The organism is Citrobacter sp. CK198 (genome assembly GCF_030333295.1).
GTDB lineage: Bacteria > Pseudomonadota > Gammaproteobacteria > Enterobacterales > Enterobacteriaceae > Citrobacter_B > Citrobacter_B koseri.
The window spans coordinates 115,343-230,685 of record NZ_JAOWGE010000035.1; the positions used below are offsets into that span (position 1 = coordinate 115,343).

The 115,343-nt window shown below is 54.8% G+C and carries 100 protein-coding genes, 1 pseudogene, 1 riboswitch and 1 other annotated feature (1 of these 103 cut by a window edge); of the genes and pseudogenes, 37 read left to right on the forward strand and 64 right to left on the reverse strand.

All coding sequences use genetic code 11. From position 1 onward, the window contains the following. Window positions 1-158 precede the first annotated feature (158 nt). From lpxC to leuO, 20 genes are all read right to left on the reverse strand, one after another. On the reverse strand, window positions 159-1,076 hold the full coding sequence (lpxC, locus tag OGY62_RS18485; RefSeq protein ID WP_012134068.1) for a UDP-3-O-acyl-N-acetylglucosamine deacetylase: 918 nt from the start codon (window positions 1,074-1,076) through the stop codon (window positions 159-161). Between the two features lie 100 nt (window positions 1,077-1,176). After that, a complete protein-coding gene (gene ftsZ, locus OGY62_RS18490) occupies window positions 1,177-2,328 on the reverse strand; it encodes a cell division protein FtsZ (protein ID WP_004857884.1) in 1,152 nt (383 codons plus the stop codon). Window positions 2,329-2,389: 61 nt separating this feature from the next. Continuing rightward, entirely contained in the window at window positions 2,390-3,652 is a 1,263-nt protein-coding gene (ftsA, locus tag OGY62_RS18495) for a cell division protein FtsA (protein WP_003018755.1), read from the reverse strand. Further along, window positions 3,649-4,479 carry a cell division protein FtsQ gene (ftsQ, locus tag OGY62_RS18500; RefSeq protein WP_012134069.1) on the reverse strand — a complete coding sequence of 277 codons (831 nt, stop codon included), beginning with the start codon at window positions 4,477-4,479 and terminating at the stop codon, window positions 3,649-3,651. Before ftsQ ends, ftsA begins: the two co-directional genes overlap by 4 nt. A gap of 1 nt (window position 4,480) precedes the next feature. Continuing rightward, window positions 4,481-5,401 carry a D-alanine--D-alanine ligase gene (locus OGY62_RS18505; protein WP_012134070.1) on the reverse strand — a complete coding sequence of 307 codons (921 nt, stop codon included), beginning with the start codon at window positions 5,399-5,401 and terminating at the stop codon, window positions 4,481-4,483. Continuing rightward, a complete protein-coding gene (gene murC / locus OGY62_RS18510) occupies window positions 5,394-6,869 on the reverse strand; it encodes a UDP-N-acetylmuramate--L-alanine ligase (RefSeq protein ID WP_071257563.1) in 1,476 nt (491 codons plus the stop codon). The genes OGY62_RS18505 and murC overlap by 8 nt, the downstream gene beginning before the upstream one ends. Before the next feature lie 52 nt (window positions 6,870-6,921). Next, a complete protein-coding gene (gene murG / locus OGY62_RS18515; RefSeq protein ID WP_286460390.1) occupies window positions 6,922-7,989 on the reverse strand; it encodes an undecaprenyldiphospho-muramoylpentapeptide beta-N-acetylglucosaminyltransferase in 1,068 nt (355 codons plus the stop codon). After that, window positions 7,986-9,230, reverse strand: coding sequence for a cell division protein FtsW (gene ftsW, locus OGY62_RS18520; protein ID WP_024130710.1), 1,245 nt, complete (start codon window positions 9,228-9,230; stop codon window positions 7,986-7,988). Before ftsW ends, murG begins: the two co-directional genes overlap by 4 nt. Beyond that, a complete protein-coding gene (gene murD, locus OGY62_RS18525; RefSeq protein ID WP_012134074.1) occupies window positions 9,230-10,546 on the reverse strand; it encodes a UDP-N-acetylmuramoyl-L-alanine--D-glutamate ligase in 1,317 nt (438 codons plus the stop codon). The genes ftsW and murD overlap by 1 nt, the downstream gene beginning before the upstream one ends. 2 nt (window positions 10,547-10,548) lie before the next feature. After that, window positions 10,549-11,631, reverse strand: coding sequence for a phospho-N-acetylmuramoyl-pentapeptide-transferase (gene mraY / locus OGY62_RS18530; RefSeq protein WP_012134075.1), 1,083 nt, complete (start codon window positions 11,629-11,631; stop codon window positions 10,549-10,551). Then, window positions 11,625-12,983, reverse strand: coding sequence for a UDP-N-acetylmuramoyl-tripeptide--D-alanyl-D-alanine ligase (gene murF / locus OGY62_RS18535; protein ID WP_286460391.1), 1,359 nt, complete (start codon window positions 12,981-12,983; stop codon window positions 11,625-11,627). The genes mraY and murF overlap by 7 nt, the downstream gene beginning before the upstream one ends. After that, window positions 12,980-14,467 (reverse strand): UDP-N-acetylmuramoyl-L-alanyl-D-glutamate--2,6-diaminopimelate ligase, encoded by a 1,488-nt coding sequence (gene murE / locus OGY62_RS18540; protein WP_104867773.1) that lies wholly within the window; start codon window positions 14,465-14,467, stop codon window positions 12,980-12,982. Before murE ends, murF begins: the two co-directional genes overlap by 4 nt. After that, a complete protein-coding gene (gene ftsI / locus OGY62_RS18545) occupies window positions 14,454-16,220 on the reverse strand; it encodes a peptidoglycan glycosyltransferase FtsI (RefSeq protein WP_012134078.1) in 1,767 nt (588 codons plus the stop codon). Before ftsI ends, murE begins: the two co-directional genes overlap by 14 nt. Before the next feature lie 15 nt (window positions 16,221-16,235). Further along, window positions 16,236-16,601 carry a cell division protein FtsL gene (gene ftsL, locus OGY62_RS18550; protein WP_012134079.1) on the reverse strand — a complete coding sequence of 122 codons (366 nt, stop codon included), beginning with the start codon at window positions 16,599-16,601 and terminating at the stop codon, window positions 16,236-16,238. Then, window positions 16,598-17,539, reverse strand: a complete 942-nt coding sequence (gene rsmH, locus OGY62_RS18555; protein WP_024130711.1) for a 16S rRNA (cytosine(1402)-N(4))-methyltransferase RsmH — start codon at window positions 17,537-17,539, stop codon at window positions 16,598-16,600. Before rsmH ends, ftsL begins: the two co-directional genes overlap by 4 nt. A 2-nt stretch (window positions 17,540-17,541) precedes the next feature. Then, window positions 17,542-18,000, reverse strand: coding sequence for a division/cell wall cluster transcriptional repressor MraZ (gene mraZ / locus OGY62_RS18560; RefSeq protein ID WP_012134081.1), 459 nt, complete (start codon window positions 17,998-18,000; stop codon window positions 17,542-17,544). A gap of 643 nt (window positions 18,001-18,643) precedes the next feature. Beyond that, window positions 18,644-19,648 (reverse strand): catabolite repressor/activator, encoded by a 1,005-nt coding sequence (gene cra, locus OGY62_RS18565; RefSeq protein ID WP_024130712.1) that lies wholly within the window; start codon window positions 19,646-19,648, stop codon window positions 18,644-18,646. Between the two features lie 265 nt (window positions 19,649-19,913). Then, window positions 19,914-20,405 (reverse strand): acetolactate synthase small subunit, encoded by a 492-nt coding sequence (ilvN, locus tag OGY62_RS18570; RefSeq protein WP_003829566.1) that lies wholly within the window; start codon window positions 20,403-20,405, stop codon window positions 19,914-19,916. 2 nt (window positions 20,406-20,407) lie between these two features. After that, complete coding sequence (gene ilvI, locus OGY62_RS18575) at window positions 20,408-22,132, reverse strand: acetolactate synthase 3 large subunit (protein ID WP_286460392.1); 1,725 nt, start codon at window positions 22,130-22,132, stop codon at window positions 20,408-20,410. Window positions 22,133-22,450: 318 nt separating this feature from the next. Next, complete coding sequence (leuO, locus tag OGY62_RS18580; protein WP_012134089.1) at window positions 22,451-23,395, reverse strand: transcriptional regulator LeuO; 945 nt, start codon at window positions 23,393-23,395, stop codon at window positions 22,451-22,453. Between the two features lie 659 nt (window positions 23,396-24,054). Here leuO and leuL point away from each other — a divergent pair. From leuL to leuD, 5 genes are all read left to right on the forward strand, one after another. Continuing rightward, window positions 24,055-24,141: a leu operon leader peptide gene (leuL, locus tag OGY62_RS18585; protein WP_047458945.1), complete on the forward strand. Its 87-nt coding sequence runs from the start codon at window positions 24,055-24,057 to the stop codon at window positions 24,139-24,141. A 90-nt stretch (window positions 24,142-24,231) separates the two neighbouring features. Then, entirely contained in the window at window positions 24,232-25,803 is a 1,572-nt protein-coding gene (leuA, locus tag OGY62_RS18590) for a 2-isopropylmalate synthase (protein WP_012134091.1), read from the forward strand. Next, window positions 25,803-26,894, forward strand: coding sequence for a 3-isopropylmalate dehydrogenase (leuB, locus tag OGY62_RS18595; protein ID WP_012134092.1), 1,092 nt, complete (start codon window positions 25,803-25,805; stop codon window positions 26,892-26,894). Before leuA ends, leuB begins: the two co-directional genes overlap by 1 nt. A 2-nt stretch (window positions 26,895-26,896) precedes the next feature. Further along, window positions 26,897-28,297 (forward strand): 3-isopropylmalate dehydratase large subunit, encoded by a 1,401-nt coding sequence (gene leuC, locus OGY62_RS18600; protein WP_012134093.1) that lies wholly within the window; start codon window positions 26,897-26,899, stop codon window positions 28,295-28,297. A 10-nt stretch (window positions 28,298-28,307) separates the two neighbouring features. Next, window positions 28,308-28,913, forward strand: coding sequence for a 3-isopropylmalate dehydratase small subunit (gene leuD / locus OGY62_RS18605; RefSeq protein ID WP_049008518.1), 606 nt, complete (start codon window positions 28,308-28,310; stop codon window positions 28,911-28,913). An 89-nt stretch (window positions 28,914-29,002) separates the two neighbouring features. Here the strand turns inward: leuD and OGY62_RS18610 are convergent, their stop codons facing one another. Together OGY62_RS18610 and sgrT are read right to left on the reverse strand one after the other, a co-directional pair. Then, window positions 29,003-30,181, reverse strand: coding sequence for a sugar efflux transporter (locus OGY62_RS18610; protein WP_286460393.1), 1,179 nt, complete (start codon window positions 30,179-30,181; stop codon window positions 29,003-29,005). Between the two features lie 122 nt (window positions 30,182-30,303). Continuing rightward, the gene (gene sgrT, locus OGY62_RS18615) at window positions 30,304-30,426 is read right to left on the reverse strand and encodes a glucose uptake inhibitor SgrT (RefSeq protein WP_024130713.1); all 123 of its coding nucleotides are present in this window, start codon (window positions 30,424-30,426) and stop codon (window positions 30,304-30,306) included. Window positions 30,427-30,519: 93 nt separating this feature from the next. Here sgrT and sgrR point away from each other — a divergent pair, with 93 nt between their 5' ends. The 4 genes from sgrR to thiQ all read left to right on the forward strand — a co-directional run bounded on the left by sgrR (window position 30,520) and on the right by thiQ (window position 35,613). Next, on the forward strand, window positions 30,520-32,175 hold the full coding sequence (gene sgrR, locus OGY62_RS18620; RefSeq protein ID WP_199976501.1) for an HTH-type transcriptional regulator SgrR: 1,656 nt from the start codon (window positions 30,520-30,522) through the stop codon (window positions 32,173-32,175). Between the two features lie 33 nt (window positions 32,176-32,208). Then, window positions 32,209-32,330, forward strand: a riboswitch (TPP riboswitch). A 31-nt stretch (window positions 32,331-32,361) separates the two neighbouring features. Then, window positions 32,362-33,345 (forward strand): thiamine ABC transporter substrate binding subunit, encoded by a 984-nt coding sequence (thiB, locus tag OGY62_RS18625; RefSeq protein WP_286460394.1) that lies wholly within the window; start codon window positions 32,362-32,364, stop codon window positions 33,343-33,345. Continuing rightward, window positions 33,321-34,931, forward strand: coding sequence for a thiamine/thiamine pyrophosphate ABC transporter permease ThiP (thiP, locus tag OGY62_RS18630; RefSeq protein WP_110494682.1), 1,611 nt, complete (start codon window positions 33,321-33,323; stop codon window positions 34,929-34,931). The genes thiB and thiP overlap by 25 nt, the downstream gene beginning before the upstream one ends. After that, a complete protein-coding gene (thiQ, locus tag OGY62_RS18635) occupies window positions 34,915-35,613 on the forward strand; it encodes a thiamine ABC transporter ATP-binding protein ThiQ (RefSeq protein WP_286460395.1) in 699 nt (232 codons plus the stop codon). The genes thiP and thiQ overlap by 17 nt, the downstream gene beginning before the upstream one ends. Before the next feature lie 92 nt (window positions 35,614-35,705). Here thiQ and OGY62_RS18640 read toward each other — a convergent pair whose 3' ends face one another. Continuing rightward, window positions 35,706-36,473, reverse strand: coding sequence for a DedA family protein (locus tag OGY62_RS18640; RefSeq protein WP_200091382.1), 768 nt, complete (start codon window positions 36,471-36,473; stop codon window positions 35,706-35,708). A gap of 119 nt (window positions 36,474-36,592) precedes the next feature. Next, the gene (araC, locus tag OGY62_RS18645; RefSeq protein ID WP_012134104.1) at window positions 36,593-37,438 is read right to left on the reverse strand and encodes an arabinose operon transcriptional regulator AraC; all 846 of its coding nucleotides are present in this window, start codon (window positions 37,436-37,438) and stop codon (window positions 36,593-36,595) included. Between the two features lie 340 nt (window positions 37,439-37,778). Between araC and araB the strand changes: the two genes are divergently transcribed. From araB to rluA, 6 genes are all read left to right on the forward strand, one after another. Then, complete coding sequence (gene araB, locus OGY62_RS18650; protein ID WP_286460396.1) at window positions 37,779-39,488, forward strand: ribulokinase; 1,710 nt, start codon at window positions 37,779-37,781, stop codon at window positions 39,486-39,488. A 10-nt stretch (window positions 39,489-39,498) separates the two neighbouring features. Further along, on the forward strand, window positions 39,499-41,001 hold the full coding sequence (gene araA, locus OGY62_RS18655) for an L-arabinose isomerase (RefSeq protein WP_248622823.1): 1,503 nt from the start codon (window positions 39,499-39,501) through the stop codon (window positions 40,999-41,001). Between the two features lie 98 nt (window positions 41,002-41,099). Continuing rightward, window positions 41,100-41,795: an L-ribulose-5-phosphate 4-epimerase gene (gene araD, locus OGY62_RS18660; protein ID WP_114847964.1), complete on the forward strand. Its 696-nt coding sequence runs from the start codon at window positions 41,100-41,102 to the stop codon at window positions 41,793-41,795. A 97-nt stretch (window positions 41,796-41,892) separates the two neighbouring features. Beyond that, entirely contained in the window at window positions 41,893-44,244 is a 2,352-nt protein-coding gene (gene polB / locus OGY62_RS18665) for a DNA polymerase II (RefSeq protein WP_130028332.1), read from the forward strand. A gap of 131 nt (window positions 44,245-44,375) precedes the next feature. Then, entirely contained in the window at window positions 44,376-47,282 is a 2,907-nt protein-coding gene (gene rapA, locus OGY62_RS18670) for an RNA polymerase-associated protein RapA (RefSeq protein WP_012134109.1), read from the forward strand. 11 nt (window positions 47,283-47,293) lie between these two features. Further along, the gene (gene rluA / locus OGY62_RS18675) at window positions 47,294-47,953 is read left to right on the forward strand and encodes a bifunctional tRNA pseudouridine(32) synthase/23S rRNA pseudouridine(746) synthase RluA (protein ID WP_104867779.1); all 660 of its coding nucleotides are present in this window, start codon (window positions 47,294-47,296) and stop codon (window positions 47,951-47,953) included. A 99-nt stretch (window positions 47,954-48,052) separates the two neighbouring features. Here rluA and djlA read toward each other — a convergent pair whose 3' ends face one another. Then, window positions 48,053-48,868: a co-chaperone DjlA gene (gene djlA / locus OGY62_RS18680; protein WP_012134111.1), complete on the reverse strand. Its 816-nt coding sequence runs from the start codon at window positions 48,866-48,868 to the stop codon at window positions 48,053-48,055. Window positions 48,869-49,244: 376 nt separating this feature from the next. Between djlA and lptD the strand changes: the two genes are divergently transcribed. Genes lptD through apaH form a run of 6 tightly spaced genes read left to right on the forward strand, consistent with a single transcriptional unit; the run spans window position 49,245 to window position 55,988 of the window. Next, the gene (gene lptD, locus OGY62_RS18685; RefSeq protein ID WP_049011438.1) at window positions 49,245-51,602 is read left to right on the forward strand and encodes an LPS assembly protein LptD; all 2,358 of its coding nucleotides are present in this window, start codon (window positions 49,245-49,247) and stop codon (window positions 51,600-51,602) included. A gap of 53 nt (window positions 51,603-51,655) precedes the next feature. After that, the gene (surA, locus tag OGY62_RS18690) at window positions 51,656-52,942 is read left to right on the forward strand and encodes a peptidylprolyl isomerase SurA (protein ID WP_286460397.1); all 1,287 of its coding nucleotides are present in this window, start codon (window positions 51,656-51,658) and stop codon (window positions 52,940-52,942) included. Next, complete coding sequence (gene pdxA / locus OGY62_RS18695) at window positions 52,942-53,931, forward strand: 4-hydroxythreonine-4-phosphate dehydrogenase PdxA (RefSeq protein WP_012134114.1); 990 nt, start codon at window positions 52,942-52,944, stop codon at window positions 53,929-53,931. Before surA ends, pdxA begins: the two co-directional genes overlap by 1 nt. Beyond that, window positions 53,928-54,749 (forward strand): 16S rRNA (adenine(1518)-N(6)/adenine(1519)-N(6))-dimethyltransferase RsmA, encoded by an 822-nt coding sequence (rsmA, locus tag OGY62_RS18700; RefSeq protein WP_012134115.1) that lies wholly within the window; start codon window positions 53,928-53,930, stop codon window positions 54,747-54,749. Before pdxA ends, rsmA begins: the two co-directional genes overlap by 4 nt. Before the next feature lie 2 nt (window positions 54,750-54,751). Further along, the gene (gene apaG / locus OGY62_RS18705) at window positions 54,752-55,129 is read left to right on the forward strand and encodes a Co2+/Mg2+ efflux facilitator ApaG/CorD (protein WP_012134116.1); all 378 of its coding nucleotides are present in this window, start codon (window positions 54,752-54,754) and stop codon (window positions 55,127-55,129) included. 10 nt (window positions 55,130-55,139) lie between these two features. Further along, a complete protein-coding gene (apaH, locus tag OGY62_RS18710; protein ID WP_012134118.1) occupies window positions 55,140-55,988 on the forward strand; it encodes a bis(5'-nucleosyl)-tetraphosphatase (symmetrical) ApaH in 849 nt (282 codons plus the stop codon). Window positions 55,989-56,104: 116 nt separating this feature from the next. Here apaH and folA read toward each other — a convergent pair whose 3' ends face one another. The 9 genes from folA to OGY62_RS18755 form a co-directional block, all read right to left on the reverse strand. Beyond that, window positions 56,105-56,584, reverse strand: a complete 480-nt coding sequence (gene folA, locus OGY62_RS18715; RefSeq protein ID WP_012134119.1) for a type 3 dihydrofolate reductase — start codon at window positions 56,582-56,584, stop codon at window positions 56,105-56,107. A gap of 250 nt (window positions 56,585-56,834) precedes the next feature. Beyond that, window positions 56,835-58,697 carry a glutathione-regulated potassium-efflux system protein KefC gene (kefC, locus tag OGY62_RS18720; RefSeq protein WP_115182001.1) on the reverse strand — a complete coding sequence of 621 codons (1,863 nt, stop codon included), beginning with the start codon at window positions 58,695-58,697 and terminating at the stop codon, window positions 56,835-56,837. Continuing rightward, window positions 58,690-59,220 (reverse strand): glutathione-regulated potassium-efflux system oxidoreductase KefF, encoded by a 531-nt coding sequence (kefF, locus tag OGY62_RS18725; RefSeq protein WP_012134121.1) that lies wholly within the window; start codon window positions 59,218-59,220, stop codon window positions 58,690-58,692. Before kefF ends, kefC begins: the two co-directional genes overlap by 8 nt. A 104-nt stretch (window positions 59,221-59,324) precedes the next feature. Next, window positions 59,325-59,558 carry a YgdI/YgdR family lipoprotein gene (locus OGY62_RS18730; protein WP_012134122.1) on the reverse strand — a complete coding sequence of 78 codons (234 nt, stop codon included), beginning with the start codon at window positions 59,556-59,558 and terminating at the stop codon, window positions 59,325-59,327. Window positions 59,559-59,660: 102 nt separating this feature from the next. Continuing rightward, window positions 59,661-60,992: an MFS transporter gene (locus tag OGY62_RS18735; protein WP_024130715.1), complete on the reverse strand. Its 1,332-nt coding sequence runs from the start codon at window positions 60,990-60,992 to the stop codon at window positions 59,661-59,663. Between the two features lie 117 nt (window positions 60,993-61,109). Next, window positions 61,110-61,397, reverse strand: coding sequence for a ferredoxin-like protein FixX (gene fixX, locus OGY62_RS18740; RefSeq protein ID WP_012134124.1), 288 nt, complete (start codon window positions 61,395-61,397; stop codon window positions 61,110-61,112). After that, window positions 61,394-62,680 carry an FAD-dependent oxidoreductase gene (locus OGY62_RS18745; protein ID WP_115609632.1) on the reverse strand — a complete coding sequence of 429 codons (1,287 nt, stop codon included), beginning with the start codon at window positions 62,678-62,680 and terminating at the stop codon, window positions 61,394-61,396. Before OGY62_RS18745 ends, fixX begins: the two co-directional genes overlap by 4 nt. Before the next feature lie 61 nt (window positions 62,681-62,741). Beyond that, a complete protein-coding gene (locus OGY62_RS18750; RefSeq protein WP_110494691.1) occupies window positions 62,742-63,683 on the reverse strand; it encodes an electron transfer flavoprotein subunit alpha/FixB family protein in 942 nt (313 codons plus the stop codon). A 15-nt stretch (window positions 63,684-63,698) separates the two neighbouring features. After that, on the reverse strand, window positions 63,699-64,469 hold the full coding sequence (locus OGY62_RS18755) for an electron transfer flavoprotein FixA (protein ID WP_049008001.1): 771 nt from the start codon (window positions 64,467-64,469) through the stop codon (window positions 63,699-63,701). A 480-nt stretch (window positions 64,470-64,949) separates the two neighbouring features. Here OGY62_RS18755 and caiT point away from each other — a divergent pair, with 480 nt between their 5' ends. The 6 genes from caiT to caiE all read left to right on the forward strand — a co-directional run bounded on the left by caiT (window position 64,950) and on the right by caiE (window position 72,228). After that, window positions 64,950-66,467, forward strand: coding sequence for an L-carnitine/gamma-butyrobetaine antiporter (gene caiT / locus OGY62_RS18760; protein ID WP_012134129.1), 1,518 nt, complete (start codon window positions 64,950-64,952; stop codon window positions 66,465-66,467). Between the two features lie 33 nt (window positions 66,468-66,500). Continuing rightward, window positions 66,501-67,643 carry a crotonobetainyl-CoA dehydrogenase gene (gene caiA, locus OGY62_RS18765; RefSeq protein WP_012134130.1) on the forward strand — a complete coding sequence of 381 codons (1,143 nt, stop codon included), beginning with the start codon at window positions 66,501-66,503 and terminating at the stop codon, window positions 67,641-67,643. Between the two features lie 264 nt (window positions 67,644-67,907). Further along, complete coding sequence (gene caiB / locus OGY62_RS18770; protein ID WP_286460398.1) at window positions 67,908-69,125, forward strand: L-carnitine CoA-transferase; 1,218 nt, start codon at window positions 67,908-67,910, stop codon at window positions 69,123-69,125. 65 nt (window positions 69,126-69,190) lie between these two features. Beyond that, a complete protein-coding gene (caiC, locus tag OGY62_RS18775) occupies window positions 69,191-70,744 on the forward strand; it encodes a crotonobetaine/carnitine-CoA ligase (RefSeq protein WP_047459004.1) in 1,554 nt (517 codons plus the stop codon). A gap of 40 nt (window positions 70,745-70,784) precedes the next feature. Next, entirely contained in the window at window positions 70,785-71,570 is a 786-nt protein-coding gene (caiD, locus tag OGY62_RS18780; RefSeq protein WP_286460399.1) for a crotonobetainyl-CoA hydratase, read from the forward strand. 64 nt (window positions 71,571-71,634) lie between these two features. Next, entirely contained in the window at window positions 71,635-72,228 is a 594-nt protein-coding gene (gene caiE / locus OGY62_RS18785) for a carnitine operon protein CaiE (protein WP_047459010.1), read from the forward strand. Window positions 72,229-72,312: 84 nt separating this feature from the next. Here the strand turns inward: caiE and caiF are convergent, their stop codons facing one another. The 5 genes and pseudogenes from caiF to OGY62_RS18810 all read right to left on the reverse strand — a co-directional run bounded on the left by caiF (window position 72,313) and on the right by OGY62_RS18810 (window position 79,449). Next, window positions 72,313-72,705 carry a carnitine metabolism transcriptional regulator CaiF gene (caiF, locus tag OGY62_RS18790; RefSeq protein WP_012134135.1) on the reverse strand — a complete coding sequence of 131 codons (393 nt, stop codon included), beginning with the start codon at window positions 72,703-72,705 and terminating at the stop codon, window positions 72,313-72,315. Window positions 72,706-72,963: 258 nt separating this feature from the next. Continuing rightward, window positions 72,964-76,188, reverse strand: a complete 3,225-nt coding sequence (gene carB, locus OGY62_RS18795; protein ID WP_012134136.1) for a carbamoyl-phosphate synthase large subunit — start codon at window positions 76,186-76,188, stop codon at window positions 72,964-72,966. 18 nt (window positions 76,189-76,206) lie between these two features. Then, window positions 76,207-77,355 (reverse strand): glutamine-hydrolyzing carbamoyl-phosphate synthase small subunit, encoded by a 1,149-nt coding sequence (gene carA, locus OGY62_RS18800; RefSeq protein WP_024130719.1) that lies wholly within the window; start codon window positions 77,353-77,355, stop codon window positions 76,207-76,209. A 456-nt stretch (window positions 77,356-77,811) separates the two neighbouring features. Next, window positions 77,812-78,633, reverse strand: coding sequence for a 4-hydroxy-tetrahydrodipicolinate reductase (gene dapB / locus OGY62_RS18805; RefSeq protein WP_049010172.1), 822 nt, complete (start codon window positions 78,631-78,633; stop codon window positions 77,812-77,814). Window positions 78,634-78,819: 186 nt separating this feature from the next. Further along, window positions 78,820-79,449, reverse strand: a pseudogene (locus OGY62_RS18810) (alanyl-tRNA editing protein). Window positions 79,450-79,539: 90 nt separating this feature from the next. Between OGY62_RS18810 and OGY62_RS18815 the strand changes: the two are divergent. After that, window positions 79,540-80,439 (forward strand): LysR family transcriptional regulator, encoded by a 900-nt coding sequence (locus tag OGY62_RS18815; RefSeq protein ID WP_012134142.1) that lies wholly within the window; start codon window positions 79,540-79,542, stop codon window positions 80,437-80,439. Here OGY62_RS18815 and rihC read toward each other — a convergent pair. The 3 genes from rihC to OGY62_RS18830 all read right to left on the reverse strand — a co-directional run bounded on the left by rihC (window position 80,436) and on the right by OGY62_RS18830 (window position 83,754). Continuing rightward, a complete protein-coding gene (gene rihC, locus OGY62_RS18820) occupies window positions 80,436-81,350 on the reverse strand; it encodes a ribonucleoside hydrolase RihC (protein WP_012134143.1) in 915 nt (304 codons plus the stop codon). The two genes, OGY62_RS18815 and rihC, sit on opposite strands and share 4 nt — an antisense overlap. A gap of 148 nt (window positions 81,351-81,498) precedes the next feature. Further along, window positions 81,499-82,362 (reverse strand): fumarylacetoacetate hydrolase family protein, encoded by an 864-nt coding sequence (locus OGY62_RS18825; RefSeq protein ID WP_024130722.1) that lies wholly within the window; start codon window positions 82,360-82,362, stop codon window positions 81,499-81,501. A 24-nt stretch (window positions 82,363-82,386) separates the two neighbouring features. Beyond that, window positions 82,387-83,754: a 2-hydroxycarboxylate transporter family protein gene (locus tag OGY62_RS18830; protein ID WP_012134145.1), complete on the reverse strand. Its 1,368-nt coding sequence runs from the start codon at window positions 83,752-83,754 to the stop codon at window positions 82,387-82,389. A 333-nt stretch (window positions 83,755-84,087) separates the two neighbouring features. Between OGY62_RS18830 and OGY62_RS18835 the strand changes: the two genes are divergently transcribed. After that, window positions 84,088-85,725 (forward strand): ATP-binding protein, encoded by a 1,638-nt coding sequence (locus OGY62_RS18835; protein WP_049010162.1) that lies wholly within the window; start codon window positions 84,088-84,090, stop codon window positions 85,723-85,725. Next, entirely contained in the window at window positions 85,715-86,407 is a 693-nt protein-coding gene (locus OGY62_RS18840) for a response regulator (RefSeq protein ID WP_049010161.1), read from the forward strand. The genes OGY62_RS18835 and OGY62_RS18840 overlap by 11 nt, the downstream gene beginning before the upstream one ends. 47 nt (window positions 86,408-86,454) lie before the next feature. Here OGY62_RS18840 and ispH read toward each other — a convergent pair whose 3' ends face one another. The 6 genes from ispH to OGY62_RS18870 all read right to left on the reverse strand — a co-directional run bounded on the left by ispH (window position 86,455) and on the right by OGY62_RS18870 (window position 92,485). Next, window positions 86,455-87,405 carry a 4-hydroxy-3-methylbut-2-enyl diphosphate reductase gene (gene ispH, locus OGY62_RS18845; protein WP_012134149.1) on the reverse strand — a complete coding sequence of 317 codons (951 nt, stop codon included), beginning with the start codon at window positions 87,403-87,405 and terminating at the stop codon, window positions 86,455-86,457. Window position 87,406: 1 nt separating this feature from the next. Next, window positions 87,407-87,856 (reverse strand): FKBP-type peptidyl-prolyl cis-trans isomerase, encoded by a 450-nt coding sequence (gene fkpB, locus OGY62_RS18850; protein ID WP_012134150.1) that lies wholly within the window; start codon window positions 87,854-87,856, stop codon window positions 87,407-87,409. Between the two features lie 122 nt (window positions 87,857-87,978). Then, window positions 87,979-88,467, reverse strand: a complete 489-nt coding sequence (lspA, locus tag OGY62_RS18855) for a signal peptidase II (RefSeq protein WP_047459022.1) — start codon at window positions 88,465-88,467, stop codon at window positions 87,979-87,981. Further along, on the reverse strand, window positions 88,467-91,283 hold the full coding sequence (gene ileS / locus OGY62_RS18860; protein ID WP_286460400.1) for an isoleucine--tRNA ligase: 2,817 nt from the start codon (window positions 91,281-91,283) through the stop codon (window positions 88,467-88,469). Before ileS ends, lspA begins: the two co-directional genes overlap by 1 nt. A gap of 37 nt (window positions 91,284-91,320) precedes the next feature. Then, window positions 91,321-92,259 (reverse strand): bifunctional riboflavin kinase/FAD synthetase, encoded by a 939-nt coding sequence (gene ribF / locus OGY62_RS18865; RefSeq protein ID WP_115182015.1) that lies wholly within the window; start codon window positions 92,257-92,259, stop codon window positions 91,321-91,323. Window positions 92,260-92,284: 25 nt separating this feature from the next. Beyond that, window positions 92,285-92,485: a DUF2575 family protein gene (locus OGY62_RS18870; RefSeq protein ID WP_049008862.1), complete on the reverse strand. Its 201-nt coding sequence runs from the start codon at window positions 92,483-92,485 to the stop codon at window positions 92,285-92,287. Between the two features lie 102 nt (window positions 92,486-92,587). On the opposite strand from OGY62_RS18870, the gene rpsT reads away from it, so the two are divergent. Beyond that, window positions 92,588-92,851, forward strand: coding sequence for a 30S ribosomal protein S20 (rpsT, locus tag OGY62_RS18875; RefSeq protein WP_001518655.1), 264 nt, complete (start codon window positions 92,588-92,590; stop codon window positions 92,849-92,851). Between the two features lie 97 nt (window positions 92,852-92,948). Here rpsT and nhaR read toward each other — a convergent pair whose 3' ends face one another. The 4 genes from nhaR to dnaK all read right to left on the reverse strand — a co-directional run bounded on the left by nhaR (window position 92,949) and on the right by dnaK (window position 98,388). Beyond that, window positions 92,949-93,845, reverse strand: coding sequence for a transcriptional activator NhaR (gene nhaR, locus OGY62_RS18880; RefSeq protein ID WP_012134154.1), 897 nt, complete (start codon window positions 93,843-93,845; stop codon window positions 92,949-92,951). A 67-nt stretch (window positions 93,846-93,912) separates the two neighbouring features. Further along, window positions 93,913-95,079: a Na+/H+ antiporter NhaA gene (gene nhaA / locus OGY62_RS18885; protein ID WP_012134155.1), complete on the reverse strand. Its 1,167-nt coding sequence runs from the start codon at window positions 95,077-95,079 to the stop codon at window positions 93,913-93,915. 183 nt (window positions 95,080-95,262) lie between these two features. After that, window positions 95,263-96,384, reverse strand: a complete 1,122-nt coding sequence (gene dnaJ, locus OGY62_RS18890; RefSeq protein ID WP_286460401.1) for a molecular chaperone DnaJ — start codon at window positions 96,382-96,384, stop codon at window positions 95,263-95,265. 87 nt (window positions 96,385-96,471) lie between these two features. Continuing rightward, entirely contained in the window at window positions 96,472-98,388 is a 1,917-nt protein-coding gene (gene dnaK / locus OGY62_RS18895) for a molecular chaperone DnaK (protein WP_012134158.1), read from the reverse strand. Window positions 98,389-98,789: 401 nt separating this feature from the next. On the opposite strand from dnaK, the gene satP reads away from it, so the two are divergent. Continuing rightward, window positions 98,790-99,356: an acetate uptake transporter gene (gene satP, locus OGY62_RS18900; RefSeq protein ID WP_012134160.1), complete on the forward strand. Its 567-nt coding sequence runs from the start codon at window positions 98,790-98,792 to the stop codon at window positions 99,354-99,356. A 34-nt stretch (window positions 99,357-99,390) separates the two neighbouring features. Here the strand turns inward: satP and OGY62_RS18905 are convergent, their stop codons facing one another. The 3 genes from OGY62_RS18905 to tal form a co-directional block, all read right to left on the reverse strand. Beyond that, window positions 99,391-100,698, reverse strand: a complete 1,308-nt coding sequence (locus OGY62_RS18905; protein ID WP_012134161.1) for an MFS transporter — start codon at window positions 100,696-100,698, stop codon at window positions 99,391-99,393. Window positions 100,699-100,822: 124 nt separating this feature from the next. Next, window positions 100,823-101,410, reverse strand: coding sequence for a molybdopterin adenylyltransferase (gene mog / locus OGY62_RS18910; protein ID WP_012134162.1), 588 nt, complete (start codon window positions 101,408-101,410; stop codon window positions 100,823-100,825). Window positions 101,411-101,523: 113 nt separating this feature from the next. Next, complete coding sequence (gene tal, locus OGY62_RS18915; RefSeq protein ID WP_012134163.1) at window positions 101,524-102,477, reverse strand: transaldolase; 954 nt, start codon at window positions 102,475-102,477, stop codon at window positions 101,524-101,526. A 285-nt stretch (window positions 102,478-102,762) separates the two neighbouring features. Between tal and OGY62_RS18920 the strand changes: the two genes are divergently transcribed. Then, a complete protein-coding gene (locus tag OGY62_RS18920; RefSeq protein WP_275147751.1) occupies window positions 102,763-104,193 on the forward strand; it encodes an alanine/glycine:cation symporter family protein in 1,431 nt (476 codons plus the stop codon). A gap of 77 nt (window positions 104,194-104,270) precedes the next feature. Continuing rightward, a complete protein-coding gene (yaaA, locus tag OGY62_RS18925; RefSeq protein ID WP_047459033.1) occupies window positions 104,271-105,047 on the forward strand; it encodes a peroxide stress protein YaaA in 777 nt (258 codons plus the stop codon). A 98-nt stretch (window positions 105,048-105,145) separates the two neighbouring features. Here yaaA and OGY62_RS18930 read toward each other — a convergent pair whose 3' ends face one another. The 7 genes from OGY62_RS18930 to yjjY all read right to left on the reverse strand — a co-directional run bounded on the left by OGY62_RS18930 (window position 105,146) and on the right by yjjY (window position 111,933). Beyond that, a complete protein-coding gene (locus tag OGY62_RS18930) occupies window positions 105,146-105,436 on the reverse strand; it encodes a DUF2502 domain-containing protein (protein ID WP_012134167.1) in 291 nt (96 codons plus the stop codon). A gap of 228 nt (window positions 105,437-105,664) precedes the next feature. Beyond that, a complete protein-coding gene (thrC, locus tag OGY62_RS18935) occupies window positions 105,665-106,951 on the reverse strand; it encodes a threonine synthase (protein ID WP_049010528.1) in 1,287 nt (428 codons plus the stop codon). Between the two features lie 3 nt (window positions 106,952-106,954). After that, window positions 106,955-107,884 carry a homoserine kinase gene (gene thrB / locus OGY62_RS18940; RefSeq protein WP_049010531.1) on the reverse strand — a complete coding sequence of 310 codons (930 nt, stop codon included), beginning with the start codon at window positions 107,882-107,884 and terminating at the stop codon, window positions 106,955-106,957. A gap of 1 nt (window position 107,885) precedes the next feature. Further along, on the reverse strand, window positions 107,886-110,348 hold the full coding sequence (gene thrA / locus OGY62_RS18945; RefSeq protein ID WP_049010533.1) for a bifunctional aspartate kinase/homoserine dehydrogenase I: 2,463 nt from the start codon (window positions 110,346-110,348) through the stop codon (window positions 107,886-107,888). A gap of 25 nt (window positions 110,349-110,373) precedes the next feature. Beyond that, window positions 110,374-110,494: a sequence feature (Thr leader region), on the reverse strand. Next, complete coding sequence (gene thrL, locus OGY62_RS18950; protein ID WP_060815970.1) at window positions 110,430-110,495, reverse strand: thr operon leader peptide; 66 nt, start codon at window positions 110,493-110,495, stop codon at window positions 110,430-110,432. (Overlaps the previous feature by 65 nt.) 212 nt (window positions 110,496-110,707) lie before the next feature. After that, the gene (locus OGY62_RS18955; protein WP_115182018.1) at window positions 110,708-111,394 is read right to left on the reverse strand and encodes a tRNA/rRNA methyltransferase; all 687 of its coding nucleotides are present in this window, start codon (window positions 111,392-111,394) and stop codon (window positions 110,708-110,710) included. A gap of 398 nt (window positions 111,395-111,792) precedes the next feature. Continuing rightward, complete coding sequence (gene yjjY / locus OGY62_RS18960; RefSeq protein WP_001541509.1) at window positions 111,793-111,933, reverse strand: YjjY family protein; 141 nt, start codon at window positions 111,931-111,933, stop codon at window positions 111,793-111,795. Between the two features lie 95 nt (window positions 111,934-112,028). Here yjjY and arcA point away from each other — a divergent pair, with 95 nt between their 5' ends. Next, window positions 112,029-112,745, forward strand: a complete 717-nt coding sequence (gene arcA / locus OGY62_RS18965) for a two-component system response regulator ArcA (protein WP_001194359.1) — start codon at window positions 112,029-112,031, stop codon at window positions 112,743-112,745. Window positions 112,746-112,854: 109 nt separating this feature from the next. Here the strand turns inward: arcA and creA are convergent, their stop codons facing one another. Then, window positions 112,855-113,325 carry a protein CreA gene (gene creA / locus OGY62_RS18970; RefSeq protein WP_024130725.1) on the reverse strand — a complete coding sequence of 157 codons (471 nt, stop codon included), beginning with the start codon at window positions 113,323-113,325 and terminating at the stop codon, window positions 112,855-112,857. A gap of 211 nt (window positions 113,326-113,536) precedes the next feature. Between creA and robA the strand changes: the two genes are divergently transcribed. Next, window positions 113,537-114,406: an MDR efflux pump AcrAB transcriptional activator RobA gene (gene robA, locus OGY62_RS18975; protein WP_012134174.1), complete on the forward strand. Its 870-nt coding sequence runs from the start codon at window positions 113,537-113,539 to the stop codon at window positions 114,404-114,406. On the opposite strand, the gene gpmB is transcribed toward robA, so the two are convergent. Next, on the reverse strand, window positions 114,403-115,050 hold the full coding sequence (gpmB, locus tag OGY62_RS18980) for a 2,3-diphosphoglycerate-dependent phosphoglycerate mutase GpmB (protein WP_012134175.1): 648 nt from the start codon (window positions 115,048-115,050) through the stop codon (window positions 114,403-114,405). The genes robA and gpmB overlap by 4 nt on opposite strands. A gap of 51 nt (window positions 115,051-115,101) precedes the next feature. Here gpmB and yjjX point away from each other — a divergent pair, with 51 nt between their 5' ends. Beyond that, a protein-coding gene (gene yjjX, locus OGY62_RS18985; protein ID WP_012134176.1) for an inosine/xanthosine triphosphatase crosses the window boundary here: on the forward strand, window positions 115,102-115,343 show its 5' portion. 274 nt of this gene lie beyond the right edge of the window; the window shows 242 of its 516 coding nt (coding positions 1-242); its start codon is at window positions 115,102-115,104; its stop codon lies off the right edge, out of view.

Sequence of the window (115,343 nt, forward strand, 5' to 3'; positions counted from 1 at the left end):
TTAACCAGTCGAATTTATGCGACAGGTATACACTTCATCCTTCAAGCTGCCTCTTTGTTGGCTGCCTTCTCTCACCCCAGTCACGTACTGGTCGTACGTTCCTGGGAATTCGCTCAGTTGCCGTCTTGATGCAACTTGAATGATTTTGTGTATAGCTATTATGCCAGTACAGTCGAAGGCGCTTTGAAAGCCAACGGCAGTTCTGCGTCGTCCTGGAAGGTCACATATTCCCAGGCTTCCTGTTTCGCCAGGACAGCCTGCAACAGTTTGTTATTCAATGCGTGACCGGACTTATACGCGGTAAACGCACCAATAATGTTGTGACCACACATAAACAAGTCACCGATCGCGTCAAGCATTTTGTGACGAACGAATTCGTCTTCAAAACGCAGGCCGTCTTCGTTCAGTACGCGATAATCGTCAACAACGATGGCACAATCGAAGCTGCCGCCCAGGCACAGGCCACGGGACTGCAAATATTCGATATCACGCATGAAACCGAAGGTACGCGCACGGCTGATCTGGCGCATGAATGCATCCGCAGAGAAGTTCATCGCATAGCGCTGGCTGCTGGAATCAATCGCCGGATGGTTAAAGTCGATGGTGAAATCCAACGTAAAACCATTGTACGGCTTAAATTCAGCCCACTTGTCGCCATCTTCGACGCGAACCGTCTCTTTGATGCGTACAAATTTTTTAGCACAGTTCAGCTCATCAATACCCGCATCAAGCAGCAGGTAGACAAACGGAGCAGCACTGCCATCCATGATCGGGATTTCCGGCGCATCGACTTCGATAACGATATTATCGATACCCAGACCCGCCAGAGCAGCGTTAAGGTGCTCTACGGTTGAAATCCGTACATCATGCTCGTTGACCAGACACGTACAGAGCATGGTATCACGCACAGATTTGGCATCGGCCGGGAAATCTACCGGTGGATTCAAGTCGGTGCGACGATAGATGACCCCGGTGTTGGCCGGCGCAGGGCGTAAGGTCAGGGTGACTTTCTTGCCGGTATGTAAACCGACACCTGTCGCCTGAACGATACGTTTAAGTGTCCTTTGTTTGATCATCGTATAATCTCGCCAAATTACCTATCCAACCGAAGTGTACTATACATTCGGTGGGCCAGTTTAGCACAAAGAGCCGTGAATCCCAAATTCCAGCCAATTCTTAATCGGCTTGCTTACGCAGGAACGCAGGGATATCCAGATAATCCGGTTCTTTTGCCGTTTGCGGCGTATTGTCGTTCACCACTTTTGCGACCGGCTTCTGCTCTTGCGTCAGCGGCGCCATGCCGTGCTGCTGGTAACGATCCATCACCGGCTGCTGTACCTGTTTGTTGGTCACCAGGGTGATTTCAGGACGCTTGTCCATACCAATACCGGTTGCCACAACGGTGACGCGCAGTTCGTCGTTCATATCCGGGTCCAGAGAAGTACCGATAACCACGGTCGCGTTATCCGACGCAAAAGCACGGATGGTGTTACCAACGGTTTCGAACTCATCCAGACGCAGGTCGAAGCCCGCAGTGATGTTAACCAGCACGCCGCGCGCGCCAGACAGATCGATATCTTCCAGCAGCGGAGAAGAGATCGCCATTTCTGCCGCTTCTTCCGCACGGTCTTCACCGCTTGCCACGCCGGAGCCCATCATCGCGTAGCCCATTTCGGACATCACGGTGCGCACGTCTGCAAAGTCGACGTTCATCAGACCCGGGCGGGTAATCAGCTCAGCGATACCCTGAACCGCGCCTTTCAGCACGTCGTTCGCCGCGCCAAACGCATCCAGCAGGGAGATACCGCGTCCCAGCACTTTCAGCAGCTTGTCGTTCGGGATGGTGATCAGCGAGTCCACATGTTTGGACAGCTCAGTAATACCCTGCTCCGCGAATGCCATGCGCTTCTTGCCTTCGAAGTTGAAAGGCTTCGTCACCACGGCAACGGTCAGGATACCTAAATCTTTTGCCACTTCCGCAACCACTGGCGCTGCACCGGTACCGGTACCGCCGCCCATGCCTGCTGCGATAAACACCATGTCTGCGCCGTCAAGCGCTGCACGCAGTGCTTCACGATCTTCGTCCGCCGCATTGCGACCGACTTCCGGGTTTGCACCCGCGCCCAGACCTTTGGTGATGCCGCTACCAATCTGAATGGTCTGCCCAACCGCAGTCTTACGCAACGCCTGAGCGTCGGTATTCACCGCGAAGAATTCAACACCTTCGATGCGCTCGCGCACCATGTGTTCAACGGCATTACCGCCGCCGCCACCGACGCCGATGACTTTAATCACCGCGTCGTTGGTCAGTTCCATAGGTTCAAACATAGTTTCTCTCCGTTTTGTGCCTGTCGCCTGAGACCGTTAATAGTCGCCGGTCTCATAAAAATTAAAACTCTTTTCGCAGCCAGCTATTAAGTCGCTTGATCCACGAGCCAACTGATGCCGTAACACGTTTTTCCACTTCCGCTTCGCCACTTAAGTGGGACTCTTTCCCGTAGTGAAGCAGCCCCACCGCCGTTGAGTAGTACGGCTCCTGGGCATAATCCGTCAGTCCGGTAATATTCAGCGGCGCGCCAATACGCACTTGCGTATGGAACACGCGCTGAGCACAGGCAGCAAGACCTTCAATTTGCGCCGCGCCGCCGGTTAATACAATCCCCGCCGCCAGATGATGTTTCACACCCTGCTGGCGAAGCTGTTCCTGTAATTGCAAAATCTCTTCGTTGACCAGGTTGAGCAGCTCGGTGTAACGCGGCTCAATCACCTCCGCAAGCGTCTGACGTTGCAGACTACGCGGCGGACGACCGCCCACGCTCGGCACTTCAACGCTTTCGTCTTTGCCGACGATAGAGCCCAGCGCGCAGCCGTGACGCACTTTGATGGCTTCAGCATCGCTCGGCGGCGTACCGAAGGCATACGCGATATCGCTGGTCACGACATTCCCTGCGTAAGGGATTACCTTGGTATGGCGCAACGCCCCGCCAGTATAAACGGCGATATCCATTGTACCACCACCGATATCAACCACGCAGACGCCCAGTTCACGTTCATCTTCCGTTAAAACGGAGTAACTGGCCGCTAACCCGGCAAATATGAGTTGGTCAACTTTCAGGCCACAACGTTCCACCGCTTTAACGATGTTTTTCGCCATGTCGTTGTGGCATGTGATCAAGTGCACCTTTGCCTGCATACGCACGCCGGAAAGGCCAACCGGATTCTTAATGCCTTCCTGGTAATCGATCGCATATTCCTGCGGAATGACATGCAGTACACGATGCTCATCACGCACGCGCACCGACTTCGCGGTATGCACGACGTTTTCCACATCTTCCTGCGTCACTTCTTCTTCGGAGATCGGCACCATACCAATTTCATTCTGACAGCTAATGTGCTTGCCAGAAAGCGCCAGATACACCGAGGAGATCTGGCAATCCGCCATCAGCTCCGCCTGGTCAATGGCGCGCTGTACGCACTTCACCACTGACTCGAGGTCGTTCACCCCGCCTTTATCCATACCTCGCGACGGGCAACTGCCCACGCCAATGATATTGACCATACCGTCGGGCAGAACTTCCCCTACTAAAGCGGCAACCTTCGCGGTGCCAATCTCCAGTCCTACTACCAGTTTTCTGTCCGTCGCCTTGATCATTGTTGTTCTGCCTGTGCCTGATTCTGTTGCTGATTAGATTCCTCTGGAGGTAAGGGTGCCCACCCTACTGCCGCCCCCGAGTCATAACGCAAATCAACGTAGCTTATCCGTTTGCCATCGGTTTGCGCCTGCTGCTGTAAAACCGGATAAAGTTCTACAAAGCGAGCCAAACGTTTCATCGTATCGCCCCTGCCGAGGTTGAGCTTAATATCGTTATTCAGCGTCAACTGCCAGGAACGACGCGCGGTCATTGCCGCTTCCTTCAGGGTGAATCTGTCCTTAGCCAGCACCTGCCCCATATCGCGATACCCCTGCAACACTTCACTCGCGCTGCCTTCCGGGCCATACAACATGGGTAATACCTGTTTACTGGTTCGCTCTGCCGGTACGCTGAAGGTATTGCCTTCGGCATCAACCATATGCTGATCATTCCAACGCGCAATCGGCACATATTCAACCAGATGAATCTTCAATTCATCAGGCCATTGCTTTCTGACGCTGGCCTGTTTAATCCACGGTAAACGCTCTATCTGGCTCTGGATAATGTTCACATCCTGAGTCATAAACGTACCCGGCGCGCCCAACGCCAGAATCGACTGGCGGATGTCATCATTGCGCGTGTAATGCCGCTCGCCGGTCAACACCAGTTTCGACAACGGCAAACGCTGCGCGTCTTCCATCCAGCCCAACACAACCCAGCCGCTGACAAACACGGTGCAGAGCACCGTCAGCAGGAACAGTATTCCTGCAAGACGCGTTCCATTATTGCGCCGTGAAGAAGACACCTCTTCATCACTGTTTCGCGTGTTCAGCGCAGCCTGCGACATATCAGTCCGCCAACTCCAGGATTCGTACCACCAACTGCGAGAAGCTCATGCCCGCCTGACGCGCCGCCATCGGCACCAGACTGTGGCTGGTCATACCCGGCGAGGTATTCGCTTCCAGCAGATAAAACTGGCCATCGCTGTCCAGCATGACGTCGATGCGGCCCCATCCTTTGCAACCCAACGCGGTCCACGCTTTCAGGACCAATGTCTGCAAAATAGCCTCTTGTTCCTCTTCCAGACCTGCCGGGCAGAAATATTGTGTCTCATCAGAGAGATACTTCGCCTCATAATCATAGAAGGTTCCGGCGGGTTGGATACGAATTGACGGTAAAATTTCTTCACCGAGTATCGCAACCGTAAATTCCGGGCCACTGAGCCATTTCTCAATCAGTACTTCTTCATCATGCTGAAAAGCCAATGCTAATGCTGCCTGCAAAGCATTTTCTTCTACCACTTTCGACATGCCGACGCTGGAACCTTCACGGCTCGGCTTCACAATCAGCGGCAAACCCAGCGCAGAAATTCGCGTTAGCGCGTCGTCGCTAAGCCCTTTTTCAAACTCAGCGCGCGTCAATGCCACCCACGGCGCAACCGGTAATCCGGCGCCCTGCCACAGCAATTTGCTGCGCAGTTTATCCATTGAGATTGCTGAAGCCATCACCCCGCTGCCGGTATAGGGCAGGCCAATCAGATCCAGCATCCCTTGCAGCGTGCCATCTTCGCCGCCGCGACCATGCAACGCAATAAACACCTTCTGAAAACCCATTGATTTCAGCAGGGTGACATCAACCTCTTTCGGATCGATCGGATGCGCATCCACGCCGCCTTCGCGTAACCCGGCCAGCACCGCCGCGCCGGAATTCAGCGAAACATCACGTTCGGCGGAGGTTCCACCCAACAGGACCGCGATTTTATCAGCCATGTTGCTCCTCCTCCTGGGCTTGCGGCTTCAGTTTGATTTCAGCTAAGGTGCGCGCAATTTTGCCGATATTTCCCGCGCCTTGCACCAAAATCAAATCATTACCGGTTAATACCGGCGCCAGCATTTGCGCAACCTGCGCCGGATCGGAGACCAGAATCGGGTCAATTTTACCGCGACCGCGAATCGTACGGCACAGCGAACGGCTGTCCGCTCCCGGAATTGGCGCTTCGCCTGCGGCGTAAACATCCAGCATTAACAGCGCGTCAACCTGCGTCAGCACGTTGGCGAAATCGTCGTACAGATCGCGCGTACGCGTGAAGCGGTGCGGCTGGAAAACCATCACCAGATTTTTATCCGGCCAGCCTGCACGCGCGGCCTTAATGGTGGCGTCAACTTCCGTTGGATGATGGCCGTAATCATCGACCAGCATCGCCGTCCCTGCTTTACCGTTTACCGGCTCAAGCGGGAATTCGCCGAGGAAATCGAAGCGACGCCCGGTGCCCTGGAAGCTTTCCAGCGCGCGCAGAATCGCCTCGTCGTCAATCCCCTCTTCGGTCGCCACCGCCACGGCAGCAGCCGCGTTCAGCGCATTGTGGCGGCCCGGCGCATTCAGTGTCACCTGCATTGCAGGTTTATCCTGACGCAGCAGCGTAAAATGCCCCTGCGGCCCAACCTGCTGGTACTCTTCCACACGCACGTCAGCGTCGTCGCTAAAACCATAAGTTGTGGTCTGACGGCCCACGCGCGGCAGCAGCTCGCGGATCACCGGATCGTCAACACACATCACTGCACGACCATAAAACGGCAAATTGTGCAGGAAATTAATAAAGGTCTGCTTCAAATTTTCGAAGTCGCCCTGGTAAGTATCCATATGGTCGGCTTCAATATTGGTGACAATCGCCACCATCGGTTGCAGATGCAGGAACGACGCATCGCTCTCATCCGCTTCCGCAATCAGATAACGGCTGTGGCCTAAACGCGCATGCACGCCAGCCGCTTTCACCAGCCCACCGTTGACGAAGGTCGGGTCCAGCCCCGCTTCCGCGTAAATGCTGGAGACCATCGCGGTGGTCGTTGTTTTACCGTGCGTCCCGGCAATAGCGATGCCGTGACGAAAACGCATTAACTCCGCCAGCATCTCCGCGCGGCGGATCACCGGAATACGCGCTTCATGCGCCGCGACAATCTCCGGGTTATCCGCAGAGATCGCGCTGGAAACTACCACCACGCTCGCATCGCGCACGTTTTCCGGGCGATGATTGAAGAAAATGGTGGCGCCAAGGCTCGCCAGTTGCTGCGTAACCGGATTCGGCGCTAAATCAGAACCACTGATCTGATACCCTTCATTGGCCAGAACTTCGGCAATACCGCCCATACCGGCACCACCGATGCCGACAAAGTGGATGTGCCGAACGCGACGCATTTCGGGCACGATGGAACGCAGTTTTGCCAGTTGTTGTGTATTCATTCTTTACGCCATTCACTTCTCAATTCATGCGGTGCAAAAGGCACCGCCACAATTACGCCCGGGCAGCCCGGCTCACTTCATTTGCAACACGCTCGGTGGCATCTGGAATGGATGCAGCGCGGGCACGTTCTGCCATGGTTAATAACGTTTCTCGCGACCACCCGGCCAGGGTGCTGGCGACGGCATCCACAGTAAACTGCGGCTGCTCAAAAATTTTGGCGGCCCCCGCTTTCTCCAGCGGCAGGGCATTCCAGTACTGCTGCCGGTCTTTATGCTGAAACGGCACAAACAGCGCGGGCAAACCGGCGGCGGCGATTTCACTCACCGTTAACGCGCCAGAGCGGCAAACGACAACATCCGCCCACGCATAGGCTGCGGCCATGTCATCAATAAATTCCGTCACCTTATGCTGCGGTTGCCCCGCCCCGGCATAAGCCTGCTCTACGGTCTGCTGCGCGCCTTTACCGCTTTGATGCCAGATAGTGACCGTATCGCCCAGTTTTGCCGCAACTTGCGGCAGCGTCTGGTTCAATACCCGGGCCCCCTGAGAGCCGCCCACCACCAGCACGCGAATCGGCCCTTCACGTCCGGCCAGGCGTTCTTGCGGCAAGGGGAGCGCCAGTACGTCAGTACGTACCGGGTTTCCGACCACGTCCGCTTTCGGAAACGCGCCGGGAAAAGCCTGCATCACCGTCGTGGCGATTTTCGCCAGCCACTTATTGGTCAACCCTGCAATGCCGTTTTGCTCATGCAGCACAACCGGAATACCCAGCGACCACGCCGCCAGACCGCCGGGGCCAGAGACATAGCCGCCCATGCCGAGCACCACATCAGGCTTAAACCGCTTCATGATCACCCGCGCCTGGCGCCAGGCGTTAAAAATACGCAGCGGTGCCGCCAGCAGCGCTTTCACGCCTTTTCCGCGCAAACCGGAAATACGAATAAAATCAATCTCAATGCCATGCTTCGGCACTAAATCCGCTTCCATACGATCGGCGGTTCCGAGCCAGCGTACTTGCCAGCCCTGGTCCATTAAATGGTGCGCGACGGCCAGTCCCGGGAACACATGTCCGCCAGTACCGCCCGCCATCACCATTAACCGCTTCGGTTGACCACTCATCGTGAACCTCGTGTAAACGCCTGCGCTTTTTCCAGACGCGTTTCATAATCAATACGTAACAAAAACATGATGGCCGTCGACATGATCAGCAAACTGGAACCACCATAACTGATCAGCGGCAGCGTCAGCCCCTTCGTTGGCAGCATGCCTGCCGCCGCGCCGACGTTGACCAGCGCCTGGAAGCTGAACCAGATTCCAATCGAGCAGGCCAGGAATCCTGAAAAACGGTGATCAATCTCCAGCGCCTTACGGCCAATCGACATCGCGCGAAAAGCGACGAAGAATACCATTAAAAGCGCCAGTACCACACCGATATAACCCAGTTCTTCCCCAATAATGGCGAAGATGAAGTCAGTATGCGCTTCCGGCAGATACTCCAGTTTTTGTACCGAGTTCCCCAGCCCCTGCCCCCACATCTCACCACGGCCAAATGCCATCAGGGATTGCGTCAGCTGGTAGCCGCTGCCAAACGGATCTTCCCAGGGGTTCCAGAAAGAGGTCACACGGCGAATACGATACGGTTCGGCGAGGATCAGCAGGATCACTGCCGATATCCCCATGCCGATGATGGCAATGAACTGCCATAACTTCGCCCCGGCGAGAAACAGCATCGCCAGCGTGGTAACGAACAGCACCACCACCGTCCCGAGATCGGGCTGCGCCAGCAGCAAAATCGCCAGCACCAGAATCACGCCCATCGGTTTTAAGAAGCCGCGCAGGTTATTACGCACTTCATCAACTTTGCGCACCAGATAGTTGGCGAGGTAGCAGAACAGCGACAGTTTGGTAAATTCCGCAGGCTGAATACGCAGCGGCCCCAGCGCAATCCAACGCGATGCCCCGTTAACTGAGCTACCCACCACCAGCACGATCAACAACATGATGATCGACGCGATCAGCATCGTGGTGCTGTACTTTTGCCAGAACTCCATCGGTAAACGCAGCGTGATCATCGCCAGGCAAAACGCCAGGAGTATGTACAGCGCGTCACGCTTGGCAAACAGGAAAGGATCGTTCGCCAGACGTTGTCCGACAGGCATTGACGCCGACGTCACCATGATGAAACCGATCGCCGCCAGGCCAAATGTCAGCCAGAGCAACGTGCGGTCGTACATGATCAGGCTATCGTCGTCTTTATCGCGCGACGCCATCACCCAGCCTTTAAGCGCCGTAAAGACCCATACCAGGATTCCAAATCCCGGCAGGCGCGGCATTCTCAGGCGAGGGAGAGATAAACGCATCAACCTAACTCCTTCGCCAGACGGGTAAAGACATCGCCCCGTTGCTCAAAATTCTTAAACTGATCGAGGCTGGCGCAGGCCGGAGACAGCAGGACCATATCGCCCGGTTGCAAACGCGGCGCCAGCAGACGCATCGCCTCTTCCATCGTCTCAGTTTGTTCTGCGATTTCCGGGCGCAGCGCCGCCAGCTGCGCGCCATCACGACCAAAGCAGTACAGGCGAACGCGATCGCCGCCCAGGTAACGGGTGAGCGAAGAGAAATCCGCCGATTTACCATCGCCGCCGAGCAGCAGGTGCAGCGTACCGTCTACGTGCAGGCCATTCAGCGCCGCTTCCGTGCTGCCTACGTTGGTGGCTTTGGAATCGTTAATCCAGCGCACGCCGTTATGCTCCAGCGCCAGCTGGAAGCGATGCGCCAGGCCGGTAAAGGTCGTCAACGCTTTCAGGCTGCTGGCGCGCGGTAAACCCGCTGCATCGGCCAGCGCCAGCGCCGCCAGCGCATTGGTGTAGTTGTGCTGGCCGGAAAGCTTCATCTCTTTCACGTTCAACACTTTTTCACCCTTCACCCGCAGCCAGGTCTCGCCCTGCTGGCGATTGAGGTGATAATCCCCCATGTTGACGCCAAAACTGACGCAACGCGCATCCGCGCCGCGTACCGGCATGGTCAGCGCGTCATCGGCATTCACCACGCAAACTTTCGCATTCTCATACACGCGCAGTTTTGCCGCGCGATACTGTTGCAGACCAAACGGATATCGGTCCATATGGTCTTCGGTAACGTTCAGGATGGTTGCGGCAACGGCCTGTAGGCTGGATGTCGTTTCCAGCTGGAAGCTGGAAAGCTCCAGTACGTACAGCTCGCGAGCGGCGTCCAGCAGCATCAACGCAGGCAGACCAATGTTACCGCCAACGCCCACGTTCACGCCCGCCGCTTTCGCCATCTCGCCTACCAGCGTGGTCACGGTGCTTTTACCGTTCGATCCGGTGATCGCCACGATCGGCGCCTGCGCTTCGCGACAGAACAGTTCGATATCGCCGACAATCTCAATACCCGCATCGGCGGCAGCGCTCAGTGAAGGGTGCGCCAGAGCAATACCAGGGCTGGCGACAATCAGATCCGCCGCCAGTAGCCAGTCATCATTCAGGCTGCCGACGTGACGCTCTACCGCTTCCGGTAATTTGTCCAGACCCGGCGGCGTCGCACGGGTATCCATTACGCGCGGCGTTACGCCGCGCGCCAGGAAAAAGTCCACGCAGGAAAGTCCGGTCAATCCCAGACCAATAATGACGACTTTTTTACCCTGGTAATCAGCCATGATTAACGTACCTTCAGCGTTGCCAGGCCAATCAGGACCAGCATCAGCGAAATAATCCAGAAGCGCACGATAACGCGCGGTTCCGGCCAGCCTTTCAGTTCATAGTGATGGTGAATCGGCGCCATGCGGAAGATGCGCTGCCCGCGCAATTTAAAGGAACCGACCTGCAAAATGACTGACAGGGTTTCCACGACAAACACGCCGCCCATAATCACCAGCAAAAACTCCTGACGCAGCAGCACCGCGATGATGCCCAGCGCGCCGCCCAGCGCCAGCGACCCGACGTCTCCCATAAAGACCTGCGCCGGATAGGTGTTAAACCACAGGAAACCCAAGCCCGCGCCGACAATCGCCGTACAGACAATCACCAGTTCACCGGCATGACGTAAGTACGGAATATGCAGGTAGTTGGCGAAGTTCATGTTGCCGGTTGCCCACGCCACCAGCGCAAAACCGGCGGCGACGAATACGGTCGGCATAATCGCCAGGCCGTCCAGGCCATCGGTCAGGTTAACCGCGTTGCCCGTTCCGACGATCACGAAGTACGCCAGCAGCACGTAGAACAGACCCAGTTGCGGCATCACGTCTTTAAAGAACGGCACCACCAGTTCGGTGGCCGGCGTGTCTTTCCCTGCCAGATACAGCGCGAACGCCACGCCCAGCGCAATCACCGACATCCAGAAATATTTCCAGCGAGCGATCAGCCCTTTGGTGTCTTTACGCACCACTTTGCGGTAATCATCGACAAAACCAATAATGCCGTAGCCCACCAGCACCACCAGCACGCACCAGACGTACGGGTTAGACGGGTAAGCCCACAGCAGGACGGAGACCACAATCGCCGTCAGAATCATAATGCCGCCCATTGTCGGCGTACCGCGCTTGCTAAAGTGCGATTCCGGGCCGTCATTACGCACGACCTGGCCAAAAGACAATTTTTGTAAGCGGGCAATCATACGCGGGCCCATCCACAAGGAGATGAACAGCGCGGTCAGCAGGCTGACGATGGCGCGAAACGTCAGATAGGAAAAGACGTTAAAGCCGGAATAATATTTGACCAAATGTTCGGCCAGCCAAACTAACATGTTCCATTCTCCTGTAATGCGCGTACTACCTCTTCCATGGCGGCACTACGTGAACCCTTCACTAAAATAGTAATAATCTGATGCTCCGCAATCAGCGTGTTAAGACGCGCGACCAGAGCCGATTTATCCGCAAAATGTTCGCCAACGCCGCTGGCATTGCCGATCGCCAGACTCAGTTTTCCTGTACTCAGCACGCTGTCGATACCCGCCGCTTTTGCCGCTTCACCGACCTGAACATGGCATGCTTCGCTTTCCGCGCCCAGCTCCGCCATATCGCCGACCACCAGCACCCGGTAGCCCGGCATTTCAGACAGCACCTGCACAGCGGCGGTCATCGAACCGACGTTGGCGTTATAGGAGTCATCAAGTAACAGCTGGTTGTCATTCAACTGGATGGGGAACAGGCGCCCCGGCACGGCTTTCAGGTTCGCCAGACCGGTTTTAATGGCGTCAAGGGTAGCCCCTACCGCCATCGACAGCGCAGCCGCCGCCAGCGCGTTCGCAATATTGTGACGACCAGGCAGCGGCAGCAGGACGTCAATGTCGCCCGTCGGCGTTTGCATCGTGAATTCCGTACCGTGCGAGGTCACATGGATATTGGTCGCGGTAAAATCGCTGTTGGCGGCATTCGGTGAAAAACGCCACACTTTGCGATCGCCAATAATGCCCTGCCAGTTCAGCCAGTCGTTGTTATCGGCGTTCATAATGGCGATCCCATTCACCGGCAAGCCGGTATAGATTTCGCCTTTCGCTTTCGCCACGCCCGCCAGCGAACCGAATCCTTCCAGGTGCGCTGCCGCCAGATTATTAACCAGTGCCGCTTCAGGACGCGTCAGGCCGACGGTCCAGGCAATTTCGCCCTGGTGATTGGCGCCTAACTCAATGACGGCATAGTCATAATCGTTGTTTAACCGCAGCAACGTCATCGGTACGCCGATATCGTTATTCAGGTTGCCCGCGGTGTATAAGGTGTTGCCACACTGACTCAGAATGGCGGCGGTCATCTCTTTAACGGATGTTTTGCCGGAGGAGCCGGTTAACGCCACGACGCGAGCGGGAACCTGCGCCCGAACCCATGCGGCCAGTTCGCCGAAGGCCAGCCGCGTATCTTTGACGATCAGCTGCGGCAGATCGCAATCCAGCGGGCGACTCACCAGCAGCGCACCGGCGCCGCCCTCTTTCGCGTTATCCGCAAAATCATGGGCGTCGAAACGCTCGCCTTTCAGCGCCACAAACAGGCAGCCCGGCGTCACCTTACGCGTATCAGTCGTGACCGCGTCAATCGTCAGGTCGGCGCCCTGTAATTCGCCGTGCAGAATACCGGCCAGTTGGCTGAGCGTTACGCTAATCATGCGATCACCCCCAGCAGACGTGCAGCCGTTACGCGGTCGGAGTAATCAAGGCGCTGAGTACCGACAATCTGGTAATCCTCATGCCCTTTACCCGCGACCAGAACCACGTCGTTTTCTTTCGCCTGCATAATGGCGCAGGTCACCGCCTCCGCGCGGCCTTCCATCACTTTCGCGTGCCCGGCATCCAGCATACCCGCCAGAATGTCGTTAATGATCGCGCGCGGCTCTTCGGTGCGTGGGTTATCGTCCGTCACTACCACCACGTCCGCGAACTCTTCGGCAATCGCCCCCATCAGCGGACGTTTACCTTTATCGCGATCGCCGCCGCAGCCAAAGACGCACCACAGTTGACCAGTACAGTGCAACCGCGCAGCCTGCAACGCTTTTTCCAGCGCATCCGGTGTGTGGGCGTAATCGACCACCACCGTAGTTTTGCCCGGCGCGCTGAACACCTCCATCCGCCCGCAAACCGGTTGCAGTCGAGGGGCGGTTTTCAGCAGATCCGCCAGGGGGTAGCCAAGCGCCAGCAACGTTGCCAGCGCCAGCAGCAGGTTGCTGACGTTAAACGCGCCCATCAGACGGCTTTCAATCTCGCCTTCGCCCCAACTGGAGTCGAAACGGATCGTCGCGCCGCTATCGTGGTACTTCACCTCAACCGCTTTCAGCCAACGTCCGTGGCAGTTCGGGTTGATATGATCCTCCATCGAGACCGCAACGGCATCCGGCAACCTCACCAGCCATCGGCGTCCGACTTCATCATCGGCATTGATAATAGCCTCGCCGTAATGGTGCGTTGAATAGAGCATCCATTTCGCCGCTTCGTAATGTTCCATGTCACCGTGATAATCAAGGTGATCGCGGCTTAAATTCGTGAAAACAGAGGCGGCAAATTTCAGCGCGGCGACCCGGTGCTGCACCAGGCCGTGAGAAGAGACTTCCATTGCGCCAAATGTTGCGCCCTGCTCAACCAGACCGGCCAGCACATGCTGTACGTCAACGGCGGAACCGGTTGTGTTCTCCGTCGGGATCACTTTGCCCAACAGGCCATTACCCACCGTTCCCATTACCGCGCTGGTTTCGCCAAGCAGTTGGCTCCACTGCGCCAGCAGTTGCGTAGTGGTGGTTTTTCCGTTCGTTCCGGTCACGCCGACCAGACGCATATGTTCAGATGGCTCGTGGTAGAAGCGGCCCGCCAGTGCAGATAAACGCTCGTTGAGCTGGCTCAGATAGATAACCGGCACACCGTGCATTTCACGGATTTCCCCGTCGGTCGCCTCATCTTTGGCCTCTGCAATAATGGCAGCCACACCTTGCGCTATCGCCTGCGGGATATATCGACGCCCGTCCGCCTGATGACCCACCACTGCCACAAAGAGATCGCCCGATGCAGCCACACGGCTGTCGAGTGTCATCTCCCGCAGTGCTCGCTCCGGTGCGCCAGGCACCCACGGAGCGAGAAGGTCGCGCAAATTACGATCTGCCACCTGTTCCCTCGCCTTGGTTAATTACAAATTCACTTTTTTCGCCCGTTGCCAGCGCATCCGGTTCGATGTTCATGGTGCGCAGTACGCCGCCCATAATGGCACCGAATACCGGCGCGGAAACGGCGCCGCCGTAGTATTTACCCGCCTGCGGATCGTTGATAACAACCACCAGCGCGAAGCGCGGCTGACTCGCAGGCGCAACGCCTGCGGTATAAGCAATGTATTTGTTGATGTAGCGGCCATCCGGCCCCACTTTTTTCGCCGTACCGGTTTTAATGGCGATGCGATAACCTTTGATCGCCGCCTTCACGCCGCCGCCGCCCGGCAGCGCCACGCTTTCCATCATGTGGACGACGGTACGAACGGTCGCTTCCGGGAAGACGCGCTCGCCCGGTACAGGAGGATCAACTTTGGTAATCGACAGCGGACGATAAACGCCGTAGCTGCCAATCGTTGCGTAGACTCGCGCTAACTGTAACGGGGTTACCATTAGCCCATAGCCGAAAGAGAAGGTGGCCCTCTCTATGTCAGACCACCGTTGTTTTTGAGGATATAAGCCACTGCGTTCTCCGACCAACCCCAAATTGGTCGCCTTTCCTAGCCCAAAACGTGAGTAAGTATCTACTAACGCTGAGGACGGCATCGCTAACGCCAGCTTAGAAACGCCGACGTTACTCGACTTCTGTAAAACCCCGGTCAGGGTCAATTCGCTGTAACGCGCCACGTCTTTGATTTCGTGACCATTAATTCGATATGGCACCGTGTTCAGCACGGTGTTTTCACGCACGACCCCGCGCTGTAACGCGGTCATCACCACCATCGGTTTGACGGTTGAACCGGGTTCAAACACGTCCGTGATGGTGCGGTTACGCATAGCGTCTTTCGGCGTACCGGTCAGATTATTCGGGTTGTAGGACGGGCTGTTCGCCATTGCCAGCACTTCGCCAGTATTAACATCCACCAGCACGGCGCTGCCTGACTCCGCTTTGTTGAAGGCCACGGCGTTGTTCAGTTCGCGATAGACCAACGCTTGCAGGCGCTCATCAATGCTCAGCGCCAGATTGTGCGCGGCCTGGCTGTCGGTAGAAGAAATATCTTCAATAACCCGGCCATAGCGGTCTTTACGTACAATACGTTCGCCAGGCTGGCCGGTCAGCCATTTATCAAAGCTCTTCTCGACCCCTTCGATCCCCTGGCTGTCAACGTTGGTAAAACCGATAAGGTGAGCGGTCACTTCCCCGGAAGGATAGTAACGGCGGGACTCTTCGCGCAAATGAATGCCTGGCAGCTTCAGTTTTTTGATGTAGTCGCCGAGATCCGGGTTAACCTGACGCGCCAGATAGATAAAGCGGCCTTTCGGGTTCGCATTAACGCGAGCCGCCAGTTGGTCGAGCGGCATTTTCAGCGCGTCCGCCAGCGCTTTCCAGCGGTTGTCCAGCGTGATCCCGCCTGCATCATGCAGCTCTTTCGGGTCCGCCCAGATGGCTTTTACCGGCACGCTCACCGCCAGTGGGCGACCAGAGCGGTCGGTGATCATGCCGCGAGAGGTGGAGACTTCCTGTACACGCAGAGAGCGCATGTCGCCCTGACGCACTAACATATCAGGCGCAATAATTTGCAGCCAGGCCACGCGCCCCAGCAGGAACCCCAGCGCCAGCAGAATGCAGCCGCACAGCAACGCAAAACGCCAACTGACAAAGTTGGCTTGTTCTTCCTGGCGTTTTGGTTTGAGCGTCTTTGCCGCTGCTTTCATGCGTCGCGTTTATCCTTATTTTTGCACTACGATATTTTCTTGTGAGGGATCGACATGCTGCATCTGCAACTTTTCCGTTGCGATCCGTTCTACCCGGCTATGATCGCCGAGCGCGTTTTCTTCAAGAATCAGGTTGCGCCATTCGATATCCAGCGCATCACGCTCCAGCACCAGTTGCTCGCGCTGTGCGGTTAACAGGCGCGTATGGTGCGCCGTTGTCACGACGGTGACCGCCGTTAAAATGATGCAAATGAACAGGCAGAGTGGCAGCTTCCCAAATCGCAAAAGATCGTCACCGATCACGCCAGGCAAAGCATGGCGATTGGTGATTCCCGTCGATCCCTTCACTTTGCTCAGGGCTTCTGTCACTCTGCTGATCATGCGTTCGTCCTCTCTGCAATACGCAGAACTGAACTACGGGCGCGTGGATTTTCCGCCACTTCTTCTTCGCCCGGCATCAACTTGCCTAATGCTCTTAGCTCACGACCGCCCAGTTTTTTGAGCTGCTCTTCCGTCATCGGCAACCCTGCTGGAACCTGTGGACCGCGGCTTTGCTCACGCATAAAGCGCTTCACAATACGGTCTTCCAGCGAGTGGAAACTGATAATGGAAAGCCGCCCACCCGGGGCCAGCACGCTGAGCGAGCTTTTTAGCGCCTGCTCTATCTCCTCCAGTTCACTGTTCACCCAAATGCGCACCGCCTGGAAGGTACGGGTCGCGGGATGTTTGAATTTGTCCTTCACCGGCGTCGCCGCTGCAACCACTTCCGCCAGTTCTTTGGTGCGGGTCATGGGCTGTTCGCGGTTGCGCTCCACAATGGCGCGGGCAATACGTTTCGCAAAACGCTCTTCGCCAAAGGTTTTCAGCACCCAGGCAATATCGGCTTCTTCCGCGGTTTGCAGCCATTCTGCGGCAGACTGACCGCGCGTTGGGTCCATACGCATATCCAGCGGGCCATCGCGCATAAAAGAAAAACCACGTTCGGCATCATCGAGTTGCGGTGAAGAGACGCCAAGATCAAGGAGAATCCCGTCGATCTTGCCGATAAGTTCGCGCTCACTTACATAATCAGCAAGCGCAGAGAAAGGTCCATGAATGATGGAGAAGCGAGGATCATTGATGGCCTGGGCTTCGGCAATAGCCTGCGGATCGCGATCGATCGCCAGCAAACGTCCCTCTTCGCCAAGCCGGGAGAGGATCAGACGTGAGTGGCCGCCGCGACCAAATGTCCCATCAATGTAGATGCCGTCAGGGCGAATGTTCAGACCGTTTACGGCCTCGTCCAACAGCACCGTAGTGTGTTTAAAATTTTCCATCATCATTATAGAGACAAGTCCTGCAGTCGTTCCGACAAGGTTTCGGTTACTGACTGCTCAGCGTCGATATCTTCCTTGACCTGTTGATACCAGGTCGTTTCATCCCACAGTTCAAACTTATTGAACTGTCCAACCAGCATCACTTCTTTCGTCAGCCCGGCATGTTGCCGCAGAATTGGCGCGATCAATAAGCGACCCGCGCTATCCATCTGACATTCGCTGGCATGCCCCAACAGTAAACGCTGCACGCGGCGCTCAACCGGGTTCATGCTCGACAGACGCGATAATTTTTGCTCGATAATTTCCCATTCAGGCAGGGGGTAAAGCAGCAGGCACGGGTGATGGATGTCAATGGTACAAACCATTTGACCGGTAGCGTTCTCGATCAGTTGATCCCGGTAACGGGTGGGCACAGATAAGCGCCCCTTACTGTCGAGATTGACTAACGTTGCTCCCCGGAACATGCCAGCCTCACCCCTTATTACCACTTTGCCCCACAAATTCCCACTTAAAGGAGTTTACGGAGCGGAGGAAAAGCTTGTCAAGCAAGTCAGGACGCTTACCGGAGTAAAAAACCCAATGTATACGGCTAATATCAGCGTTGATTAAATTCCGTCCAACGAGCGAAGCAAATTAACGTCATGAATATTTGTAAGAAAAAAGATCCAAAAACTCATCACCGTTTAAAACGACTCAATATCATCTGATAAAAATATAAAGTGTCAGTTTGCGACGCGAGCGGCATTTTAGGACAATATGCAGCGAGATAACAGTACCTGTTTATCGCTCTCTACGCCCCGCACCGACAAGCCAGCCGCGACGTGGAGGCCACATCGAAAAAAAGTGTTTGTTAATTCGGCAATTCGTCGCCCGCATGTAACAAAATAATACAAAACGGGTTCAATACGACGTCTCAATAAACCTGAAGTCGGTATCGACAGGTTTAAAATCAGCATATTTGAAAGATAAGTCGGATAATTCTAAGGAATAATCTTAATTATGGTGTGAGTATTGTTGGCAGGTGAATATTTGCCCGGTCAGCGACAACGCCGCCGGGCGATTTGCCGGATGGCGGCATAACCGCCCTATCCGGCCGACAGAAATGGACTAACTGCGGCTAAGAATACCGCGACGGTACAAATTACGTTTGATTCGCGTTAAACCAGGCTTCGGTTTACGCGGCTCATCCAGGCTGGCCAGGACGATCTCCAGGACGCGTTCAGCAACATCACGATGACGCTGTGCGACCGCCAGAACCGGACACTGCAAGAAGTCGAGCAGTTCATTATCGCCAAAGGTGGCGATCGCCAGGTTGGAAGGCAGCTTCCCGTCACGACGTAACGTCACATCCATCACGCCCTGCAAGAGCGCAAACGACGTGGTAAACAGCGCCTGCGGCATCGGGTGAGTTTCCAGCCATTTTTCGAACAGCTGCGCCGCCGCTTCCCGCTCGTAGCTGTTGGCGTACAGATAGTGTACTTCGCGCGGATCGTCTTTCCATGCGGTACGGAACCCCTGCTCGCGCAGGAAACTGACGGACAGCTCCGGCAACGCGCCCAGGTAAAGCACCGTTTCCGCCGGGAATTTACGTAACTCTGCCGCCAGCATTTCCGCATCATCCTGATCCGCCCCGACAACGCTGGTGAAATGTTCGCGATCCAGCGCGCGATCCAGCGCCACGATGGGGAATGAACCATTGGCCCAGCGCTGGTAGAACGGATGCTCCGGCGGTAACGAGGTCGATACAATGATCGCATCCACCTGGCGTTGTAGAAGATGTTCGATACACCGCATTTCGTTATCCGGCTGATCTTCTGAGCAGGCAATCAGCAGTTGATAACCTCGCTGGCGCGCCTGCCGCTCCAGGTAGTTTGCGATACGGGTATAACTCGTGTTCTCCAGATCGGGAATGACCAGTCCGATAGAACGTGTGCGTCCAGCACGCAGCCCGGCGGCCACAGCATTCGGGTGGTAATTATGCTCACGTACCACCGCCATGACTTTCTCGACGGTCTTGTCGCTCACGCGGTATTGCTTTGCTTTTCCGTTAATAACGTAGCTTGCAGTCGTTCGCGATACACCGGCCAGCCGAGCGATTTCATCCAGTTTCACAATTGCCCCTTGCGTAAAATGTACAAACCATAACCATTGTGACGGCATGGGTTAAATTTCTTAACATCTAAGCGCAGAATAGTGACTGCGGCAACCGCTTTTATTCCGGGTTACCACTGATTTCGCAAAAAAAAGCCAACGGGTAGCGTCGGCGGAGGTTGAGACGTCGCCTGTAGGCCGGATAAGCATTAGCGCCATCCGGCAGGGTATAATGGCCTGATGGCGCTTCGCTTATCAGGCCTACAATTGAAATACAACACAATGATTAACGCATGATCTTGTCGCCGCGCGAAAGCCCGACGACGCCGGAACGGGCAACTTCAACAATTTTTGCCACTTCACGCAGCGTCGCCAGAAACGCGTCCAGCTTATCGCTGGTGCCTGCCAGCTGGACGGTATAAATAGAAGGCGTGACATCAATAATCTGCCCACGGAAAATCTCCGTGTTGCGCTTCACCTCTTCCCTTCCGTACCCGCTGGCCTGAATCTTCACCAGCATGATTTCTCGCTCAACGTGCGCGCCCTGCCCAAGTTCGCTGACGCGCAGAACATCTACCAGCTTGTGAAGCTGCTTTTCGATCTGCTCCAGGACTTTCTCATCACCAACCGTCTGGATGGTCATACGCGATAACGTCGGATCGTCGGTCGGCGCGACGGTAAGGCTTTCAATGTTGTATCCACGCTGGGCGAAGAGGCCAATCACACGCGACAATGCACCCGACTCGTTTTCCAGCAATACTGATAATATCCGGCGCATAATCAGGTCCTCTCCGTTTTGCTTAACCACATTTCATCCATCCCGCCCCCACGAATCTGCATCGGGTAGACATGCTCACTGCCATCGACGGTGACATCGACAAACACCAGACGATGGTTACGCACATGTTCCAGCGCTTCGCCCAGCTTGCTCTCCAGTTCATCTGGATGATTAATCTGGATACCGATATGCCCATAAGCCTCGGCAAGGCGTACAAAATCGGGCAGCGACTGCATGTAAGATTGCGAATGACGCCCGGAGTAGATCATGTCCTGCCATTGTTTGACCATGCCGAGATAGCGGTTGTTAAGGTTGAGCACCAGCACCGGCAGTTCATATTGCAGCGCCGTCGACAGCTCCTGAATGTTCATCTGAATGCTGCCATCTCCCGTGACGCACACTACCGTTTCATCCGGCAGCGCCATCTTCACGCCCAGAGCCGCTGGCAGGCCAAAGCCCATCGTGCCGAGACCGCCGGAGTTAATCCAGCGACGCGGCTTATCAAAGGGGTAGTAGAGCGCGGCGAACATCTGGTGCTGGCCGACATCAGAAGTGACATACGCATCGCCTTTCGTCAGACGCCAGATAGCTTCGATCACCGCCTGCGGTTTAATGCTCTCGCTTTGGGTGTCATATTTCAGGCACTGACGAGCGCGCCAGCGTTCAATGTGTTGCCACCAGTCGCGAATATCATCCAGCGGCTGCTGCGCGGCTTCCTGCGGCAGTAATTCCAGCATTTGCTCCAGAACCAGGCGCGCATCGCCCACAATGGGAATATCCGCCGTCACGGTTTTAGAGATAGACGTCGGATCGATATCGATATGCAGCACGGTCGCATTCGGGCAGTATTTCGCCAGATTATTGGTCGTGCGATCGTCAAAACGCACCCCGACGGCAAAAATCACATCGGAATGATGCATGGTCATGTTGGCTTCATAGGTGCCGTGCATCCCCAGCATCCCTAACGACTGACGATGCGTAGCCGGGAATGCGCCCAGCCCCATCAGCGACGAGACGACCGGCAGGTTGAGCGCTTCAATGGTTTGCCGCAGTTGTTCATGACACCCTGCATTCACTGCACCGCCGCCGACGTAGACCACCGGTTTTTTTGCCGCCGCCAGCGTTTGCAGCGCGCGCTTAATCTGCCCTTTATGCCCTGTCGTGGTCGGGTTATAAGAGCGCATACTGACCGACTCCGGCCAGACGTAAGGCAACTTTTTCGCCGGATTCAAAATATCTTTCGGGAGGTCCACGACCACGGGTCCAGGACGCCCGCTTGCCGCCAGCCAGAACGCTTTTTTCAGCACCTGCGGGATGTCTTCCGTCTGTTTAACGAGGAAGCTGTGTTTCACCACCGGACGTGATATCCCCACCATGTCGCATTCCTGAAAGGCGTCATAGCCAATCAACGACGTCGCCACTTGCCCGGAAAGGATGACCAGAGGAATGGAGTCCATATAGGCCGTAGCAATACCGGTAATCGCATTCGTAGCGCCTGGCCCGGAAGTGACCAGAACGACCCCGACTTCACCTGTTGCCCGCGCCAGACCATCCGCCATATGCACAGCCGCTTGTTCATGACGGACAAGCACATGATCGATACCACCGACCGTGTGCAGCGCATCATAAATATCGAGGACCGCGCCCCCGGGATAACCGAATACCTGCTTCACGCCCTGATCGATGAGCGATCGGACGACCATCTCGGCTCCAGACAACATCTCCATGGCTTGCTCCACTATTATGATGATTTACCTTTTGCTAACACATTAACTGCTCACCATGACGCAGGCAATTCAGGCTGATGTCATCGTTCGAAGATAAATAAGAATAAATGAGATGAAAGCGCAGAAGAAACGGCGAATTACACCAGGATAAGCAGATGTGATGATAAATAATCGCTTAAAAATGGGGACTTACAGCAATATCGCCATTTTTTGCGATATGCGTAAAGCGCCTGGATGCACAATTCAGTATAAAATTTCACACACAGACGAAAAAGCAGAATAAACCAGATATTTCACTCTGATTTATTCCGCCCGTATTCACTTTTGACAGACAGAAACCAATAACTCTTCCATCCATTGATGACCCTTATCCCGACCCGCGGCATCATGCCAGGAAAGATAACAGGTTCGGCTATTCAGTTTTAAAGGCAACGGTAATATCTGTAACGCTAATGACTCAGCAAATTCATCGGCTAACCAACGCGGCGCAACTGCCACCAGTTGCGTTTGAGAGACAACATTAAGCACGCTGATCAACGCCATTCCCTGATAAGCAATGCAGCTTTGTCTGTCTGGCGTGTCATACCACGGCTGGCTAAATGAGGCATAGCGATCGAGTGAAACGACCGCATGTTGTTCATTATAAACATCGCTCTCCAGCAACGGACCGCTGATACGCGGATGTTTTCTGCTGGCGACCAGCACCATTTCATCTTTAAATAACGATACGCTGGTAAACTCAGGACGGCGAAACTCTTCATACCCAATAACAAATTCCGTTTCCTGATAACGCAGCTGATGTTCCGTATTTTGATTTAACGATGATTTAAAAACGACATGAATATTCGGCGCAATCTTTTCAACGCGATTATAAATAAGCGACGTCAGAATATTATCCAGCGGGCTGCACACGCAAAGATGGAATACACGCTCGCTGCTGGCGGGTTCAAAACCTGAACCGGGCAACTCATTTTGCACCAACTGTAACGCCTGGCGAACGGAACCAAATAGCTGATAAGCGCGCGCCGTTGGCTGGATACCGCGTCCGTACCGGACAAACAGCTCGTCATTAAACATGACTTTCAGACGCGCCACCGCATTACTGACGGCAGGCTGCGACATCCCCAGGGAGTGAGCCGCCCGCGTGATATTCTGCTCTTGCATCACGGCATCAAAGACGGTCAGTAAATTCAGATCAACCATACGAAGCTGAGGCTTAACCATTTCTATCGGATGCGGTTTATCTATTTCTATCTCTGGCATAGTTAACTCCACTGTCACACTAAACTCCCTTTTTCTTGACGAAATGCAGAAATAATCTCAGGAAATATGATTTATCATGCATATAAAATAAGAAAAAGAGAAAACATAAAAATTAGGAAAACATAAAGGCATCGTTCAGGAAAAGGCGAAAGCCCATGCCAGTACAATACGGCAGAGGCCACAGCACGATGATTCATAATGTTTAAATTACAAAAGCAATATAAACATAAGCGTGGCGAATACACAATCATGCTTTTGGTGAATAATAAATTAAGTTTTAATTAATTGTTTATATTAGTTGTGCTTTTACTCTTAACAATAATTTATCAATAACGTGTGCAACGGATTCATTAATTTATTCACGAAAGATATAAAAATAAATAAAATCAAAAAGATAAGTACGACCTTTGCAATACCTTTACCCCCCTTTCAGCTTGCTGTAGTTGCAAATAAACATGCTCAAATATGTCAAACAGTGAAAAGTATGTACGCACCTCCTGTCGATTTATTTTGCATTCGCCTGAAAGTTCAGCACAATTAGCTAAAGTACAGAACGCAAGATCCCCTCTGCATGGGAGGGTTTATCTGCAACAGGGTTGACATCGCGCAGCGTATCCAGTACCACTAAAAGCATATCGCATTCATCTGGAGTTGATTTAATGATTCGTATCGCTCGCTTTAACGGTCTACTACTACTAAACGCATCTTCGTTGCGCGGTAGACTGGTGAGCGACATTCAGCATTAAGTCAGCATCAGTAAGATTAAAAACCCGCGCCGTTGCGCGGGTTTTTTTATGCTCGAAGCAAGGCGCCCTAAAGAGACAAGGACCTAAACCATGAGCCAGCAAGTCATTATTTTCGATACCACTTTACGCGACGGTGAACAGGCGTTACAGGCTAGCCTGAGTGTGAAAGAAAAGCTGCAAATTGCCCTGGCCCTTGAACGTATGGGCGTCGATGTGATGGAAGTGGGTTTTCCCGTCTCTTCACCTGGCGATTTTGAGTCGGTACAGACTATCGCCCGCCAGGTCAAAAACAGCCGCGTTTGCGCGTTAGCCCGCTGCGTGGAAAAAGACATCGACGTCGCGGCAGAATCACTGAAGGTCGCGGACGCTTTCCGCATCCATACCTTTATCGCCACCTCGCCGATGCATATCGCCACCAAGCTGCGCAGCACGCTGGATGAAGTGATTGAGCGTGCTATCTATATGGTTAAGCGTGCGCGTAATTACACTGATGACGTGGAGTTCTCATGCGAAGACGCAGGTCGTACCCCGATTGACGATCTCGCTCGCGTCGTGGAAGCGGCGATCAATGCGGGCGCGAAAACAATCAACATTCCCGATACCGTGGGCTACACCATGCCCTTCGAGTTCGGCGGTATTATTTCCGGGCTGTATGAGCGCGTACCGAATATCGACAAGGCCATCATCTCCGTACATACCCATGATGATTTAGGTCTGGGCGTCGGCAACGCGCTGGCGGCCGTCCACGCGGGCGCGCGTCAGGTTGAAGGCGCCATGAATGGTATCGGCGAACGTGCCGGTAACTGCTCGCTGGAAGAAGTCATCATGGCGATCAAGGTACGCCAGGACATTCTGAATGTGCATACCCGCATCAATCACCAGGAGATCTGGCGCACCAGCCAGTTGGTCAGTCAGATCTGCAACATGCCGATCCCGGCGAACAAAGCGATTGTCGGCAGCGGCGCGTTCGCCCACTCCTCCGGCATTCACCAGGACGGCGTGCTGAAAAACCGTGAAAACTACGAAATCATGACGCCAGAGTCTATCGGCCTGAACCAGATCCAGTTGAACCTGACCTCTCGCTCCGGGCGTGCGGCCGTAAAACACCGTATGGACGAGATGGGCTATAAAGAGAGTGAATACAATCTGGATAACCTGTACGACGCTTTCCTGAAGCTGGCGGATAAAAAAGGTCAGGTATTCGATTACGACCTGGAGGCGCTGGCCTTCATCAATAAACAACAGGAAGAGCCAGAGCATTTCCGTCTGGACTATTTCAGCGTGCAGTCCGGCTCTAACGATATCGCCACGGCCTCCGTCAAACTGGCCTGCGGCGACGACATCAAAGCGGAAGCCGCGAACGGCAACGGCCCGGTCGATGCCATTTACCAGGCCATCAACCGCATCACCGATTACAACATCGAACTGGTGAAATACAGCCTGTCGGCGAAAGGCCACGGCAAAGATGCGCTGGGCCAGGTGGATATCGTCGCCAACTATAACGGCCGTCGCTTCCACGGGGTCGGTCTGGCGACCGATATCGTCGAATCCTCCGCGAAAGCGATGGTGCATGTCCTGAACAACATCTGGCGCGCCGCCGAAGTCGAAAAAGAATTGCAACGCAAAGCTCAGAATAAAGAGAACAATAAGGAAACCGTGTGATGTCGAAGAATTACCATATTGCTGTTTTGCCGGGTGACGGTATTGGCCCGGAAGTGATGGCGCAAGCCCTGAAAGTCCTGGAAGCCGTTCGCAGTCGTTTTGCTATGCGCATTACCACCAGCCATTACGATGTCGGCGGCGCCGCTATCGACAACCACGGTCAACCGCTGCCGAAAGCGACCGTTGAAGGCTGTGAACAAGCGGATGCCATTCTGTTTGGCTCCGTCGGCGGCCCGAAATGGGAAAATCTGCCGCCGGACAGCCAACCGGAACGCGGCGCATTGCTGCCGCTGCGTAAACACTTCAAATTGTTCAGCAACCTGCGTCCGGCAAAGCTGTACCAGGGGCTGGAAGCCTTCTGCCCGCTGCGCGCCGACATCGCAGCCAACGGTTTCGACATCCTGTGCGTGCGTGAATTAACCGGCGGGATCTATTTTGGTCAGCCGAAAGGCCGCGAAGGCAGCGGGCAACATGAAAAAGCCTTCGATACCGAGGTGTATCACCGTTTTGAAATCGAACGTATTGCGCGCATCGCCTTCGAATCGGCGCGTAAACGTCGCCGTAAGGTTACGTCGATCGACAAAGCCAACGTCCTGCAAACGTCCATTCTGTGGCGCGAGATCGTCAATGAGGTCGCCAAAGCGTACCCGGATGTCGAACTGGCGCACATGTACATCGACAATGCCACGATGCAGTTGATTAAAGATCCCTCTCAGTTTGACGTGCTGCTGTGCTCCAACCTGTTTGGCGACATTCTGTCTGACGAATGCGCGATGATCACCGGCTCAATGGGGATGTTGCCTTCCGCCAGCCTGAACGAACAGGGTTTCGGCCTGTATGAACCGGCGGGCGGTTCTGCGCCGGATATCGCCGGGAAAAACATCGCCAACCCGATCGCGCAGATCCTGTCGCTGGCGTTGCTGCTGCGTTACAGCCTGGATGCCGACGATGCGGCAACGGCCATTGAAAGCGCCATTAACCGCGCATTAGAAGAAGGTATTCGCACCGGTGATTTAGCCCGTGGCGCTGCCGCTGTCAGTACCGATGAGATGGGCGACATCATTGCCCGTTATGTCGCCGAAGGGGTGTAATCATGGCTAAAACGTTGTATGAAAAATTGTTCGATGCGCATGTGGTCTATGAGGCGCAGAACGAAACCCCGCTGCTGTACATCGACAGGCATCTGGTGCATGAAGTAACCTCCCCGCAGGCGTTTGACGGTCTGCGCGCCCACGGTCGTCCGGTTCGCCAGCCGGGTAAAACCTTCGCGACGATGGATCATAACGTCTCTACGCAAACCAAAGACATCAACGCCTCTGGCGAGATGGCGCGGATTCAGATGCAGGAGTTGATCAAAAACTGCAAAGCGTTCGGCGTGGAGCTGTATGACCTGAACCACCCGTATCAGGGGATCGTCCACGTAATGGGGCCGGAACAGGGCGTGACCTTACCGGGGATGACCATTGTTTGCGGCGATTCCCATACCGCCACGCACGGCGCATTCGGCGCACTGGCGTTTGGCATCGGCACCTCCGAAGTTGAACACGTTCTGGCGACGCAGACCCTGAAACAGGGCCGCGCAAAAACCATGAAGATTGAGGTGAAAGGCACGGCTGCGCCGGGTATTACGGCGAAAGATATCGTGCTGGCGATTATCGGTAAAACCGGCAGCGCGGGCGGTACGGGCCATGTGGTCGAGTTCTGCGGCGAAGCAATTCGCAATCTGAGCATGGAAGGTCGTATGACCCTGTGCAACATGGCGATCGAGATGGGCGCCAAAGCCGGTCTGGTCGCGCCGGATGACACCACCTTCAACTACGTAAAAGGGCGTTTGCACGCCCCGAAAGGCAGCGATTTTGACGATGCCGTCGCATACTGGAAAACCCTGAAAACCGACGACGGCGCAACGTTCGATACCGTCGTGACCCTGCAAGCGGAAGACATTGCGCCACAAGTTACCTGGGGAACCAACCCGGGTCAGGTTATCTCCGTCAACGACAACATCCCCGATCCAGCCTCGTTTGCCGATCCTGTCGAGCGCGCAAGCGCCGAAAAAGCGCTGGCCTATATGGGGCTGAAACCGGGCATTCCGTTAACCGACGTGGCGATCGACAAAGTGTTTATCGGTTCCTGCACCAACTCGCGTATTGAAGATTTACGCGCGGCGGCGGAAATCGCCAAAGGGCGTAAAGTTGCACCGGGCGTTCAGGCTCTGGTGGTTCCCGGCTCCGGCCCGGTAAAAGCGCAGGCAGAGGCGGAAGGTCTGGATAAGATCTTTATCGAAGCCGGTTTTGAATGGCGTTTACCAGGCTGTTCCATGTGCCTGGCGATGAACAACGACCGTCTGAATCCGGGCGAGCGCTGCGCCTCCACCAGCAACCGTAACTTTGAAGGTCGTCAGGGGCGCGGCGGACGCACGCATCTGGTTAGCCCGGCGATGGCTGCCGCTGCCGCCGTCACCGGTCATTTCGCCGATATTCGCAGCATCAAATAAGGAGCACACCATGGCAGAGAAATTTACCCAACACACCGGCCTGGTCGTCCCGCTGGATGCTGCTAACGTCGATACCGACGCGATTATACCGAAACAGTTTTTACAGAAAGTCACCCGCACCGGTTTTGGCGCGCATCTGTTCAATGACTGGCGTTTTCTGGATGAAAAAGGTCAGCAGCCGAACCCGGAGTTCGTGCTGAACTTCCCGGAATATAAAGGCGCATCGATTCTGCTGGCGCGGGAAAACTTCGGCTGCGGTTCATCGCGCGAGCACGCGCCGTGGGCGCTGACCGATTACGGCTTTAAAGTGGTCATCGCGCCGAGCTTCGCGGATATCTTCTATGGCAACAGCTTTAACAACCAGCTGCTGCCGGTGAAACTGAGCGATGAAGAGGTCGATGAACTGTTCGCCCTGGTGAAAGCCAATCCGGGGATTAAATTTGAAGTGGATCTGGAAGCGCAGGTAGTAAAAGCGGGCGATAAGTCCTACAGCTTTAAAATCGACGACTTCCGCCGCCACTGCATGTTGAACGGTCTGGACAGCATCGGCCTGACGCTGCAACACGAAAGCGCAATTGCGGCATACGAAGAGAAACAACCGTCGTTTATGCGCTGATTCTCAGCATACCTGCCGGATAGCACTTCGTTTATCCGGCCTGCCACTCTGTGTAGGCCGGATAAGGCGAAGCCGTCATCCGGCATTTTTTACACATCCTTCACCCACCCGGTCATCACCAGCGCCACCAGCGAAATCGCCGCTATCACCCAGTAAACAGCGAAATGCCCGTAGCTTTGCGCGACCGCGCCCTGAATCACCCCCGCCAGAATCACTCCCGTGGAGATACTGTTGGTAAACAGCGTGGTGGCTGAACCGGCGCGGCCTGGCATTAAATCCTGAAACCACAGCATGCCAATCCCCGCCACAATGCCGATAAACACCGCGTTAAACAGTTGCAGGATAAGCAACGCCGTCTGGCTGTGAAAGAAAATCAGGCCGAGATAAAACAGTACCCCCGCAGCCACGGCGATAACCATCATCCACCGCTTACCGAAGCGCTTCACCGAGTAGCCAGCCAGAATCATCGCTGGGATCTCCAGACCTGCCGCAGTCCCCATCAATATTCCGGCCAGTTTATCCGGTAAACCCAGTTCAAGGCTTATCCATAGCGGCATATCAATGATGTACATGGTGTTGCAGGTCCACATCAGCGTGGAGGCGATAAACAGCATACGGACGTTTTTATCCTGCCAGCCGCCCGTTTCCGTGACCGGAACATCGGCAGGCTGCTCAACGCGCGCCACCGAGGGCAGAATAAAAGCGATCAACGCCAGGCTGATGGCGAATATGCCGGCGGCAATGGAAAACATCGCCGTGAAGCCATAGTTCAGCGCCAGCATAAAAGCCAGCGGCGGGCCAATCACCCATGCCAGTGAAAGCTGCGCACGCATTACCGAGCTGAACATCACCACTTCACGCGCGGAGTTATCGGCATATTCCCGCGCCAACGCAAATAGCTGCGGCATGGCGGTATTGGCCAGCGACGCGAATAACACGCCGCAGGTGATCAGGGTGAGATAATGGCGATTGAAGGCGAACAGTAGCGCGTTGCCAATCGCCATCAGGCAGCAGAACATAATCAGCTTACGGCGATCGCCTTTACTGTCCGAGCGTTTTGCTAATGCAAGGCTGACCAGAATCCCGGCAATCGCGTTGACCGTGTAAAAAAGACCGACCCAGAACGGCTGCGCACCGACTTCACGACTTAAAAACAGGCTCAGCGTCGGTGCCTGCAACGCTCCCGCCACGCCCATCATAAAGGCAACCAGCATGAAAGCGGCATAAACACCGTTGAGGCGCCGTCCCATCGTCATTAACCAGAGCATACTTTCCCTTTTTATGGCTAAACGCAGCCGAAACGAAAAAAGCCAGCAGGAATTATCTGCTGGCGCGGCGATAAACACCAATACTCAGTCACACATGATGTCTGCAATTCGGAAATCCGAGGTCAGGCAGTCACCTCCCACTGCATCAGTTCTTCAAGCATCTTTAAGCGCTGCGGCGCGCTCGGACAAGCCAACCAGGACAACCCTTCTGTCGCGGTAAAGTACTTCAAATAAAACTGACGCATCGAAGACCTCTCCATATTGCTTCATCGGAATCCATTATTGACCTAATATGGGGATAGTAAAATTGCTGAGTTTTGCGCAGGAGTTCCCCTTTTATGTCTTCAGGTCGTCTGCAACAACAGTTCATCCGTCTGTGGCAATGCTGCGACGGCAAAACGCAAGACACCACGCTCAACGAGCTGGCGGACCTGCTGAGCTGCTCCCGCCGCCATATGCGTACGCTGCTGAATACCATGCAGGAACGTGGCTGGTTGACGTGGGAGGCGGAGGTCGGACGCGGGAAACGCTCCCGTCTGACCTTCCTCTATACCGGGCTGGCGCTACAGCAGCAGCGGGCGGAAGACCTGCTGGAGCAAGATCGCATCGACCAGCTGGTACAGCTGGTGGGCGACAAAACCGCCGTGCGGCAAATGCTGGTGTCCCACCTGGGGCGCAGCTTTCGCCAGGGGCGGCATATTCTGCGCGTCCTCTACTATCGTCCAATGCACAACCTGCTGCCTGGCACCGCATTGCGTCGTTCAGAAACCCATATCGCCCGGCAAATTTTCAGCGCACTGACGCGCGTAAATGAGGAAAATGGGGAACTGGAAGCCGATATTGCCCACCACTGGCAACAGATTTCCCCTTTGCAGTGGCGTTTTTTTCTTCGTCCGGGGATTCACTTCCATCACGGACGCGAGCTGGAGATGGAGGATGTCATAACCTCACTGACGCGCATCAACGCCCTGCCGCTCTACTCGCACATTACCGAGATAGTCTCCCCCACCGCCTGGACGCTGGATATTCACCTGTCGCAGCCGGATCGCTGGCTGCCGTGGCTGCTGGGTCAGGTTCCGGCGATGATCCTGCCACGGGAGTGGGAAACGCTGAATAATTTCTCCAGCCATCCGATCGGCACCGGCCCTTACGCGGTGATGCGTAATACGCGCAACCAGTTAAAAATCCACGCCTTTGATGATTTCTTCGGCTATCGGGCGCTGATTGATGAAGTGAACGTCTGGGTATTGCCGGACATTGGCGACGAACCGAACGGCGGTCTGACGTTAAAAGGGCCGACCGAAGATGAAAAAGCCATCGAAAGCCGGCTGGAAGAGGGCTGCTACTATATGCTGTTCGACGCCCGGACGAATCGCGGCGCGAATCAGGAAGTCAGAGAGTGGATAAGCCGCGTGCTCTCCCCCAGCAATTTGCTCTTCTATGCCGACGAGCAATACCAGCGCCACTGGTTCCCGGCTTACGGATTACTGCCCCGCTGGCACCATGCCCGCCCGGGACACGGCGAAAAACCCGCCGGGCTGGAGACAATCACGCTGACCTACTACCACGACCACATCGAACATCGGGTGATCGCGCAGATCATGAGCCAGCTGCTGGCTGAACATCAGGTCCATCTGGATATCCATGAGATCGACTACGATCAATGGCATGCGGGGGAGGTCACAAGCGACATCTGGCTCAACAGCGCCAACTTTACGCTACCGCTCGATTTTTCCCTGTTTGCGCACCTGTGCGAAGTCCCGCTGTTGCAGCATTGCATCCCGCTGGACTGGGAGGGCGACGCTGCGCAGTGGCGAAACGGCGAGATGAACCTGGCAGTGTGGTGCCAGCAATTGCTCGCCAGTAAAGCGATCGTCCCGCTGATCCACCACTGGCTGATCATCCAGGGGCAGCGCAGTATGCGCGGGCTACGTATGAACACCCTCGGCTGGTTTGACTTTAAATCGGCATGGTTTGCGCCACCCGACCCATGATTGCCGCTTAGCAACAAAATCACTACACTAACGCCGTCCTCAACGGGGTGCTGATAAACATACGCAAAACCATTCGTGAAGTGTATGGGCTGAGAAAATACCCGTCGAACCTGATCCGGATAACGCCGGCGAAGGGATTTGAGACTGCTTCTCAAGTCCTTTGCCACCCACTTTATGAGGTGCAAAGTGTTAAAAAAATGTCTTCCCTTGCTACTCCTGTGCGCAGCGCCTGCCTTCGCCAAACCTGTTCTGACCGTCTATACCTATGACTCCTTCGCTGCCGACTGGGGGCCTGGCCCGACAATCAAAAAAGCCTTTGAAGCTGACTGTGATTGCGAACTGAAGCTGGTGGCGCTGGAAGATGGCGTTTCGCTGCTTAACCGCCTGCGAATGGAAGGGAAAAACAGCAAAGCCGACGTGGTGCTTGGCCTGGACAACAACCTGCTGGAAGCCGCCACGCAAACCCGCCTGTTCGCGAAAAGCGGCATTGCGCCTGATGCGGTTAACGTGCCAGGCGGCTGGCATAACGACACATTCGTGCCGTTTGATTATGGCTACTTCGCCTTCATCTATGACAAAAACAAACTGAAAAACCCACCGAAAAGCCTGAAAGAACTGGTAGAGAGCGATCGGAAATGGCGCGTGATTTATCAGGACCCGCGCACCAGTACACCGGGGCTGGGTCTGCTGCTGTGGATGCAGAAAGTCTACGGCGATAACGCGCCGGAAGCCTGGCAAAAACTGGCGGCCAAAACGGTCACCGTCACCAAAGGCTGGAGCGAATCCTACGGCCTGTTCCTGAAAGGCGAAAGCGATCTGGTGCTGAGCTACACCACCTCTCCGGCGTATCACATCATCGAAGAGAAAAAAGATAACTACGCCGCCGCCAGCTTCAGCGAAGGTCATTACCTGCAAGTGGAAGTGGCTGCGCGCACTGCCGCCAGCAAACAGCCGAAACTGGCAGAAAAATTCCTCAAGTTTATGGTTTCACCGGCATTCCAGAACGCCATTCCTACCGGCAATTGGATGTATCCGGTCGCTGACGTCGCCCTGCCCGCAGGATTTGAACAACTGACGAAGCCATCCACCACGCTGGAATTTACGCCTGCGGAAGTGGCATCCCAGCGTCAGGCATGGATTAGCGAATGGCAACGCGCCGTCAGCCGCTAATTCCCGGCTGGCTGATACCCGGGCTTTCTGCCGCCGCGCTGATGGTGGCAGTGGCTCTGGCGGCATTTCTGGCGCTATGGCTTAACGCGCCGCAGGGTGAATGGTCGTCGCTGTGGCAGGACAGCTACCTGTGGCACGTCGTGCGTTTCTCGTTCTGGCAGGCGTTCCTGTCGGCGCTGCTCTCCGTCATCCCGGCGATTTTCCTCGCCAGAGCGCTCTATCGTCGCCGTTTTCCCGGACGTCTGGCGTTATTGCGCCTGTGCGCCATGACGCTGATTTTACCGGTGCTGGTCGCCGTTTTCGGTATCCTCAGCGTCTACGGTCGTCAGGGCTGGCTGGCCTCGCTGTGGCATACGCTGGGGCTGGAGTGGCATTTCTCGCCCTACGGCTTGCAGGGGATTTTACTGGCGCACGTCTTTTTTAACCTGCCGATGGCAAGCCGCCTGCTGCTTCAGGCGCTGGAAAACATTCCCGGCGAACAGCGACAGCTCGCCGCGCAGCTAGGTATGCGCGGCTGGCACTTCTTCCGCTTTGTTGAATGGCCGTGGCTGCGTCGTCAAATCCCGCCGGTGGCGGCGCTGATTTTTATGCTCTGTTTCGCCAGTTTCGCCACCGTGTTGTCACTTGGCGGCGGCCCGCAGGCTACCACTATCGAGCTGGCCATCTATCAGGCGCTGAGCTACGACTACGATCCTGCCCGTGCGGCCATGCTGGCGCTGATCCAGATGATATGTTGTCTGGCGCTGGTGCTGCTGAGCCAGCGGCTGAGTAAAGCCATTGCCCCCGGCGTCACGCTGGTGCAAGGCTGGCGCGACCCTGACGATCGGCTCCACAGCCGCCTGACGGACAGCCTGCTGATCGCCCTGGCGCTGCTGTTGCTTCTCCCGCCGCTGCTGGCGGTTATTATTGATGGCGTCAATCGCAGCCTGCTGGACGTGCTGGCGCAACCCATTTTGTGGCAGGCGCTGTGGACCTCTCTGCGCATTGCGCTGGCGGCGGGAGTGCTGTGCGTCATCCTGACGATGATGCTTTTATGGAGCAGCCGCGAACTGCGCGCCCGCCAGCAGGTGCTGGCAGGCCAGGCGCTGGAACTGAGCGGGATGTTGATCCTTGCCATGCCCGGCATCGTGCTGGCGACCGGCTTCTTTTTACTGCTCAACAACAGCGTTGGGCTACCGGAGTCGGCTGACGGTATTGTGATTTTCACCAACGCGCTAATGGCGATTCCCTATGCGCTAAAAGTGCTGGAAAACCCCATGCGCGATGTGACCGCACGCTACAGTATGCTGTGTCAGTCATTGGGCATTGAGGGATGGTCGCGACTGAAGGTGGTGGAACTGCGCGCCCTGAAACGCCCTCTGGCGCAGGCGCTGGCCTTTGCCTGCGTGCTCTCCATCGGTGATTTTGGCGTGGTGGCGCTGTTTGGCAACGACGATTTCCGCACGCTGCCGTTTTATCTGTATCAGCAAATTGGCTCCTATCGCAGCCAGGACGGCGCAGTTACCGCATTATTACTGCTGATGCTCTGCTTTATGCTGTTTACCGTTATCGAAAAATTACCGGGGCGAAATGTTAAAACTGACTGATATCACCTGGCTTTATCACCATTTGCCCATGCGCTTTACACTGTCGGTGGCGCGCGGTGAACAGGTGGCGGTTCTCGGGCCAAGCGGCGCCGGGAAAAGTACGTTGCTGAATTTAATCGCCGGGTTTCTGACACCGGCCAGCGGCACAATAATGATTGAAGGTCAGGATCACACCACGACACCGCCCTCCCGCCGTCCCGTTTCCATGCTGTTTCAGGAAAATAATCTGTTCAGCCACCTGAACGTGCAGCAGAACATCGGGCTGGGGTTAAACCCTGGGCTAAAGCTGAACGCGGCTCAGCGGGAGAAGCTGCATCATATTGCACGCCAGATGGGGATCGAAAATCTGCTGGCGCGCCTGCCGGGCGAGCTTTCCGGCGGGCAACGTCAACGCGTGGCGCTTGCGCGCTGCCTGGTGCGCGAGCAGCCGGTATTGCTGCTCGACGAGCCGTTTTCCGCTCTCGATCCCGCCCTGCGTCAGGAGATGCTGACGCTGGTCAGCGACGTCTGCCGCGACCAGCAATTAACCCTGCTGATGGTGTCGCATAGCGTGGAGGATGCCGCACGCATTGCGTCACGCTCGATTGTCGTGGCCGACGGGCGTATCGCATGGCAGGGCAAAACGGATGAGTTATTAAGCGGTCAGGCCAGCGCTTCGGCATTACTGGGCATTAAAGCGTAATGGGGTGCCCGGTGGCGCTACGCTTACCGGGCCTACGGACAGGCATCCGTTGTAGGCCGGATAAGCGTCAGCGCCATCCGGCAAAAGATCCCTCAGTAACCCACGACTTTACGCAGAATATCGATATACACCGGCATCAGCGGATGACGAAGCAGCATCACCAGCGCGACAATGCCCACGCTGAGCATCACCGGCGCCAGCCATAACAGGCGGCCTCGCGGTAAAAACGGCGTTAAGCGATCGGCGGCGGCCTTACCGCTACGCCATAACCGCCAGCACAGCCAGGCCGCCAGCCACAGCAGCAGCGCCGTTGCCAACAACAGCCATTTGAAATAGCCGCTCTGCATATCGGCCGGAATGTCGATCGCAGCGCCCGCCAGAATCCCCGGCAAGAAATAGAACGGCGGCCACAGCACGCAGCCAATAATATTCGGCACGATAAATTTCGCGACGGGCAGATCCAGCATCCCCGCCACCATCGGCACCAGCGGCCGCGTCGGGCCGACAAAACGCCCGACCAGAATGGTGAACATGCTGTGTTGATGCAGCGCGTGTTCGGTTTTATCCAGCAGCGCTTTGTTCTTTTTCATAAAAGACCAGCGGTGCAGCGGCTTTTTGAAGCGCCAGCCCAACCAGAAGGAGATCCAGTCCCCCAGCAGGCAACCGATAATGCCCGCCAGCCACGCATGCCAGAAATTCAGCTCACCGCTGCCGATAAGCGCCCCCAGCCCCGCCATCATCACCGTACCGGGCAGAATCAGACCGACCAACGCCAGCGACTCCAGAAAGGCCACCAGCGCCACCGCAATTAGCGAGTACAGAGCGGATTGGAGAATAAAGTGTTCCAGCAATGCTTGCATAATGTGTCCGTCAGATTTACGAAGCAGCGATTCTGCTAACCCTCACCCGCTTCGTCAAGTCGCCAATTGTCTGAATAGATTACGCGTTATGACATCTTTGCAGACACATCATTCACTTTTTATTCACAACCAGCGCGGAACTCGCTCGGGCTGGCCCCGGTACATTTTTTAAAGACGCGAGAGAAATAAAGCTGATCGTCAAACCCGACATTGCGCCCGACGGTGGCTATCGGCATCCGCGTCGTGCTGAGCAGCAGCTTCGCCTGGCTGATGCGCTGATCCTCGCGCCAGCTCAGTACGCTAATGCCTAACTGTTGGCGGAACAGGTGCGACAGGCGGGACGGCGACAGGCAGACGTGCTGCGCCACGCTGGCAATATCAAACTGGCTGTCCGCCAGATGATCGCTGATGTACTGACAGGCGTCGCGCACCCGGCTGTCCATCGGCGGATGCAACGATTCATTGATCGCCTCCATACGTCGCAGCAGAAGCTGCTCCAGCAGGTTAATCGCCAGCAGTTCAGAGTAGCGCCCTTCCCCCTGCCCGGCATTGATGATTTGACCAAAAAGCTCATTAAAGCGCGGCTGGTGCGCTTCGTCAGGGCGGAAAAAACCGGTCTGCGCAAAAATCGTCGGCCAGGTGAGCCACTCCTGCCAGTAGGCGCGCGGTCGGAAGTACACCCACTGGTGATACCATTCGCTCGCGTTGGGATGGCGACCGTAGTGGTGTACCTCGCCAGGCGGAAACAGCAAAATATCCCCCGGACGGCAGACAAACTGTTTGCCGTGGTTATTGATCACCCCTTCCCCGCGAATCGTGAGATTAAGGATATATCCCTTCATCCCCAGCGGGCGGTCGATAAAAAAATCCAGATAGCCGTTCGCCTCAATGGGCGTCAGCCCGGCAACCAGATGCGCATTAAACGAATAGCCCGGCAACAGGGGATCATTTTGCGTTTCAGCCATAAATTCAATACTCCCGGCGTTCTGAGAAGAAACCAATTGTCCATATTGAGTGAGACATCTTCACCTTCCCCTCTGCGCCCCGCCGTCATTGCGGTTACGGACCATCAACCCCGCTTGCGAAAAGAGATTTGTAACAAAGGCCGATTGCGAAGGCGATAAAAACGGGTAACAAAAGTGTCTATAACTACGACAGAAATGTCCACATTGAATATTTGCACAGCGTCACACTTTGCAATGCCATAGCATTTTAATCCATAAGATTAGCGGATCCTGCCTGACGGTTTTTATCCCCGCTATCTACTGTTTCTCCATACCTGTTTTTTTCGATTGGAGTAAGACGATGGCGATTGCAATTGGCCTCGATTTTGGCAGTGATTCAGTTCGTGCTCTGGCGGTGGATTGCGCCACCGGGGAAGAGATCGCCACCTGCGTAGAGTGGTATCCCCGCTGGCAGGAAGGGCGCTATTGCGACGCCCCGAACAACCAGTTCCGCCATCATCCACGCGACTACATAGAGTCAATGGAAGCCGCATTGAAAAACGTTCTCACGACCCTGAGCGCGTCACAGCGTGGCGAGGTGGTCGGCATCGGCGTCGACAGCACCGGCTCCACCCCCGCCCCCATTGATGCCGACGGCCACGTACTGGCGCTGCGTCCTGAGTTCACCGAAAACCCGAATGCGATGTTCGTCCTGTGGAAAGATCACACCTCGGTCGAAGAAGCGGAAGCCATCACCCGCCTGTGCCATACGCCGGGCAAAACCGATTATTCCCGCTACATCGGCGGCATTTACTCCAGCGAATGGTTCTGGGCGAAAATTCTGCACGTTACGCGTCAGGACAGCGCCGTCGCGCAGGCCGCCGCCTCCTGGATTGAGCTGTGCGACTGGGTGCCTGCCCTGCTCTCCGGCACCACGCGCCCGCAGGATATTCGCCGTGGTCGCTGTAGCGCCGGGCATAAATCGCTGTGGCATGAGAGCTGGGGCGGTTTGCCGCCCGCCAGTTTCTTCGATGACCTCGATCCCATCATCAACCGCCACCTCGCCTGGCCGCTGTTTACCGACACCTTCACTGCCGATCTGCCAGTTGGCACGCTGTGCGCGGAGTGGGCGCAACGCCTCGGCCTGCCGGAAAGCGTGGTCATCTCTGGCGGCGCGTTTGACTGCCATATGGGCGCGGTTGGCGCGGGCGCGCAGCCGAATGCGCTGGTGAAAGTGATCGGCACATCGACCTGCGACATTCTGATTGCCGACAAGCAGAGCGTCGGCGACCGTGCGGTGAAAGGCATTTGCGGCCAGGTAGACGGCAGCGTCGTGCCTGATTTTATTGGCCTGGAAGCGGGACAATCGGCGTTCGGCGATATCTATGCCTGGTTTGGCCGCATTCTCGGCTGGCCGCTGGAGCAGCTTGCGGCGCAGCATCCTGAACTGAAAGACCAAATCGCCATCAGCCAAAAGCAGCTACTCCCGGCGCTGACCGAGGCGTGGGCGAAGAATCCATCGCTGGATCATCTGCCCGTAGTGCTCGACTGGTTTAACGGTCGCCGCACGCCGAACGCTAATCAGCGTCTGAAAGGGGTGATTAGCGATCTGAATCTCGCCACCGATGCGCCAGCGCTGTTTGGCGGCCTGATCGCCGCCACTGCCTTCGGCGCACGCGCCATTCAGGAATGCTTTACCGAACAGGGCATTGCCGTCAACAACGTGATGGCGCTGGGCGGCATCGCCCGTAAGAATCAGGTGATCATGCAGGCCTGCTGCGACGTGCTCAACCGTCCGCTACAGATTGTCGCCTCAGACCAGTGCTGCGCGTTAGGCGCCGCCATTTTTGCCGCCGTCGCCGCAAAAGCGCATGTCGATATCCCTGCCGCACAACAAAAAATGGCCAGCGCCGTAGAGAACACCCTGCAACCGCGCCCGGAACAGGCTCAACGCTTCGAACAGCTTTATCAGCGCTACCGGCAGTGGGCGGTCAGCGCTGAACAACACTATCTTCCGACTGCCGCCCCGGCGCCAAAAACCCCGGTCAGCCAGGCAACCCTGACCCATTAAGGACACGACAATGACGATTTTTGACAACTATGAAGTGTGGTTTGTGATTGGCAGCCAGCATTTGTATGGCTCTGAAACGCTGCGCCAGGTTACTCAGCATGCCGAACATGTGGTAAAGGCGCTGAATACCGAAGCAAAACTGCCCTGCAAACTGGTGCTGAAACCGCTGGGGACGTCGCCTGACGAGATCACCGCGATTTGTCGTGACGCCAGTTATGACGATCGCTGTGCGGGCCTGGTGGTCTGGCTGCACACCTTCTCGCCCGCGAAAATGTGGATTAACGGGCTGAGTATTCTCAACAAGCCGCTGTTGCAGTTCCACACCCAGTTCAATTCCGCCCTGCCATGGGACAGCATCGACATGGACTTTATGAACCTGAATCAGACCGCGCACGGCGGACGCGAGTTTGGTTTTATCGGCGCGCGTATGCGTCAGCAGCACGCGGTAGTGACCGGTCACTGGCAGGATAAACACGCGCACGCGCGTATCGGCTCATGGATGCGCCAGGCGGTCTCCAGACAGGATACCCGCCACCTGAAAGTGTGCCGCTTCGGCGACAACATGCGTGAAGTGGCCGTGACCGACGGCGATAAAGTGGCAGCGCAGATCAAGTTCGGCTTCTCGGTGAATACCTGGGCAGTGGGCGACCTGGTGCAGGTCGTGAATGCGGTTAGCGACGGCGACATTAACGCGCTGGTGGATGAATACGAAAGCCACTATACCCTGACGCCCGCGACGCAAATTCACGGCGACAAGCGGCAGAACGTGCTGGAAGCCGCGCGTATTGAACTGGGCATGAAGCGCTTTCTGGAACAGGGCGGCTTCCACGCGTTCACCACGACGTTTGAAGATTTGCACGGCCTGAAGCAGCTCCCAGGGCTGGCCGTACAGCGCCTGATGCAACAGGGCTACGGTTTCGCTGGCGAAGGCGACTGGAAAACCGCCGCGCTGCTTCGCATCATGAAAGTGATGTCTGGCGGTTTGCCGGGCGGCACCTCATTTATGGAGGATTACACCTACCACTTTGAGAAGGGCAACGATCTGGTGCTCGGCTCGCACATGCTGGAAGTATGCCCGTCTATCGCGGTGGAAGAAAAACCGATCCTCGACGTGCAGCACCTCGGCATCGGGGGTAAAGACGCGCCCGCACGTCTGATCTTCAACACCCAAACCGGCCCGGCGATCGTCGCCAGCCTGATCGACCTCGGCGATCGCTATCGTCTGCTGGTCAACTGCATCGACACCGTAAAAACGCCGCATGACCTGCCGAAACTGCCGGTCGCCAACGCGCTGTGGAAAGCCCAGCCGGATCTGACCACCGCATCCGAAGCGTGGATTCTCGCCGGTGGCGCGCACCACACCGTCTTCAGCCATGCGCTGGATCTGAACGATATGCGCCAGTTCGCAGAGATGCACGATATCGAAATCACCGTCATCGATAACGATACCCGCCTGCCCGCCTTTAAAGACGCGCTGCGCTGGAACGAAGTTTATTACGGTTTCAAACGTTAACAGTTGCCGGATGGCGGCGTAAATGCCTTATCCGGCCTACAGGTCGCACCAACCTCGTAGGCCGGATAAGCGCAGCGCCATCCGGCGTGGAGACAGCTATGTTAGAAGACCTCAAACGTCAGGTACTGGAAGCCAATCTGGCGCTGCCAAAACACAATCTGGTGACTCTCACCTGGGGGAACGTCAGCGCCGTCGATCGCGAGCGCGGCGTCTTCATCATCAAACCTTCCGGCGTCGACTACAGCGTGATGAGCGCAGAGGATATGGTGGTGGTCAGCATTGCCACGGGTGAAGTGGTGGAAGGAACGAAAAAGCCCTCCTCCGATACGCCGACCCACCGTCTGTTGTATCAGTCTTTCCCGTCGATTGGCGGCATCGTCCACACCCATTCGCGCCACGCGACCATCTGGGCGCAGGCCGGGCAATCCATTCCGGCGACGGGGACGACCCATGCGGACTATTTTTACGGCACGATCCCCTGCACGCGCAAAATGACCGATGCGGAGATCAACGGCGAATATGAATGGGAAACGGGCAACGTCATCGTTGAAACCTTTGCAAAACAGGGTATCGATGCCGCGCAGATGCCCGGCGTGCTGGTGCATTCACACGGTCCGTTCACCTGGGGCAAAAACGCCGAAGACGCGGTGCATAACGCCATTGTGCTGGAGGAGGTCGCCTGTATGGGCATCTTCTGCCGCCAGCTTGCGCCACAGTTGCCGGATATGCAGCAAACGTTGCTGGATAAGCACTACCTGCGCAAACACGGGGCGAAGGCCTATTACGGGCAGTAATGGATAGCCCGACGGCGCAACCACACCTGTATAAAACCACAGCAAAACGTTCCAAACCAGGCTATAATCATGCCTGGTTTTTTAATGAGTACGCAGCGTGGCGCAGGCAGGTTTTATTTTAACCCGGCACTGGCGGGATACCCCGCAAGGAACGGAGGTCTCATTCTGGCTGGCAACGGACACCGGTCCTTTGCAGGTCACGCTCGCGCCGCAGGAGTCGGTCGCGTTTATCCCTACGCATCAGGCCGCCCGCGTCACCTCGCTGCTGCGCACAGAAAACGGCTATCGCCTGACGCCGCTCAATTTGCAGGATTTTCATCGCCAGCCCGTCTCGGGGTTGTACTGCCGCTCTCACCGACAGCTGATGCGTCTGGAAAAACAGCTGAAAGAACAGGGCGTAACGGTCTATGAAGCCGATGTGCGCCCGCCGGAACGTTACCTGATGGAGCGGTTTATCACCGCTCCCGTTTGGCTGGAGGGCGACACAAAAGACGGCGCGATCGTCAATGCCCGCCTGAAACCGCACCCAGACTACCGTCCCCCGCTGAAATGGGTATCGCTGGATATTGAAACCACCCGACACGGCGAGCTGTACTGCATTGGCCTGCAAGGCTGCGGGCAACGCGTCGTTTTTATGCTCGGCCCGGCGAATGGCGATGCCTCGGCGCTGGATTTCCAGCTTGAGTATGCGGCGAGTCGCCCGCTGCTGCTGGAAAAACTCAACGACTGGTTTGCCCGGCACGATCCCGATGTGATCATCGGCTGGAACGTGGTGCAGTTTGATTTACGCATCCTGCAAAAACATGCCGAGCGCTATCGTATCCCTCTACGTCTGGGGCGCGACAACACCGAGCTGGAATGGCGCGAGCACGGTTTCAAGAACGGCGTGTTTTTCGCCCAGGCCAAAGGGCGGTTGATTATTGACGGCATTGAGGCGCTCAAATCCGCGTTCTGGAATTTCTCATCATTTTCACTGGAAACCGTGGCCCAGGAGCTGCTTGGCGAAGGGAAATCGATCGATAATCCCTGGGACAGAATGGACGAAATTGACCGCCGTTTCGCCGAAGATAAGCCCGCGCTCGCCACGTATAACCTCAAGGACTGCGAGCTGGTGACGCAGATTTTTCATAAGACGGAGATCATGCCGTTTTTACTGGAGCGCGCCACCGTTAACGGTCTGCCCGCTGACCGCCACGGCGGTTCTGTCGCCGCCTTCGGTCATCTCTATTTTCCCCGTATGCATCGCGCCGGTTACGTTGCACCGAATCTCGGTGAAGTCCCGCCGCATGCCAGCCCTGGCGGTTACGTAATGGACTCGCGCCCTGGCCTGTATGACTCCGTACTGGTGCTGGATTATAAGAGCCTGTACCCGTCGATCATTCGCACGTTCCTGATCGACCCGGTTGGGCTGGTGGAAGGGATGGCGCAACCGGACCCGACACACAGCACCGAAGGCTTTCTTGACGCCTGGTTCTCGCGAGAAACGCACTGTCTCCCGGAGATCGTCACGCAGATCTGGCACGGGCGCGATGAGGCCAAACGACACGGTAATAAACCGCTGTCCCAGGCGCTGAAGATCATCATGAATGCGTTTTACGGCGTGCTCGGGACGACGGCCTGCCGCTTTTTCGATCCCCGACTGGCCTCGTCGATCACCATGCGCGGCCACGCGATCATGCGTCAGACCAAAGCGCTGATCGAGGCGCAGGGCTATGACGTGATCTACGGCGATACGGATTCCACTTTCGTCTGGCTGAAAGGCGCGCATTCTGAAGACGAGGCGGCAAGGATTGGCCGCGAGCTGGTGCGTCATGTGAATGACTGGTGGACGCAATCCCTGCAACAGCAAAAACTGACCAGCGCGCTGGAATTAGAGTTTGAAACCCACTTCCGCCGCTTTCTGATGCCGACCATTCGCGGGGCGGACACCGGCAGCAAAAAGCGCTATGCCGGGCTGATTCAGGAAGGCGAGAAGCAGCGAATGGTATTTAAAGGGCTGGAGACCGTGCGCACCGACTGGACGCCGCTGGCGCAGCGATTCCAGCAGGAGCTTTACCTGCGTATCTTCCGCCAGGAACCCTATCAGGAGTATGTCCGGGAAACCATCGATAACCTGATGACGGGCAAGCTGGATGAACAGCTGGTTTACCGCAAGCGACTGCGCCGCCCGTTGAGCGAATATCAGCGTAACGTTCCGCCGCACGTTCGCGCCGCCCGGCTCGCCGATGAACAAAACATCAAGCTGGGGCGCCCGGCGCAGTATCAGAACCGCGGCACGATCAAATACGTGTGGACGACTAACGGCCCTGAGCCGCTGGATTACCGGCATTCACCGCTGGATTACGAGCACTATTTAACCCGCCAGCTACAGCCGGTCGCAGAGGGAATACTTCCCTTCATCGATGATAATTTTGCTACACTACTCACAGGACAACTGGGGTTATTTTGACGCGTGACGAATGCGCCGCCATCCATTACCATAGCGCCCTTTCCATTCCTGGACCCAATTAACACTGCTGCCATTCTATTTTGGTAGCGGGTGATTATTGCCTGCAATTAAAGATATAGAGCCGAACATATATGCCTTTTACACTTGGTCAACGCTGGATCAGCGATACAGAAAGCGAACTGGGACTTGGAACCGTCGTCGCGATGGATGCGCGAACTGTCACCTTACTTTTCCCGGCGACAGGTGAAAACCGTCTGTATGCGCGCAGTGACTCCCCCGTGACCCGCGTGATGTTTAACCCTGGTGATACGATTACAAGCCATGAAGGCTGGCAGCTACAAATCGATGAAGTAAAAGAAGAAAACGGTCTGCTTGCCTATACTGGCACCCGCCTTGATACCGAAGAAACCGCCGTCACGCTGCGTGAAGTCTTGCTCGACAGCAAGCTGGTTTTCAGTAAACCGCAGGATCGCCTGTTCGCCGGGCAAATCGACCGGATGGACCGATTCGCCCTGCGCTACCGCGCACGTAAATTTCAGAGCGAGCAGTACCGCATGCCGTGGAGCGGCCTGCGCGGTCAGCGCACCAGCCTGATTCCCCACCAGCTCAACATTGCCCATGATGTCGGTCGCCGCCACGCGCCGCGCGTCCTGCTAGCGGATGAAGTGGGCTTAGGAAAAACCATCGAAGCCGGGATGATCCTGCACCAACAGCTGCTGTCTGGCGCGGCGGAACGCGTGCTGATCATCGTCCCGGAAACTTTGCAGCATCAGTGGCTGGTTGAAATGCTGCGCCGCTTCAACCTGCGCTTCGCGCTGTTCGACGACGAGCGTTACACCGAAGCCCAGCACGATGCCTACAACCCGTTTGAAACCGAGCAACTGGTTATCTGCTCGCTGGACTTCGCGCGTCGCAACAAACAGCGTCTGGAACATCTGTGCGACGCACAATGGGACCTGCTGGTCGTCGATGAAGCTCACCACCTGGTGTGGAGCGAAGACGCGCCAAGCCGCGAATATATGGCGATTGAACAACTGGCGGAACGCGTACCTGGCGTCCTGCTGCTGACCGCAACGCCGGAACAGCTGGGAATGGAAAGCCACTTCGCCCGTCTGCGTCTGCTCGACCCGAGCCGTTTCCACGACTTCGAACAATTTGTCGAAGAGCAAAAAAATTATCGCCCGGTCGCCGACGCCGTCGCCATGCTGCTGGCAGGCAACAAGCTGAGCAACGAAGAGCTGAACATGCTCGGCGACCTGATTGGCGAGCAGGACATCGAACCGCTGCTGCAAACGGCGAACAGCGACCGCGATGGCGCGCAGAATGCCCGCCAGGAGCTGGTCTCCATGCTGATGGACAGACACGGCACCAGCCGCGTACTGTTCCGCAACACCCGTAACGGCGTCAAAGGCTTTCCGAAACGCGAGCTGCACACCATCAAGCTGCCGCTGCCAACGCAATATCAGACGGCGATTAAAGTCTCCGGCATTATGGGCGCGCGTAAAAGCGCGGAGGACAGAGCGCGCGATATGCTCTACCCGGAGCAGATTTATCAGGAATTCGAAGGGGATAGCGGCACCTGGTGGAACTTCGACCCGCGCGTGGAGTGGCTGATGGGGCATCTGACCAGCCACCGCTCGCAGAAAGTGCTGGTGATCTGCGCGAAAGCCGCCACCGCGCTGCAACTGGAGCAGGTGCTGCGCGAGCGCGAAGGCATCCGCGCCGCCGTATTCCATGAAGGCATGTCCATTATTGAACGCGACCGCGCCGCCGCGTGGTTTAGCGAAGAAGACAGCGGCGCGCAGGTTCTGCTGTGCTCGGAAATCGGTTCTGAAGGCCGTAACTTCCAGTTCGCCAGCAACCTGGTGATGTTTGACCTGCCGTTTAACCCGGATTTGCTGGAGCAGCGTATTGGCCGTCTGGACCGTATCGGCCAGGCGCACGATATTCAGATCCACGTTCCGTATCTGGAAAAAACCGCGCAGTCCGTGCTGGTTCGCTGGTATCACGAAGGGCTGGATGCCTTTGAGCACACCTGCCCGACCGGTCGCGCCATCTACGATACGGTGTATCACGATCTGATCGCTTACCTGGCGACGCCTGAAAATACCGACGGTTTTGACGCGCTGATCAAAACCTGCCGCGAGCAGCACGAAGCGCTGAAGGCGCAGCTGGAGCAAGGGCGCGACCGTCTGCTGGAGATCCACTCTAACGGCGGCGAGAAAGCGCAGGCGCTGGCAGAGAGCATTGAAGAACAGGATGACGACACCAGCCTGATCGCCTTCGCCATGAACCTGTTTGATATCGTCGGGATTAACCAGGATGACCGTGGTGAGAACCTGATTGTGCTGACGCCTTCCGATCATATGCTGGTGCCGGACTTCCCTGGCCTGCCGGAAGATGGCTGCACCATTACGTTCGAGCGTGATGTGGCGCTGTCGCGTGAAGATGCGCAGTTCGTTACCTGGGAACATCCGCTGATTCGCAACGGCCTGGATCTGATTCTGTCTGGCGATACCGGCAGCAGCACGATTTCGCTGTTGAAAAACAAAGCGTTGCCGGTGGGAACGCTGCTGGTGGAACTGGTGTATGTCGTTGAAGCGCAGGCGCCGAAACATTTACAGCTTAACCGTTTCCTGCCGCCGACGCCGGTGCGCATGCTGCTGGATAAAAATGGCAATAACCTGGCCGCGCAGGTGGAGTTTGAAACCTTCAACCGCCAGCTGAGCGCCGTTAACCGTCATACCGGCAGCAAGCTGGTCAACGCGGTGCAACAGGACGTACACGCGATTCTGCAACTGGGCGAAGCGCAGGCGGAGAAATCGGCCCGGGCGCTGATCGACGCCGCACGTAGCGAAGCGGATGAAAAACTGTCTGCCGAACTGTCGCGTCTGGAAGCGCTGCGCGCCGTTAACCCGAACATCCGTGACGATGAACTTGCGGCGATCGACAGCAACCGTCAGCAGGTAATGGAAAGCCTGGATCAGGCCAACTGGCGTCTGGATGCCTTGCGTCTTATCGTCGTCACGCATCAGTAACGGAGCAAAAAATGGGGATGGAAAACTACAATCCGCCGCAGGAGCCCTGGCTGATTATCCTGTATCAGGATGAGCACATTATGGTGGTCAACAAGCCCAGCGGCTTGTTGTCCGTGCCGGGCCGCCTTGAGGAGCACAAAGATAGCGTGATGACGCGTATTCAACGCGATTATCCGCAGGCGGAGTCGGTGCATCGTCTGGATATGGCGACCAGCGGCGTGATTGTAGTGGCGCTGACCAAAGCGGCGGAACGGGAGCTGAAACGCCAGTTCCGCGAGCGTGAGCCGAAAAAACAGTACGTTGCGCGCGTGTGGGGGCATCCAGCCCCTGCCGAAGGGCTGGTTGATTTACCGCTGATCTGCGACTGGCCGAACAGGCCAAAACAGAAAGTGTGTTATGAGACGGGTAAGCCTGCGCAAACCGGGTATGAGGTGGTGGACTTCGCTGCGGATAACACCGCACGGGTGGTGCTTAAACCGATTACCGGGCGTTCTCATCAGCTACGTGTGCATATGCTGGCGTTGGGACACCCCATTCTCGGCGATCGCTTCTACGCGTCGCCAGAAGCGCTGGCGATGGCGTCGCGTCTGTTGCTGCATGCCGAAACGCTAACCATCACCCATCCCGCGTATGGCAACAGTATGACCTTTAAAGCCCCGGTAGATTTTTAAATTCTGTGCCCATTTGTGCCGGGGGCGCTTCGCTTGCCCGGCCTACCGTTCTCAACGTAGGCCGGATAAGACGCTTTACGTCGCCATCCGGCAAAACCATTATTTAAAACCTTTCTGCTCTTTAATCATTTCATACGCTTTCTGAATTTCCTGCGCTTTTTGCTTCGCCATCTCCATCATCTCCGGCGGCAACCCTTTTGCGACCAGTTTGTCCGGGTGGTGCTCGCTCATCAGTCTGCGGTACGCGCGTTTAATGGTTGTCGCATCATCTGTCGGCTTAACCCCCAGCACGTTGCAGGCATCTTCCAGCGTAGGGCCACGCTGCGCCTGCTGCCAGCCGCCGCCGGACTGCTGTTGCTGATAACCGCCGCCAAACTGCGCCCCGCCCTGCATCATGCGTAAGAACTGATCGAACTGAGCGCGGGAAATCCCCAGCTCCTCGGCGATAACGTACAGCACTTCCCGCTCGTTCGGATGGAGCGTTCCATCCGCAAACGCCGCCTGAATCTGAATTTCCAGAAACATCCGTATCAGATCAAACCGCCCAAAGCAGACGCTGCGAAACTGGCGCATTTTTTCACGTAACGGGTAATTATCCGATTTTCCCACGCGAAACGCGTGTTGGGCGGCGGTACGTGATTCGCCGTGTAAGTTCATCCGGTCCATCAACTGGCTGGCAATATGGATATCCGCTTCCGTCACGCGCCCTTTCGATTTGGTTAAATGCCCCATGACCTCAAAAGTGGTGGCGAAAAACAGTGCCTGCCGTTCACGCTGATTGGCGAACCATGCCATTTTGCGGCTGCGGGCTTTGTCGAACATGTGGCCTATCAGCAGACCTAATACCACGCCCCAGAAGCCGCCTCCCATCATCAGCGCCACTGCGACACCTACAATCTTTCCCCAGTACTGCATAGACTCCCCAAATCTTTACGCTGACAGTGAGGCTATGTCCCACAATATAGAGTGCTTTTCCTGGAATGAAGGCTGCGGTCAATTGTGGGACATCGCCTATAATTTGCATTATCATACCTGTCATTCAATGCCGTGCCTAACACCACAGACACATACCCATTGGATTTCACGTTGCAGCAAGACCGCCGCACAGCCGCCAGACGCTTATCCAGGCAAGTCGCCGGGGGCATGCGAATAACGTCCACGAAAGCGCAACCTGAAAGACGACGGGTAGAAAAGGGACAGGATTAACACTAGCGTAGTGAAGATGAGTACGTTAGTCTCTGACCGTTTGTCACGCGCAACGCTACTGATGATGGAACAATAAATACAACGTATGAAAAAACGTATTCCCACTTTCCTGGCCACCATGATCGCCAGCGCCCTTTATAGTCAGCAGGGCCTGGCCGCCGACCTTGCCTCGCAGTGCATGTTGGGTGTGCCAAGCTACGACCGTCCTCTGGTGAAAGGCGAGACGAACGAATTACCCGTGACGATCAACGCCGATCACGCGAAAGGGAACTACCCGGACGACGCGGTATTCACCGGTAATGTCGATATCAACCAGGGTAACAGTCGCCTGCAAGCTGATGAGGTGCAACTCCATCAAAAAGAGGCGCCAGGCCAGCCGGAACCGGTGCGTACCGTCGATGCGCTCGGCAACGTCCATTATGACGACAATCAGGTTATTCTGAAGGGGCCGAAAGGCTGGGCGAACCTGAACACCAAAGACACAAACGTGTGGGAAGGCGACTACCAGATGGTCGGCCGTCAGGGGCGCGGGAAAGCGGATCTGATGAAGCAGCGTGGCGAAAACCGCTATACCATTCTGGAAAATGGCAGCTTTACCTCCTGTCTGCCAGGCTCCGATACCTGGAGCGTTGTGGGCAGCGAAGTGATTCACGATCGTGAAGAGCAGGTAGCGGAAATCTGGAACGCCCGTTTTAAACTGGGTCCGGTTCCCGTCTTTTACAGCCCTTATTTACAGCTGCCGGTCGGTGACAAACGCCGCTCCGGTTTCCTGATTCCGAACGCGAAGTACACCACCAAGAACTATTTTGAGTTCTACCTGCCGTATTACTGGAACATCGCGCCCAATATGGACGCCACCATTACGCCGCATTATATGCACCGCCGTGGCGGTGTCATGTGGGAGAATGAGTTCCGCTACCTCAGCCAGGCGGGCGCGGGTTTAATGGAGTTCGACTATCTGAATTCCGATCGCGTTTACGACGATGAGCATCCGAACGACAGCAACTCCCGTCGCTGGTTGTTCTACTGGCGTCATGGCGGCGTGATGGATCAGGTATGGCGCTTTAATGTCGACTATACCAAGGTCAGCGACTCCAGCTACTTCAATGACTTTGACAATAAGTACGGTTCCAGTACCGACGGTTACGCCACGCAGAAATTCAGCGTCGGCTATGCCGTGCAGAACTTTGATGCCACGGTGTCAACCAAACAGTTCCAGGTATTCAGCGATCAGAATACCAGCAGTTACTCCGCTGAGCCGCAGTTAGACGTTAACTTCTACCAGAATGACGTTGGTCCATTCGATACGCGTATTTACGGCCAGGCCGTGAAGTTTGTGAACACCCGAGACAACATGCCGGAAGCGACTCGCGTTCACCTGGAGCCAACCATCAATCTGCCGTTATCGAATCAGTGGGGCAGCATCAATACTGAAGCGAAGCTGCTGGCGACGCACTACCAGCAAACCAATCTGGACTCGTACAACAACAATTCGCGAAACGTCAATAAACTCGATGAGTCGGTTAACCGCGTAATGCCGCAGTTCAAAGTCGATGGCAGGATGGTGTTTGAACGCGATATGACGACGTTGGCGCCGGGTTACACCCAGACGCTGGAGCCGCGCGCGCAGTATCTGTACGTTCCCTATCGTAACCAGAGCAGCATCAATAACTACGACTCCTCATTATTGCAGTCCGACTACAGCGGCCTGTTCCGCGACCGCACATATGGCGGTCTGGACCGTATCGCCTCCGCAAACCAGGTCACGACCGGCGTCACATCGCGTATTTATGATGATGCCGCAATTGAACGTTTTAATGTTTCCGTGGGTCAAATCTACTATTTCACGGAGTCTCGCACCGGCGATGACAACATAACCTGGGAGAATGACGACAAAACGGGCTCACTGGTTTGGGCGGGCGACACCTACTGGCGTATCTCCGACCGCTGGGGACTGCGTAGCGGCATTCAGTACGACACGCGTCTGGACAGCGTCGCGACCAGCAGCAGTACGATCGAATACCGTCGCGATGAAAATCGTCTCTTACAGTTGAACTACCGTTATGCCAGCGCGGAATATATTCAGGCTACGCTGCCGTCTTATTCCACTGCGGAGCAGTATAAAAACGGGATTTCCCAGGTCGGGGGCGTTGCCAGTTGGCCGATTGCCGATCGTTGGTCTATCGTAGGCGCTTACTACTTTGATACCAATGTGAATAAGCCTGCCGACCAGATGCTCGGCGTGCAGTACAACTCCTGCTGCTATGCGATTCGCTTCGGTTATGAGCGTAAGCTGAACGGTTGGGATAACGATAAAGAACACGCTGTTTATGACAACGTGATCGGCTTTAACATTGAATTGCGTGGTCTGAGCTCCAACTACGGTCTCGGCACCAAAGAGATGTTGCGTTCGAACATTTTGCCGTATCAAAGCTCTCTGTGATTTGATTGATTTACCACGTAATCCGCATTGCGGTTAATTGAAATGGAAAAAGTATGAAGAACTGGAAAACGCTGCTTCTCGGTATCGCCATGATCGCGAATACCAGTTTCGCTGCCCCGCAGGTGGTCGATAAAGTCGCAGCCGTCGTCAATAACGGCGTCGTGCTGGAAAGCGACGTTGATGGCTTAATGCAATCAGTAAAACTTAATGCGGGTCAGGCTGGTCAGCAGCTTCCTGATGATGCCACGCTACGTCATCAGATCCTGGAACGTTTGATCATGGATCAAATCGTTCTCCAGATGGGTCAGAAGATGGGGGTGAAAATCTCTGATGAACAGCTGGAGCAGGCTATCGCCAATATCGCTAAACAGAACAACATGACGCTGGACCAGATGCGCAGCCGTCTGGCTTACGATGGTCTGAGCTACTCAACCTACCGTAGCCAGATCCGCAAAGAGATGATCATCTCCGAAGTGCGTAACAACGAAGTGCGTCGTCGCGTCACCATCCTGCCGCAGGAAGTGGATGCGCTGGCCCAACAGGTCGGTAACCAGAACGATGCCAGCACAGAGCTGAACCTGAGCCACATTCTGATCCCGCTGCCGGAAAACCCGACGTCGGATCAGGTAAGCGAAGCGGAAGCCCAGGCGCGCTCGATTGTTGATGAAGCGCGTAACGGCAGTGATTTCGGCAAACTGGCGATCACCTACTCCGCCGACCAGCAGGCGCTGAAAGGCGGCCAGATGGGCTGGGGACGTATTCAGGAGCTGCCGGGCATTTTCGCGCAGGCGCTGAGCACGGCGAAAAAAGGCGACATCGTTGGCCCGATTCGTTCCGGCGTTGGCTTCCACATTCTGAAAGTGAACGATCTGCGCGGCCAGAGCCAGAGCATCTCCGTCACTGAAGTTCATGCCCGCCATATTCTGCTGAAACCCTCGCCGATCATGACCGATCAACAGGCGCGCCTGAAACTGGAAGAGATCGCAGCAGACATTAAGAGCGGCAAAACGACCTTTGCCGCCGCAGCGAAAGAGTTTTCACAGGACCCAGGTTCTGCCAACCAGGGCGGCGATCTGGGCTGGGCGGCAGCGGATATTTTCGATCCTGCCTTCCGCGACGCGCTGACCCGCCTCAACAAAGGCCAGATGAGCGCCCCGGTGCACTCCTCCTTTGGCTGGCACCTGATCGAACTGCTGGATACGCGTAACGTTGATAAAACCGACGCGGCGCAGAAAGACAGAGCTTACCGTATGCTGATGAACCGTAAGTTCTCGGAAGAAGCAGCAACCTGGATGCAGGAACAACGCGCCAGCGCTTACGTTAAAATCCTGAGCAATTAATGGCTACTGTTCAACGCGTTGTTATCACTCCCGGCGAACCCGCCGGGATTGGTCCTGACTTAGTCGTTCAGCTCGCACAGCGTGAGTGGCCGGTCGAACTCGTCGTCTGTGCAGATGCCCGTCTGTTAACCGACCGGGCCGCGTTGCTCGGTTTGCCCCTCTCGCTTCTTCCCTACTCGCCAAATCACCCTGCAAAACCGCAATCCGCCGGCACGCTGACCCTGTTGCCGACAGCGCTTCGCGCTCCTGTCACCCCAGGTCAACTCAGCGTTGAGAATGGGCAGTATGTGGTGGATACGCTGGCGCGCGCCTGCGACGGTTGTCTGCAAGGGGAATTTGCGGCGCTGATCACCGGTCCGGTTCACAAAGGCGTCATCAATGACGCTGGCGTACCGTTTACCGGACACACGGAGTTTTTTGAAGCGCGTTCGCAGGCGAAGAAAGTGGTGATGATGCTGGCCACCGAGGAGCTGCGGGTCGCGCTGGCGACAACGCACCTGCCGTTAAGAGCGGTTGCCGACGCCATTACCCCCGCTTTGCTGCATGAGGTGATCGGCATTCTGCATCATGATTTACGCACGAAATTCGGCCTTGCCGATCCGCATATTCTGGTGTGCGGGCTAAATCCGCATGCGGGTGAAGGCGGCCATATGGGAACCGAAGAGATCGACACGATCGTTCCGGTACTGGATGATCTGCGCGCTCAGGGGATGCGCTTAAGCGGCCCTTTGCCCGCCGACACGCTTTTCCAGCCTAAATATCTCGATCATGCCGATGCCGTGCTGGCGATGTACCACGATCAGGGTCTCCCCGTGCTAAAATACCAGGGATTTGGTCGCGGCGTGAATATCACGCTGGGCCTGCCTTTTATTCGAACATCCGTAGACCACGGCACCGCGCTTGAACTGGCGGGTCGGGGGCAAGCGGATGTCGGCAGTTTTATTACGGCGCTTAATCTCGCCATCAAAATGATTGTTAATACCCAATGAATAATCGAGTCCATCAGGGCCACTTAGCCCGTAAACGCTTCGGGCAAAACTTTCTCAACGATCAGTTTGTGATCGACAGTATTGTCTCCGCCATTAACCCGCAAAAGGGTCAGGCAATGGTCGAAATCGGCCCTGGTCTGGCGGCGCTGACGGAGCCTGTCGGCGAACGTCTGGACCAGCTCACGGTGATCGAACTTGACCGCGATCTGGCCGCGCGCCTGCAAACGCACCCGTTTTTGGGGCCGAAACTGACGATTTATCAGCAAGATGCCATGACCATGAACTTCGGTGAGCTGTCTGAGAAGATAGGTCAGCCGCTGCGCGTATTCGGCAACTTGCCCTACAACATCTCCACCCCGTTGATGTTCCACCTCTTTAGCTATACTGATGCCATTGCCGACATGCACTTTATGTTGCAAAAAGAAGTGGTCAATCGTCTGGTTGCAGGGCCGAACAGTAAGGCGTATGGTCGATTAAGCGTCATGGCGCAATATTATTGCCAGGTGATCCCGGTGCTGGAAGTGCCACCATCCGCCTTCACGCCGCCGCCTAAAGTCGATTCCGCCGTTGTGCGCCTGGTGCCTCACACGACGATGCCGTATCCGGTGAAAGACATACGCGTGTTGAGCCGCATCACCACCGAGGCGTTTAACCAGCGTCGTAAAACGATTCGCAACAGCCTCGGAAATCTGTTCAGCGTCGAGGTGCTGACGGAACTGGGCATTGACCCGGCATTGCGAGCGGAAAATATCTCTGTCGCGCAATATTGCCAGATGGCGAACTATCTGTCAGAAAACGCGCCTTCGAAGGAGAGTTAAGCATGATCAATTCGCCCCGAGTGTGTATTCAGGTTCAGAGCGTCTACATTGAAGCGCAATCTTCACCTGATGATGAACGTTACGTATTCGCATACACGGTAACCATCCGCAATTTGGGGCGAGCGCCAGTGCAGTTGTTGGGGCGTTATTGGCTGATAACCAATGGTCATGGCCGCGAAACCGAAGTACAGGGCGAAGGTGTGGTTGGCGTGCAGCCGCACATCGCGCCCGGAGAAGAGTACCAGTACACCAGCGGCGCCGTTATTGAAACGCCGCTGGGCACCATGCAGGGTCACTACGAAATGATCGATGAAAAAGGCGTCGCCTTTACTATCGATATTCCCGTGTTCCGACTCGCCGTTCCAACACTTATTCATTAAAACTCAAGCAATGGCAACATACCTCATTGGCGACGTTCACGGTTGCTACGACGAACTGATCGCATTGTTACACCAGGTGGAATTTACCCCCGGTTCAGATACCCTGTGGCTTACCGGCGATCTGGTCGCTCGCGGCCCTGGTTCTCTGGAAGTGCTCCGCTACGTGAAATCACTGGGCGACTGCGTGCGTCTGGTGCTTGGCAATCACGATTTACATCTGTTGGCCGTCTTTGCGGGCATTAGCCGCAATAAGCCGAAAGACAGGCTGACTCCGCTGCTGGAAGCGCCAGACGCCGACGAACTGCTCAACTGGCTGCGCCGTCAGCCGCTGTTGCAGGTCGACGAAGAGAAGAAGCTGGTGATGGCGCATGCGGGCATTACGCCGCAGTGGGATTTACAGACAGCGAAAGACTGCGCGCGCGATGTTGAAGCCGTGCTGTCGAGCGACTCCTATCCCTTCTTCCTCGACGCGATGTACGGCGATATGCCGAACAACTGGACGCCGGAGCTAACGGGTCTGGCGCGGCTGCGTTTTATCACGAATGCCTTCACCCGTATGCGTTACTGTTTCCCGAACGGCCAACTGGATATGTACAGCAAAGAGTCGCCGGAAAACGCCCCTGCGCCGCTGAAACCCTGGTTCGCCATTCCGGGGCCGGTTAGCGAAGCATACAGCATTGTCTTTGGTCACTGGGCGTCGCTGGAAGGTAAAGGGACGCCGGAAGGCATTTATGGTCTGGATACCGGCTGCTGCTGGGGCGGGGATTTAACCTGCCTGCGTTGGGAAGATAAGCGCTACTTCGTGCAGCCGTCGAATCGTCATCTTGATTCAGGCAAAGGCGAGGCGGTGAACGCCTGAGCGTTATTTTGTAGGCCGGATAAGGCGTTTACGCCGCTATCCGGCATTCACGCCACATTATTGCCTGATGGCGCTTCGCTTATCAGGCCTACAAATCCGCATTACAACATGCCGGATTAACGACGCTCCAGAATCTCGAAGCAGTAGCTGTGAGAATTCTGCTCATCGGCGTCGTGGAACTCGCTGAAGACCGATTCCCAGTCATCCGGTTCGTAGTCCGGGAAATGGGTGTCCCCTTCCACTTCGGCATCAATATGCGTCAGATACAGTTTCTGCGCTTTCGGCAAGAACTGTTCGTACACGCGTCCGCCGCCAATCACCATAATCTCTGGCGCATCGCCGCAGGCGGCAATCGCTTCATCGACCGATTTCACCCACTGCACGCGATCGTCAGTGCCAGGCTGGCTGCTGATGACGATGTTTTTACGCCCCGGCAGCGGTCGCCCGATGGATTCCCAGGTATGGCGCCCCATAACCACAGGCTTGTTTAAGGTGTTACGTTTAAACCAGGCGAGATCGGCAGGCAGGTTCCACGGCATGGCGTTTTCCATGCCGATAACGCGATCTACCGCTAACGCCGCAATCAGACTGATCATTGAATATTTCCTGGATACAAAAAATTGTCGCCACTATACGGAAAGAGCAATCTTTCGTCGACTAACGAAAAGAGGAATAGCACGAAAATTTTCCGTTCTGCTGGCAACCCGACTTATTTAAAGCGGTGTCAGCTCGCAGGCCGCCATCAGGCAATCAGACGCGCCATCCGGCCTACGATGGTTTGTAGGCCCGGTAAGCTTAGCGCCACCGGGCAAATTGCCGGATGGCGGCGTAAACGCCTTACCTGGCCTACGTTGACGGTTTCACTTCCGGCTCATCATCTGCATCACCCGTATGCTTACCTTCATCCGTGCCTTGCCAGCCGTGGCGTTGAATTAACGATAAATGTTCACGGTCTTCAGTAATAATCTCGCTCAACATAGCGCTGGTGCGTTTATAGACAGCCGCGCGGGACGTTGGATCGTTTTCCCCTTTCGCCATCTCTTCCACCATCTGCGTATTAAAACGACGGAACAGATCGGCACGCTCGCGCGCCTCGTAGCGTCCCAGCCCTAATTTTTCCAGCGCCTGACGCCCTGTTTTTAACGCGCCTTCAAACGTTTCACGCTCCGGCATCTCAACACCGGCCTGTCGCAAACGAATGTAGTGATCGACATCGCGGGCGCGGGCAATAATTTGCAGGTCGGGGAAATGGGCTTTTACCATTTCTGTCAGTTGTAAACTGGTTTGCGGATCGTCAATCGCGTTGATCAGCACTTCCGCTTTCGCCGCACCCGCGGACTCCAGCAAATCCATGCGCGTCGCGTCACCGTAAAAGACCTTCATGCCAAATTTGCGCAGCGTTTCAATATGATCCGGGTCATGGTCGAGAACCACCATTTTTACCCCGCTCGACAGCAGCAAACGCCCCGTAATCTGCCCAAAACGGCCAAATCCGGCGATGATCACGCGCGGTTGTTCCGCATCGATCTCATCCGCTTCACGCGCTTCACCGATTGCGGATTTTTCCAGACGGCTCAGGAGCACCAGAAAAATGGGCGTCGCCGCCATTGAGAGCGCAACGGTGAGCGTCAAGGCCTTCGCCCATTCCGGGTCGAGTACATTGGCCATTTGCGCCGCGCCGAATACCACAAAGGCAAACTCACTCCCCTGTCCTAATAATACGGCAAACCAGAGACGTTGCTTATTCGGCACCCGTAGCGGCCTGGCGACAAGCCACAGCATTACCGTTTTAATGACCAGGAAACCGACCAGCAGGATAAGAATGCGTAACGGATTATCGATCAGCGTGCCAAAGTCGATAGACATGCCAACGCCGATAAAGAACAGCCCCAGCAGCAGCCCTTTAAACGGTTCTATGTCGCTTTCCAGCGCATGCCGGTATTCCGAGCTTGCCAGCAACACGCCCGCCAGAAACGCCCCCATCGCCATCGACAGCCCCACTTCTTCCAGCAGCAAGCCGAAGCCAAAGACCAGAAACAGGGCCACGGCGCTGAACACTTCACGCAAACCGGAACGCGCGACAAAACGCAACGCCGGGCGCGTGACATAGCGCCCTAACAGCACCACCAGCGCCAGCGCCCCTGCCACTTTTAACGCAGACAGTGCAAAGACGCCCAGCGTCGTTGAAGCGCTGCTGGCGGCCAGTAAGGGGATCATCGCCACCAGTGGAATAGCGGCAATATCCTGAAACAGCAGCACGGCGAATGTGCTACGGCCCATTTGCGAGACGGTCAGGTTACGCTCATCCATCGCCTGCATCGCAATCGCCGTGGAAGAGAGCGCCAGCGTCATGCCGATCAGCTCCGCCACCTGCCAGCGCAGGCCGAGGAACATACAGAACAGGCCAATCAACCCACCGCATACCACCATCTGCAACGCGCCGCCGCCAAAAACCGACGCACGCAGTTTCCACAAACGCTGCGGGTCCAGCTCCAGCCCAATCACAAACAGCATCAGCACCACGCCAATTTCGGCGAAATGGAGAATAGCTTCAGCGTCCGTCACCAGACGCAGCCCCCACGGGCCGATAATACACCCGGCAATGAGGTAGCCCAGCACCGACCCTAAGCCCAGCCGGACGGCAATCGGCACAATCAGCGCGGCCGATCCCAGGTAAATCAGCGCCTGTATCAGCGTATGGCTATCCATGATTTGCCTCCTGCCACGCCAGCAAACGTTGCTTATAGTGGCGAGCCTGCGCCTGGAGCGTTTCGTCATCACAGACAAACGTACAGTGCATCGCAAAAGGCGGCAGCCAGTTGAGCCCACAATAGAGCGCGGTAGCCTGTAACGGCTGCGAGAGCACATCAAAGCCCGGATAGGCGCCAATAGCGAAGTGGCTTTCGCCTCCGCCAGTCGTCACGGCCCACATCAGATCTTTGTCCCGGAGCGCCGTGCCGCCATGCCCGTAGGCCCAGCCATGCGCGAGGACTTTGTCCATCCAGAGTTTGAGTAAAGGGGGAACGCTGTACCACTGCATTGGATGCTGCCAGATGATAAGACGCGCGCGCGCCAGCGCCTGCTGCTCGGCGGCAACATCAATATTGAAGTCAGGATAAAGCTGATAGAGCGAACGAATTTCGACGCCATCCAGCGTCCTTGCCTGTTCCAGCATCCGTTTATTCGCATGCGAGTGCTGCGGATACGGATGGGCATAAATAATGAGGATCATGAAGTAGCCTGTTATTTTACATCTCTGTTTTACCACAGAGTGTAGTCAGTAATTTAACAGGCTAATAGTGAATATTATTGAGCAGCTAAATGGATAAAACTGAATTAATTATCCAGCTCGCTCATGTTCTTCACCTGATCGCGGTTGATCTGTTCCGTTTTACCAGTTTCCGCGTTTTTGTAGGACACCAGTCCGGTATCATCATCGACCTGTGGTTTACCATCGGTGACGATCGTTTTGCCGTCGGTGGTTTTTATGGCCTGGTTTGATGAACAGCCCGCTACGGTAAATACCGTCGCAGCGGCAAAAAGAGACGCAATAAGAAGTTGTTTTTGCATGGTGTTCTCCCTGCTTTTCAGTCATTTTCAGTGGTATACCCATTAACTATAGACTAACTGACTGACCTTAAAAGAAAATACAGAACACTCTGAAGATATCCCCTAGCACAGAGGCTTGTTGCGAATCGTCATACTGCTCGTCTGGGCAAGCGTCAGTCCACGCGTCTCCGGCGCAAAGGCGATGGAAATAAGCAGACCGATAAGTGAAATTCCCGCCCCCATCAGCATGACGTAGCTGATCCCATATCTGGTGATGAAGATCGGCAGCGCCCACGTTGAAAGGATGGTGCCAATTCGACTCAGGGACATAATGACGCCCACGGCAGACGCGCGAATATCCGTCGGGAACAGCTCATTCGGGTAGAGCCACTGAAGGTTCCCCGGGCCGCCGGAGAAAAAGGCGTACACCGCAAAGGCCGCAACCACCAGCCAGATCCCCATTTCTGGGATAAGCCCCAGCACAGCCAGCGCCAGCGTCATCATAACAAAGCTGCCGATCAGCAATGGCCGTCGCCCTATGCTGTTCAGCCAGTACATCGGCGGAATACAGCCCAGCATAAAGAACAAACTGATCACCACATTGCCCAGCGCCGCGCTTTTCCCGACGCCCAGCCCCAGCAGGCCGACAATCTGCGGGCCAAAGGTATAGATGGCGAACATCGGGATGACCTGGCAGGTCCAGATGGCGGCGACAAACAAAACAAACGGGAAGTGACGGCGATTAAACAGCTGTAAGAAGCGCGTCTCCTGGGGCGGTTCTTCATCAAACGCCACCGGTTCGCCAAACAGTTTAATCATCATCTCCTCGCACTCTTTCACCCGCCCCTTACGCAACAGCCAGCGCGGTGATTCGGGAAGATCAAAGCGCCCGATCAGGATCATAATGCAGGGAATTGCCGCGCTCCCCAGCATCCAGCGCCATCCGCCCGCCACATCGTACAACCAGTAGCCGACCAGATCGGCGCAGGTGGCGCCGACATACCACATCGCGGCAATAAAACTGATCGAGAAGGCGCGCTGGCGGGTGTTGGAAAACTCGGTAATCATCGAGGTGGCGATAGGATAATCCGCGCCAATCACCACCCCAATCAGCACGCGCATGACGAGCAACTCCATCGGCGATGAGACAAACATCGTCGCTACCGATATCACCCCAATGGCGATGATATCGATGAGGAACATTTTACGTCGCCCCACTTTGTCTGAGATATAGCCGAACAGCGACGTACCGACAAACAGCCCGGCCAGCGTGCCTGCCCCCAGTAACCCCAGCCACTGCGCATCCAGCTTCAGCGCAGGAGTGAGCTGCTCCAGCGCTACGCCAATCATGACCAGTACGTAACCGTCCAGGAACGGCCCGCCGCTTCCCCACAGCATAATTCTGCGGTGAATAGAGGAGAATTTAATGTCGTCAAAGTTCCTGGGCTGCTGCATAGCCGCGTCCTGTTTTGTTTTCACTTGATGCCTGATGGCGCTACGCTTATCAGGCCTACGAATCACGTATTTTGTAGGCCGGATAAGACGCATCAGCGACGCCATCCGGCATCAACCTCAGCCGTAGCGAAATTCCACGCCAAAGGTGCCGCGCGGGTATTCCCATTTTTCCAGCGCCGTCCCCAACCCGAGGATTCGACAGGTGCCGCACTCCAGGCACCCGGCGTAATCAAAACGCACGCTGCCGTCGTCCTGCTTTTTATACAACCCGGCCGGACACGCCTTGATCAGCACCTCCAGCGCCTGCTTATCCGGTTCGGTTTTCAGGATGATGTGCGGATTGTCTTCATCCACATTGAATTTATTGACGCCCAGTTTGACGTCCACATTGACGGGAGAAGTCATAATACGGTCACTCCTTTGATGCCATCCTTCATCAGGTTGATGAAGCCCACTTTCTTCGCGTGGCGCAGGATTTTTTTACGCACAGGGACGGGCGCGCTGCCATCGACGGTAAACAGATCGCGGGCAATGCCCACCGCCATTTCAGGGTAGCGCGTGAACATACGCGGGTTGTCCAGAAACGCCGGTAAGCGCTGGTACATACGCATATCCCGCATCGGCCCGTTGTCGAGATGCTGTCGATATTCCGCCAGCCCCTGTCGGCTGAAATCGTTGCTCTGCATGGCCGAAAGTACGGTCTTCGCCGCCGTTTCCCCTGCCGCGACGGCCAGGTCCATACCGCGAATCGTAAAACCGAGGTTCATACACATACCGGCGGCGTCACCGGCAATCAGCACGCCGTCGCCCACCAGCTCCGGCTGCATATTCATTCCCGCTTCCGGGACGACGTGCGCGGCGTACTCCAGCAGTTTTCCACCCGCAATCAGCGGCGCCACCGCCGGATGCTGTTTAAAATCTTCCAGCATTTGTGGAACCGACTTTTTCGCCTCTTTCAGATGATGCAGACCGCAAACCAGCCCCAAAGAGAGGGTCGTTTTATTGGTATAGAGGAAGCCGCCGCCCATCAGACCGTCGGTCGGATAACCGGCAAACAGACAGGCAGCACCTTCATTTCCCTGTAATCCGAAGCGATCCACAATGACCGATTCAGGCAACTCAATTAACTCTTTTACGCCTACCGCGACATGGGCGGCATCTACACGTTTCGCCATTCCCAGTTTTTCCGCCAACAGCGAGTTCACGCCATCAGCGAGAATGACCGTTTTCGCTTCAATAACGTCGCCATCCGCCTCAACGCCCACCACTTTGCCGTCGCGCTGAACAAGATTATCCACGCGGATGCCGGTTATCAGCTGCGCGCCCGCCTCTTCAGCCTGCTCCATCAGCCAGGCGTCAAATTTACTGCGCAATACGGAATAAGAGACCTGCGAAGGCGCGGCATCCTCGCCATTGACGTAATCCACCGCCATCGCCCCTTTTTCGGTCATAAAAGCGAGTTTTTCATGGGTGATCACGCGTTCAACCGGGGCATGTTCAGCAAAACCGGGGATAATGCGCTCCAGACTGTGCGCGTAGATGCGCCCGCCAGTGACATTCTTCGCGCCAGCGGAATTGCCGCGCTCAATAACCAGCACCTGCGCCCCTTCGCGGGCGAGCACCAGCGCCGCGACGGAACCCGCCAGTCCGGCCCCCACGATGATGGCATCAAAGATATCTTCGGACATAAGAACTCCAGATTTACCTGTCAGCGGCAGGGCCGATACCCACAGGCCCTGCCCGAGTGGATCAGCGTGCTAAAGCGCTCGTAAGCGCAGGCAGAATCTTCATCACATCGCCGACAATGCCGTAATCAGCGTATTGAAATATCGGCGCATTTTTATCTTTGTTGATGGCGCAGATGGTTTGTGAACCGTTCGCGCCCACCATGTGCTGGATCTGCCCGGAAATGCCCACCGCGAGGTAAAGCTCTGGTTTAAGCATCAGGTTGGAGATGCCGACATAACGCTCGTGCTCCATCCATTTTTCGTTTTCCGCCACCGGACGAGAACACGCCAGTTCCGCGCCAATGGCCTGACACAGCGCCTGGGCCAGCGAGATATTCTCTTTGCTGCCGATGCCGCGCCCGACGCTAACCACCAGTCGCGCTTTATCAAGATCGACCGTGTTGCTCTGGCGCGCCTGCGTTGCGGTGCGCGTTACGACGACATCTGGCGACTGCCACTGCACGTCATGCGACTCGCCGTGGCGGGACGCATCCGCCTGTTGCGCCTCGAACGTGCCGCTGCCGACGGTGATCACCGCATACGGTGATGTGATGGTCTCTTCGCCAATCGCCAGCCCGCCGTAGACCATATGCCGGACGGTCGCATGGCCCTCCTGCTGCGTTACCGCACTGGCGTCGTTAGAGACGGCCGCCGCGAGACGAAATCCCAGCTTTGCCGCCAGCAGTTTGCCACGGCGGGTATTAGGCAGCAGCACCAGACCCGAATCCCCCTGCTGGCGAATCGTCTGCGCCATCACCCCGGCGTAATCTTCCACCATGCGGTCGTCCGGTTTACCGCGTAAATGCCAGATGTGATTCGCCCCCAGCTGGCGTGCCGTCTCGCCCTCGGCGTCGTGCTGCACAAACGCATGAATCTGCTCACCTGAAGCCAGTGCGCCGCTCATCAGTTCCGGCAGACGAGAAGGGGTATCGCTGAATACCCAGACATGAGAAAACGTGTTCATAATATCCCCCGGTAATTAAATGATTTTGCGCAGATGTTCGGCGAACGCGGCGATCTGTTCTTCACCATCGCCTTCAATAACGATGCGCTGACGCTCGCGTTGTTTCGGTGCGGCGACCTTCTGGACGGAGTACGCGTCTGGCGCACTGAAACCAATATCCGCCGCAGACCAGACCTGCACCGGTTTTTTCGCCGCGCCCAGAATCGCTTTCATCGACGGGATCTGCGGAGCGTTAATGTCTGTGGAGACCGCCACCACCGCAGGCAGGGGAATACTCAGGGTTTCAATTTCATCTTCCAGTTCACGCTCAACGGTAAGCGCACTTTCCGTCAGGGAGAGGATTTTGCTCACGCCGTTGATGGCCGGAATGTTCAGCGTTTCCCCCACCAGCAGGCTGACCTGCTGGGCATAAAGGTCGGAGGAACCGTCGCCGCAAACGATCAGATCAAAGCCCGATTTTTGCGCGGCGGCGGCAAGCGCTGCGGCGGTGCGTTGCGGCAAAGCCTGTTCAAACTGGTCGTCTATCACCACGACCAGTTCATCTGGCCCACGGGAGAGCACATCTTTACGCCCTTTGGCGTTGGTCAGCGCCTTGCCGCCTACGCTCATGGCAATCACCTGGGCATCGCTTGCCTGCTGCTTTAACTGACAGGCAGCTTCAATCGCATTCAGATCGTACTGACTGATTTTGGCATCCGCTTTGCTGATATCTAATGAACCATCGGCATTATTGATCGCAATATCCTGTTCATCAGGCACGCACTTGTAACAAGTAATTATCTTCATTGCATCTCCAGAAATCATGAAGGAAACGTCATCCATATCGGCGGTGTTAAATACAGATATCACGCTCTTTAATTCGGAAATAAAACTTTAATCACCAATATTGAAAATGTCACACGCTGATATTTACAACTTTCAATATTGTTAAGCACCTCACTAATATTGAACATCCCCCGTAGAACATAAAAATTTTCAATATTGTTTGATGGATCACCAATATTGAATGAGAGATGCGCGCAATTCGACCAAAATGCAACACATCCAATTGTTTTAAATTGATTTTATTTGAAAATAATGGTCAAAAACACCAGACAAAAAAGTGTGATCAACATAACGGATTACCGCAAAATGAATACCCATTATGAGTTACTCGCCAAAGCGACTCTGAGGTCTAACTGTCATCAGATTATTACTAAGAAAAATAAACAAAATATAACAAACGGGAACGTAACATAAATTTCGTTTTGACACTGGAATTGACTCATGAAAAATGAAAAGAGAAAGTCCGGGATTGAACCTAAGGTTTTTTTTCCGCCGTTAATAATTGTAGGGATACTTTGTTGGCTAACCGTCAGAGATCTCGACGCTGCGAATATTGTTATTAATGCCGTCTTCAGTTATGTCACAAATATCTGGGGTTGGGCATTTGAATGGTACATGGTGGTGATGCTTTTTGGCTGGTTCTGGCTGGTCTTCGGCCCTTACGCTAAAAAAAGATTAGGTGATGAACCGCCTGAATTCAGCACCGCCAGCTGGATTTTCATGATGTTCGCCTCCTGCACTTCCGCCGCCGTGCTGTTCTGGGGCTCAATCGAAATTTATTATTACATCTCGACGCCGCCCTTTGCTCTGGCACCTGGCTCCAACGGCGCCAAAGAGATCGGCCTCGCCTACAGCCTGTTTCACTGGGGGCCGTTACCGTGGGCAACTTACAGCTTCCTCTCCGTCGCGTTCGCCTACTTCTTTTTTGTTCGCAAAATGGACGTGATTCGTCCCAGCTCCACGCTGGTACCTTTAGTGGGCGAGAAACACGCGAAAGGGTTATTCGGTACTATTGTCGATAACTTCTATCTGGTGGCGCTGATCTTCGCGATGGGCACCAGCCTCGGTCTGGCGACGCCGCTGGTGACAGAGTGTATGCAGTATCTGTTCGGCATCCCTCATACGCTGGAACTGGACGCCATCATCATTACCTGCTGGATCGTTCTGAACGCCATTTGCGTGGCCTGCGGCCTGCAAAAAGGGGTGAAAATCGCCAGTGACGTGCGTAGCTATCTCAGCTTCCTGATGCTCGGCTGGGTGTTTATCGTCAGCGGCGCCAGTTTCATCATGAACTACTTCACCGATTCCGTCGGTATGCTGTTGATGTATCTGCCACGCATGTTGTTCTACACCGATGCGATCGGCAAAGGCGGCTTCCCGCAAGGCTGGACCGTTTTCTACTGGGCATGGTGGGTCATTTACGCCATCCAGATGAGTATCTTCCTCGCGCGTATTTCCCGCGGCCGTACCGTGCGCGAACTGTGCTTTGGGATGGTGCTCGGCCTGACCGCCTCCACCTGGATTCTGTGGACCGTTCTTGGCAGCAACACCTTGCTGCTGATGGATAAAAATATTCTCAATATTCCACAACTTATCGAACAGCACGGCGTGGCGCGCGCCATCATCGAAACCTGGGCCGCACTGCCATTCAGCACGGCTACGATGTGGGGATTCTTCATCCTCTGCTTTATCGCTACCGTCACGCTGATTAACGCCTGCTCCTACACGCTGGCCATGTCCACCTGCCGCGAAGTGCGCGACGGTGAAGAGCCGCCGCTGCTGGTACGTATCGGCTGGTCGGTGCTGGTTGGCGTTATCGGCATCGTCCTGTTAGCACTCGGCGGGTTAAAACCCATTCAAACCGCGATTATCGCCGGAGGATGCCCGCTGTTCTTCGTCAACATCATGGTAACGCTCTCCTTTATCAAAGACGCCAAAGTGCACTGGAAAGATAAATAAACTCAATAAACTCCTTACAAATGAGGCTGGAAGATGGATTTTAATTTGAATGACGAGCAGGAACTGTTTGTCGCCGGTATTCGTGAACTGATGGCCAGTGAGAACTGGGAAGCCTACTTTGCCGAGTGCGATCGCGACAGCGTCTACCCGGAACGTTTTGTGAAAGCGCTGGCGGATATGGGCATCGACAGCCTGTTGATCCCGGAAGAACACGGCGGGCTGGAAGCCGGTTTCGTCACCGTTGCCGCCGTATGGATGGAACTGGGGCGTCTGGGCGCGCCCACTTACGTGTTGTACCAATTGCCGGGAGGTTTTAACACTTTCCTGCGTGAAGGGACCCAGGAGCAAATTGATAAAATCATGGCGTTCCAGGGAACCGGCAAGCAGATGTGGAACTCGGCGATCACCGAACCGGGAGCGGGATCGGATGTTGGCAGTTTAAAAACTACCTATACCCGTAAAAATGGTAAGGTTTATCTTAACGGCAGCAAGTGTTTCATCACCAGTAGCGCCTACACCCCCTACATCGTGGTGATGGCACGGGACGGCGCCTCCCCGGACAAACCGATTTATACCGAATGGTTTGTCGATATGAGCAAACCCGGCATCAAGGTTAACAAACTTGAGAAGCTCGGCCTGCGCATGGACAGCTGCTGTGAAATCAATTTTGACGATGTTGAGCTGGACGAAAAAGACATGTTCGGCCGGGAAGGTAATGGCTTTAACCGCGTAAAAGAAGAGTTCGACCACGAACGTTTCCTGGTGGCTTTAACCAACTACGGTACGGCGATGTGCGCGTTCGAAGACGCTGCGCGTTACGCCAATCAGCGCGTGCAGTTTGGCGAGACGATCGGCCGCTTCCAGCTGATTCAGGAGAAGTTCGCGCATATGGCGATCAAATTAAACTCCATGAAAAACATGCTGCTGGAAGCCGCGTGGAAAGCGGATAACGGCACCATCACCTCGGGCGATGCCGCGATGTGTAAATACTTCTGCGCCAACGCCGCGTTTGACGTGGTAGACAGCGCCATGCAGGTATTGGGCGGCGTCGGGATTGCGGGCAACCACCGCATTACGCGTTTCTGGCGTGACCTGCGCGTTGACCGCGTCTCCGGCGGCTCTGACGAAATGCAGATCCTGACGCTCGGCCGCGCCGTGCTGAAGCAATACCGTTAAACATTGCCCGGTCCATCGTAGGACGGATAAGGCGTTTACGCCGCCATCCGGCGATATGCCCGGTGGCGCTGCGCTTACCGGGCCTACAAACCATCGTAGGCCGGATAAGGCGTTTACGCCGCCATCCGGCAACATGCCCGGTGGCGCTGCGCTTACCAGGCCTACAAACCATCGTAGGCCGGATAAGGCGTTTATGCCGCCATCCGGCAATTTGCCCGGTGGCGCTGCGCTTGCCGGGTCTACAAAAAATGCAGGAATTTATTTATGAACCGTTTACCGATGCCCACTTTCGGGCCGCTCGCCGAATTGCGGGTCGTGTTCTCCGGGATTGAAATCGCCGGGCCGTTCGCCGGACAAATGTTCGCAGAATGGGGCGCGGAAGTGATCTGGATTGAAAACGTCGCCTGGGCCGATACCATTCGCGTCCAGCCGAACTATCCGCAGCTTTCACGCCGAAACTTGCATGCTCTCTCCCTTAACATCTTCAAAGATGAAGGTCGGGAAGCATTTCTGAAACTCATAGAAACCACTGACATCTTCATCGAAGCCAGCAAAGGCCCGGCGTTTGCCCGTCGCGGAATTACCGATGACGTGCTGTGGGAACACAACCCCAAACTGGTGATCGCCCACCTTTCCGGTTTCGGTCAGTACGGCACGGAGGAGTACACCAACCTCCCGGCTTACAACACCATCGCCCAGGCTTTTAGCGGCTACCTGATTCAGAACGGTGATGTCGATCAACCCATGCCCGCATTCCCGTATACGGCGGACTATTTTTCCGGGATGACCGCCACCACCGCCGCGCTGGCGGCTTTGCACAGAGTGCGTGAAACCGGCAAAGGCGAGAGCATTGATGTGGCGATGTATGAAGTGATGCTGCGCATGGGTCAGTACTTCATGATGGATTACTTCAACGGCGGCGAAATTTGCCCGCGCATGACCAAAGGCAAAGACCCCTACTACGCCGGATGCGGGCTGTATAAATGCGCAGACGGTTACATCGTGATGGAGCTGGTCGGCATTACGCAGATCAACAAGTGCTTTAAGGATATCGGCCTGGCGCACATTCTGGGTACGCCAGAGGTGCCGGAAGGCACCCAGCTTATCCATCGCGTTGAGTGCCCTTACGGGCCGTTAGTCGAGGAAAAACTGGATGCGTGGCTGGCAACCCGTTCCATCGCCGACGTGCAGGCGCGTTTCGCCGAGCTGAATATCGCCTGCGCGAAAGTGCTGACCATTCCAGAACTGGAAAGCAACCCGCAGTACGTCGCCCGCGAATCCATTACCGAGTGGCACACGATGGATGGCCGCACCTGTAAAGGGCCAAACATCATGCCGAAATTCAAAAACAACCCAGGGAAAATCTGGCGTGGCATGCCGTCGCATGGCATGGACACCGCCGCCATTCTAAAAAACATCGGTTACAACGAAGCAGATATACAGGAACTGGTCAGCAAGGGTCTGGCCAAAGTTGAGGATTAAACGCAAAGCGCTAACCGGTTTATCCGGTTAGCGCGCATGCCTATTTTCGAACGGATAACAGTGCAATGGATATCGTTGGCGGACAAAACTTACGTCAGATGTGGGACGACCTGGCCGAGGTATACGGAAATAAAACGGCGCTTATTTTTGAATCCAGCGAAGGCGTTGTCCGGCAATTCAGCTACGCGTCGCTGAATGAGGAGATCAACCGCACGGCGAACCTTTTCCTCGCCTCAGGCATTCAGAAAGGCGATAACGTCGCGCTGCATCTGGATAACTGCCCGGAGTTCTTTTTCTGCTGGTTTGGTCTGGCCAAAATTGGCGCCATCATGGTGCCGATCAATGCCAGGCTCCTGCGCGAAGAGAGCGCCTGGATTTTACAAAACAGCCGCGCGCAGCTCATCGTCACCAGCGCTGAATTTTATCCGATGTATCGCCAGATACTGCTTGAGGACGATACCCTGCTCAATCATATCTGTCTGATTGGCGAAAATGCGCCCGTTGAAGATAACGTTAGCCATTTTTCTCAACTGAAAGACCAGCAGCCTGCCACATTGTGCTATGCGCCGCCGTTATCCACTGACGACACGGCGGAGATTCTGTTTACTTCTGGCACCACCTCGCGGCCCAAAGGCGTGGTCATTACCCATTACAACCTGCGTTTTGCGGGTTACTACTCCTCCTGGCAGTGTGCGCTGCGTGAAGATGACGTCTATCTGACGGTGATGCCCGCCTTTCATATTGACTGTCAGTGTACTGCGGCAATGGCGGCATTCTCCGCAGGCAGCACCTTTGTGCTGATCGAAAAATACAGCGCCCGCGCGTTCTGGGGACAGGTACGAAAGTATCGCGCCACCGTCACGGAATGTATTCCGATGATGATCAGGACGCTGATGGTGCAGCCCGCTTCCCCGGAAGAGAGGCAGCATTGTCTGCGCGAAGTGATGTTCTATCTCAACCTTTCCGTGCAGGAAAAAGACGCTTTTATTGCACGTTTCGGCGTCCGACTGCTGACCTCTTACGGGATGACGGAAACCATTGTCGGCATTATTGGCGATCGTCCCGGCGATAAACGGCGCTGGCCATCTATTGGTCGCCCTGGATTTTGCTATGAGGCGGACATCCGCGATGAGCAGAACCGCTCGCTGCCCGCCGGAGAAATCGGTGAAATCTGTATTAAAGGCGTGCCGGGAAAAACCATCTTTAAAGAGTATTACGCCAGGCCGGAAGCCACCGCCAAAGCGCTGGAAGCCAACGGCTGGCTGCATACCGGTGATTCCGGCTATCGGGATGAGGAGGGATTTTTCTATTTCGTTGACAGGCGTTGCAACATGATTAAACGCGGCGGCGAAAATGTCTCCTGCGTCGAACTGGAAAACATTATTTCGGCTCATCCCAAAATTCAGGACATCGTCGTTATTGGTATTCACGATTCGATCCGCGATGAAGCCATTAAAGCCTTTGTGGTGCTTAATGAAGGTGAAACATTAACGGAAGAGGAGTTTTTCGCTTTCTGTGAACAGAATATGGCGAAATTCAAAGTCCCCTCTTTTCTTGAGATAAGAAATGATCTGCCCCGAAATTGTTCAGGAAAAATAATTAAAAAGAACCTGAAATAAGCATTCTTACCCGTCCGATTTTAAATAATGGAGTGAAGATATGAGTGAATCATTACATTTGACCCGTCATGGCCCGATTCTGGAAATTACGCTGGATCGCCCGAAAGCGAATGCAATAGACGCAAAAACCAGTTTTGAGATGGGCGAAGTTTTTCTCAATTTCCGTGACGATCCCGAATTGCGTGTGGCGATCATCACCGGTAGCGGCGAAAAATTCTTCTCCGCAGGCTGGGATTTAAAAGCGGCGGCCGAAGGCGAAGCCCCGGACGCCGATTTTGGCCCCGGCGGGTTTGCCGGTTTAACCGAGATCTTTGACCTGGATAAACCGGTGATTGCCGCCGTTAACGGCTATGCCTTCGGCGGCGGGTTCGAACTGGCGCTGGCGGCGGATTTTATCGTCTGCGCCGATAACGCCAGTTTCGCGCTGCCTGAAGCAAAGCTCGGCATTGTGCCTGACAGCGGCGGCGTGCTGCGCCTGCCTAAGCTGTTGCCGCCTGCTATCGTCAACGAAATGCTGATGACCGGCAGACGAATGGACGCAGAAGAAGCCTTGCGCTGGGGAATTGTGAACCGGGTTGTCAGCCAGCAAGCGTTAATGGACAGCGCCCGTGAACTGGCGCAACAGCTGGTGAACAGCGCGCCGTTGGCGATCGCCGCCCTCAAAGAGATCTACCGCGCAACCAGTGAAATGCCGGTGGAAGAAGGTTATCGCTACATTCGCAGCGGCGCATTGAAGCACTACCCGTCGGTACTGCACTCTGAAGATGCGATCGAAGGCCCGCAGGCGTTTGCCGAAAAACGCGATCCGGTCTGGAAAGGCCGCTAGCGCCGCGCTGCCGGATGGCGCTAACGCTTATACGCCATCCGACAACAATCACGGAGGAATAACCATGAGCTATTACGCCTTTGAAGGCCTGATTCCGGTAGTACATCCAGAGGCGTACGTGCATCCCAGCGCCGTGTTGATTGGCGATGTCATCGTTGGTGCGGGCGTCTATATCGGCCCGCTTGCATCGCTGCGCGGCGACTATGGGCGTCTGATTCTTGAGGCGGGCGCTAACCTTCAGGATAGCTGCATCATGCACGGTTATTGCGATACCGACACCATCGTGCATGAAAACGGGCATATCGGGCACGGCGCAATCCTTCACGGCTGCGTGATTGGTCGTGATGCGTTGGTAGGCATGAACAGCGTAATCATGGATGGCGCAATCATCGGCGAAGAGAGTATCGTCGCCGCCATGAGTTTTGTAAAAGCGGGTTTTGTCGGCGCGCCCAGGCAGCTGCTGGTTGGTGCGCCTGCACGCGTCAAACGTGATGTCACGGATGAAGAGCTGCACTGGAAACGGCTCAACACGCAGGAATATCAGGATCTCGCGGTACGCTGTCGGGCATCGCTATGTGAAACGCAACCCTTAACCCAGGTCGAAAAGAACCGGCCGCGCCTGAAAGGCACGACGGAGGTGAAGCCAAAATCGGCGTAGCGCTTTGTGCCGGATGGCGCTGGCGCTTATCCGGCCTACGAGTCAACACACCGTTGCAGGCCGGATAAGGCATTTACGCCGACATTACCGACGCATACTTTTTGATAGCATCATCTGCCATTTCTGCTCGCGGTTTAGCTCCGCGGGCGGAACCGGCATTCGCGGGGTTCTCTCCGCTTTTACCATCTTCTCCTGCGCACTATGACCCAAACGCGCATAGAGCTGCGCGTCAATACGCTTAATACGCACCAGACGCTGGCACTGGCATCCTCGCCCTTCCAGCTGATTAGGGATCGTCCTGGTCTCGCACTCTATTTCCCCTACTTCAGAAAGAATATACGAAACCGTATTAATCGCTTTGCAATAATCCATATTAAATTGCTTCGCGATCTCTTTGGCGCTCACCCACCGGTTTTCTGCCATTACCCAATCAGCAATTAACAAATAAAGTGGTTTCTCAACATATTTTTCACTCATAAGCACACCATTTTACAAATTAAAAATCTTGCTACGGTTCGTTATGGCCTGAATATAAATAACGCCATTAACCATAAATAAATTGTGGATATAAGGGGATAGTATGCGACTTAATTGTTGATTAGTGTGAGCGAAATCGTGCTTGTTACATTGAAAACCACATCCAGGAAGCGTATGTGACCAGGAATGACCTTATGGCGTAAAAAAAGGTTCCTTTGCAGGAACCTTTTTATATCACCAGATAAATGCGTCTGCCGCTTACTTCGTAATTTGCGCGTGCATTTCCTGTACGGAGATCACCTTTTCAGTCGCATCGGCGTTCAGCGCCATCGTCGTGGCGAAGCCGCCGTTCAGGGTCGTGTCGTAATGCACTTTATACTGCAACGCGCTGCGGCGAATCAGTTTAGAGTCCTCAATCGCCTGACGACCTGCGGTGGTGTTGATGATGTAGGTGTATTCGCCATTCTTGATACGGTCCTGAATGTGCGGACGACCTTCATGCACCTTGTTGACCAGACGCGGGTTGATACCCGCCTCACCCAGCACAATCGCCGTACCGTGAGTCGCATCCAGTTCGAAGCCCTGTTTCAGCAGCTTCGCCGCCAGGTCCACCACGCGTTCTTTGTCGCCTTCACGAACGGAGAGCAGCGCACGGCCCGATTTCTTCATCGTCGAGCTGCTGCCAAGCTGTGCTTTGGCGAACGCTTCAGCGAAGGTGCGGCCGACGCCCATCACTTCCCCGGTAGAGCGCATTTCTGGCCCTAACAGCGGGTCAACGCCCGGGAATTTGTTGAACGGCAGCACCACTTCTTTCACCGAGTAGTACGGCGGGATGATTTCTTTCGTCACGCCCTGCTCGGTCAGCGATTTGCCCGCCATCACGCGCGCCGCCACTTTCGCCAGCGGTAAGCCGGTCGCTTTGGAGACAAACGGTACGGTACGCGCCGCACGCGGGTTCACTTCAATCAGGTAGACTTCGTTGTCTTTCACCGCGAACTGCACGTTCATCAGACCACGCACCTGCAACTCAAAGGCCAGCTTCTGCACCTGCTGGCGCATCACGTCCTGAATCTCTTTGCTTAACGTGTAGGCTGGCAGAGAACATGCGGAGTCACCGGAGTGCACACCCGCCTGTTCGATGTGTTCCATGATGCCGCCAATCAGCACCATTTCACCGTCGCAGATAGCATCCACATCCACTTCCACCGCGTCATCAAGGAAGCGGTCCAGCAGTACCGGCGCATCGTTAGAGACGCTGACTGCGGTCTGGAAGTAACGACGCAGGTCAGCTTCGTCGTAAACGATTTCCATTGCGCGGCCGCCCAGCACGTAGGACGGGCGAACCACCAGCGGATAGCCAATCTCTTTTGCCTTCTCAACGGCCTGTTCAATCGCCGTCACGGTGGCGTTAGCAGGCTGTTTCAGTTTCAGACGGTCAACCGCCTGCTGGAAGCGCTCACGGTCTTCCGCGCGGTCAATCGCATCCGGGCTGGTGCCGATAACCGGCACGCCTGCCGCTTCCAGCGCGCGCGCCAGTTTCAGCGGAGTCTGGCCGCCGTACTGTACGATGACGCCTTTCGGTTTCTCGACGCGCACGATTTCCAGCACATCTTCCAGCGTGACCGGCTCGAAGTACAGGCGGTCGGAGGTGTCGTAGTCGGTGGAGACCGTTTCCGGGTTACAGTTGACCATAATGGTCTCGTAACCGTCTTCGCGCAGCGCCAGCGAGGCGTGTACGCAGCAATAGTCAAATTCAATCCCCTGGCCGATACGGTTCGGGCCGCCGCCGAGCACCATGATTTTGTCGCGATCCTGGTTCGGATTCGCTTCGCACTCATCTTCATAAGTGGAGTACATGTAGGCGGTGTCGGTAGCAAATTCCGCCGCACAGGTGTCCACGCGCTTGTAAACCGGGTGCAGGTTGAACTGGTCACGCAGTTTGCGCACTTCCGCTTCGCGCACGCCCGCCAGTTTAGCCAGGCGCGCATCGGCGAAGCCTTTGCGCTTCAGCATCCGCAGGAAGTCAGCGTCGAGGCCGGTGATGCCAAGCTCTGCCACTTTCTCTTCCAGACGAACCAGTTCCTCAATCTGCACCAGGAACCAGCGGTCGATGTTGGTCAGGTTAAAGACGCCATCGACAGACAGCCCCGCGCGGAACGCATCAGCGATGTACCAGATACGCTCGGCGCCCGCATCTTTCAGCTCGCGACGAATTTTGGTCAGCGCTTCCGGGTCATCCAGGCTCACTTTCGGGTCAAAACCGGCGGCGCCCACTTCCAGGCCGCGCAGCGCTTTCTGTAAGGATTCCTGCTGAGTGCGGCCAATCGCCATCACTTCGCCGACGGATTTCATCTGGGTGGTGAGACGGTCGTTGCTGCCCGCGAATTTTTCAAAGTTGAAGCGAGGAATTTTGGTGACAACGTAGTCGATGGACGGTTCGAACGATGCCGGGGTACGGCCACCGGTGATGTCGTTCATCAGTTCGTCGAGGGTGTAACCCACCGCCAGTTTCGCCGCCACTTTGGCAATCGGGAAGCCGGTGGCTTTTGACGCCAGCGCCGAGGAGCGGGAGACGCGCGGGTTCATTTCGATAACAATCAGACGACCGTTTTTCGGGTTCACCGCAAACTGAACGTTGGAACCGCCGGTTTCCACGCCGATTTCACGCAGTACCGCCATCGAGGCGTTACGCATGATTTGGTACTCTTTGTCCGTCAGCGTTTGCGCCGGAGCCACCGTGATGGAGTCACCGGTGTGAATGCCCATCGCGTCAAAGTTCTCAATGGAGCAGACGATAATGCAGTTGTCGTTCTTATCACGCACCACTTCCATTTCGTACTCTTTCCAGCCAATCAGCGACTCATCAATCAGCAGTTCGTTGGTTGGGGAGAGATCCAGACCGCGCGCGCAAATTTCTTCGAACTCTTCGCGGTTGTAGGCAATACCACCGCCGGTGCCGCCCATCGTAAAGGATGGACGGATAATGCACGGATAACCGACGTCAGCGGCAACCGCCAGCGCCTCTTCCATCGTATGCGCAATACCGGAGCGGGCAGTGTCGAGGCCGATTTTCTTCATCGCCACGTCGAAACGGCGGCGGTCTTCGGCTTTATCAATCGCATCGGCAGTGGCGCCAATCATGGTCACGCCGAACTCAGCCAGCACGCCCTGACGCTCCAGCTCCAGCGCGCAGTTCAGCGCCGTCTGGCCGCCCATCGTCGGCAGCACCGCATCCGGGCGCTCTTTCTCAATAATTTTACGCACCACTTCCCAGTGAATCGGCTCGATGTAGGTCGCATCGGCCATTTCCGGGTCGGTCATGATGGTCGCGGGGTTAGAGTTCACCAGGATGACGCGATAACCTTCTTCACGCAGCGCTTTACACGCCTGGGCGCCAGAGTAGTCAAACTCACACGCCTGGCCGATAACAATCGGGCCCGCACCCAGAATCAGGATACTTTTTATGTCTGTACGTTTTGGCATGGCTCTGTTTACTCCTGATTATTTCGCGGACTGACGGTACTGCTCAATTAACTCGATAAAGTGGTCGAACAATGGCGCGGCATCATGCGGGCCAGGGCTCGCCTCAGGGTGCCCCTGGAAGCTGAACGCCGGTTTATCGGTACGATGAATCCCTTGCAGAGTGCCGTCGAACAGCGATTTGTGCGTCACTCGCAGATTTGCAGGCATAGAAGCCTCATCCACCGCAAAACCGTGGTTCTGCGCCGTAATCATCACGGTATTGTTATCGATATCTTTTACCGGATGGTTACCGCCGTGGTGGCCGAACTTCATCTTGATGGTTTTCGCGCCGCTCGCCAGCGCCAGCAGCTGATGGCCGAGGCAGATGCCGAAAACCGGAATATCGGTTTCGAGGAATGCCTGAATCGCCTCGATAGCGTAATCGCACGGCGCCGGATCGCCAGGGCCGTTAGAGAGGAAGATACCGTCCGGGTTCATCTTCAGCACCTCTTCGGCGGAGGTCTTCGCCGGAACCACCGTCAGGCGGCAGCCTCTGTCTACCAGCATACGCAGGATGTTGCGTTTCGCGCCGTAGTCGTAAGCCACAACGTGGAACGGCAGGTCAGTTTCTGATTTGGCTTCCGGCAGGTCGTCTGCGAGCGTCCAGCTTCCCTGCGTCCAGCTATAGGATTCAGCGGTGGTCACTTCTTTCGCCAGATCCATTCCGTTGAGGCCCGGGAAGGCTTTCGCTTTCTCCAGCGCCAGTGCCGCATCCGGGTTATCACCCGCGATAATGCAGCCGTTCTGTGCGCCCTTCTCACGCAGCAGGCGCGTCAGCTTACGGGTATCAATATCGGCAATCGCCACGATGTTATGGCGTTTCAGGTAAGAAGAGAGGTCTTCAGTATTGCGGAAGTTGCTGGCAATCAGCGGCAGATCGCGAATGACCAGACCTTGCGCATGAACCTGAGAGGATTCTTCATCGGCTTCATTGGTGCCGACATTACCGATATGAGGATAAGTAAGAGTGACAATTTGGCGGGAATAGGAAGGATCAGTGAGGATTTCTTGATAACCGGTCATTGAAGTATTGAAAACGACTTCCCCAACCGCCGAACCTGTTGCCCCTATGGCCCGACCGTGAAACTGGGTTCCGTCTTCCAGAACCAATAGCGCTGACTTAATCAAAACACCCTCCAGAGAATATTCACTCACTTTATTTGCATATTAATTCATTTGTATAACCTGAATCAATGCAAATCTGCTTACCCGTGGATTTCTGGCAAACGGCGGCATTCTGAAGATAAGGCGGGTAAAAGTCAACTTAAAGGCGGTATTTTTTGTATTGTTTTACGACTCAGGGAAGGATGTTCTGATTTAACAGGCAAAAAGATCAGCTAACTTGTCCTGGAAAACGCTTGCGTGGCTGAAAGAATGCATTATGAAACCAGTGAGAAGAAAAAAGTGGACCATTTGGTCAAAATTTACATAAAAGCAACAAATAAACAGAAGAAAACAGATTAATTCACGAGTTTAAATAAAAAACAGAAAGATAAAGTTAAAAATAATAGGGCAATAAATTATTGCCCTATGTAATCAACAAATTATGATTACCATAACCACATCACGAAGGGTAAAAACTAGCTATAAATTGTTTAAATCCAGCACATCTCGCATATCAAAAAGACCATTTGGCTTTGATTTTAGCCAGATAGCCGATCTGACCGCGCCATTCGCAAACGTCATACGGCTGGAGGCCTTATGCGTGATTTCAATACGTTCACCGATATCGGCAAACATCGCAGTATGTTCACCCACAATGTCGCCGGCACGAACCGTCGCAAAACCGATGGTGCCCGGCACGCGTTCGCCGGTATAACCTTCACGACTGTATACCGCACACGCTTTCAGATCTTTGTCCAGCGCGTGGGCGATCGCTTCCCCCATCGCCAGCGCGGTGCCTGACGGCGCATCCACTTTATGGCGATGGTGCGCTTCGATAATTTCAATATCGGTATAGTCGCCCATCACTTTCGCCGCTTTCTCAAGTAGCTTCAGCATGACGTTAACACCGACGCTAAAGTTGGCGGCGAACACAATGCCGATATCCTGCGCGGCATCGCGAATGGCCTGCTTGCCTGCGTCATCAAATCCCGTCGTGCCAATGACGATGCCTTTACCGTGCTGACGGCAAAACGCCAGGTGCGCCAGCGTCCCTTCCGGGCGAGTGAAATCGATAAAGATGTCAAAATCATCTTTTACCGCTTCCAGGCTACTTTGCACGGTGACGCCCGTTTTCCCTGCGCCTGCTAATTCACCGGCATCGCTGCCCAGTAATGAAGAACCTTCCCGCTCCAGCGCCGCGCCGAGTTGAACGCCGTCCATCCCCAGGGCGGCCTGAATCAGCTGACGTCCCATGCGTCCCCCGGCTCCCGCGATGGCAACGCGGATTTGTGCATCATGCATAGCTATTCTCTTTTGTTAATTTTGCGTAAATCGTTTTCAGATTAACCAGCGCCACGCCGCGCCGCTAGCCAAAAACGTCGATAATTAGAATTTAATGATAAACAGGGAGAGATATCAGTAAAAGCTATATGCGGGAAAAGCGGGACACCGCAGGCAACTCTGCCTGCGATCAAGAGCAAATGGACGCTATTCAATGGAATAGTTAATGATGAGCTGCCCTTTCTTCATTTTGATCCCACCGATCGTTATACGACCAAGTTGGCCGAGCGAAGTGACATGTGTTCCTCCACAGAAGTACATCGGAAGTTCACCAAACCCCACTTTACGTCGCTCACCGTCAAACTCAATTCGACGGGCATAATCCTTCGCCTGCCACTGCTCAATACACGCCAGCAGATTTTCAGCATCAGGAAGACGAGCATGTTCACCTGCTGAAAAGGTAATGCGCCCCTCACCCGGCCAGTGGTGCGCTTTCACTGGCGACCAACCCCATGTTTCTCCCGCACACCCGATAAGATGGCCTGCTGAATGCAGACGAGAGTTGAGCAAACGTGTCTATACATCGACTTTTAGCTGCACCACTCCCGCTGCAACGGGTTGCGGCAGAATATGTATAATTTGATTATCACGTAACATGATTCCGCAAACTGGAATATCCGCAATCCAGCCTTTGTCTGCGGGTTGTCCACCTCCCTGAGGGTGGAATAATGTTTTATCGAGCGTAACGGCATACAGGCCATCCATTTGTGGAGAGCACCCCGTCACACATGCCATGCCTTCTGTATCATCGGTGTTGTAATAAAGACGTTCTGTCATATGTCCTCCTGTCGTGAAGGGCAGTATATTATTTATCCCGGAGCAGATAATCCGCCTGCCCGGCAATGAATCTTTGCCTGAGAAACACAAATGAATTTGACACTCCTTCCCGATCTGGCCACTTTTGTGTTGATTGTTGATCACGGTAGCTTTTCTGCCGCAGCGCGCGCAGCAGGTGTGACCCCATCAGCCATGAGCCGCAGCGTTTCACGCCTTGAACGCGAAACGGGCAGCCAGTTGTTGCATCGTTCAACACGTAAGCTGGCATTAAGTGAAACAGGAAAGATGGTGTATGAACATGCAAAAATGATGCTGGAAGCAGCGCGACAGGCCATTGATTCCGGGGGAAGCGTACAACACGTTCCTCAGGGAAAGATTACGCTCAGCGTACCCAAAGCCGTCGGACGCTTCGTTATTCATCCACTGATCCCGCAATTTCTTGAACGTTTTCCCCTGGTTGATGTTTGCCTGAGGCTCGAAGACCGCTATATGGATCTCATTGATGATGGTGTCGATCTGGCGCTGCAAATCACCAATACCCCCTCGCCCGGGTTGCATGGCAAGCCGTTAATGCCAATCACCCACATCCTCTGCGCCACGCCAGAGTATCTGCAAAAGCAGGGGACACCGACGCACCCGGAAGATTTACGTCAGCACAGTTGCATTAGCCTCGGAGAGACGCCAACGGACTCACGCTGGAAATTTCGTAAACAAGGCAAGACAGAAGTCGTTCAAACAACGGGGCGCTATGCGGCTAATCATACGGGTGTAAGACTGGACGCAGTAAAGCGCCATCTGGGAATTGGCAGTCTCCCTGCATTCACGGCCAGAGAAGCGTTACAAGACGGCGAAATCATGCAGGTGTTGCCGGAGTGGACGTTTATCAGCAACTACTCCGGCGAGCTATGGCTTTTGTGGGCTGGAAACAAGCATATGCCGCTCAAAATACGGGCCATGATTGATTACCTTAGCCAACAACTAAAATCCTAGGGCGCCAGCGCCAGCACGTCGGCGACCCACTGCTGGAAGCCAGCCACATCTATCTCCAGCGCCACCTGTACGTTAGGGCTTTTACCCAGTCGGCCTTCAATATCAACAACCGTTGTGCCTGCGGTGTATTCCCCCTGCGTCTCTACCGCGACAAAACAGGGTTTAACGGTGAACAGATCCGGGCGAACCAGCCAGGCGATAGCGCAGAGATCGTGCATACGCAACCCGGTGTTCATGCTACCGCTGCGGTAATGGCTAAACAATGCATGCAGCATTTTTCCCGTCCGGTTAAGTTCGGGCAGTTTTGCCAGATAATCCGGCGCCAGCAGGGCCTGGTTGGTCACGTCCAGCCCGCACATCACAATCTCTATCCCACTCTGGAAAACGCGGGAAGCGGCTTCCGGGTCGACGGCAATATTGAATTCGGCGTTCGGCGTAAAGTTCCCCCGCCCCGCAGAGCCGCCCATGATCACCAGACGACGAATGTTAAAAGCGCATTCCGGGTAGTGAGTCAGCAGCAGCGCAATATTGGTCAACGGGCCGATCGCGACCAGCGTGACGGGTTCCGGGGCACTCATCAGGGCATCCCGAATGGCGATAAAGGCCGGTTTTGCCAATGGCTGGCAATCATGGGCGACAAAGTCATAGCCTTCCATGCCCGACTCGCCGTGGACGTAAGCAGCATCGCGCAACGGGCGCAGCAGCGGCGTGGCGGCCCCCTGCGCCAGCGGGATATCCACATTCCAGAAATGCAGCAGTTGCAGCGCGTTGCGGGTGGTTTTCTCTACGGAGACATTCCCCGCGACGGTGGTCATCAATTGCAGATCAAGCTGTGGGGCAAACAGGGCGGCGGCGATGGCGGCGGCATCGTCGATACCCGGATCGGTATCCAGAATAATGGGCAGGCGCATGTTTCCTCCATAAAAAGATGACAAGCTCCAGGGTTGGCATCCGATTATTGGCAAACCTTTTGCCGGTTGGCAAGCGACCGACCGACAAAAGGAGACGAAACAAAATTTGTCATTAATCCCATACGCCAAAACGTGTTGGCTCATCGTATTAATGCGCCGCCGCAAAGGCCTGTAGCGGGGCTTCCATAATGACATTACTCAGATGGCCAATGTGCTCAATCTCCACTTCAATACGATCGCCTTCCTGCATGAATAACGGCGGATTCCTCTTTTTCCCTACGCCGCCCGGCGAGCCCGTAATGATGACGTCCCCGGAATTAAGACGGGTGAAAGTGCTTATATACTCAATTAATTCAGCAACTTTATGGATCATACTGCTGGTGTTATCTTCCTGTACCATGCGGCCGTTGAGCCAGGTGCGGATCGCCAGCTGATGCGGGTCGGGAATTTCATCGGCAGTGACCATCCACGGGCCAAAAGCGCCGGTCTGCCGCCAGTTTTTCCCCGCAGTAAACCAGCTGTGTTGCCAGTCGCGTGCGGAGCCATCCATATAGCAGCTGTATCCGGCGACATGGTCAAGCGCATGGTCGCGGGAGATATTCTCGCCACCGTTACCGATGATCACCGCCAGCTCCCCCTCGTAATCAAACTCATGCGAATGGCGAGGCTTGAGTACCGGCATGTTGTGCCCGGTTTGCGAATCCGCAAAACGAACAAACAGCGTCGGCGCGGGGTCATGCTGATCGAACTCCTGGCGCTTTTCGGCGTAGTTCATGCCGACACAGAGTATTTTTTCCGGTCGCTCTATCACCGGTAAAAAGGTGATTGCATCCATTTTTAGATCGACCGGCGCCTGCGCGAAGCGCCGCGCCTGCTCCAGACCATCCCCCTGCAATAGCGCCTTCAGGTCCCGATACTGGTCGCCGATGCGGTTCCCCAAATCAATAACGCCTCCGGCAGTAACGATGCCATAGCTGCGAGTGCCCTGATAAAGAAAGCTTGCGAGTTTCATAATTATCAATCCTGCATACTTCAATTAAATAAGAAAGTTACCCAGCACCAGCAGCGAAATGGAAACATTTATCGCCCCACCGATACGCGTCGCAATTTGTGCGAATGGCATCAGGCTCATGCGGTTGCCTGCGGTTAAAATCGCTACGTCGCCCGTACCGCCTTGCCCACTCTGGCAGCAGGAGACAATGGCGACATCAATAGGATGCATACCGATTTTTTTACCAACGAAGAATCCTGTCGCGACCAGCGCAGCAACGGTACTGATAATGACCAGAAGATTGGTCAGGGTGAAGGCGTTCACCAGCTCTTCCCACGGCGTAATGGCGACACCAACCGCGAACAGAATGGGGTAAGTCACCGAAGTCTGGAAGAATTTGTACACCACTTGCGAGCCTTCAAGAACGCGGGGCGATACGCCGTTAACTAACTTGACCAGCACTGCCACAAACAACATGCCAACCGGTGCGGGCAAGCCAATCAGCTTGTGCCCTAACATCCCCAGCATATAGAGCAGTATCGCCAGCAGCGCGCCTGCGGCAATCGTGGTCACATCCGTTTTGCCAGAGACGCCTTCCGCCAGTGACGGCGATTGTTCATCGGCATTCGCACGGTTTGGCATCAATTGACCTTCGCCGGTCAGATGCGGGAAGCGCTTGCCCAGTTGGTTCAGGCAGCCGGAGATGATAATGGCGGTCAGACTGCCCAGCATTACCATCGGTAAGATACGACCGAGCGCCACCCCTTGATCCATGTGTAACAGGGTCGCATAACCGATTGAAAGCGGAATGGCGCCTTCGCCAACGCCGCCGGCCATGATGGGTAAAATAATAAAGAAGAAAATCTGAAAGGGTTCGAGGCCAAGCGCCAGGCCAACGCCCATACCAACAACCATGCCGACGATTTCACCGCATAACATTGGGAAGAAAATACGCAGAAAACCCTGAATCAGCACGGTGCGATTCATACTCATAATACTGCCGACGATAATGCAGCAGATATAGAGATACAGGATGTTGGTAGATTTATAGAATTTGGTCGTCGACTCCACCACCACATCCGGCAGCAGGCCATAGTAAACTAACGCGGAAGGAATAAAGGTCGCGCAAATTGCGGCGGCCCCCAGTTTGCCGACGATGGGCAAACGCTTCCCAAACTCTCCGCAGGCAAAGCCAAAAAAAGCCAGCGTGGCGACCATCACGACAATATCGCTCGGCAGCTTCCCGCCCAGGCAATCAATCGCGATTAATGCGCCGGCCAACAAAAACATCGGTAATGGAATAATACCGATTTTCCATGTATCCATAATGTGCCACCAGCGCTCTTTAAGTGACAAGCGCTGAATGTTTAACGGTTCATGAGTAACAGAGAAAGAATCATCAGTCGTGCTCATTATTAAGCCCTCGGTTATTTTTCAGGGTTAGTTTATGGGCTTCAATATTTACTTTGTGTGAGTGCTGACGAATTCAAAAAGAAGTTTTAATGGTCTCTATAGTTTTAATGGTTTCTATTATTTTATGTGATTTATCTCTTATTTAACGCTGTGGTTTTTATGGTTTCTTTTCAGTGCGTATTTAAAGCAACGTTTGGTAACATCGTTGCGCCTGCGCGCTGCCTACCGCAATATATTCTGCTGTGCAAAAGATCACAGGTTTCTGGCAAAATCGCTTCATTCAGGCCAAAAGATGATACAGTGACGTATCCCTGATGACGATGCCTGAACATTATGAAAGTTTCATTTCAGATCAAACTGTTTATATCGCTGATTGCTTTTTTCTCCATATTATTTGCCTTACTGGGTGGATACTATTATATGCACGTAGAAAAGCAGCTTTATCAGGAGATGGGAGCCAGGGCGAAAATACAGGCGGAAGAAATTGCGCTTATTCCGAATTTGCGAAAAGAAGTCGTGGAAAGAGATACCACGGCGATTCATCAATTTATGCAAAAAATAGCCGCGCATAGCGACGCCAGTTTTATTGTTATCGGAGATAAAGAAGGCATCCATCTGTTTCATTCGGTTTATGCCGACAGAGTAGGAAAAAAGCTGGTTGGCGACGATAACACTGAAGTGCTTCACGGAAAGAGCACCACGACAATTCGCCGTGGCGGCCTGGGCATCTCCCTGCGCAGTAAAGCGCCCATTGTTGACGATCAGGGCGAGGTTATTGGTATCGTCTCCGTTGGATACCTCACCAGTTACCTCAACACCATTACGGTGAATAAAGCCGTCAGTATCCTGGTTGCCGCCATCCTGCTGCTGATATCCCTTTTTGTCTTTTCCTGGTTCTTCACCCGCAGTATTAAAAAACAGATTTTTTCACTGGAGCCGCGAGAGATAGGCCTGCTGGTTCGTCAGCAAAAAGCGATGATGGAATCGATTTATGAAGGGGTAATCGCCATTGATAATAATTTGCACATTGAGGTGATCAATCAGGCTGCCCGCGAGCTGCTGGGTTTAGGCCAGCCTGCGCAGGCGATACGCGGTCAACACATTACCGAAGTGATTACGCCATCCCCCTTCTTCCTTAAAGAAGTGATGCTGAAGAATGACACTCATGATGAAATCTGCCGTTTCAATGAATTGACGGTTATCGCCAGCCGGGTGCGCATCATGCTGGAGAACTCGCTTCAGGGATGGGTGATAACCTTCCGCGATCGCAATGAAATAGACAGTTTGAGCGCTCAGCTAAGCCAGGTAAAACGTTACGTAGATAATTTGCGCATCATGCGCCACGAGCAGCTCAATTGCATGACGACCCTTTCTGGTTTACTGCATATGGGTCGTTACAATGAAGCCATTGATTATATTCAGGCTCAGTCAGAACATGCCCAGGAGCTGCTGGACTTTATCTCATCGCGCTTCAGTTCACCGACGTTGTGCGGCCTGCTGTTAGGTAAAGCGGCAAGAGCGGGTGAAAAAGGGGTGGAACTGAATTTCGATCCCAGTTGCCGGATGGATGGGCCTTTTCCGCCACTTGCAGAATCAGAACTGATTTCGATCCTGGGCAATTTACTCGATAACGCGATCGAAGCAACGCAGCGATCGCCATTACCGCATGCGCCAGTGGACGTGCTGATCAGACTCAACGAGCATGAGCTGATTATCGAAGTGGCCGATCAGGGAGTCGGTATCAAACCGGAGATTCGCGAGCATATTTTCGAACGTGGCGTCACCACGAAAACCCGGGGCGATCATGGCATTGGATTGTATCTGATTGAAAGTTATGTCACTCAGGCGGGAGGGGTGATAGAAGTCGCTGATAATTCGCCGCGCGGCGCCATATTTACGTTGTTTATTCCCGCTACGGGAATTTCCCGCAGTCCCGTACAGGAACTGGAAGGTACCGATTATGCAACCTGAACTTATCGATGTCCTGATCGTTGAGGACGAGAACGAACTGGCGCAGCTGCACGCTGAACTGATCGACAAACATCCGAGACTCCGACTGGCAGGCATTGCCTCCACGCTTGCCGATGCCCGGCAAAAACTCAACCAGCTGCGGCCTCAGCTACTGCTACTGGACAACTATCTACCGGATGGTAAGGGTATTACGCTCATCAGCGATCCGTTAGTCATGAACACGAATTGCTCAGTGATCTTTATTACTGCCGCCAGTGATATGGATACCTGTAGCCTGGCGATTCGCAACGGCGCGTTTGACTATATCCTGAAGCCAATCTCGTGGAAACGGCTCAGCCAGTCGCTGGAACGTTTTGTCCAGTTTGCCGAGCAGCAACGGGTATGGAAAATTGTCGATCAGCAAAACGTCGATTCACTCTACCTGTTACAGGCGAAGAATTACCGTCAGGAGAATGGCAGTAAGGGGATTGAAGAAATCACGCTGGCGCTGGTGCAGAAGCTTTTTACAGAAAACAGCACGCGCAGCTTCTCCGTTGACGATGTGGTTGCCGGAACGGGGTTAAGTAAAACCACGGCACGCCGCTATGTTGAACACGGTGTCGAGACGGGGTTTCTTCGCGTCGAGATGCTGTATGGCAAGCCAGGACATCCGCGCAGGATGTATCGCCTGAGCGAAACGTAATGGCATAAAAGATGCCGGTCGGATAGCAGACCGGCGTCAAAGCGTAATTACTCTACTTCACGAACATCCACACGCAGTTCTTTCGGCACTTCGAAAACAATGTTCTCTTCGCGGCCTTCCAGCGGAATGGCTTCGCCGCCGCCAAGCTCTTGCAGGCGAGCGATCACATTCTGCACCAGAATATCCGGTGCGGAAGCGCCAGCGGTCACGCCAACGCACTTCGCCTCTTTCACCCAGGCTTCCTGGATGTCGGTGGCATCGTCGATCAGAAACGCCGCTTTCCCCATACGCTGCGCCAGTTCAGCCAGACGGTTGGAGTTGGAGGAGTTTTTCGAACCGACCACCAGCACAACATCGGCCTGTTCCGCCAGCGCGCGCACCGCTTCCTGGCGGTTCGTCGTGGCGTAGCAAATGTCATCTTTACGCGGCCCGACAATTTTCGGGAAGCGTTGACGCAGCGCGTCAATCACATCAGACGTGTCATCGACGGAGAGCGTCGTCTGGGTCATAAAGGAGAGTTTGCCTTCGTTTTTGACATCAAGCGACAGAACGTCGTCCGGCGACTCGACCAGATACATGCCCCCTTCCGGGTTGCTGTACTGCCCCATCGTCCCTTCCACTTCCGGGTGCCCGGCATGGCCGATCAGGATTGACTCTTCGCCGCGACGACTGGCGCGCGCCACTTCCATATGCACTTTTGTTACCAGCGGACAGGTGGCGTCAAAAACGGTGAGATCGCGGCTTTTCGCCTCGTTACGTACCGCCTGGGAAACACCGTGTGCGGAGAAAATCAGGATCGCGCCGTCCGGCACTTCACTGATCTGCTCGATGAAAATCGCCCCGCGCTCACGCAGGCTATCCACCACGTAGCGGTTGTGCACCACTTCGTGACGGACATAAATTGGCGCGCCGTAAATAGCCAGCGCGTTTTCTACAATGCTGATAGCGCGGTCTACACCTGCGCAAAAGCCGCGCGGGTTGGCCAACAGGATCTGCATTTTACGCCTCCAGTGCCGGATCGATTTCCAGCACTTCAATATCAAAATGAACGGTATGCCCGGCCAGCGGATGGTTGAAATCGACGGTAATCGAGTCACCATTAATTTCGCGGATCACGCCAGGCATCTCACTGCCGTCCATTGCGGTAAAGAGCATAATTGCCCCCACTTCAGGCTCGCCCGCGTCCATAAACTCGCGGCGAGAGAAGTATTGAACCAGGTCCGGGCTCGGTACGCCAAACGCGGCATCCGGCTCCAGAGAAAACGTGGTTTTGTCGCCGTCTTTCAGTCCCAGAAGATGCTGCTCCAGCCCTTCAGACAGGGAGCCGTCACCCAGGCGGAATAGCGCTGGCTTACCATTGTTACGCGTTGACTCAGCGGTAGAGCCATCGTCAAGCTTTAAGGTGAAGTGCACCAGCACCGCACTGTTACTCTGTACTGATTTAGACATGCAGGTTTGCTCACTTGTTTTGGGTCACCTGTTTGCCCGGTGGCGCTACGCTTACCGGGCCTACAAGAATCGCGCTATTTTGTAGGCCGGATAAGGCGCTTACGCCGCCATCCGGCATTTTATTACGCCTGCTTTTTCGGCAGGAAACCCTCCAGCACAATCAACGCCGCACCGATACAAATCGCGCTATCGGCCAGGTTAAAGGTGGCGAAATGCCAGTCGCCAACATAGAAGTCGATCATATCGACAACAAAGCCATGCCACAGGCGGTCGAACAGGTTGCCCAGCGCACCGCCAATGATTAACGCATAGGCGATGTTATTCAGCTTTTGCGTCGCCTTCGAGCGATACATCATCACCATCAGGATAACGCAAATACCGATGGCGATACCGGCAAAGAACCAGCGCTGCCAGCCGCCGCTGTCGGCTAAGAAGCTAAACGCCGCACCATAGTTACGCGCGTAGTGCAGATTAAGCGACGGGAACAGAGACACCGTATCCCCCAGAGCAAAGTTCTGGAGGATCAGGTACTTGCTGCCTAAATCGATAATCAGCACGACTACCACCAGCCACAGCCAGCGCAGTCCTGTTGAACAAAGAGGCTTACTCATCAGGCAAACTTACGTTTTTCGCCATCACCGGCGATGTTGCTGACACAGCGGCCGCAGATCTCTGCATGTTCCGCTACCTTGCCGACATCCGTGGTGTAGTGCCAGCAGCGTGGGCACTTCTCACCTTCGGCTTTACTCAACGCGACTTTCAGCCCTTTGAGCAGTTCGCTCTGCTGCGCATCAGCAGAAGCCTCCGCATAGTCAGCGACTTTCGCGCCAGAGGTCAACAGGACAAATCGTAATTCATCGCCCAGTGCAGTCAGCTTCGCCGCCAGTTCCGGTTCAGCGAACAGGGTGACTGCCGCTTCGAGAGAACCACCGACTTTCTTGTCCGCACGCGCCTGCTCGATAACCTTGTTCACTTCGCCACGCACTTTCAGCAGCTCGTCCCAGTAAGCGTCATTCATCGCTTCGGTTTCGCCTAAGCCAAACAGCCCTTCGTACCACTCACCGGTGAAGACATATTTTTCACGCTCGCCTGGCAGATAACCCCAGATTTCATCTGCGGTGAAGGACATGATCGGCGCCATCCAGCGCACCAGCGCTTCTGCGATATGGTACAGCGCGCTCTGGCAACTACGACGCGCCACGCTGTCGGCTTTCGCGGTGTACTGGCGGTCTTTGATGATGTCGAGGTAGAACGAGCCCATCTCAACGGAGCAGAAGCGCATCAGACGCTGTACCACTTCGTGGAAATCATAGGCTTCGTAGGCTTTCAGGATATCGTCCTGCGCCGCTTTCGCGCAGCCCACCGCCCAGCGATCCAGCACCACCATCTCTTCCGGTTTCACCATATCTTTTACCGGATCAAACCCGTTCAGGTTCGCCAGCAGGAAGCGCGCGGTGTTACGGATACGACGATAGCTGTCGGCAGCGCGTTTCAGGATCTCGTCGGAAACGGCCATTTCGCCGGTGTAGTCGGTAGACGCCACCCACAGACGCAGGATATCCGCGCCCAGTTTGTTCATCACATCCTGCGGAGAAACGGTGTTACCGATGGATTTGGACATTTTACGGCCCTGACCATCCACGGTGAAGCCGTGGGTCAGTACCTGACGGTACGGCGCTTTGCCCTTCATCGCAGTGGAGATCATCAGGGAGGACATGAACCAGCCGCGATGCTGGTCGGAACCTTCCAGATACATATCCGCCGCATGACCGGCAAACTCAGGACGCACATCGACCACAGAAGCGTGTGTCGAACCGGAGTCAAACCAGACGTCCAGCGTATCCGGCACTTTTACGTACTGGTCAGCGTCGTCGCCGAGGATCTCTTTCGGATCGAGATCCCACCATGCCTGAATGCCGTCCACTTCAACGCGCTTCGCCACTTCTTCCATCAGTTCGATGGCGCGCGGGTGCAGCTCTTCGGTGTCTTTATGTACGAACAGAGACATCGGCACGCCCCAGGTACGCTGACGGGAAATACACCAGTCAGGACGGTTCGCAACCATTGATTCAATACGTGCCTGACCCCAGTCCGGGATCCACTGTACGCCTTTGATCTCTTTCAGCGACTGCTCGCGCAGGCCTTTCTGATCCATGCTGACGAACCACTGCGGCGTCGCACGGAAGATGATCGGCGTTTTGTGACGCCAGCAGCACGGATAGCTATGTTGCAGCTTCTCAACGTGCAGCAGCGCGCCTTTTTCACGCAGCAGCGCAACGACGATGTCGTTCGCTTTGAAAACGTTCACGCCATCGAGCGTCGGATACGTGCCTGGCAGGTAAGCGCCGTCCGGTCCGACCGGGTTAGCGGTTTCCAGACCGTATTTTTGACCGATGACATAGTCGTCCGGGCCATGACCAGGCGCGGTATGCACCGCCCCCGTACCGGCATCCAGCGTGACGTGATCGCCGAGGATCGCCGGAACGTCGAAGTCCATAAACGGATGGGTAAAGCGCAACAGCTCCAGCTCCGCACCTTTTACGGTGCCGAGGACGGTATAGTCAGCCGCGCCAAGGCGCTGCATCACGCTTTCCACCAGGTCTTTCGCCAGAATCAGCGCCTGGCCGTCAATTTGTACCAGCGCGTAATCAAAATCCGGCGCCAGAGAGATCGCGCGGTTCGCAGGCAGCGTCCACGGGGTGGTGGTCCAGATAACCAGCGAGATCGGGCCGTTGACGCTGGAAACGCCAAACTTCGCTTTCACCGCATCCTGGTCAGCGGCGTGGAACGCCACGTCGATAGACGGAGACGTTTTGTCATAATATTCAACTTCCGCTTCCGCCAGCGCGGAACGGCAGTCCACGCACCAGTGCACCGGCTTCGCGCCTTTATGCAGATGGCCGTTGCCGATGATTTTACCCAGCGCGCGAATGATGTTGGCTTCAGTTTTGAAGTCCATCGTCAAATACGGATGCGACCAGTCGCCCAGCACGCCCAGACGGATGAAGTCTTTACGCTGACCGTCAACCTGGGTGGCGGCGTATTCGCGACACTTCGCACGGAATTCCGCAGCCGTGAATTTTTCGCCCGGCTTACCGTATTCCTGCTCGACTTTCAGCTCGATCGGCAGACCGTGGCAGTCCCAGCCCGGAACGTAAGGCGAGTCAAATCCCGCGAGTCCTTTGGACTTCACGATAATGTCTTTCAGAATCTTGTTAACCGAGTGACCAATATGAATGCTGCCATTCGCATAAGGAGGGCCATCATGCAGAATGAAGGTTTTTTTGCCTTTTTTGGCCGCACGAATGATGCCGTACAGGTCATCATCGGTCCAACGCGCCAGCATTCCCGGTTCACGCTTGGCGAGATCGCCGCGCATCGGGAACCCTGTTTCCGGCAAATTCAGGGTTGATTTATAGTCACTCATCAGATTCTCGGTTCCGTATTTAAAACTCGTATAGGCATTAAGCCGGTTTTGATAGCCCAAAAAAATCGCGGGCAGTTAACTCATCACGCGCAATCTGCGCTTTTAGTTCATCCAGCGATGCGAATCGCTGTTCGTTGCGTATTTTTTTACGCAGTATTACATCTATATGGCGACCATAGAGGTCCATTACAACGTCCAGCAGATGCACTTCTAACTGTTGGCGTACGCCTGCCACTGTCGGACGCGTGCCGATATTGGCAACGCCAGGCATGGGTTTATCACCCAGCCCCATCACTTCCACCGCATAAACCCCTTTTACCGGGGAGACCTGACGACGCAGCGGTAAATTCGCCGTCGGGAAACCAATGGTGCGCCCTAACTCATCGCCGTGGACGACACGCCCGGAAATGGTAAACGGATGCCCCAGCAAACTTTCAGCCAGCGGCAGGTTGTCCTCCGCCAGCGCCTGACGCACGGCCGTACTGCTGATTCGTACGCCACCTGCGCAAAAGGTCTGCGTGTTGGTGATGTCAAAACCGTACTCCGCTCCGGCTTTCTGTAATAACAAGAAATCGCCTTCGCGACCAGCGCCAAAACGGAAATCATCACCGACAGCGAGGAACCGCACGCCGAGACGCTTCACCAGCAGATCGCTGATAAAGTTTTGTGCGGTCAGGGCGGCAAAGCGGCGATCGAAGCGTACGCACAGCACGTAGTCCACGCCGCATTCCGCCAGGTAACGCAGTTTTTCCCGCAGGCGGGTCAGGCGCGCAGGGGCCTTTTCCGTAGCGAAGAGTTCCAGCGGCTGCGGTTCGAAAATCATTACCATCACTGGTAAACCCCGCTTGCGCCCTTCTTCCCGCAAGCCCTGCAGCAATGCACGATGGCCACGATGCACACCGTCGAAATTACCAATAGTCAGCACACACCCATGCGGGGCCTGACTGAGATTATGTATGCCGCGTATCAGCTTCATGTCTGGCTCAAAACAGTGAAAATCGTCAGAGTATACCTTGTACAGCGGTCAAGGTTAACCGACGATTGCCCCTGTGAAACATAAAGAAGATTGTTTTCATTGTTATGGGGCAAATCAGAACAAGAAACTGCCCATTCAATGTAATTTTTATCGTGGAAAAGCTGTATTCACGACCCGCAAGCTGGTAGAATCCTGCGCCATCACTACGTAACGAGTGCCGCCATATTAACGGCGCTTATTTGCACAAATCCATTGACAAAAGAAGGCTAAAAGGGCATATTCCTCGGCCTTTGAATTGTCCATATAGAACACATTTGGGAGTTGGACCTTGGCTAATATCAAATCAGCTAAGAAGCGCGCCGTTCAGTCTGAAAAGGCTCGTAAGCACAACGCAAGCCGTCGCTCTATGATGCGTACTTTCATCAAGAAAGTATACGCAGCTATCGAAGCTGGCGACAAAGCTGCTGCACTGAAAGCATTTAACGAAATGCAACCGATCGTGGACCGTCAGGCTGCTAAAGGTCTGATCCACAAAAACAAAGCTGCACGTCATAAAGCAAACCTGACTGCACAGATCAACAAACTGGCTTAATCGCCCGCTTGTTATCAGCTTTGTAAAAAAGCCCGCGCAAGCGGGTTTTTTTATGTCTGCCGGATGGCGGGCAAACGCCTTACCCGGCCTGTAGCGCTTACCCTTTGTGGCTAAATAGCGCCGAGTAATCCGCGTGACAAATGCGCTGTACGGCCGGGTGCTGAATCATCCTCTCGGCAAAAATGGCGTGATACTCTTCCATGACGTTTTCCACACGGCCAATCTCAACGATCGACTCATCGGCGTAAAAGTCATGCGCATAGAGCGTCGGCGCGACGAAAATCGCATTGTGGGTAGCGCCAAACGCTTTCATCAGCGCCGCATCATCAAACTCGCCGAGGATTTCGACATTTAAGCCCTGCGAATTAAACCAGTTTAATAATTTGCGACCGAGCATAGAGCGACGGCCAGGGATCAGCAGCCGACGCTCTTCCAGACACGCCGGGAAGGGTTTTGCAGGCAGCGGTTTCGTACACCAGAAGCTCACGCTGCATTCACCTATCTTCACCGAAAACAGCCCTTCCTGCTGAGTAGAGTCGATTGGGCAATCCGAGATAATCATATCCAGCTTATGCTGGCTAAGCTGCTCAAGCAGCATCTCATGGGTGGATTCAAAACAGCGCAAATGAATTTGTTCGTCGTCAACCACGGCCGCATCCAGCACATTGCTGACCAGACGTTTTGACAACGCATCCGCCACGCCGACATCAAACAGCAGGTTAGACTCTTTGCGATAGTTAACGATATCCAGCATTTCCTGGCTTAAGGTAAACATTTTGTCCGCATAGCGAAACACCAGTTCCCCTAATTCACTGGGCTCCAGCCCACGCCCTTTACGCTTGAATAATTTTCCCTGCAAGCGCTCCTCAAGGGCTTTGATCTGACCGGTGATGGTTTGCGGCGTCAGGTAAAGCGCTTCTGCCGCCCCGACAACGGAACCTTCTTTATACACATGCCAAAAATAATAAAGATGGTTGTAGTTAATATGAGACATGCTCACTCCTCTCCCTGATCTGTGTCGCAAGGGGGGCCACATCAGCCCCCCAACCCTCTGACCCCGCTCAGACCACCGGGCTTAAACGTGTACGCAGCCAGCTATAGCCGATCACTGCCGAAAGCAGAGAACCAATCAAAATCCCCAGCTTCGCCCAGTTAATCAGTGCCGGATCTACACTACCAAACGCCAGACTGGCGATGAAAATCGACATCGTAAAACCGATCCCGCACAGAATACCGACCGCCATTATTTGCTGAAAACGTGTTCCTTCCGGCAACTTCGCCAGTTTGAGACGCAGCGCCAGCCAGCAAAACAGGCTAATCCCCAGCGGTTTACCGATCAGCAACCCGGCAATGATTCCCAGCGGGAGTATTGAGGTCAGCCCGTCAAGCGTCACCCCCTGTAGCGAGACGCCCGCATTGGCGAAGGCGAACAGCGGCAGAATCAGATACGCCACCCACGGATGCAGCACATGTTCCAGACGCTTCGCCGGAGAACGACCATGCTTCTCCTTCAATGGGATGAAGAAGCCGACGATCACCCCGGCAAGAGTGGCATGGACACCAGATTTCAATACGGCAGTCCACAGCACCACGCCGACCAGGATATAAACCCCTGTTCGTCTGACATCACACAGGTTCAGCACGGCCAGAAGCACAATCGCAAATGCCGCAACTCCCAGCGAGACCATCGAAAGATCGCTGGTGTAGAACAGCGCAATGATCACAATCGCGCCCAGGTCGTCAATAATAGCCAGCGCCATCAGGAATATCTTCAACGCCAGCGGCACCCTGCTGCCCAGCAAGGCCAATACGCCCAGCGCAAAAGCAATATCCGTTGCCGCCGGGATCGCCCAGCCTTCGCGCGTAATCGGGTCGGAATAGTTAAAAGCCAGATAGAGCAGCGCCGGAACAATCATACCGCCAATGGCGGCAATCACCGGAAACGCCGCCTGACGTAAACTGGCAAGCGAGCCCTGCATAAGCTCGCGCTTGACCTCCAGACCAATCAGCAGGAAAAATACCGCCATTAGCGCGTCGTTGATCCACAGCAGCATATTTTTGTTGATCTCAAGCGCCCCAACCCGCAGCTGAACGGGCGTCTCCAGAAAGGCGTGATACCATCCGCTGGTGAATCCGCTGTTCGCCATCAGCATAGCCAGCACGGCGGCGATAATGAGAATGATGCCCCCGGAGGCATCACTGCTAAAAAAACGATGCAGGTGTTTCACTTTTTATTCTCTCAATATAATCAAACCTCGTGGCGTCTATCTTACCTCGCATGATCTATCGTTAAAATTAGATTATTTATGGTGAAATGTTCGGTTTTTACGAAATAAAATCATCACCGCCGACAAACAAAAAAGCCCGGGATTGTGCAATCCCGGGCTTTTTATGCAATGTGACAGCGGTGATTAACGCGTCAAATCGTCAAAGAACTTCTTCACGCCGTCGAAGAAACTCTTCGAACGCGGGCTGTTTTTCTCGCCTGTCGGGCCACCGAAGCTTTCTTGCAGATCTTTCAGCAACTGCTTCTGCTTCTCGTTCAGACCTACCGGCGTTTCGACCACAACACGGCACAGCAAATCGCCCTGTGCGCCGCCGCGTACGGATTTCACGCCTCTTCCGCGCATACGGAACAGCTTGCCGGTTTGCGTTTCGTGCGGCACTTTCAACTTCACACGGCCATCCAGCGTCGGGACTTCAATCTCACCACCTAGCGCCGCCATTGCAAAGTTAATCGGCACTTCGCAATACAGGTTGTTGCCTTCACGCTCGAAGATCGGGTGCTGCTTCACCTGCACCTGAACGTACAGATCGCCCGCTGGCGCGCCATGCTCGCCCGCTTCACCTTCGCCGGAGAGACGAATACGATCGCCTGTGTCCACACCCGCCGGAATTTTAACCGACAGGGTTTTGGTTTTCTCTACGCGGCCATGACCGTGGCATTTGTTGCACGGATCTTTAATCAGCGTACCGCGCCCCTGACAGTGCGGGCAGGTTTGCTGCACGGCGAAGAAGCCCTGACGCATCTGCACCTGACCGGAGCCATGACAGGTTGGACAGGTCTGCGGCTGAGTACCTGCTTTCGCACCGCTGCCGTGGCAAACGTCGCACTCTTCCAGCGTCGGAATACGGATCTCTTTGGTCACGCCACGTACGGCTTCTTCCAGGGTGAGATCCATGTTGTAACGTAAATCAGCACCACGCGCTGCGCGCTGACGACCACGTCCGCCGCCAAAGATATCGCCGAAAACGTCACCAAAGATATCGCTGAAGTCAGCGCCGCCGCCAAATCCACCACCGCCCTGTTCAAACGCGGCATGCCCGTACTGATCGTATGCCGCACGTTTTTGCGCATCGGTCAGAACTTCGTAGGCTTCCTTGATCTCTTTGAACTTGGCCTCGGCCTCTTTATCACCTTGGTTACGGTCCGGGTGATATTTCATGGCCAGGCGCTTGTACGCCTTTTTGATTTCACGCTCTTCCGCTGTTTTGGAAACGCCTAAAATCTCGTAATAGTCTTGCTTAGCCATCTTGTTTTTATCTGCCCCTAACATGCGTGCACGGGCGGAGAGGAACCCTCTTCGCCCGTGCCAGTATTTTACCCGTTCAAAGGGCGATTATTTTTTGTCTTTCACTTCTTCAAACTCAGCGTCGACAACATCGTCATCTTTCGCGTTGTTTGCAGAAGCGTCAGCGCCGCCAGCCTGCTGCTGTGCATGCTGCTGCTGAGCGATTTCCATCAGTTTCTGGGAAGCCTGCGCCAGTTCCTGCATTTTAGCTTCGATAGCCGCTTTGTCTTCGCCTTTCAGCGCCGTTTCCAGCGCGCTCAGTGCAGACTCGATAGCCGTTTTGTCGTCTGCTGGCAGCTGATCGCCCGCTTCTTCAACCTGCTTACGCGTGCTGTGCAGCAGATGGTCGCCCTGGTTGCGCGTCTGAACCAACTCTTCGAACTTACGGTCAGATTCTGCGTTCGCTTCAGCATCGCGAACCATTTTCTGAATTTCGTCCTCGTTCAGACCAGAAGAAGCCTTGATGGTGATCTTCTGCTCTTTACCGCTGTTTTTGTCTTTCGCGGAAACGTGCAGGATACCGTCAGCATCGATATCAAAGGTGACTTCGATCTGCGGCATACCGCGCGGCGCCGGGTTGATGCCATCCAGGTTGAACTGACCCAGAGATTTGTTATCAGACGCGCGTTTACGCTCACCCTGCAACACATGGATGGTTACCGCAGACTGGTTGTCTTCAGCGGTAGAGAACACCTGGCTGTGCTTGGTCGGGATAGTGGTGTTTTTGCTGATCAGCGCCGTCATTACGCCGCCCATGGTTTCGATACCCAGAGACAGCGGGGTAACGTCCAGCAGCAGAACGTCTTTCACATCACCGGTCAGTACGCCGCCCTGCACCGCTGCGCCGATAGCAACAGCTTCGTCCGGGTTAACGTCTTTACGCGGTTCTTTACCAAAGAACTCCGCCACTTTTTTCTGCACCATCGGCATACGCGTCTGACCACCAACGAGGATAACGTCGTTGATATCAGATACAGACAGGCCAGCATCCTGCAACGCGACTTTCAGCGGCTCGATGGAACGGTTCACCAGGTCTTCGACCAGGCTTTCCAGTTTCGCGCGAGTCACTTTGATGTTCATGTGTTTCGGACCGGTGGCATCTGCGGTGATGTACGGCAGGTTCACGTCGGTCTGCTGTGCGGAAGAAAGCTCGATTTTCGCTTTTTCTGCCGCTTCTTTCAGACGCTGCATCGCCAGCGGGTCGTTACGCAGGTCAATGCCCTGATCTTTCTTAAATTCTTCAACCAGGTAGTTAATCATACGGCTGTCGAAGTCTTCACCACCCAGGTGGGTATCACCGTTGGTTGCCAGAACTTCGAAGGTTTTTTCGCCGTCAACTTCGTCGATTTCGATAATAGAGATATCGAAAGTACCACCACCGAGGTCGTAAACCGCGATAGTACGGTTGCCGACTTCTTTATCCAGACCATAAGCCAGCGCGGCGGCGGTCGGTTCGTTGATGATACGTTTTACTTCCAGACCTGCGATACGACCGGCATCTTTCGTTGCCTGACGCTGAGCATCGTTGAAGTAAGCAGGTACGGTGATAACAGCTTCAGTTACCGGTTCGCCCAGGTAATCTTCTGCGGTTTTCTTCATTTTTTTCAGCACTTCAGCAGAGATCTGCGGCGGTGCCATTTTCTGACCTTTCACATCAAGCCATGCGTCGCCGTTATCGGCGCCGATGATTTTGTACGGCATGATGGAAACGTCACGCTGAACTTCTTCGTCCTGGAAGCGGCGGCCAATCAGGCGTTTAATCGCAAACAGGGTGTTTTGCGGGTTTGTCACTGCCTGACGTTTAGCCGGCTGACCAACCAGAGTTTCACCATCCTGGGTATAAGCAATGATAGAAGGCGTGGTGCGATCGCCCTCGGCGTTCTCCAGCACACGTGCAGTTGTGCCATCCATAATCGCTACACAAGAGTTGGTAGTACCCAGGTCGATACCAATAATTTTACCCATCTAAACGTCTCCACTAAAAATTCGGTCATCATGTGGTTGTGAATCTGTAATAAGGGCGAAACGTGCGGTTTCAACTACCCTGAATCGTTTTTTTTCAGACTCACTCACTGCGGTTGACTACAAGATGGGGTCGTAACCCACGTCATCAAGGGGGGCATGAAAAATTTTTTTTGCGAAAAACGATAATTTTCTTCACCGGGCATATGGAAAACACCTCTGCCGGCGCAACGGTTAAGCCTTTTTCTTCCGTGATCGTCATCACAAGGGGAAATATTTCATTTTCCCCCTATTAGATCATAGACAGCCTCTATTCCCCTGATTATCATGCCGCGCCCCGAATACGGTATCGGTTGTTCGGGGAAACTATTTCACCATTCGATTAATGATGATTTTGAGGAATTATGGGCAACACTAAGTTGGCTAACCCGGCTCCGCTGGGCCTGATGGGCTTCGGCATGACCACCATTCTGCTTAACCTGCACAACGCGGGTTTCTTCGCTTTAGACGGCATTATTCTGGCGATGGGCATTTTCTACGGCGGTATCGCGCAAATTTTTGCTGGCCTGCTGGAATATAAAAAAGGCAACACCTTCGGCTTAACCGCATTTACCTCTTACGGTTCTTTCTGGCTGACGCTGGTCGCGATCCTGTTAATGCCGAAAATGGGTCTGACAGAAGCGCCGAACGCGCAGTTCCTGGGCGCCTACCTGGGGCTGTGGGGCGTGTTCACACTGTTCATGTTCTTTGGCACGCTGAAAGCCGCTCGCGCACTACAGTTTGTCTTCCTGAGCCTGACCGTACTGTTCGCCCTGCTGGCCTTCGGCAACATCGCGGGTAACGAAGCGGTAATCCACGTTGCGGGTTGGATTGGCTTAGTGTGTGGCGCCAGCGCCATTTACCTGGCGATGGGCGAAGTGCTGAACGAACAGTTTGGCCGCACCATCCTGCCAATCGGTGAAGCGCACTAATCTTCCGTTATCCCCCCGACCGGGGGGATAATTTTTACAACTGTTGTAATTCTGCCTGCACATCCGCATCGCGATAATAAATATCCTGTCGCAACCAGACGCCCAACCCCAGCCCCACCAGTGACAACGCCAGCACATACCAGGCCGGTGCCATTGGCGACACGCCCATCAACATGGTGACCGCAATTGGCGTCAGGCCGCCAAAAATGGCATACGAGACGTTGTAAGAAAAAGAGATGCCGGTGAAACGCACTTCCGCCGGGAAGGCTCGCACCATTACGTACGGCACCGCGCCAACAACACCAACACACAGCCCCACCAGCCCGTATAATAAAAACAACTGCTCGGGATGCGCGCCAGACAGGTGATAGAAGATCCAGCTTGAGCAGGCCAGCAGAAAACTGCCTACAATAAAGGTTTTGCTGGCGCCAACCCGATCGACAATGAACCCTGCCAGCAGGCATCCCACGCACAGCATAATGGTCGCCACGCTATTTGCCTGTAAAGTTAACGCGGGCGCAAACCCGTACTGCTTTTGCAACCAGACCGGCGACATCAAAATCACGACGACAATGCCGGCCGATAACAACCAGGTCAGCAGCATCGAAATCGCCACCGCTTTTTTATGTTTCACCACTACCGCTTTGACGGGCAATTCCTGCGCGAGCGTTTTGCGCTGCTGCATTTCAAGGAAGATGGGCGTTTCCTGCAACCAACGACGTAAATACATCGCAATCAGACCAAATACGCCGCCGAGCAGGAAGGGAATACGCCAGCCATAATCATGCACCGCCTGCTGGGTCATACTGGTATTCACCAGCGTCGCCACGACAGAGCCAAGCAGGATACCGACCGTCAGTCCCGCAGTCAGCGTGCCGCAGGCGATGCCGATACGGCGCTCCGGCACATGTTCAGCCACAAACACCCACGCTCCCGGCACTTCGCCGCCAATCGCTGCGCCTTGCAAAATACGCATCAGCAGCAATAACAACGGCGCAAGGATGCCCATTGAGGCGTAAGTCGGCAGCAAGCCAATCGCCAGCGTTGGAACAGCCATCAATAGAATACTCAGGGTGAACATCTTCTTGCGCCCTACCAGATCGCCAAAGTGCGCCATGATAATGCCGCCCAGCGGGCGCGCCAGATAACCGGCGGCGAAGATCCCAAACGTCTGAACCTGACGAAGCCACTCAGGAATATCGGCGGGGAAAAATAGTTCGCCCACAACCGCTGCGAAGAAAACAAAGATGATGAAGTCGTAAAACTCGAGCGCGCCGCCGAGAGCGGCAAGTGAAAGAGTCTTATAATCCTGGCGATTCAGAGGTCGTGTGTGTCGTGACATAGCAAACCATGAGTCAGTGGAGTTATTGAGGGCGCTTATCGATATGTGTAAATCAAAAATTACTATATCGTAAACAATTCAATACTCCACCACCTGCGTAATTTATGTCACAGAAAGGCCAACTTCAGGCGTTTATGTCGCGTCTGGCATTTTTCGGGCGGAAAGATGCTACCACTTCCGCTGCGGTTTCCACATAAGGCCCTTCAAGCAACTGTACACAATACGGTACGCTTGCGAAAATTCCCGGCACGACAACCTTACCCTCGGCATCTTTCACCCCTTCCAGGGTCTCTTTGATGGATTTTGGCTGCCCCGGTAAGTTCAGGATCAGCGCCTGCTTACGGATCACACCAACCTGGCGGGAAAGGATCGCCGTAGGAACAAAGTGCAGGCTGATCTGGCGCATCTGCTCGCCAAAGCCGGGCATTTCTCTGTCGGCGACGGCCAGAGTCGCGTCAGGCGTGACATCACGACGCGCTGGCCCCGTACCGCCCGTCGTCAGTACCAGGTGACAGCTCATTTCATCCACCAGCTCACACAGCGTTTGCTCAATGATCGCCTGCTCATCCGGGATCAGTCGGGTTTGCACGTCAAAAGGGGTAGTCAGCGCGGAGGCCAGCCACTCTTCAAGAGCAGGAATGCCTTTATCCTGGTATACGCCGCTGGACGCGCGGTCAGAAATGGAAACTAAACCAATACGTAAGGTGTTCATGATTATTCCGTCTAAACAGTCTCGTTAAACAGAATGATACACTGCAAAGGGAAGGACAGACAGGTTTCAGAAGAGGTAGCGTGACCAGAAACCTGTCTGGTCACGCCGAATGATTACAGCAGATCGCCGATCATTTTTTCCAGTTTTTCCTGGTCAATAGCAAACTTACGGATACCGTCCGCCAGTTTGTCTACCGCCATCGGGTCCTGGTTGTGCTGCCACAGGAACTCAGACTCGGTGATGCGTTCTGGACGCGCTTTCACTTCGCCAGAGAAGGACAGTTTACGTTCGATAGCGCCTTCGCTTTCCGCCAGCTCTTTCAGCAGCGCCGGAGCGATGGTCAGACGATCGCAACCCGCCAGCTCCAGAATTTCGCCGACGTTGCGGAAGCTCGCACCCATCACCACTGTCTCATAACCGTGCTGTTTGTAGTATTCGTAGATTTCCGTAACGGAAACCACGCCCGGATCTTCTGCCGGAGCGTACTCTTTCTTGTCGGTATTGGCTTTGTACCAGTCAAGAATACGGCCCACGAACGGAGAGATCAGGTATACGCCCGCTTCCGCACAAGCACGCGCCTGCGCGAAGGAGAACAGCAGAGTCAGGTTACAGTTGATACCTTCCTTTTCCAGCTGTTCAGCAGCACGAATCCCCTGCCAGGTAGACGCCAGTTTGATCAGGATGCGATCGTTGCTGATGCCCGCGTCATTGTAGAGCTTGATGATGCGTTTTGCTTTGGCGATAGACGCGTCGGTGTCGTAGGACAGACGAGCGTCAACTTCGGTGGAGATACGGCCCGGAACCAGTTTCAGGATCTCCAGACCAATGTTCACCGCCAGCTTGTCGGCCGCGTCAACAATCTGCTGCGCGCGATCGCTGCTCTGCTGTTTCGCCCAGGCAACGGCATCGTCAATCAGCTTACGGTATTCCGGGATCTGTGCTGCGTTAAGAATGAGAGAAGGGTTGGTTGTGGCATCCTGCGGCTGGTACAGCTTCATTGCCGCGATGTCTCCGGTGTCGGCCACCACGGTGGTGAACTGACGAAGGGAGGTCAATTTGTCCGTCATGATAGTGTTTCTCTTTAAACAGCTTGTTAGGGGGATGTAACCGGTCTGCCTTGATGATAACACGACGCACTCACAGCGCAACCGCAGACAATGCGGTTATCCCACTCCCCTCTTTGTTTGCCCCTTTTCGGCCCCTCGCCAGGGCTGCGCGCAATTAAAGGATATTGCCATATAGTATGGTAGACTCCCCCCATTCAATAGCCTGACAGGGTCTATACTGTTCGTGAATTGGTAACGCTTACACTGGAACCCAAAAGCGTACCGGCATCAACAAGAGGGATGTTAATGCCTGATTTCTTCGCCTTTATTAATGAAATACTCTGGGGATCGGTAATGATCTACCTCCTGCTTGGTGCAGGTTTTTGGTTTACTTACCGTACCGGATTCGTTCAGTTTCGCTATATCCGCCAGTTTGGCAAAAGTCTTAAAAACAGCATACATCCCCAGCCGGGCGGGCTAACGTCATTTCAGGCGCTGTGTACCAGCCTTGCCGCGCGTATTGGCAGCGGTAACCTGGCAGGCGTTGCGTTGGCTATCGCCGCAGGCGGGCCAGGCGCCGTATTCTGGATGTGGGTATCTGCGCTTATCGGCATGGCGACCTCGTTTGCCGAATGCTCTCTGGCCCAGCTCTACAAAGAGCGCGACAGCACAGGACAGTATCGCGGCGGCCCGGCATGGTATATGGCGCGTGGTCTGGGTATGCGCTGGATGGGCGTTCTCTTCGCGATTTTCTTACTCATTGCGTATGGTCTGATTTTTAATAGCGTACAGGCGAACTCCGTCTCGCGGGCGCTCGCTTTTGCCTTTGACATACCGCCCATTATCTCCGGTATCGTGCTGGCGCTGGCGGCCTTTTTTGTCATCGTTCGCGGCATTAAAGATGTCGCAAAACTCATGCAATGGTTCGTCCCTGCAATGGCTCTTCTGTGGACGCTCACCGGTTTAGTGATTTGCCTCTGGCACATTGAACAGTTGCCCGACATTATCGCATCGATTGTGAAAAGCGCATTCGGCTGGCAGGAAGCCACTGCCGGGGCGGCCGGATATACGCTCAGCCAGGCGATTACCAGCGGTTTCCAGCGCGGCATGTTCTCCAACGAAGCGGGAATGGGTTCTGCGCCTAACATTGCGGCCGCCGCCTCATCCTGGCCGCCGCACCCTGCCGCGCAGGGAATTGTGCAGATGATCGGCGTCTTTACCGATACCATTATTATCTGCACCGCCAGCGCAATGATTATTCTGCTGGCAGGCAATGGCGCCTCGCATATGCCAACGGAAGGCATCCAGCTGGTGCAACAGGCAATGATTTCACTAACCGGCGAATGGGGCGCAAGCCTTGTCGCGTTTATTGTGGTGTTGTTCGCCTTCAGCTCGATTGTCGCCAACTACGTTTACGCCGAAAATAACCTGATTTTTCTGCGTCTGGACAGTCTGCGAATGCGCTGGGCGCTGCGTATTATCACCGTCGGGATGGTCGTGGCGGGCACGTTACTCAGCTTTCCGCTCGTCTGGCAGTTGGCCGACATTATTATGGCCTGTATGGCCATCACCAACCTGACGGCGATTCTGCTGCTCTCGCCGGTGGTGCATACGATCGCCAGCGACTATCTACGACAGCGTAAGCTCGGCGTACAACCCGTGTTCGACCCGTTCCGCTACCCTGAAATTGAGCAGCAACTGGCGCCGGATACATGGGATGAGTTGCCGCGTCACTAGCGCGGCAATCACAACCATCGATCAAATCGGTCGGTTTTTTTGCTAAAGTCGCAGTAAATTTCCTGCAAGGACTGGATATGCTGATTCTGATTTCACCTGCAAAAACGCTCGATTACCAAAGCCCGCTGGCCACGACGCGCTATACGCGGCCTGAACTGCTGGATTACTCCCAGCAGTTGATCCGCGAGGCGCGCAAGCTCTCGGCGCCGCAGATTGGCAAGCTGATGGGCATTAGCGACAAACTGGCCGATCTGAATGCCACCCGTTTTCATGACTGGCAGCCTGACTTCTCCCCTGAAAACGCCCGCCAGGCGATTCTGGCGTTTAAAGGCGACGTCTATACCGGACTACAAGCGGAAACGTTCAGCGAAGCCGATTTTGATTTCGCGCAGCAGCATTTGCGTATGCTTTCCGGGTTGTACGGCGTCCTGCGTCCGCTGGATCTGATGCAGCCTTACCGTCTGGAGATGGGCATTCGCCTTGAGAACGCCAAAGGGAAAGACCTTTATCAGTTCTGGGGCGATGTGATTACCGATAAGCTGAACGAAGCGCTGGCTGCGCAAGGCGATAAAATCGTCATCAACCTGGCCTCGGATGAATATTATAAATCCGTGAAGCCGAAGCAGCTGAATGCGGAGGTTATCAAGCCCGTGTTCCTTGACGAGAAAAACGGCAAATTCAAAGTTATCAGCTTCTACGCCAAAAAAGCGCGCGGCCTGATGAGCCGTTACATCATTGAAAACCGGCTGACGAAGCCGGAACAGCTCACCGCATTTAACAGCGAAGGCTATTTCTATGATGAGCAAGCGTCAGGAAAAGGCGAACTGGTGTTTAAACGCCACGAGCAAAACTGATGCCCTGAAGCGCAGGCCGGATAAGACGCCTTTTGTCACTATCCGGCGCTAAAACCGCATAACTGCCTGATAGCGCTACGCTTATCAGGCCTGCGTACTTAATGACGGTGGTCGTCGCGGCGATCATCATGACGATGCTCGTCATGCTTATTATGATGCGGTTGCGGACGTGGTCCATGCGGCTGCCAGCGATTTTCTCGCCACTCATAATGCTTCTGCCACCAGCCGTGGTCGCGCCAGTGACCGCCATCCCAGTAATTACCGTGGTTATCGCGATCGCCAATCTGAAGTTTAACTGCCGGTACGAGAGTAATTTCGGCAGCCTGTGCTGCGAGGGGAGCCACCAGCATCATGGAAAGTGCAAGAAGCACGGGTTTCAACTTGTTCATGAGGTACTCCTTTTTACCATTGCCCGATTTGGGTCGATGAAAGGAGATTACTTGATGAGAACGCGGGTTGTTATTCTCTGCAATCCTAATCTCTAAGTTACCGCATTTATTGAGAATTACTCCTTTTTACCTGCTAAATTTCTCCTTATTTTCTCCATAAAAAAGCCGGATGGCGGCTAACGCCTTATCCGGCCTACAATAGCCCCGAAGCGCCACCGGGCACAACCGTTAGCCGCGTGTCATCATCAGCTTACGCAATTCGGCAAAATCGGCAGGCAGATTATGCGAGAGCAGCGGCAGATCGGCACGATCCGCCAGCTCTTTTGGCAGATCCAATGTTTCACCAAGAATCGCCTCCACACTCTCTTTGAATTTCGCCGGATGCGCAGTCCCGAGGAACAAGCCATACTCCCCCGGGTGCAGTTGATCACGCAGCGCGCGGTACGCCACGGCAGCGTGCGGTTCAGAGGTATAACCTGCCGCTTTCAGTTCGCGCATGGTCTCCTGCGTCGTCTCATCGTCAACCGCAGCGTAGCCCAGCTCCGTCAGACGCCAGATTTTACGGCGGAACAGCTCTTCCACACGCGGCCAGTTATTGGGCTGGCTGACATCCATCGCGTTCGACAAGGTAGCCTGCGTCGCTTTCGGCGACCACTGCCCCTCTTTCAGGAAGCGCGGCACCGTATCGTTGACGTTAGTGGCGGCGATAAAGCGTTTCACCGGCAGGCCGAGCGACTTCGCCAACAGCCCCGCCGTCAGGTCGCCAAAGTTACCGCTGGGCACGGAAATCACTAACTGATTACGCGCGTCCTGCGGCAGTTGAGCGACCGCTTCAAAGTAATAGCAAATCTGCGCCAGCAGACGGCTGATGTTGATGGAGTTCGCCGAATTCAGCCCCAGCGCCGCCTTCAGTTCTTCATCATCAAACGCCTGTTTTACCAGCGCCTGGCAGGCATCGAAATCACCGTCAATCGCAACCGTTTCGATGTTGCCGCCCAGCGTACAGAACAGTTTTTCCTGCAACGGGCTGATCTTGCCGCGTGGGTAGAGGATCACGACGCGTACATTTTTCAGGCCATAGAATGCGTGAGCAACTGCCGCGCCGGTATCGCCAGAGGTCGCTGTCAGGATAGTCACCGGTTTGTCGCCGCTGATGTGCGTCAGCATTTGCGCCATAAAGCGACCGCCAAAATCCTTAAAGGCCAGCGTCGGGCCGTGGAACAACTCCAGGCACCCGACATCGCCTTCCACCTGACGCACCGGCGCCGGAAAAGCGAATGCCTTGCGAACGCGCTCTTCTAAGATTTCCTGCGGGATCTCATCCCCGATAAACGCGGAAAGGATCTTTGCGCTACGACTCACAAAGTCCTGATTCAGCATCTCATCAACTTCAGTCAGGCTAAATTCCGGCAGGTCGTGCGGGAAAAAGAGTCCCTGATTCTTGCCAAGTCCCTGCGTAACGGCCTGCGCAAAGCTGACCTGCTCATTATGATCTTTCAGATTGTAGAGTTTCATTGTTTATCCCAGTACTCGTGCGCCCGCCGTATCCAGCTGACAAATATGAACAAAGCCTTCCTGATTTTGCAGGTAATTTTTACCCAGCCAGTCTGCTACGCGCTGCGCCGTATCCGGCTTATCACAGAGCGCAAAAAGCGTCGGCCCGGACCCGGAAATACCGCTGGCCAGCGCGCCAATTTCCACCACCGCCTGACGCGCCTGGCTGAAGCCCGGCAGCAGACGAGCGCGGTACGGTTCGGCAATCACATCCTTCATCAGCTTCGCAGCAAGCTGCGGCTGACGGGAATAGCAGGCATGAATAAACCCGGCCAGATGCCGCCCGTGGGCAATACAGTCCTGACGGCGATACTGCGCGGGTAAAATCGCCCGCGCTTCAGCCGTCGAAACGTTAATCCCCGGATAGGCCAGTACCCACAGCCACTCATCAAATCCTGGCACCTGCTGGCTGATAATGCCGTTTTCTTCGATCATCAACTGCATGCCGCCGAGAAAGCACGGCGCGACGTTATCGTAATGAATGCTGCCAGAGATACGCCCTTCCAGTTCCCCCATGATCGCCAGCAGACGCGTGTCGTTCAGCGGTTTGCCACAGAACTCATTCATCGCCACCAGCGCGGCGACCACGGAACAGGCGCTGGACCCTAACCCGGAACCAATCGGCATGTTCTTTTCCAGCGTCATCGCCACCGGAATCTGTTTACCTAACTCCTGGCAAAAACGCTCCCAGCACTGATAAACGATATTTTCACGCGGCGCTGACGGCAGCTTGTCGGCAAAACGCCCTAAATTATTCAGCGTGAAGCTTTCTGCCGCATCCACCGAGACCACATCGCCCAGCAGTGAGCCATCAACCGGCGTGACGGCCGCCCCAAGCACATCAAATCCGACGCTCATATTGGCACTGGAAGCCGGAGCATAGACTTTCACCATTTTAGACTCCTAACTTCCATGAAAGGGTACGCAGCAGATCGGCAAAAACACCCGCCGCCGTCACATCGTTCCCCGCACCGTAACCGCGCAGAACCAGCGGCAGCGGTTGATAATAGTGACTGTAAAACGCCAGCGCGTTCTCCCCGTTTTTCACTTTAAACAGCGGATCGTTGCCGTCAACCTCGGCGATCTTCACGCGACACACGCCGTCGTCTTCAATGTTGCCAACATAGCGCAATACTTTGCCTTCATCACGGGCTTTCGCCACACGAGCGGCAAACGCGTCGTCAAGCTGCGGCAGATTGGTCATAAACGTGGCGACATCGCCGGAATCGTCGAAACCTTCCGGTAGCACCGGCTCAATCACGATATCGGACAGTTCCAGCTCACGTCCCGTTTCACGGGCGAGGATCAGCAATTTGCGCGCCACGTCCATCCCGGAAAGATCGTCACGCGGATCGGGTTCGGTATAGCCCAACTCGCGCGCCATCGTGGTCGCGGCCGAAAGGCTCATGCCTTCATCCAGCTTGCCGAAAATGAAAGAGAGCGATCCAGACAGGATGCCGGAGAAGTGTTGCAGTTCGTCACCCGCGTTCAGCAGGTTTTGCAGGTTCTCGATAACCGGCAAGCCCGCGCCTACGTTGGTGTCGTACAGGAACTTACGTCGGGATTTCGCCGCGGCAAAACGCAGTTGATGGTAGTAATCCATCGACGACGTGTTGGCTTTTTTGTTCGGCGTTACCACATGGAAGCCTTCACGCAGGAAGTCGGCGTATTGATCCGCCACCGCCTGGCTGGAGGTACAGTCAACAATGACCGGGTTAAGCAGGTGATACTCTTTCACCAGGCGAATTAAGCGCCCTAAATTAAACGGTTCTTTCGCTTCCGCCAGTTCCGCCTGCCAGTTATCCAGGTTCAGGCCATGCACATTGGTCAACAGCGCTTTCGAATTCGCCACGCCGCAGACGCGCAGGTCGATATGCTTGTTTTTCAGCCAGGACTGCTGGCGTTTAAGCTGCTCAAGTAACGCGCCGCCAACGCCGCCAACGCCGATAACGAACACTTCAATCACCTGATCGGTATTGAACAGCATCTGGTGGGTAACACGTACGCCCGTTGTGACGTCATCGTTATTCACGACCACCGAAATCGATCGTTCGGACGAGCCCTGCGCAATCGCGACAATATTGATATTCGCGCGCGCCAGCGCCGCAAAGAACTTCGCCGAGATGCCGCGCAGCGTGCGCATACCGTCGCCAACCACCGAGATGATCGCCAGACGTTCAGTCACCGCCAGCGGCTCCAGCAACCCTTCTTTCAGTTCCAGGTAGAACTCATCCTGCATTGCACGCTGGGCCCGCGCGCAGTCGCCCTGCGGTACGCAGAAACTGATGCTGTATTCAGAAGAGGATTGCGTGATCAGCACCACGGAGATCCCCGCGCGGGACATTGCCGCGAAGACGCGCGCCGCCATCCCGATCATCCCTTTCATTCCTGGGCCGGAAACGCTGAACATCGCCATATTGTTCAGGTTCGAGATCCCTTTCACCGGCAGTTCGTCTTCATCGACGCTGGCGCCGATCAGCGTACCAGGGGCTTGCGGGTTTCCGGTGTTTTTAATCAGGCATGGGATTTGGAACTGGGCAATGGGGGTGATGGTGCGAGGATGAAGGACTTTGGCGCCGAAGTAAGAAAGCTCCATCGCCTCCTGATAGGACATCGACTTCAGCAACCTGGCGTCCGGCACCTGGCGCGGATCGCAGGTATACACGCCGTCGACGTCAGTCCAGATCTCACAACAGTCGGCGCGTAAGCAGGCAGCCAACACCGCAGCGGAGTAATCAGAACCGTTGCGGCCCAGCACGACCAGCTCGCCTTTTTCGTTACCGGCGGTGAAACCTGCCATCAGCACCATGTGGTCAGCCGGAATGCGGCCCGCCGCGATACGGCGCGTAGATTCGGCGATATCAACGGTCGATTCGAGGTAATGCCCGACCGCCAACAATTTTTCGACCGGATCGATAACCGTCACGCCATGACCGCGCGCTTCCAGCAGGCCAGCCATGATCGCGATCGACATCTTCTCGCCACGGCAGATCAGCGCAGCATTGATGCTATCCGGGCACTGGCCCAGCAGGCTGATTCCGTGCAGGATATGTTTGATTTGCGCAAATTCTTGCTCAACGAAAACTTTCAACTGCGCCAGCGGGAACCCCGGCTGAGCGGCTGCAAGACCCGTAAGAAGTTCGGAAAAAATACGTTCGGCATCGCTGATATTCGGTAAAGCATCCTGACCGCTGATGGTCTTTTCAATCATCGCCACCAGATGGTTAGTAATTTTGGCGGGGGCAGAGAGAACAGTCGCTACCTGCCCCTGCCTGGCATTGCTTTCCAGAATATCGGCAACACGCAGAAAGCGCTCTGCATTTGCCACTGATGTACCGCCGAACTTCAACACTCGCATGGTTGTTACCTCGTTACCTTTGGTCGAAAAAAAAGCCCGCACTGTTCAGGTGCGGGCTTTTTTCTGTGTTTCCTGTACGCGTCAGCCCGCACCGTTACCTGTGGTAATGGTGATGGTTGTGGTAATGGTGGTGCTGATGCGATTCATGGATGTTGTGTACTCTGTAATTATTATCTGTCTGTCTTGTATCTTTAAAGGGTTAAAGTATCTCGTGACCTAAGTCAATAAATTTTTAATTTGATCACATTCCGCAACATGTTCACGAGCTGCTGCTTGCGCATTTATTTTCAACCAATACGGAATGAAGCAACCTCTTGAAACCAGATTTAAAATCTCACATCAAGCAATTCAACAAGATTTTATTTTGTTATATTTTTCTCAATATCATGCAATAAACGGTGCAGCATGGCCGTGTCGCGCTGCCCTGACAGCCCCAGTCGTTGTTGCAGCCAGTCCGCCAGTTTGATGTCATCAGCAACATCCAGCGTCGCCAGTAACTGCGAAACGCGTGTGCGTAACGCCTGCAATTGAGGCGCGTCAGTCGCCTCTGTTTGTTTCGCCGGTTGTTGCATTAAGCCTGCTAATTGATAGCAATACACCATTACCGCCTGCCCTAAATTGAGTGAAGGATAATCAGCAACCATTGGTACGCCGGTTAAAACGTCCGCCAGCGCCAGTTCTTCATTCGTCAGGCCCGAATCTTCCCGGCCAAAAACCAGCGCCGCATGGTTCATCCACTGCGATTTTTCCTGTAACAGCGGCAGCAGTTCTGCGGGCGTTGCGTAGTAGTGGAACTTCGCGCGACTGCGGGCCGTGGTGGCGACAGTGAAATCAACATCGTGCAGCGCTTCCGCCAGCGTTGGATAAACACTAATATTATCAATAACATCAGCGGAACCATGTGCGACCCAACGGGTCGCCGGCTCCAGGTGCGCCTGGCTGTCGACAATACGCATATCGCCAAAACCCATCGTCTTCATTGCCCGTGCCGCCGCGCCAATATTTTCCGCTCTGGCCGGTGCGACCAGAATAATTGTTACACGCATTTCGATTCTCTTTTTGACCAGCCGCTGGCAATAATGTGACCAATGTCAACATATTACGCAGCACGAATTTACAATTTTTTAACGAAAATCGTTGAAAAACCATTTCACATTCAGTAAAAGGCACTAAACTATTTCTTATCTTTACTATTGCGTTTTATGTTAAGAAATACTACATATCCTTCTGTTTATTTAGGATAATTTAATTTAGAATGAATCACACCTATTGGATTCATTACATTTATTAGTTGGCATGCGCAACTAGTTGGATTATTGCAAATTTGTGATGAACGCTAGCATTTGGATACGATGATTTCATCAAACTGTTAACGTGCTACAATTGAACTTGATATATGTCAACGAAGCGTAGTTTTATTGGGTGTCCGGTACGTCTTAGCCTGTTATGTTGCTGTTAAAATGGTTAGGATGACAGCCGTTTTTGACACTGTCGGGTCCAAAGGGAAAGTACCCACGACCAAGCTAATGATGTTGTTGACGTTGATGGAAAGTGCATCAAGAACGCAATTACGTACTTTAGTCATGTTACGCCGATCATGTTAATTTGCGACATGCATCAGGCAGGTCAGGGACTTTTGTACTTCCTGTTTCGATTTAGTTGGCAATTTAGGTAGCAAACATGCAGACCCCGCACATTCTTATCGTTGAAGACGAGTTGGTAACACGCAACACGTTGAAAAGTATTTTCGAAGCGGAAGGCTATGATGTATTCGAAGCGACAGATGGCGCGGAAATGCATCAGATCCTCTCTGAATATGACATCAACCTGGTGATCATGGATATCAACCTGCCAGGGAAAAACGGTCTTCTGTTAGCGCGTGAACTGCGCGAACAGGCTAACGTTGCGTTGATGTTCCTGACTGGCCGCGATAACGAAGTCGATAAAATCCTCGGCCTCGAAATCGGCGCAGACGATTACATCACCAAACCGTTTAACCCACGCGAACTGACTATCCGTGCGCGCAACCTGCTGTCCCGTACTATGAATCTGGGTACGGTCAGTGAAGAGCGCCGTAGCGTCGAAAGCTACAAGTTCAACGGTTGGGAACTCGACATCAACAGCCGTTCTTTGATCGGCCCAGATGGTGAGCAGTACAAACTGCCACGCAGCGAATTCCGCGCCATGCTTCACTTCTGCGAGAACCCGGGCAAGATCCAGTCTCGTGCAGAACTGCTGAAGAAAATGACCGGTCGCGAGCTGAAGCCGCATGACCGTACTGTTGACGTGACTATCCGTCGTATTCGTAAGCATTTCGAATCCACGCCGGATACCCCGGAAATCATCGCGACCATTCACGGTGAAGGTTACCGTTTCTGCGGTGATCTACAGGACTAATCGGTTACCACCGGCAGCAAAAACGGCGCAAAACGCGCCGTTTTTTATTGTCTGTCAATGACTTATCCGACCATAACGGGAATCACTTCCAGATGACGCGTCAGGAACGTTACCGCCACGGCATAACGGGCACCGCGCTTATGGCATTTTTTGGCGACCCTTCAACGACCTTGTCAGAATAGGCCAGATACGCCAGCGTATTGCGTTTGGCATCATAAAAACGCACGACCTGTAATTTTTTAAACACCAGCGACGTGCGTTTCTGGAAAACGACATCCCCTTGCGCTTTCCCGTTCTTAATTTTATCGCTCAGCTCAATCGGCCCTACCTGCTGACAGGAGATCGCCGCGTCGGAGGTATCTTCGGCCAGTCCCAGGCCGCCTTTAATCCCCCCCGTTTTCGCCCGACTTACATAGCACGTCACATTTTTGACGTCGGGATCGTCAAACGCTTCGACGACGATTTTATGGTCAGGCCCAAACATTTTAAATACGGTATCGACGGAACCCACCTGTTCTGCATGCGCAAACTGCCCCAGCATCAACAGAATTGAGGAAAGTATTAAGCTCTTGTATTTCATATTGTTACCATTCATAAAAGTTACACTGCGCAATTATTCGACACGTCTGGATAAACTGTTTACAGATCACAGGATTAGAATAATCATGCTTTAGTGTGCCCCAAAAAAGCACAGATGAGCAAAAAAAACACCGAATGCTAAAACAGCAAAAAATGCTATTATCCACTTACCTGATGTCAGGTGCTCGTTGTGGAAAGGATGAGGATATTTTATGGATCAGGCTGGCATTATTCGCGACCTCTTAACCTGGCTGGAAGGCCATCTGGATCAGCCTCTGTCGCTTGACAATGTGGCGGCAAAAGCAGGTTATTCCAAGTGGCACCTGCAAAGAATGTTTAAGGACGTGACGGGCCATGCTATTGGCGCTTACATCCGCGCTCGCCGCTTATCTAAATCCGCCGTGGCCCTGCGCCTGACGGCGCGTCCGATTCTGGATATCGCGTTGCAGTACCGCTTCGATTCTCAGCAAACCTTTACCCGCGCGTTTAAAAAGCAGTTCTCTCAGACGCCGGCGTTATATCGCCGTTCTCCAGAATGGAGCGCCTTTGGCATTCGTCCGCCGATGCGTCTGGGTGAGTTCGCCATGCCTGAACATCAGTTTGTCACCCTGGAAGATACGCAACTGCTCGGCACCACCCAGAGCTATTCCTGTTCGCTGGAGCAAATCTCCGATTTTCGACACGAAATGCGCGTACAGTTCTGGCAAGACTTTCTCAGCCAGGCGCCAACGATTCCTCCGCTGCTCTACGGCCTTAACGAAACGCGCCCCAGCCTGGAGAAAGATGACGAACAGGAGGTGTTCTACACCACCGCGCTACCGCAAGAACATGCCAACGGGTATGTGCCGTCAGCGCAGCCTGTTACCCTACAAGGCGGCGAATATGTGATGTTCACCTACGAAGGTTTAGGAACCGGGGTACAGGAGTTTATCCTGACGGTATACGGCACCTGTATGCCGATGCTGAACCTGACCCGCCGTAAAGGGCAGGATATAGAGCGATACTACCCGGCAGAAGATGCCAAAACAGGCGGTCGCCCTATTAACCTGCGTTGCGAATTCCTGATCCCCGTTCGCCGTTAACGCTGTAGCTCATCTAACGCAGGGGCATCAAGATGCGAGACGTCCCCTGCCGTTTCAACGACCCAACCAGGCGCCAGCCACAAACTTTCCTGATAATCGACGCGGGAAATAGAGCAGTTACGCAGACGTAACCGACGCTCCGCCCAGGCCGGTAATCCCAGAATAGTGCTGACCAGGCAACCCAGCGCGATACCGTGACTGACCAGCAGCGGGCGGCTGCCCTGCGGCAGTTCCAGACAGGACGCGAGAGCGGCATTGACGCGATCGCTCAGTTCTTGCATGGATTCGCCATCAGGAATGCGCCCGTCAACCGTGCCGTTCACTAACTGGCGACGCCAGTTCTCTTCTTCTTCGGTGAGGGTGTCGATGTGCCGTTTTTCCAGCACGCCCATGTCCAGCTCACGCAGACGGGCGTCGAAAGTGATATCGCAACCGCATGCCTGGGCGATGATTTCAGCCGTGCGGCGGGTGCGACCGAGATCGCTACTGACGATATGGGTGATGCCGAGCGTTCTGGCGCGTTCTCCCACTTGCATAGCTTGTTGCTCACCTTTAGCGGTCAGCGGACTGTCAGACTGGCCTTGAATACGTCGCTCGGCGTTCCACTGCGTTTCACCGTGGCGAACAAGGTATACCTGTAACATGCTTTTTATCCGTTATACTGCGATGACATTCATTTCTGAGTAATTCTGATTATGCACCATGTTGTCTCAGCAACCACCAATCCCGCTAAAATTCAGGCAATTCTGCAAGCATTTAACGAGATTTTCGGTGAAGGATCCTGCCATATTGAGTCCGTCTCCGTCGAGAGCGGCGTGCCGGAACAACCTTTTGGAAGTCAGGAAACGCGCGCTGGCGCACGGAATCGGGTAGAAAATGCGCGCTGTCTGCGTCCTCAGGCCGATTTTTGGGTGGCTATCGAAGCGGGGATTGATGA

Bases quoted from the DNA above. Each gene is read 5' to 3' on its own strand.
- lpxC (WP_012134068.1), bottom strand. From the start codon at position 1,076: ATGATCAAACAAAGGACACTTAAACGTATCGTTCAGGCGACAGGTGTC.
- ftsZ (WP_004857884.1), bottom strand. From the start codon at position 2,328: ATGTTTGAACCTATGGAACTGACCAACGACGCGGTGATTAAAGTCATC.
- ftsA (WP_003018755.1), bottom strand. From the start codon at position 3,652: ATGATCAAGGCGACGGACAGAAAACTGGTAGTAGGACTGGAGATTGGC.
- ftsQ (WP_012134069.1), bottom strand. From the start codon at position 4,479: ATGTCGCAGGCTGCGCTGAACACGCGAAACAGTGATGAAGAGGTGTCT.
- OGY62_RS18505 (WP_012134070.1), bottom strand. From the start codon at position 5,401: ATGGCTGATAAAATCGCGGTCCTGTTGGGTGGAACCTCCGCCGAACGT.
- murC (WP_071257563.1), bottom strand. From the start codon at position 6,869: ATGAATACACAACAACTGGCAAAACTGCGTTCCATCGTGCCCGAAATG.
- murG (WP_286460390.1), bottom strand. From the start codon at position 7,989: ATGAGTGGTCAACCGAAGCGGTTAATGGTGATGGCGGGCGGTACTGGC.
- ftsW (WP_024130710.1), bottom strand. From the start codon at position 9,230: ATGCGTTTATCTCTCCCTCGCCTGAGAATGCCGCGCCTGCCGGGATTT.
- murD (WP_012134074.1), bottom strand. From the start codon at position 10,546: ATGGCTGATTACCAGGGTAAAAAAGTCGTCATTATTGGTCTGGGATTG.
- mraY (WP_012134075.1), bottom strand. From the start codon at position 11,631: ATGTTAGTTTGGCTGGCCGAACATTTGGTCAAATATTATTCCGGCTTT.
- murF (WP_286460391.1), bottom strand. From the start codon at position 12,983: ATGATTAGCGTAACGCTCAGCCAACTGGCCGGTATTCTGCACGGCGAA.
- ftsI (WP_012134078.1), bottom strand. From the start codon at position 16,220: ATGAAAGCAGCGGCAAAGACGCTCAAACCAAAACGCCAGGAAGAACAA.
- ftsL (WP_012134079.1), bottom strand. From the start codon at position 16,601: ATGATCAGCAGAGTGACAGAAGCCCTGAGCAAAGTGAAGGGATCGACG.
- rsmH (WP_024130711.1), bottom strand. From the start codon at position 17,539: ATGATGGAAAATTTTAAACACACTACGGTGCTGTTGGACGAGGCCGTA.
- mraZ (WP_012134081.1), bottom strand. From the start codon at position 18,000: ATGTTCCGGGGAGCAACGTTAGTCAATCTCGACAGTAAGGGGCGCTTA.
- ilvN (WP_003829566.1), bottom strand. From the start codon at position 20,405: ATGCGCCGGATATTATCAGTATTGCTGGAAAACGAGTCGGGTGCATTG.
- ilvI (WP_286460392.1), bottom strand. From the start codon at position 22,132: ATGGAGATGTTGTCTGGAGCCGAGATGGTCGTCCGATCGCTCATCGAT.
- leuO (WP_012134089.1), bottom strand. From the start codon at position 23,395: ATGCCAGAGATAGAAATAGATAAACCGCATCCGATAGAAATGGTTAAG.
- leuL (WP_047458945.1), top strand. From the start codon at position 24,055: ATGATTCGTATCGCTCGCTTTAACGGTCTACTACTACTAAACGCATCT.
- leuA (WP_012134091.1), top strand. From the start codon at position 24,232: ATGAGCCAGCAAGTCATTATTTTCGATACCACTTTACGCGACGGTGAA.
- leuB (WP_012134092.1), top strand. From the start codon at position 25,803: ATGTCGAAGAATTACCATATTGCTGTTTTGCCGGGTGACGGTATTGGC.
- leuC (WP_012134093.1), top strand. From the start codon at position 26,897: ATGGCTAAAACGTTGTATGAAAAATTGTTCGATGCGCATGTGGTCTAT.
- leuD (WP_049008518.1), top strand. From the start codon at position 28,308: ATGGCAGAGAAATTTACCCAACACACCGGCCTGGTCGTCCCGCTGGAT.
- OGY62_RS18610 (WP_286460393.1), bottom strand. From the start codon at position 30,181: ATGCTCTGGTTAATGACGATGGGACGGCGCCTCAACGGTGTTTATGCC.
- sgrT (WP_024130713.1), bottom strand. From the start codon at position 30,426: ATGCGTCAGTTTTATTTGAAGTACTTTACCGCGACAGAAGGGTTGTCC.
- sgrR (WP_199976501.1), top strand. From the start codon at position 30,520: ATGTCTTCAGGTCGTCTGCAACAACAGTTCATCCGTCTGTGGCAATGC.
- thiP (WP_110494682.1), top strand. From the start codon at position 33,321: ATGGCAACGCGCCGTCAGCCGCTAATTCCCGGCTGGCTGATACCCGGG.
- thiQ (WP_286460395.1), top strand. From the start codon at position 34,915: ATGTTAAAACTGACTGATATCACCTGGCTTTATCACCATTTGCCCATG.
- OGY62_RS18640 (WP_200091382.1), bottom strand. From the start codon at position 36,473: ATGCAAGCATTGCTGGAACACTTTATTCTCCAATCCGCTCTGTACTCG.
- araC (WP_012134104.1), bottom strand. From the start codon at position 37,438: ATGGCTGAAACGCAAAATGATCCCCTGTTGCCGGGCTATTCGTTTAAT.
- araB (WP_286460396.1), top strand. From the start codon at position 37,779: ATGGCGATTGCAATTGGCCTCGATTTTGGCAGTGATTCAGTTCGTGCT.
- araA (WP_248622823.1), top strand. From the start codon at position 39,499: ATGACGATTTTTGACAACTATGAAGTGTGGTTTGTGATTGGCAGCCAG.
- araD (WP_114847964.1), top strand. From the start codon at position 41,100: ATGTTAGAAGACCTCAAACGTCAGGTACTGGAAGCCAATCTGGCGCTG.
- rapA (WP_012134109.1), top strand. From the start codon at position 44,376: ATGCCTTTTACACTTGGTCAACGCTGGATCAGCGATACAGAAAGCGAA.
- rluA (WP_104867779.1), top strand. From the start codon at position 47,294: ATGGGGATGGAAAACTACAATCCGCCGCAGGAGCCCTGGCTGATTATC.
- djlA (WP_012134111.1), bottom strand. From the start codon at position 48,868: ATGCAGTACTGGGGAAAGATTGTAGGTGTCGCAGTGGCGCTGATGATG.
- lptD (WP_049011438.1), top strand. From the start codon at position 49,245: ATGAAAAAACGTATTCCCACTTTCCTGGCCACCATGATCGCCAGCGCC.
- surA (WP_286460397.1), top strand. From the start codon at position 51,656: ATGAAGAACTGGAAAACGCTGCTTCTCGGTATCGCCATGATCGCGAAT.
- pdxA (WP_012134114.1), top strand. From the start codon at position 52,942: ATGGCTACTGTTCAACGCGTTGTTATCACTCCCGGCGAACCCGCCGGG.
- rsmA (WP_012134115.1), top strand. From the start codon at position 53,928: ATGAATAATCGAGTCCATCAGGGCCACTTAGCCCGTAAACGCTTCGGG.
- apaG (WP_012134116.1), top strand. From the start codon at position 54,752: ATGATCAATTCGCCCCGAGTGTGTATTCAGGTTCAGAGCGTCTACATT.
- apaH (WP_012134118.1), top strand. From the start codon at position 55,140: ATGGCAACATACCTCATTGGCGACGTTCACGGTTGCTACGACGAACTG.
- folA (WP_012134119.1), bottom strand. From the start codon at position 56,584: ATGATCAGTCTGATTGCGGCGTTAGCGGTAGATCGCGTTATCGGCATG.
- kefC (WP_115182001.1), bottom strand. From the start codon at position 58,697: ATGGATAGCCATACGCTGATACAGGCGCTGATTTACCTGGGATCGGCC.
- kefF (WP_012134121.1), bottom strand. From the start codon at position 59,220: ATGATCCTCATTATTTATGCCCATCCGTATCCGCAGCACTCGCATGCG.
- OGY62_RS18730 (WP_012134122.1), bottom strand. From the start codon at position 59,558: ATGCAAAAACAACTTCTTATTGCGTCTCTTTTTGCCGCTGCGACGGTA.
- OGY62_RS18735 (WP_024130715.1), bottom strand. From the start codon at position 60,992: ATGCAGCAGCCCAGGAACTTTGACGACATTAAATTCTCCTCTATTCAC.
- fixX (WP_012134124.1), bottom strand. From the start codon at position 61,397: ATGACTTCTCCCGTCAATGTGGACGTCAAACTGGGCGTCAATAAATTC.
- OGY62_RS18745 (WP_115609632.1), bottom strand. From the start codon at position 62,680: ATGTCCGAAGATATCTTTGATGCCATCATCGTGGGGGCCGGACTGGCG.
- OGY62_RS18750 (WP_110494691.1), bottom strand. From the start codon at position 63,683: ATGAACACGTTTTCTCATGTCTGGGTATTCAGCGATACCCCTTCTCGT.
- OGY62_RS18755 (WP_049008001.1), bottom strand. From the start codon at position 64,469: ATGAAGATAATTACTTGTTACAAGTGCGTGCCTGATGAACAGGATATT.
- caiT (WP_012134129.1), top strand. From the start codon at position 64,950: ATGAAAAATGAAAAGAGAAAGTCCGGGATTGAACCTAAGGTTTTTTTT.
- caiA (WP_012134130.1), top strand. From the start codon at position 66,501: ATGGATTTTAATTTGAATGACGAGCAGGAACTGTTTGTCGCCGGTATT.
- caiB (WP_286460398.1), top strand. From the start codon at position 67,908: ATGAACCGTTTACCGATGCCCACTTTCGGGCCGCTCGCCGAATTGCGG.
- caiC (WP_047459004.1), top strand. From the start codon at position 69,191: ATGGATATCGTTGGCGGACAAAACTTACGTCAGATGTGGGACGACCTG.
- caiD (WP_286460399.1), top strand. From the start codon at position 70,785: ATGAGTGAATCATTACATTTGACCCGTCATGGCCCGATTCTGGAAATT.
- caiE (WP_047459010.1), top strand. From the start codon at position 71,635: ATGAGCTATTACGCCTTTGAAGGCCTGATTCCGGTAGTACATCCAGAG.
- caiF (WP_012134135.1), bottom strand. From the start codon at position 72,705: ATGAGTGAAAAATATGTTGAGAAACCACTTTATTTGTTAATTGCTGAT.
- carB (WP_012134136.1), bottom strand. From the start codon at position 76,188: ATGCCAAAACGTACAGACATAAAAAGTATCCTGATTCTGGGTGCGGGC.
- dapB (WP_049010172.1), bottom strand. From the start codon at position 78,633: ATGCATGATGCACAAATCCGCGTTGCCATCGCGGGAGCCGGGGGACGC.
- OGY62_RS18815 (WP_012134142.1), top strand. From the start codon at position 79,540: ATGAATTTGACACTCCTTCCCGATCTGGCCACTTTTGTGTTGATTGTT.
- rihC (WP_012134143.1), bottom strand. From the start codon at position 81,350: ATGCGCCTGCCCATTATTCTGGATACCGATCCGGGTATCGACGATGCC.
- OGY62_RS18825 (WP_024130722.1), bottom strand. From the start codon at position 82,362: ATGAAACTCGCAAGCTTTCTTTATCAGGGCACTCGCAGCTATGGCATC.
- OGY62_RS18830 (WP_012134145.1), bottom strand. From the start codon at position 83,754: ATGAGCACGACTGATGATTCTTTCTCTGTTACTCATGAACCGTTAAAC.
- OGY62_RS18835 (WP_049010162.1), top strand. From the start codon at position 84,088: ATGAAAGTTTCATTTCAGATCAAACTGTTTATATCGCTGATTGCTTTT.
- OGY62_RS18840 (WP_049010161.1), top strand. From the start codon at position 85,715: ATGCAACCTGAACTTATCGATGTCCTGATCGTTGAGGACGAGAACGAA.
- ispH (WP_012134149.1), bottom strand. From the start codon at position 87,405: ATGCAGATCCTGTTGGCCAACCCGCGCGGCTTTTGCGCAGGTGTAGAC.
- fkpB (WP_012134150.1), bottom strand. From the start codon at position 87,856: ATGTCTAAATCAGTACAGAGTAACAGTGCGGTGCTGGTGCACTTCACC.
- lspA (WP_047459022.1), bottom strand. From the start codon at position 88,467: ATGAGTAAGCCTCTTTGTTCAACAGGACTGCGCTGGCTGTGGCTGGTG.
- ileS (WP_286460400.1), bottom strand. From the start codon at position 91,283: ATGAGTGACTATAAATCAACCCTGAATTTGCCGGAAACAGGGTTCCCG.
- ribF (WP_115182015.1), bottom strand. From the start codon at position 92,259: ATGAAGCTGATACGCGGCATACATAATCTCAGTCAGGCCCCGCATGGG.
- nhaR (WP_012134154.1), bottom strand. From the start codon at position 93,845: ATGTCTCATATTAACTACAACCATCTTTATTATTTTTGGCATGTGTAT.
- dnaJ (WP_286460401.1), bottom strand. From the start codon at position 96,384: ATGGCTAAGCAAGACTATTACGAGATTTTAGGCGTTTCCAAAACAGCG.
- dnaK (WP_012134158.1), bottom strand. From the start codon at position 98,388: ATGGGTAAAATTATTGGTATCGACCTGGGTACTACCAACTCTTGTGTA.
- satP (WP_012134160.1), top strand. From the start codon at position 98,790: ATGGGCAACACTAAGTTGGCTAACCCGGCTCCGCTGGGCCTGATGGGC.
- OGY62_RS18905 (WP_012134161.1), bottom strand. From the start codon at position 100,698: ATGTCACGACACACACGACCTCTGAATCGCCAGGATTATAAGACTCTT.
- mog (WP_012134162.1), bottom strand. From the start codon at position 101,410: ATGAACACCTTACGTATTGGTTTAGTTTCCATTTCTGACCGCGCGTCC.
- tal (WP_012134163.1), bottom strand. From the start codon at position 102,477: ATGACGGACAAATTGACCTCCCTTCGTCAGTTCACCACCGTGGTGGCC.
- OGY62_RS18920 (WP_275147751.1), top strand. From the start codon at position 102,763: ATGCCTGATTTCTTCGCCTTTATTAATGAAATACTCTGGGGATCGGTA.
- yaaA (WP_047459033.1), top strand. From the start codon at position 104,271: ATGCTGATTCTGATTTCACCTGCAAAAACGCTCGATTACCAAAGCCCG.
- OGY62_RS18930 (WP_012134167.1), bottom strand. From the start codon at position 105,436: ATGAACAAGTTGAAACCCGTGCTTCTTGCACTTTCCATGATGCTGGTG.
- thrC (WP_049010528.1), bottom strand. From the start codon at position 106,951: ATGAAACTCTACAATCTGAAAGATCATAATGAGCAGGTCAGCTTTGCG.
- thrB (WP_049010531.1), bottom strand. From the start codon at position 107,884: ATGGTGAAAGTCTATGCTCCGGCTTCCAGTGCCAATATGAGCGTCGGA.
- thrA (WP_049010533.1), bottom strand. From the start codon at position 110,348: ATGCGAGTGTTGAAGTTCGGCGGTACATCAGTGGCAAATGCAGAGCGC.
- OGY62_RS18955 (WP_115182018.1), bottom strand. From the start codon at position 111,394: ATGCGTGTAACAATTATTCTGGTCGCACCGGCCAGAGCGGAAAATATT.
- yjjY (WP_001541509.1), bottom strand. From the start codon at position 111,933: ATGACTAAAGTACGTAATTGCGTTCTTGATGCACTTTCCATCAACGTC.
- arcA (WP_001194359.1), top strand. From the start codon at position 112,029: ATGCAGACCCCGCACATTCTTATCGTTGAAGACGAGTTGGTAACACGC.
- creA (WP_024130725.1), bottom strand. From the start codon at position 113,325: ATGAAATACAAGAGCTTAATACTTTCCTCAATTCTGTTGATGCTGGGG.
- robA (WP_012134174.1), top strand. From the start codon at position 113,537: ATGGATCAGGCTGGCATTATTCGCGACCTCTTAACCTGGCTGGAAGGC.
- gpmB (WP_012134175.1), bottom strand. From the start codon at position 115,050: ATGTTACAGGTATACCTTGTTCGCCACGGTGAAACGCAGTGGAACGCC.